This is a genomic window from Deinococcus maricopensis DSM 21211 (genome assembly GCF_000186385.1).
Taxonomy (GTDB): Bacteria; Deinococcota; Deinococci; order Deinococcales; family Deinococcaceae; genus Deinococcus_B; species Deinococcus_B maricopensis.
Map to the genome: position 1 here is coordinate 868396 of NC_014958.1, position 112020 is coordinate 980415.

The following is a 112020-nucleotide window of genomic DNA, read 5'->3' on the forward strand; positions in this document are numbered from 1 at the left end:
TGGACGCGGGTGCTGGCCAGCAACGCCGTGAGCGTGCCCATCGACACGGCCGTGTTCACGCTCATCGCGTTCTGGGGTGACCCGCAGTACGGCCCGCTCATCCCGCAGATCATCTTCGCGGACGTCATCGTGAAGTACGGCATCGCCGCGCTGTTCGCTCTGCGCGCGCACCGCACCACGGCTGCGCCCGCATGACCGGTGCGCCCGCCGAGCCGCGCGCGCACCTGCGCACCATCGGGAACGCCCGGCCGCACCTGCGCACGACCGTCGAGCACGTCCTGCACCTGCCGGAACTCTGCCCGGCCAGCCACAACCCCGCGCCCGGCAGCACGCTCACCGTCCGGTACGCGCCGCGCGCGCACCTGCTGGAACTGTTCAGCCTCGACGCGTACGTCCGAGCGTTTCACCAGCATCCCGTCGTGCGCGACATCGAGTTTTTCGTGCAGACCGTGGCGGAGGACTGCGCGGCCACGCTCGGCCTGGAGGTGACGGTGTGCGGTGACGTGAAACTCAACATGGTCCGCCAGGAGCAGCGCGTCACCGTGACGGCCGGACCGCCCGCGTAACGAGCAGCCCAGAGCAGGAGGCCGGACAGACACGTCCGGCCTCCTGCTCTCTGGGGGCGTCAGTCGACCGGAACGCCGTTCGCCGCCGCGCCGCTCAGCAGGGCGTTGCGGAATGCGTCTGCGTTCCGCAACGCCCGCGTGGGCACCGGGTCGCGGCGGGCCTGGCCGTCCGCCGCGACGTACGACACCCACAGAACCCCCGCGGCGCCCTGCTCCACGCGGCGCACGTTCGCCCAGGGGACGTGCGCGCCGTGCATCAGGTAATCCAGGTCCGGTTTGCGGTACAGGAACACGCCGGCGTCGTCCACGCGCGGCGGGTGCAGCACCGCGGCCCGCTGGCTCCAGAAGGCGTACGGCAGGTACAGCACCCCGAACGCCAGCAGCGCCCACTTCCAGGCTGGGAGGCTCATGGTCAGCAGCAGTCCCGCCGCGAGCGCCGCGAAGCCGAGGAACCCCACGGCGTTCAGGGTGATCATGCGGCCCGGAGCGCGGTACTGCGCGGTTACAGGCGAGAACGTCACCGCGTCACTGTAAGGCCTGCGGGGGCGCGCCTGCACGAAGCTGCGCGCCCCCCGCGCTCAGAAGCTGACGCGCGGCGCCAGCGTCCGCAGCTGCGCGCGCACGTCCCCGCGCTGCACGCCGCCGTGGTACGCGACGACAATGTCCGCGTCGAGCGCCGCGAGCTTCCTGATGGACTGCAGCGCCGCCGGCATGTCCGGCGTCATGGGCGCCGGGGGCGGCGCCAGCTGCCCGTCGTGCACGACCACGGCGTCCCCGGCGATCAGCACGCGGTCGCTGGGGACGTAGAGGCTCAGGTGCCCCGGCGTGTGCCCGGGGGTATGCAGCATCCGCACCCCGCCCGCGACGTCCAGCACCTCCCCATCCGCCAGGGTGCGGGTGATCGTCACGGGGTCCGCGCCGCGTTTCATCATGGCGCGCGCGCCGGGCGGCAGGGTGCTCAGCACCGACGGCGGCGGGAGCTTCACGGCCCGCTGGCGACCATCAATGAACGGCGCGTCGTCCGCGTGCGCGAGCACCTGCGCGCCCGTCATGCGCGCGAGCGCCGCCGCCGACCCCACGTGATCGAGGTCCTGGTGCGTGAGCACAATCCGGCGCACGTCGCCCGGCGAGGCGCCCGCCTCGCGCAGCAGGGCCAGCACGGCCTCCTCGCGGCCGGGCAGGCCCGTGTCCACCAGGGTCGCGCCGCGCGCGTCGTCGAGGATCAGGCTCAGGTGCATCGTGTTGGACGCGGGCGCGCCCGGTTCGTGGAGCGGCAGAACGTGCACGTGTTCCGTCAGTTTCATGCGGCCTCCTGACCGCCAGCCCGGCAGGTCGGGTGGCGCCCTGAGAGCTTGAACCCTCGCGGGCGCCGAAACAAGTGGCGGGCCGCCCTGTGCGCGCGGCCCATGGTCACGTCAGGACGAACAGAGGCCGCAGGCATGCCCGCGGCCTCTGCAGCTGAACGCGTGCGTTACAGCATGCCGAGCTGCGCGCCGTCGTCGAGGTGCGCGAGGTGCTCGGGGAAGCTGCCGGGCTTGTCCATGAACAGCTGCTCGGCCTTGTAGCTGCTGCGCACGAGGGGGCCGCTCACGACCTCCACGAAGCCCAGGCTCATGCCGATCTCGCGCAGCTCCGCGAACTCCTCCGGCGTCACGTACCGTTCCACGGGCAGGTGGTGGTGCGTGGGCCGCAGGTACTGCCCGAACGTGATGACGTCCACGCCCGCCGCGCGGCAGTCGTGCATCGCCTCAATGACCTCCTCGCGCGTCTCACCGAGGCCGAGCATGATGCTGGTCTTGGTGTACACGTCCGGGCGGGCCTTCTTGGCGTACGCCAGCACCGCGAGGGTCTGGTCGTAGCTGGCGCGCACGTCACGCACGGGGTGCGTGAGGCGGCGGACCGTTTCGAGGTTCTGCGCGTACACGTCCACGCCCGCGTCGAGCACCAGGTCCACGCAGTGCGTGTTGCCGCTGAAGTCCGGCGTGAGTGCCTCCACGCGCGTTTCCGGGCTGACCTTCTTGATCTGCGCGACGGTGCGCGCGAAGTGGTACGCGCCGCCGTCCGGCAGGTCGTCGCGGTCCACGCTGGTCAGCACGACGTACTTCAGCTTCATGAGCTGCACGCTGTCCGCGACCTGCATGGGTTCGGTCACGTCGAGGTGCCCGCGGGGGTTGCCGGTGTCGACGGCGCAGAAGCGGCACGCGCGGGTGCACACGTGGCCCATCAGCATGAATGTGGCCGTGCCGCGCGACCAGCACTCGGCGATGTTCGGGCACATCGCCTCCTCGCACACCGTGTGGAGCTTGTGCTCGCGCACGACCTTGCGGACCTCGCCGAACACCTCGCCGGTGGGGATGGTGACTTTCAGCCACGAGGGTTTCGGCTCGCGCGTCTTGACGGCGTCCTTGCGGTAGATGCCGTTCTTGATGAACTTGATGTCGGGCGGGGTGGGGTCCTGCTGCGTCATGACGCTCCTTGAAGGGTGGGGGAGGGGTCGGCGGCGGGCGCCGGAATGGACCAGTCGTACGTGGCGAACGCCCGCGCGAACGCGCGCGCGATCTCGGCCTTCACGTCGTCCATGCTGGGCGGCGTGCCGAGGCCGCGCAGGGCGTACTCGCGGTCCACGCTGGTCATCTGGGTGTCGGTGAGGCCGCACGGGCGGATGAACTCGAAGTGGTCCAGGTTGGTGCTGACGTTCAGCGCGAAGCCGTGCAGGGCGACGTTGCGCTGCACCGCCACGCCGATGCTGGCGATCTTCTGCTCCAGCGTGCGTCCGTTCACGTCGCGCGCCTCCACGTACACGCCGGCGTACCCGGGGTTCGCGCGGGCAGCGAGACCGAACGTGCCGAGGGCGTCCACGAGGGACGCCTCCAGGAGCCGCAGGAAGTCGCGGACGCGCCGTCCGACGGGGAAAATCGCGTACCCGACGAGCTGGCCGGGGCCGTGGTACGTGACGTCGCCGCCGCGTTCAATCTCGAACACGCGGATGCCGAGGCGATCCAGGTGCTCGCGGGTGACGATGATGTTCTCGCCGGTGTACGCCTTGCGGCCCAGCGTGATGACTGCCGGGTGCTCCAGCAGCAGCAGGGTGGGCTGCGCGCCGTTCACCACGCGCGCGTGATGCTGGCGTTGCGTATCCCACGCGACGTCATAGGGGACGGTGCCGAGGTCCAGCACGTCAAACGCTTCGGGGGCCTTGCCACTCACGTTCCGGATTCTAAACCCGCCTGCCCCGACATGAGCGTTCCGCGCGCACCATTTCTCATCTTTCGTGCCCTCCGGCACAAAGCCACGCGCGCCGGAAGGGTGGAGGAAAGGCCCGCGCCTGTGGGCGTCGGCGCCCCCACGCGCCCACAGGCGCGCGCCGCTTGAACTTGGTGCACCTCCCCCCTTGAGGGAGGCGCCTCAAAGCGCGTATACTCCTACGGTCTGCCCCGCGACGACGCGGGCGCGCATAGCGATCGTGAACGCCTCTGCCCGCACGAGCGGGACAACCCGCCAGCCGCACCCCGGCTGCCCGTGGTGTGGGGCGGTCCGCCGACGCAAAGGAGAGACTATGAAGATCAACCGTGGCGCCATCCTGCGCTCCATCGAGCAGCCGCACCTCAAAGCGGACCTCCCCGACTTCCAGCCCGGCGACACCGTCCGCGTGGACACCAAGGTCCGCGAAGGCAACCGCAGCCGCCTGCAGGCGTTCGAAGGCGTCGTTATCGCCATCAACAACAGCGGCGCCCGCAAGAGCTTCACGGTGCGCAAGATCAGCTTCGGCGAAGGCGTGGAGCGCGTGTTCCCCCTGAACAGCCCGCTGGTCGACAAGATCACCGTGTTGGAGCGCGGCAAGGTCCGCCGCGCCAAGCTGTACTACCTGCGCGAACTGCGCGGCAAGGCTGCCCGTATCAAGAACGACCGCAGCCGCGTCATGAAGGACGCCGCGCGCGCCAACGCCGCGAAAGCGGCGGCCGCCACTGCCGCTGCCGCGCCCGCTGCGACCGAAGAAGCGCAGGGCGAGTAAGTCTCCCCGCACAGCAGCGCCCGCACGAACGTGCGGGCGCTGCTTCATTGTCCCGAAGCGACCCGGGATTGCCGGCAGCCACCTGACCAGAGGGCGCACGGTCCCCGCCCTGGTGAGAAACCCCACCGGCGCCCTGACAGGCCCCTGATACGCCCCGCACCCGCCGCTGACACATGAAGGGCATGCTCAGCCGCGATGAAGACACGTTTGCTGTCCGCCCTGCTCGCCCTCACCCTCGCCCCGGCCGCGCACGCCGCCGAACTGATCGGGTACGCCAGCATGCCCGCCGACACCTTCGCCGAAGGGCCCGCCAGCGGCCAGTACGACGGTGGCGTCCGCGCCGCCACTCCGCGCTTCCCCAGCCAGCCCGTGCAGGGCTTCAGCGGCGTGCAGTTCGGCCCGAACGGCACCTTCCTGTTCCTGCCGGACAACGGCTTCGGCGCGAAAGCCAACAGCGCCGACTACCTGCTGCGCGTGTACCGCATGAACGCCACCGCGAACACCGCGGCGGGCGGCGCAGGCACCCTCACGCCCGCATCGTTCATCAGCCTGCGCGACCCGGACCGCAAGGTCCCCTTCGTCCTCGTCAACGAAAGCACCCCCGAGCGCCTCCTGACCGGCGCGGACTTCGACGTGGAGTCCCTGGTCGCCGCGCCCGACGGCACCCTATGGATCGGCGACGAGTTCGGCCCGTACCTCCTGCACTTCGACGCGACCGGCAAACTCCTCGAAGCGCCGTACGCCACCCCGAACTTCGAGACGTTCGCCACCCTGAGCGGCAAGGCGCCCATCGTGATCGGGCACCGCGGCTCCAGCGGCACCCGCCCGGAACACACCCTCGCCGCGTACCAGGCGGCCATCGACGCCGGCGCGGACTTCGTCGAGCCGGACCTGGTGGTCACGCGCGACGGCGTCCTCATCGCCCGCCACGAACCCATCCTCGCGAGCGTCGACGCGAACGGGAAGGTCACCGAAGCCACCACCGACGTCGCCGACCACCCGGAATTCAAGGACCGCCTCACCACCAAAACCCTCGACGGCGTCACCGTCCGCGGGTACTTCGCGGAGGACTTCACCCTCGCGGAACTGCGTACGCTGCGCGCCAAGGAACGCCTCCCGCAGCTGCGCGGCACGGCCTTCGACGGGCAGTTCACCGTCCCCACTCTCGAGGACATCATCACGCTCGTGAAGGACGTGGAGGCGCGCACCGGCCGGAAGATCGGCATTTACCCCGAAACGAAACACCCCACGTACTTCCTCACCGAAGGCAAGCACGCGGACGGCACGCCCATCAACGTGAACCTCGGCCAGAAAATCGTCGACACGCTCGTCAAGACCGGCTTCACCGACCCGAACCGCGTGTTCATCCAGTCGTTCGAAACCGCGAACCTCCGCGAACTCGCCACGAAGATCCTCCCCGCCGCCGGCCTCAAGGTGCCGCTCGTGCAGCTCATCAACGGCGGCGGCGCCCCGTACGACTTCACGGCGAGCGGCGACAAGCGCACGTACGCGGACCTCGTCACGCCCGACGGCCTCAAAGGCATCGCGGCGTACGCGCAGGGCGCCGGCCCGAACAAGGCCCTGCTGTTCACGGCGGACAAGAACACCCTCAAACCCACCGCGTTCGTGCGCGACGCGCACGCCGCCGGCCTGCAAGTGCACCCCTGGACGGTCCGCGCGGAACCCGCGTACCTCCCGGCCGCGTACGCCGGCGACGTGGAAGCCGAGTTCCGCGACCTGATCCGCGCCGGCGTGGACGGGTACTTCACGGACTTCCCGGCCATCGGCACGCGCGTCCGCGCGCAGTACACCACCCCCGAGGTCCGCAGCCCCCAGAACCCCGCGCTGCTCGCCGCCGGCACCTCGCCCGGCGCCCCGAGCGCCGCGAACCTGAACCGCAGCAAAGGCTACGAAGGCCTCGCGCTCAGCGCCGACAAGACCCGCCTCATCGCGCTGCTCGAAGGCACCGTCGCGGGCGACCCGGACGGCACGCTCCGCCTGAACACCTTCGACCTCAAGACGCGCACCTTCACGGGCCTCGCGGGGCGCTACCGACTCGAGAACCCCGCGCACGCCATCGGGGACCTCACCGCCGTGAACGACCACGAGTACCTCGTGATCGAACGCGACGAGGCCAGCGGCAGCGACGCGAAATTCAAGAAGATCTACAAGATCGACCTGAACCAGCGAGACGCTGGCGGCAACGTCCAGAAGACCGAACTGGTGGACCTCCTGAACCTCCGCGACCCGCGCGGCCTCGCGCCCAGCACGCAGGCGGGCGTGTTCAGCTTCCCATTCGTGACCATCGAGGACGTCCTCGTGCTCGACCAGAACACCATCCTTGTCGCGAACGACAACAACTACCCCGGCACCGGCGGGCGCGGCAAGGACGTCAAGGACGACACCGAAGTGCTGTGGATCAAACTCGACGCGCCCCTCACGGTCGCGCCGGGCGTGGGCCGCTGACCGCCCACCCGCGCGCATGAGACGAGGCCCCGCCATTCGGCGGGGCCTCCAGCGTTGAGCCCACAGCTGAGCCCTGCGCGGCGCCGGGTGAGGCGCGAGCTGTGAACGCTCACGGGTCACGCTGCTCGCGCACAGCACCGGGAACGTCCTCCCCGTCATTGAGGGTGTGCAGGATCATCTCCGGGTTCGTCGCGTGCTGCAGCACCTCGGCCTCCTCGTCCACGCGGTCCGCCACGTTCGGCAGGTCATGCCGCAACTCCTCCAGCAGCGCAATTAGCTTCGCGGTGCGCTGCTCGGTCAGCAGCACCACCTGCAACTGCAGCTGCGCGCGCTGCTCCGCCAACTCCCCCTGGCGGCTCTGCCCGATCAGGACCGTCATGGTGATCAGCAGGCTCAGCAGCGCCAGCACGCCCTGCAACCAGTAGAATGGCGGCTCGTCCCACGGCGCGCGCCCCTCCGCCTTCATCACGAGGTTCACGCTGATCCACAACGCCGCCAGACCCAGCGCCCCCACAATGAACGCCGGGCGGCTCACCAAGCGGCTGAAGCGCTCGATGGGGCGGTGCAGCGCCGTCAGGTTCAGTTCGGCCTGCTGCAGCAGCAGCGCGTTGATTTCCGCGTTCTGGCTCAGCAGCTCATCGTGACGCGGCGGGGCTTCACGCATCTCGCTCCACCTGCGCGCGCCCCGGTCCTGTCCGCTCCATGCCTGCCACTGTCGCGCGTGAGCGCGCGCCCGCACGTGAGCCGCCGCTAAACCCCCCTACGTGAACGCCCACGGCGTCCCCCGAGAGGTAACGCCCGCCCCGCGCCGAACGCCACCCGAGCGTGCGTTAGGATGACTCGGAACACCCCACCGGAGTTCCCCAACACTCAAGGAGGCACCCCATGAAACAACCTGTACGCGTCGCCGTTACCGGCGCTGCCGGCCAGATCGGCTACAGCCTGCTCTTCCGCATCGCCGCGGGCGACATGCTCGGCAAGGACCAGCCGGTCATCCTGCAACTCCTCGAAATCACGCCCGCCCTCAAGGCCCTGCAGGGCGTCGTGATGGAACTCCGCGACTGCGCGTTCCCGCTCCTCGCGGACATCGTCACCAGCGACGACCCCAAGGTCGCGTTCAAGGACGCCGACTACGCGCTGCTCGTCGGCGCCATGCCCCGCAAGGCCGGCATGGAACGCGGCGACCTGCTGAGCGCCAACGGCGGCATCTTCAAACCCCAGGGTGAAGCGCTCGCCGAAGTCGCCAGCCGCAACGTCAAGGTCCTCGTCGTCGGCAACCCCGCCAACACGAACGCCCTCATCGCGCAGCAGAACGCCCGCGGCCTGGACCCCAAGCAGTTCACGGCCATGGTGCGCCTCGACCACAACCGCGCCATCAGCCAGCTCGCCGAGCGCACCGGCAAGCCCGTGAGCAGCATCAAGAACCTCACCATCTGGGGCAACCACAGCTCCACGCAGTACCCGGACCTCGCCCACGCCACCGTGGACGGCCAGCCCGCCCTCGAAGCCGTGAATGACCAGGCGTGGTACGAGAACGAGTACATCCCCACGGTCGCCAAGCGTGGCGCCGCCATCATCGAGGCGCGCGGGCTCAGCAGCGCCGCGTCCGCCGCGAGCGCCGCCATCGACCACATGCGCGACTGGGCGCTCGGCACGGCTGACGGCGAGTGGGTCAGCATGGGCATCCCCAGCGACGGCAGCTACGGCATCCCCGAGGGCCTGATCTACGGCTTCCCCGTCACCGTCAAGAACGGCGAGTACACCATCGTGCAGGGCCTCGACGTCAGCGACTTCAGCCGCGGCAAGATGGACGCGACCGCGCAGGAACTCGAAGAAGAGCGCCAGGCTGTGCGCGACCTCGGCCTGATTTAAGGCCGGAAGGAGGGAGGCCGCGGCATGACGCCGCGGCCTCCCTCCTTCACTCAGCCCTTCACGGTCAACAGGGGCCGAAGCGCCGCGACGGGCAACGCCATGCCGGCGCGTTCGAGGGTGTCCACGGTCGCGGCAATGGCCTTGTATGCGGCGGGCGCCTCCTGCGCGAGTTCCTGCCGTTTGCGCGCCCACACGTCCGCGCGCGTCGTGCGCGGGTTAACGGGCGTCACGACCCGCACGCCCTCCAGGCTCGCGGCGACGCCCGCATCACGCATGGCGCGCCCACGCGCGAGCGCGCGGCCCGCGCCGTGCGCGGCGCTGTGCAGGCTGCTGCCGCACCCCCGACCGACCAGCAGGAAACTCCGGTCACCCATACTGCCGGGCACCAGCACCGGCTCGCCCACATGCTCGAACGGCGTGCCCAGCAGGGCGGCGTCGCCGGGACCGCGCGCGGGCGTCGCGCCCTTGCGGTGCAGCGCCCCCCACGTGAGGTTGTGCGGCGCGTCGTACACGGCCCGCGCGCTGAAGTCGCCCGTCACGCGGCGCAGCGCGTCCAGCGCCTGCAGGGTCAGCAGCGCCCGGTTCACGAACGCGAAATTCGCCGCGTTCGCGATGACGGTGCGCGCTTCGTGCGCCAGCGCCGCGTCCGCCAACGGTACGGCCATGCCGACGTGGCCGCCAGCCGGCCCGGCGAGCGCGCGCAGCACGTGCGCGGCCGCGTGCCCGAAGCCGAGCGAGCCGCTGTGCACCATCACGCACACCGCGCCGGGCCGCACGCCCCACGCGTAGGCGGTGCGGGCATCCAGCACGCGCTCCACCACCTGCACCTCCACGAAATGGTTCCCGCCGCCGATGCTGCCCAGGTGCGCGTCCCGTTTCAGGCCGCCGCGCACCCAGTCGTCGAACACGGCGTGCAGCGGCGCGGGGCGGCTCCCGTGACCTTCCGCGAACACCGCGAGGTCCGCCGTCCAGGCGGACCACAGCGCCGACGAGGGGCGCGCCGCCCGGCTGACCCCAGCAAGACCGTCGGTCAGGACTGCCGCGCGCAGGGCCGCGGTGGTCGGGAGGTCCCGGCCCCCTCGAAGAACGTGCGCCGGAGCGCAACCTCCACGGCGCCCAGGTGCGGGGTCACGTCCGGCGCTGTGAGTGAGGTGACGTGCAGGCGCATGCCGCACCCCACGTCCGCGCCCAGGGCCACCGGGAGCAGCAGGCCGGGCGCGTGAAGGACGGTGCCGACGGGGACGCCCCGGCCCCGGTGGAAATCCGGCGTGAGGGTCACGGTGGGCGTGGCGGTGCCGAACGCCCGCGTGGTGCGGGCCAGGGCGTCCAGCAGGTCGCCCAGTTCCGTGAGTGCCGCGCGTTCCACGCGGACGTCGTCGGTGGCGTGCAGCGTCACCGGAATGCCGTGCGGGTTGTGCACGCACGTGCGAACGCCATCCAGGCGTTCCAGGTCAAGTTTCATGTGGTGTCCTTGTGCAGAGCGAAGCGTCAGCCCGGCGCGCCGGAGGGCGCCGCGCGGGCCTGGGAGGAGGTTCGCCCGCCACAGCAGCCGGTCATCTGGCGGATCAGCCTCAGTGTGCGCGCGCGGCGTCGGGCGCGCATCCGCCAATGGGCGCACCGGAGGAACATCACGTGCGCCGGCGGCAACGTCGGGCGCGCCGGGCCCGTACTCCTGAGCATGACGTTCCTGAAACAGCTGGCGCCTGCAGCGGCCCTCATGGCCGGCGTGGCCCTCGCCCAGACCCTCAGCACGCCGGACGCGCTCGCGCGCCTCGCCCGCGCGGACCGACTGGACGCCGCGTGGTTCAGTGCCGACTTCGCCGCGCTGATCCCGCAGATGCAGGCGGGCTTCCAGGGGTTCCGCGCCGCCTACGGGGACTTCGTGGGCGTCCAGGCCACCGGCACGGACACCTACGCCCTGAAGTACGCGCGCGGCAACGTGAACGTCCGCGCCACCACGGACGCCCGGGGCGTCTTCCGGGGGCTGCTCATCACCGGGATGCAGGCCGCGCCGAGCACCCCCCCGGCGAGCACCGGCGCCGCCCCCACCACCCCGGCCGTCCGCACCGGCGACGCGACCGGTCAGGCGCTCGCGCGCCTCCTGAACGCCGACGCCGCGAACCCGGCGTGGTTCACGCCGGACTTCACGCCGGACGTGCTCGCGCAGGTCGGCCCGGCGCTCGCCGCGTACCGCCAGCAGTTCGGGCGCCTCACGGCCGTCACGTCCATCGGGGAGGAGCAGTACCGCGCGGAGTACGAACGCGGCGCGGTGTTCCTGCGGGCGGGCGTCACGAGCGCCGGGCGGTTCTCGCTGCTGTACCTCGGCGGCGCGCTCCCCAACACCGCCGACGCGGCCGCGCTCACGCGCGCGTTCGGCGCCCTGGGTGGCCACGTGAGCGTCCTCGTGACGCGTGACGACACCACCATCGCCGCGCGCGAACCGGACGCGCGCCTCGCGGTGGGGTCCGCGTTCAAACTGGGCATCCTCGCGGAACTGCAGGCGCAGGTGCGCGCCGGGCAGCACCGCTGGGACGAGGTCGTGACCCTGAGCGACGCGGACCGCTCCTACCCGAGCGGCCGCCTGCACACCTGGCCTGCCGGGACGCCCGTGACCGTCGCGACGCTCGCCACCGAGATGCTCAGCGAGAGCGACAACACCGCCACGGACACCCTGTTGCGGCTTGTCGGCGCGGACGCGGTCGGGCGGCGCCTCAGGCAGCCGGTCGTGCCCAGCACGCGGCAGCTGTTCGTGCTGTCCGCCCCACAGAACGACGCCCTCCGCGCACGCTACGCCGCGGGAAACGACGCCGTGAAACGCGCCGTGCTCGCCGAGGTGAACCAGCAGGGCCGCCCACCTCAGAGCAGCCTCGTGAACAGCGCCGTGACGTACCCGCAGGTGGAGTGGTTCGTGAGCGCGCAGACACTGTGCGGCCTGCTCAAAGACACCGCAGCGCTCCCCAGCACCCGCGTGAACGGCGGCCCGGCCGAGAACCTCGGCTTCCCGAGCGCGTCGTACAAGGGCGGCAGCGAGCGCGGCGTGCTGAACCTCACCACGGTCGTGCGCGGCGCGAGCGGCGCGCAGTACTGCCTGGCCGCCACCTGGAACGACGCCGCCAGCCTGGACGAGCAGACGTTCCTGTCGCTGTACCAGGCGCTGTTCGCCCTCGTGAAGTGAACGTGCAGGCGGGCGGCCCAGACTCCGGGCCGCCCGCCTGCACGCGCGCTGTTACAGGCCCAGCTTGTTCATGTACGCGTGAATGAGCTGCTGCCCGAACAGCAGCGCCACCAGCGCGCCTATCGCGAGGTACGGCCCGAACTTCAGGCGATTCTCGCGCCAGATGGCCAGCTGCACGACGCCCAGCACCGCGCCGGCCAGGACCGCCACGACCAGGGCCACCAGGAATTGCTCCCAGCCGAGGAACGCGCCGATGACCGCCGCGAGCTTCACGTCACCGAACCCCATGGCGCTTGCGTCGAAGGCGTCGTCGTCGCCGGTGTCGGCCGGTTCCGGCTGCGTCCACCAGTACGCGCCCGCGATGAGCGCCGCGGCGCCCGTCGCCGCCAGGGCGTTCTGAACCATCAGGATCAGGCCCGGTCCGACGCCCGTGCTCGCCACCGCGACGCTCACCAGCAGCCCCCCCAGCGTCAGCAGGTCCGGCACGCGCACGACGCGCCGCGCGACGACATTCACGGCCGTGGACGCCAGTGCCGCCGCCACGCCCCACCACACGCCGCCCCACGCGCCCACCAGCGTGGCGAGCGCCACCTGCTGATACCCGATGGGGAAGTCCGGGTACTGCCGCTCCCGGAAGCGGCGCAACACCCACGAGCCCAGCAGGTCGATCAGCATCAGCACGCCCGCGCCGAGCAGCATGCCGCGCAGCGCTTCCGGGAAAGACGGCAAGCCCGCGCTGGACGCGCCGGTCCGCTCGTTCAGCACCGCGAACGCCAGGCCAAGCGCCGCGCCCGGCAGCGTCAAGCTGTCGGGGATGGTGCGGGTGTCCGCGTCGATCATGGACGCCACCAGCAGCAGCGTCATCAGCACCAACAGGCCCAGCAGGCTCGCGCCCACCGCCGAGAACGGGAACACCACGGCCATCAGGGCGTACAGCGCGCCCGTCGCGAGCTCCACCAGCGGGTAACGGACGCGGATGGGCGCGCCGCAGTACCGGCACTTTCCGCGCAGCGCCAGCCACGAGAACACCGGCACGAGGTCCAGCGCGCCCAACTGGTGGTTGCAATTCGTGCAGTGGCTCGGCGGGAACGCGATGTTCTCGCGGCGCGGCAGGCGGTAGATCAGGACATTCGAGAACGAGCCGACCAGCAGGCCCAGCACGCCCGCAAGCACAGCCATCACGGCATCAGGGGTCACGGCTGAAGTGTACCTTTCCGACTCTCACGAACCTCTTTCCCGGCGGGGTACGGTACGCCCAGTTCCTCCCCCAGCGCCGTCAGGAACGCATGGATGGTCCCGGCCCGGCGGGCCGCCTCCGCCCGCCCGCCGGGCGTGCGGAACGTGGCCGGGAGCCGCAGCAGCTTCACGAAGAAGTGGTCGAGGGTGTACTCCCCGTCGTCCAGTGCGCGCGCTTCGCCCCACGGGTCCAGGTCGTGCAGCAGCGCGCGGTCCAAGCGGCCGCCGGTCGCGGCGCACCGCAGGACGCCGAGGGCGCCCAGCGCCTCCAGGCGGTCCGCGTCTTGCAGGGCGTCGCCGAGCGGCGTGTCCGGCGTGGCGCCCCGGCTGAAACTATGGTCCCGCACGGCGCCCGCCACGCGCTCCACCTCGTCCGCCGTGAAGCCCAGGCCGGGCAGCAGCGCACGCGCCACGTCTGCGGAACGCACGCTCGCCTGGGCGCGCTCCGGGTGGTCTTTGGGCAGGTTCACGACGTCGTGCAGCAGCGCCGCCGCCACGGCCGCGCGCGCGTCTCCGGGCGGCGCGAACCGCACCGCCCACACGGCCACGCGCCGCAGGTGTCCCTCGTCGTGCGCGCCGTCCGTGCGCATGCGCGCGCGCACCTCGCCCTGCACCGCGCGCAGCGCGGCGTCCTGCGTCAGCAGGTGGTCCAGATCAACAGTCGAAAACACGCCTCATCATGCCGCGTCACGTCACGAATGGCGCGCACGGACGCCTGATACGCTGACCCTCATGTCGTCCTCACCGGCCCGCCCCGAACGCCTCGACGCCCTGAGCTTCGGGGCGATCATCGTGACCATTCTGTTCTGGGCGTCCGCCTTCGCCGGCATCCGCGCCGGCCTGGAGAGCTTCTCGGCCGGGCACCTCACCCTGTACCGCTTCTTGTGGGCGTCCCTCGCGCTCGGCATCTACGCCGCCGTGGCGCGCATCCCGTTCCCGCCCCGCGCGGACGCGCTGCGCATCCTGGGCCTCAGCTTCATCGGCATCACGCTCTACCACACGTTCCTGAACTACGGCGAGATCAGCGTCCCCGCTGGCACCGCCAGCCTGATCATCGCGGCCGGGCCGGTCATCACGGCCCTGCTCGCCACCGCCTTCGGCGGGGAGCGCCTGAACGCCGTCGGGTGGCTGTCCACGCTCATCAGCCTGAGCGGCGTCGCGCTGATCGTCCTCGGCAAAGGCGAGAGCGTGAACTTCACGACCGGCGCGCTGCTGATCCTCGGCAGCGCCGTGTGCACCGCCACGTACTTCGTGTTTCAGAAGCCGCTGCTGCGCCGTATGCCGCCCTTTCACTTCACGGTGTGGAGCCTGATTCTCGGCACGGTGCCCATGCTGGTGTTCCTGCCGGGCTTCGCCGGTGAGCTCGCGCGCGCGCCGCTGGGTGCGCACCTCGCCGTGGCGTACATCGGCGTGTTCCCCGCCGCGCTCGCGTACCTCACGTGGACGTTCGCGCTGTCGCGCGTGCCCGCGAGCGTCACCACCAGCTTCCTGTACGTCAGCCCGGTGTTCGCCATCCTGATCGCGTGGGTGTGGCTGCACGAGGCGCCCACCGCCCGCAGCCTGCTGGGCGGCGCCGTCGCCATCGCCGGCGTGATCCTCCTGAACCTCCTCGGGCGGCCCCGCACGGCTCCCGCCGCGCCCGCCCGGGAGCGCGACGAATGACGCCCAGCACCGACCCGAACGACCACGCCATCGACCTGCGCGACGTTCGCGTCCGCCTCGGCAACCAGAACGTCCTCGACGGCGTGGACCTGCAGGTCCGGCGCGGTGAGTTCCTCGCGGTCATCGGCCCGAGCGGCGGCGGCAAAAGCACGCTGCTGCGCGTCATCGGCGGCCTCCTGCGCCCCGCGAGCGGCGAGGTGCGCGTGTCCAGCCCACCCGCGTTCGTGTTCCAGGATTACCGCCTGCTTCCGTGGCGCACCGCGCTGCGCAACGTCCAGCTCCCGCACGACCTCGGGCGCGGCAACGGCGGCCTTCCCGCCCGCGAGGCCCTGAAGCTCGTCGGCATGGAGGCGTACTGCCGTTACTACCCGTCCGAACTGTCCGGCGGGATGCGCGCCCGCGTGGCCCTTGCCCGCGCCCTCGCGCAGTCCGGCGACGTCCTCCTGCTCGACGAGCCGTTCGCCGCGCTCGACGCCCTCGTCCGCGAACGCTTCAACGCCGAACTCAAGCACCTGCACGACAAGACCGGGCGCACCACCGTCCTGATCACGCACTCCATCCGCGAGGCCGCGTTCCTCGCGGACCGCGTGGCTGTGCTGCAGCACGGCCGCATCATCGCCGTGCGCGAAACGAACGGCGGCGGGCGCGTCAGCGCGTACACCGACGGCCTCGAAGCGGAACTCCGCGACCTGCTCGGCACCGGCGACAGCACCCGCCTCGTGCGCGAGGAACGCCCCCGCCACGCCTGGTGGTGGTCGGTGCTGCCCCTGGTCGGCCTCGCCCTCGGGCTGCTCGCCTGGCACCTGCGCGCCGACGCCCTCCAGAACCCCCTGCTGCTCCCCCGCCCGCAGGCGGTGCTCGTCGCGCTCCTGCGCGACGCCCCCACCTTCCTGAGCGCGCTGTGGGTCACCGCCCGCACCATGATCGCCGGCGCGCTGCTCGGCGGCGCGCTCGGCGTCCTCTTCGGGTACCTGCTGGGGAAGTTCGTGGCGCTCGAACGCTTCGCCAGCCCGTACCTCGTGGCCCTCCAAAGCACCCCCATCGTCATCCTCGCGCCGTTCCTCACGCTGTGGCTCGGGTTCGGTACAGTGCCGGGCATCGTCGTGTCCGCCATCAGCGCCCTGTACCCCATGCTGGTCGCCGCGATGATCGGCGTGCGCAGCGTCCCCCGGCCCGACCTGGAACTCTTCGCGAGCCTGCACGCCACGCGCGCGCAACGCCTCCTGCGCCTGGAACTCCCGCACGCGCTGCCGGTGCTGCTCGGCGCGCTGCGGCTCGGCATCAGCCTCGCGCTTATCGGCGCGGTCGTGTGGGAGTTCGTGGACCCGAACGTGCGCGGCCTCGGCTTCCTCGTGAACCAGGCGGGCGCGTACTACGACTCCTCCCGCAAGTTCGCGGCGGTGCTGCTGCTCGTGCTGTTCGGCGTGGTCCTGTACGCACTCGTGACCGCCCTGGAACGCTGGAGTCTCCGCCACCGCCCACGCTGAAGGAGGGGCGCCCGCACGGGCGCCCCTCCTTCAGCGTGGGTCCTTCAGGGTTCCAGGCACTGGACGTGCTTCGGGCATTCCCACGCGGCCGAAGCGCTCGGCGCCACCACGAGCATCAGGGCCGCAACAGCGGCAGCAACACGGAACACGTTCTTCATGATTCCCCCCCTGGGGTGCAGTTGACGCGCGGTGAGCAGGACGACGATCAGCAGCGGCCAGGGCCGTAGTTGTCGCCGGAGCACGGGTACGCCGAAGCGGTGCCGCTGACGGCCGCGACCGCGACGGTCAACGTCATCAGGGCCAGGGCCGCACGAAGGAGCTTCTTCATGGTTCACCTCCTCTGGTTGTGGTGTGCCCGTACTGTACGGAACGCGCGCCGCGTGCGCGGCGCAGCTTCGCTTGATTCGCCCGCGCAGGCGCGGTAGGGCGCCGGGTCAGTACGACCGGCGGACGTACGCGAAGTACGCACGCACCGACGCGGGCGCGAACAGCAGCACGCAGAAGACCATGAACAGCGCCGCGAGGCCCAGCGACAGGCCCGCCACGAGCGTCAACCCCGAACGCACAGGCCCGGCGGGCCGCACCGCGAGGTCCTGCAGCAGCGCGACGTTCACGATGACGCCGGTCAGGCCACGCGTGAACAGCAGGAACCCCAGCACCAGCCGCGCCCACAACCGGGCGATGTAGATCTGCCACGCCAGCGCGCCCATGATCAGCAGCCACACGACCTGACCGCCCGTCGGTTGCCCCACCACGGCGGTCAGCAGCAGCAGCAGCAGCCCCAGGCCGAGCATGGTGCCCAGCACGCCCACCACCGTCCGGAAGCCCCGGCGGATCAGGCGTTCTTCCGCCTGCACCTCCGCGTGCTCCGCGGAGGCGTCCGGAACGGTGGGTTCCAGCGGCGCGGGTGCAGATGCAGCGGCGTGGCGGCCAAGCGGGCGATCATCCATGACCACATCGTCCCATGACCGGCGGACGGGCATGCCCGCAAAGCCACGCGGCCCGGTAACTGCACCGGACCGCGTGAGGAGAGCGTTACAGGTACTGGCGGTGATCGGCGAGCATGCAGCGGTCCTGAATGACGTCCATGCCGCGCGCGCTCAGACGCTCCGCGAACGCGTCATTGCGGATGCCGAGCTGCAACCACACCGTCTTCGGCGCGTGCACCATCGAGAGGATGTCCGCCTCGTGCTCCAGCACGGCCTCGCTGCGGCGGAACACGTCCACGATGTCCACCGGCACCTCGATGTCCGCGAGGCGCGCGACGACCTTATGCCCGAAGTACGTCTCGCCGGCCAGCGCAGGGTTCACGGGAATGACGGTGTACCCCTGGCGGTGCAGGTACTCCGGGACGTAATGCGCGGGCTTCGTGGGGTCGCGGTGGAAGCCGACGACCGCCACGACCTTCTGTTCCTGCAGGACGTGCGTGACGTCCTTGATGTCCGTGAGGATCATGCCTTCACCTCGGCGAAGGCCGCGCGCGCGGCCTCCAGGGTCCGTTCGAGTTCGGCGTCGCCGTGCGCCGCACTCACGAAGATGCTCTCGAACTGGCTGGGCGCCCAGTACACGCCGCGCGCCAGCAGCGCCTGGAACCACCGCGCGAACGCGGCGGTGTCGGCGTTCGCGGCGTCCGCGTACGAACGCACCTCCCCGTGCGGGAGCGTGGCCGCGTCGAGGAAAAACACCGTGAGCATGCTGCCGATATGCTGCACGGTCACGGGCACGCCCGTCGCGTCCGCGGCGGCGCGCAGGCCGTCGGCGAGGCGCGACGTGTACGCGTCCAGGCGCGTGTACACGTCGGGGTCCGCGTCGAGCGCGCGCAGGGTCGCCAGGCCGGCGGCCATGGCGAGCGGGTTGCCGCTGAGCGTGCCCGCCTGGTACACGGGGCCCTGCGGGGACACGAAGTCCATGACGTCCGCGCGGCCGCCGTACGCGCCGACGGGCAGGCCGCCGCCGATGATTTTGCCCCAGCAGATCAGGTCCGGGTGCAGGCCGAGGCGTTCGGTCGCGCCGTTCCGCGCGAGACGGAAGCCGGTCATGACCTCGTCCGCGATGAGGAGCGTGCCGCCCTCGCGCGCGCGGTGCAGCGCCGCGAGGAACGCCGGAGTGGGCACGATGACGCCCGCGTTCCCGATGACCGGTTCGAAGATGATCGCGGCGATCTCGTGCCCGCGTTCCCGCATGAGTTCGTCGAGGGCGTCCGCGTCGTTGTACTCGCTGACCAGCGTCAGCTGCGCGTACGCCTGCGGCACGCCGGCGCTGCTGGGCGCGCTCGCGCCCAGCCCGTCCGCGTTCGTGATCAGGCCGCTGCCGGCCTCCACGAGCAGCCCGTCGGCGTGCCCGTGGTAGTTCCCGCGGAACTTCACGATGTAGTCCCGGCCGGTGAAGCCGCGCGCGAGCCGCAGGGCGCTCATGGTCGCCTCGGTGCCGCTGTTCACGAACCGGACCTTCCCGACGCCGGTCACGCGGACGATCAGTTCCGCGAGGTCCACCTCGCGCCAGCCGGGCGCGCCGAAGCTCGTGCCGCCCGCAAGGGCATCCGTGATGGCCGCGCGCACGTCCGGGTGGTTATGCCCCAGGATCATGGGGCCCCACGAGCCGATGTAATCGATGAGGTCGTTGCCGTCCGCGTCCGTGAGGTACGCGCCGCTCGCCCGCTCAATGAAGCGCGGGCTGCCGCCCACGGACCGGAACGCCCGCACGGGCGAGTTCACGCCGCCGGGCGTGACGGCACGCGCGCGCGCGAACAGCGCCTCGGACCGTTCGGGCGCGTGGCCGACCCGGGGTTCCGGCGGGCCGTCGCGCATGACCTGCTGCTCACTCACTTCACTCACCCGACCACCTTACCGGAAGGGCACGTGAGGAAAGGCGACGGGTCACGCAGACGGGCGGGGCGCGCAAGCATCCCGCCCGTCTGCGTGTGGCTGGCCTTACTTGCGGATGGCCGCGTCCGCCGGGAGGACGTAGATGGTCGCGAGGCCCCACGGCTGAGGCTTCGCGGGGTACTTGGCGTCGCGCCACACGACGTAGTTGCCGATGGCGTCGGCCTTCAAGACGGTGTTCTTGTACGGCGCGTCCGGCCACGTCACGCCCTCGGGCGCGTCCGCGTCGGCCACGGCGATCAAGCCGCCCGCGCCGAGTACGTCACTGAGTTTCGCCATGGGCGCGTACCCGTCGATGCACCAGAACATCACCTGCGCGCCCTGCTGCGCGAGTTCGTCCACGTTCGGGATGCGCGCGCGCAGGAACGCGTCGAGGTCGTACGCCTTCACGTTCACGTCGCGGTTGTAGAGGTAGTCGGCGGGGATGGCGACCATTTCGGCGCTCCCGGTCGCGGCGAGCGTCGCAGGCGTCACGGTGGCGTTCGCGAGGGCGGTCACGCGGAACAGCGCGAGCTGCTGCGCTTTGCTGGGCACGGGCGCGGCGTGCGCGGCGCCCAGCAGGGTCAGGGTGGCGAGAGCGGACAGGGCAGAGCTGACGGTTCGGTTCATTGCCCATCTGTTGTACTGGCGATTCCCGTGAAGTCAAGGCGAACTTGACCGCGCCGGGAGGAACCTCACGTTTCGTCGTCCTCGGCGGTGGCGTCCGCCGCGGCGGGCGCAGCGCGCGTACGCAGCTGCCCGCCGCCCTTCGGCCGACCGGGGAACATCCGCTGGATGTCCTGAAACGCCGGGTGCTGCCGGATGCCCGCAATGCCCGCCGCGCCGCGCGTGGCCGGCACCGCGCGTTTCGGCGCGGCCGGGGCCGGGTCGGCGTCGTCCTCCCACGGGGACGGCTCGGGGGCAGGCAGGGGCGCGGTCGCCGGGACCGGCGTGGCGACCGCGACCGCCGCGGGCGCGTCCTCCCAGGGGCTCGGCTCCGGCGTGGCTGGGGGCGCCGCCCTCGGTTTGGGCGGCCCGAACGGCATGTCGCCGCCCAGGTCGTCCCAGTCCGGCTCCATCGTGATGGGTTCCGGCTCGATGTAGACCTTGCGGGCGCCCGCTTCGGCGGGCAGTGGAGGCGCGTCGGCCACGTGCGCCGCTGGGGCCGTGATCGCCTGCGGCAGCGGGGCGGGCACCGCGTCGTCCGGGCTGGGCGGCGGAACGCGCACCTCCGCGGCGGGCGCGGCAGGTTCCCGGCGGCGCGGCGTGGGCGGCCCGAACGGCGGGATGTCGTCCACGCTCGCGCGGCGCGGCGTGACCTCCGCGCGCGGGGCTGGGTCGGGCAGCGGCGCGAAGTCCGGGCCGCGCGCCGCCCGCTCCCGCGGGGCGGCCGTGGCAGCCGGGGTTGGCGGCGTGGCCCGCCGTGGGGCGGGCTCCGTCGGGCCCGGCTCGTCGTGGTCGTTGCCGCCACTGGGGGCTGAGCCGCCGGCGCGGCCGCTCGGCCCGGCGCGTTTCGTGACGTCCGGGCTGATCAGCTCGAACGTGACCGGCCCGAACACCCGCGCGACCAGTTTCGCGACCTCGTCGAACTTGTCCGCGACCTGACGCGCATGGAACTTCCCGCGCTCGTCGTACGTGAGGCTCACGTACCCGTCCTGCGTGTGCATGCGCGCGGGCTTCAGGAACGCGCGCGTCTGCATGCCCGCGAGGCGCACCACGTCCGCCCAGGTCCCGCCGGTCGGTGGGGGCGGCGCGGCGTCCACCGGCGCGCGCGCGGGGACCGGCCCCGCCGGGCCTCGGCGTTCGCCCGGGTCGAAGGCTGGCACGCCCCCACCGGGCCCGGCGGGCGCAGCCGGGCGGGCGCCACTCGCGCGCAGCGCCGCGAGGTCCCGTTCCAGCTTCGTGAGGCGCGCCGCCAGGTCCCCGGCGGGCGCCGAGGCCGCCGCGACCGGACGGGCAGGCGCCCCACTGGCCGCGCTGTCCCCCTCGGCTTTCAGGAGCGCGTGCGTGAGCGCCAGTTCCAGGCTGCCCAGGTCCGCCGCACGCGCAAACCGCGCCTCCTGCTCGTCCAACGCAGCCTGCAGGCGCAACAGGCGCGGCACGTCCGCGCCCTCCATGGCCTCGCCGTCCAGGCCGAGTTCCGCGTGCAGCGCGTCCCGCAGGGCCGACACGAGGCCCTCCACGACCGTGCGCGCCGCGAAGCCGTCGCGGTACAGGCGGCCCGCCTCCCCGAGCGCGCCCGCCGCGTCCCCCAGCACCAGGGCGCGCGCCATGTCGCGCACGCGCTCGCCGGGCGGCAGGCCGAGCGCCGCCTCGACGCCCGCGCGGGTCACGTTGGTGCCCGCTGCGAGCATGCGTTCCAGCAGGCTCTCGCCGTCACGCATGGCGCCGTCCGCGAGGCGCCCGATCAGCGCGAGCGCCTCAGGCTGCGCGCGGACCCCTTCGCGCTCCGCGATGCCCGTGAGCTTCCCGGCGATCTCGGTGTCCGTGAGGCGCCGGAAGCGGTAGTGCTGGCAGCGGCTCATGATGGTCGGCAGGACCTTTTCAGGCTCTGTCGTCGCCAGAATGAAGATCACGTGCGCGGGCGGCTCCTCCAGTGTCTTGAGCAGCGCGTTGAACGCCGCGCGGCTCATCATGTGCGCCTCGTCGAGGATGTAGATCTTCTTGCCGCCGCGCATGGCCGCGAGCCCGACCTTCTCGCGCAGTTCGCGGACGTCGTCGACGCTGTTGTTGCTGGCCGCGTCGATTTCCAGCACGTCCGGGTGCGACCCCGCGCGGACCTCCAGGCAGGACGGGCACGTGCCGCACGGCTTGGGGTCCGGGCCGGTGCAGTTGGCGGTCATGGCGATCAGGCGTGCGGTGGTGGTCTTGCCGACGCCGCGCGGGCCGCTGAACAGGTACGCGTGCCCGACCCGGCCGGCTTCGAGGGCGGCGCGCAATACGTCCTTGACGTGCTCCTGCCCGACCACCTCATCCCAGTGGATGGGTCGGGCGCGCTGGTAGATGGCGCTCATGCCGGGCGGCCTCGGGGGGTGGGGGAGGGGGTGCGGACCTTCACTGGACCATCCTAGCGTCCGGGGAGGCTTTACGCAGTGAGCGAAATCCGCCTGACTTCAGAAGGCCCGCTCCAGAGGCAGCAGGGCCCCTGCCCCACCCAAAGGGGCAGGCGGGAGCGTACGCTCCCGCCTGCCCGCCCGCTGTTAGTAGCGGTACTGCGTGTTCTCGGTGACTTGCACGTTCAGCGTGCGGTTCGCGCCGCGCGTGACCGTCAGCGTGGCGGTGCTGCCGTTGCGCGTCAGCGTGCCCACGTACCCGCCGGACGTCTGACGGGTGTTCTGCAGCGCGTACCCCTGACGCTGCAGGTCCGCAACCTTCTGGTCGTACGCGCTGCGCGCCGGGTCCTGCAGCTGCACGCCCGTGAACGCGCCCAGCAGGTTGCGGAACAGGTCCAGCACGACGTTTCCGGGCTCCTGCGGCGTGACGGCCAGCGGGAAGTCCGCGTTCACGTTCGTGGTGCCGCCGGCGCGCACCGTGACGGTCGTGGTGTAGTCACGCGCGCCGGGCGCCTGCACGCGCACCGGGTACGTGCCGGGGCGGATACCGCTATACGTGACGTTCGCGCCGCCGAGCCGCTGGTTGTTCAGGTACACGGTGGCGTTCGGGACGTTCGTGCCGACGAACACGCTGCCGGTCTGCACGGGCGTCTGCGCGGTCACGTTGAAGAACGCCGTGTCGGTCACCCAATTGTTCTGCGGGACGGGGTTCACGACGATGCTGAGCGCCTGCGCGAACTCCTGCTGCCCCTTGGCCGCCACGGTCGCGAACTGATCCTGGCTGCTCCGGAAGGTGCTGAGCTGCGACAGGTCCAGCGGCGTGGTGCTCGCGAGCGCGAGGACCTTGTTCAGGCCGGCCTCGCCGTCCACCGTGAAGCGGAACGCGCTGCCTGCCGGGGGGAACACGGCGGTGGTGTTCGCCTTCACGAAGTTCTCGCCGCCGAGGCGGTTCGGGAGGATCTGCGTGACGTCGCCGGACGGGTCGACGCTGAACAGGTACACGTACGCGTCCTGGTTGACGGTCGTGCTGATGGTGACGTTCTCACCCGCGCGGTAGTTGGGGACGCCGGTGCCGCTGGGGTCGCGGTCCACGCGGACGCGCACCGTCAGGTCCGCCGGGGTGGGGTTCACGATGATGCTCTGGGCACTGATGCGCGGTTGCGCGAACGCCGCGCCGGTCAGGGCCACGCCGAGCGCGAGGCCGCAGGTCATACGTTTGTTCATGGCTGCATGATGCGCGGCGCGCTTGACGGGCGCCTGACGCCCCTCCTCAGAGGACTTGTGGGGCTTCTCATGAACCGCGCGCAGGCTGGCTTGCTCACCAGCAGCCGACCAACGAAGCCAGGTCCCGCCGGGTGAACGTCACCGGGGTGAGGGCCGGTACGTACCCGGTAGGCGACCGCACCTGCGCCCCACCGGCGGTCCAGATCACCCGCACGCCCGGCATGGTCCACCCATCCGGGCCGGTGGACGCCGTGCGCGCCACCCGGCGGACCACCCAACGTCCACACGTCAGCACGGCCTGCTGCGCCCACATGCCGGGCTGCACCGTTCCTTCCAGGCAAAGGTGCGGCCAAAACCACGGCGCGTGCGGCGCGGCCCAGACCCGCTCCACGCGCGGGCGCGGCCAGACCCACGGCGTCAGCAGCACCGCCACCACGGCCGCCAGGACCCACCACCGCGGCAGGGTCGGCGCGCATGCCCCGACCCTGCACCCCGCCAGCGCGCGCGGACGCGCCCGTGAGCGGCGCCGCTACCCCTGCAGGTCCGCGCGGGACTCCTCGGTGCCGCCCACGATCCGGTCCTCCACCACCAGGCGCTGCGGGTCGTCCACGACCAGCACCTCGCGGCCCAGTTCCACCGTCAGCGTTTCCTGCGCGGTCACGGCGCGGCGCAGCACCCGCACGTCCTGATACGCGACGATGTCCTTCACGACGCGCGACGCCACGCGGTACACCTCAATTTCCCGCCGCTCCCCGGCGCGCAACTCCTCACCGTCGATGGTGACCATGCCCGCCCCGGGCGCCACCTCGATCACCAGCGTCTCCACGGTCTCCTCGGCCGGCAGGTGCACGGTGCGCGTCTCCACGCGCCGCGCGACCGTCACGTGACCGATGCGTTCATGCACGCGGTCCACCACCAGGCGTTCCTCGCGCAGCTGCACGCGCGCCACCTCATGCAGGTCGTTCATGGCCACCTGCTCATTGGCACGCCGTTCATTCGGGTCGTTCATGCTCATGTGGCCTCCAGCGTGGCGCGGGGACGAGGGTGCCTCGTCCCCGCGCCGGGGTGTCCGGTCCGGCGCGGGGCCGGCCCTGTTGGGTTAGCGTTGGTTTTCGGGGCGGTCGATCTTGCCGTCCATGCGGTCGATCGTGTTGTCCACGGCGTCCACGCCGCGTTCCACGATGCCGCGGTCGTCATGGGTGCGGGTGCCGGCGCTCATGGTGCTGTCGGTGGCGATGCCCTCGCCCGAGATGCGCGCCTCGCCGGTGCGGTTCACGTCGAGCACTTCGCGGCCCACGGTTTCCGTGAAGGTCTGCGTGTCGCTGACGGTGCGCTCGCCGACGCTGACTTCCTCGGTCACGTACGCTTCCTTGCGGACGTTCGCGCGTTCCGCTTCGAGGTCCACGCGGATGGCGGCGGTGTCGGCGCCCAGCACGGCACCCTCGACGGGACGCTGGTCGGTGACGGCGTGACGCTCGATGACGACCTCGTCACGGCTCACGGTGACGTTCACGTTCTCCTGGCGCGTCTCGACATGCTTGCCGATTTCGACGCTGCCCGCCACGTAGCGGTCCTTGTCGACGATCAGGCGCTCTTCGAGCAGCTGCAGGCGACCGGGCGTCTTGAACATGGTGTCGCTGGTGTCCTGGTCGCGGTAGTTGTAGCGGCGCTCGGTGGCGGCCCCTTCGGTCATGGTGCCGACGGCGGCTTCGTCATAGCCGATGTTGCCGTTGTAGCCGGTGCCGCGCAGGACGCGCTCGTCGCTCACCTGGGCGTCGTAGTCGTACGACTCACCCAGGGCGTAGGCGCGCATGTCCTTGACCTGGTCCTTGGTGAGGTTGTCGAAGTACACGCCGTCGTCCTCGGTGCGGGCGTACCCGACGGGGATCAGCACGTCTTTGCTGCTGAACCAGCCGCCGACGTCCACGATCAGGTAGCGCAGGCGGCCACTGTCCGGTTCCACGAGCGCGCCGCGCACGGTGCCGAGCTTCTCGCCGTCCATCCCGTAGGCGGTCTGCCCGGTGGGGTCGTAGATGTTGTCGCTCTTGAAGTCGTAGTTACGGTCACGCATCAGGTCAGACAGGGAAATCAGGTTCGCCATGTGGTGCTCCTTCTGCCTTACCGGCAACGGCAAGGGCGGTGTGATCTAACGTCCCGAGTGTCCACCCGGCCAGCATGGAAAAGCTGAGGGGGGGACATAGGGTCAGTTCAGAAATCAAGTGCCCCTAAACCCTGCGGGGTGTTTTCTCCATGAACGTGCCAGAAGCATGAACGACCGCGCCCTTCCTAAAGGCCCGCCCGCGCCCCGTGCGTCAGGACACCTGCCGCGCGCCCGGCCCGTAGCATGACGGCATGTCCCGACGCGTTCCGCTCGTGCCCACGCTGCTGGTCGTGTGCGCCCTGATCGCCGCTGCCTTCCTGTTCGCCCGCCGGGCACCCGGCGAGGGCAGCACCGACGTGCGATTCATCCGCGAGATGACTCAGCACCACCTGCAGGCCATCGACATGGCCGTGCGCCTGCGCGACCGCACGCAAGACCGCGACCTGCGCGCCATCACGCTCGACATCATGCTGTCCCAGCAGGACCAGGTGGGGCAGATGCGCGGGTGGCTGACCCTGTGGGGCCGCCCGTGGGCGGGGCAGGGCATGACCGCCGAGCACGCCCGCGCGATGGGCATGGCCAGCGCGGCGGACCTCCGCTCGCTCGACACGCTGCCGGTCCGCGACGCCGAAACGCAGTTCCTGAAGCTGATGATCCGCCACCACCAGGGCGCCCTCAGCATGGTCCAGCCGGTCCTGAACGGCGGCGTGCAGCCGGCGGTGCAGGCGCTCGCGCAGCAGATCAACGCCACGCAGACCGGCGAGATCAACCTGATGAAGTCCCTGCTGGCGCGCCGCGGCGAGCAGGCCCCCACGCCCAGCATGCCGGACATGCCGGGCATGAGCGACCACCACCACTGACCTGCGCGCGGGCGGGCCGACGCTCAAGTGAGGGTCGGCCCTCGCCGTTCACCAGTCGTCCGAGTCGTCGTCCATCTTCCGGCGCGCTTCCCGCCGCGCCCGCCGCCGTTCCTCCTTGCCGCGCGTGCGTTTCGGCTTCGGCGGGACCTGCAGCGTGTACAGCCGCCCCGCGTCGCACGCCGCAGGGACCTCGCCCAGCCGCAGCTGCGCCTCCGCGAGGTCCCCGCGTCCCGCCGGGTGGAAGTGCGTGCCCGCGCAGTACGGGCAGGGGTCCACCACCCACAGCAGCACCCGCGTGCCCGGCATCTCCCGCAACGTCACCGGCGCGACCGGCGCGCGCTCCACACTGCCCCTCCCCTTGCCCTTCATGCCCCGGAGTGTCCCGCGTGGCGCGTCCGCGCGCCGTGGCGCACGCGACAAAGGCCCGCGTTCACCACGGCATGCCGCGCAGATCCACCCGCCCCGCCGGCCACGCGCGGATGGACGCGCGCACCGGTAGGACCATCACCGGCGAACCGGCCCGCTCCACCCACATGCCCTCGTCCGGGTCGAGGCTCCACGTGCTGTTGGGCACGCGCACGAACCCACCCGACGCGTAGAACGGCGCGACCTCCTCGCGGCACTCCAGGAACGCGAAATCCACATCCGGTGCGGCGTGCGGCAGGGTCCGCAGCAGCCGCGCGCCGTACCCGCGCCCACGGTGCGCCGGGTGCGTCGCCACGGCGCCCACGCCGGCCACGCGCACGTCCTCGCGGCCCACGCGCACCGTGCGTCGCCCGAACCCCAGGTGCGCGAGCACCTCACCGTCCGGCGCTGAGAGCCACAACCGCGCGTCCGCCGGGCCGCCCCAGAACGACGTGCCCGCCCAGAAGTCCGCGAACTGAGGGTACGCCGCCATCAGCAGCGCCCGGAAGCGCCCTTCCTGTTCCGGCGTGATATCCGCCGCGTGGGTCAACTGCACCTTGAACGGGTTCGGCATGCTTCAGGGACCATAGCGCGTGCCGAGCGCCCAGCACGCCGGAAATGGCGGTTTCGCACACCCTTGCGCGCCCCCGCCTTGCTACCATGAGGTATGCCCTGAACAGGGTACGACGACGCCCACCCCATGAACACCACCGCGTGTTTAGAGGGGCGTTTTTTTATTTCCCCCCGCCCGGAGGCTCACCGTGCAGCACAACGACTTGCTGACCCTGCGTGCCCAACTCGCCAAAGCGGAAAAAGAAGCGCGGCGCACGCCCAAAACGCCCCCACCGCCCCCAGCGGCCAAGCCCGTGAAGCCTCAGCGCGAAGCGGACCTCGCCGGCATCGACACGCGCGACCACACGCTCGCCCGCGCCCACGCCCGCCTCCGTGACGCCATCCTCGACGGCCACTACGACGTGCGCCCGCACGCCGTCGGTCACGCCCGCGCCGAAGGGTTCCTGGAGCACGACATCCTCCACGTCCTCATGAGCGGCCGCGTGAAGGCCGTGTACCCCGAAGACCGCCGCTGGCTGGTGTGCGGCACCTTCGAGGCGCACGGGTTCCGCATCCCCCTGCACGTCGTCGTGGAGGTGCACGAGCGCGACCACTGGATGGACATCGTCACGGCGTTCGTCCCGAAAAACCCGCACCACGTCATCAGCCGCGCGCGCCTCGCGGTGCTGCTCCGCTGGGACAACGAGCAGGTGCAGCACCGCACCGCCACGCCCGGCAACAAACCCGGAAATCGCAGCAAAGGCCACTGGCGCAAGGGCGCCTGAGCTCCGGGCTGCCTGAGGAAGTCGAGCGTGCGGTACGTTCCGAAAGCCGTGCCTGGCGTGGGCTGGCGCATCGGGAACACCGAAATGAAGCGCTGGTGGGGTGAGCCGCAGGCGGCCTACCCCGCGGCGCTGCTGCACGAACTGAACGGCCCGAAACGCCCAGCGCCGCTCATGGCCCTCGCCCGCCAGCCCACCTGAGGGTCCGCCCTGCTCCACGATTGCGTCACGCCCGCGTCGCTATGCTGCGGGCGTGACGCGTTTGGGTTTGGAAGACACAATAGCCGCCATTTCGACCGCGCCCGGCGCGGGCGGCATCGGCGTGGTCCGCGTGAGCGGTGAGGACGCCCTGCGGGTGGCGGACGCGATGTTCGCCGGGCGGCGCGCGCCGGGCCGCACGCCCGGCGGGCGCTTCCTGTACGGCCGCGTGCTGGACGCCTCGGGCGACGTGGTGGATGAGAGCCTCGCGCTGGTGTTCCGCGCGCCGCACAGCTACACCGGCGAGGACGTCGTGGAGTTCCAGACGCACGGCAGCCCCGCTGTGCTGAACCGCGTACTGGCGCGCGCGCTCGAAGCGGGCGCGCGGCCCGCGAAGCCCGGGGAGTTCACGCTGCGCGCGTACGTGAACGGCCGCCTGGACCTCGCGCAGGCCGAAGCGGTCCTGAGCCTCGTGAACGCGCAGACGGACACCGCGCGGCGGCAGGCGACGCTCGGCCTGACGGGCGCCCTGGCGAACCGCGTGGCCCTGATCCAGTCGCGCGTCACGCGGGTGCTCGCCGCCGTGCAGGCCATGCTGGACTACCCGGAGGAGGGCGTGCCCGAAGAGGACCGCGAAACGCCGCTCGCGCTCGCCGCGCAGGACTTGGAGGCGCTCATTGCGTCGTCCCGCGCGGGGCAGCTGGCCACGCGCGGCGCGCGCCTCGCGCTGATCGGCCGGCCGAACGCCGGGAAGAGCAGCCTCCTGAATGCCCTGCTGGGGTACGAGCGCAGCATCGTCACGCCCGTGGCGGGCACCACGCGCGACTACCTGGAGGCGCAGCTGGAACTGGCCGGCGTGCCGATCACGCTCGTGGACACCGCGGGCCTGCGCGACACCGACGACGCCATCGAGGCGGCGGGCGTGCGGCAGGCGGTGGCGCTCGCGGGCGGCGCGGACCTGATCCTGCACCTGGAAGACGGCAGCAGCCCCCGCGAGGACGCCGCGCTCGACACCCCCGCGGACCGGACGCTGCACGTGCGCACCAAGGCGGACCTGCCGCCCGCCTGGGCGGACGCCGCGACCCTGCCGGTGAGCGCCGTGACGGGGGCGGGCCTGCCGGCGCTGCGGGAAGCGATTCGCGCGCGGCTGCTCGGCGACGCGGCGCGCGGCGAGGCGTGGCTCACCACCGAACGGCAGGGGGACGCGGCGCGGCGCGCGCTCGGGCACGTGCAGGCCGCCCGCGCCCTTCCGGACGAACTGGCCACGCTGGAACTGGAGGAGGCCCTGCGCGCCCTGAACGACCTGACGGGCCGCGACGTGACCGAGGACGTCGTGGACGCCGTCTTCCGGAACTTCTGCGTCGGCAAGTGAGCCCGGCCGCGCCCCTGCGGGGTCAGCGGGTGGGGCGGCAGCTCAGGCGGTCCGTGAGAACCAGGGCGTTCGTGACCTCCTCGGACGGCAGGTCACCGCGGACGGTGCTGCCGTCCGTGACGCGCAGCGTGCGCGGGCGGCCGCGCGTGTCCGTCACGCGGTACGCGCCCTTGGCGTTCAGGCGCACGGCGCGCGCGAGGCACGCGGCGTCCGCGGACCCGAACGTCGCCGTGAGCGTGCGCGCCTGCCCCTGCTCCGCCCACGTGAACGTCAGGGTGTGCGGCCGGTTCGGTTCAAGGTGACGTTCGGCGCCACTTCGGGCTGTCAGGGCGCCCGTGATGGACAGCAGGATCGGCGCGAGCGCCGTCAACGCCCACACCCGCGCGGCGCTGAGCGCCCCGGGCCGCGCGAGCACCCGCACCAACACTCCAGCGGTCAGCACCGTGACCGCCACGAACACCCACGCGAGCGCCGAGGCCATCAGGAACCGCCGGCGCGTCGCTGCGCTTCCTCCAGGGCGGCGCGCGCCGTCGCCTTCCCGCTCGTGGCCTTCAGGATCGCGTCCTCCAAGTACCGCTGCCACTGCGCGTACTCCGGCAGGCGCGGGCGCGGCACGGCATCGTCCAGCTGCGCGAACACCGCCTTGCGGTACGGGTTCTGCGCGTAGTAGGTCTGCAGCTGCGCCTGCACGCTGCGGCGCGGCGTCATGTACGCGGTGCGTTCCACCCAGCGTTTCAGGGTGTCGCCGTCCATTAGGTACCGCCAGAACGCGAACGCGCCCGCCTGCTCCGGCGCGCTGGCGCCCTGCAGCACCACCAGCTGCGCGCCGCCGAATGGAACGGCGCACACCTTCTCGCACGGCATGGGCGCCGCGCCCGGGCGGAACAGGAACCCGAGGCGGTCGAAGTCCGTCCAGTTCGCGATGCTCGCCGCCGCGATCACGTGCTGCCCGCGCACGAAGTCCACGGCGGCGCGCGTGCCGTCGCTCAGCGTGCGCGGCTGCGCGGCGCCCGCCTGCGTGAGCCGCACGAGCGATTCGAGGGCCGCGACGACCTCCGCGCTCGTGAAGTTCGGCTGGTCACCGCGGACGACGCTGCCGCCGCGCGCGGCGACCAGCTGCTCGAACGTCCACGCGTCCGCGCCGAACACGAACGCGCGCCGACCGCTGCTGAGCTTGCGCGCGGTCACCTCGAACTCCGTCCAGGTGCGCGGCGCGTTCACGCCGGCCTTCTTGAACGCACCGATGTTGTAGAACAGCACGGGCGTGCTGACGTTCCACGGCAGGCCGTACCGTTTCCCGCCGTAATCGCCGTAGTTCCACACGGCCGGGTAGAAGTCCCGGCGGAGGTCCGCGTCGAGTTTCGCCTCGTACTGGTCGAGGTTCACGAGGCGGCCCTCCGCGACGAGCTGCGGGAAGTACGTGAGTTCCGCCTGGAACAGCACGGGCGCGTTCCCGGCTTTCAGGGCGCCCTGGAGTTTCTCCTGCGCCTGACGGTAGTTGCCGACGCTGGTCGGCACGACGCGGTACTGGTTCTGGCTGCGGTTGAATTCGTCCGCGAAGCGCTGAACGAGGTCGCGGACGCCCTCCATGCTGTGCCAGAACGTGACGGTGACGGGCGCGGCGCCCGCCGTGACGGCGAGGGCGAGCGCGAGGGTGGCGGCGGCGCGGCGCATACCCCGGCAGTATCGCGCACGCGCATGAGCGGCGCCATGATGAAGGCCGGAAGGGCCGCGCGTGCGTAGCGGGTGCGATACTGCACGCATGCAATGGTTCACGCGGACACTGATGGCGTTGTGGGTGGTGCTGGGGGTGGCGTTCGCGCAGACCCCCGCGGCGGAACAGGCCGCGGACGCAGCGGTGCGAACGTGGCTGGCGGGCGGGTTCACGACGAAGATCGACCCGGAGGACCCCTGGAAGGCCCTGCGGCAGACGCTGAACTTCCAGCCGGCCCCCCGTGACGGGCGCGTGAATGTCGCCCTGCGCGAGTTCGGCACCGCGGAGGGGAACACCGAGACGTACCGCTACCCGGTCGCGGACCGCGCCGGGAACCTGCTGACGTACGACGTGACGGTCACGCGCGGCACCGACGGCACGTGGACGCCCACGCGCATCATGCCGGAAGCGGCGCAGGCGAGCCTGCCGGAGAGCCTGAAATCGCCGCTCGCGACGGTCGTGTTCGCGCTGCTCAGCGTGGCGTTTGTGGTGGCGGCCTTCACGAACACCTTTATCCGGGAGGGCCTGCGCCGCGCGCTCGCCATCGCCCGCGAGACGCTTCCTGTGTACGGCGTCATCAACGCGCTGCTGTACGGCGTGTTCGCGCTCGGCATGGCGTTCGGCGTGTCATTCCCGGAAGCGGCGCGTGAACTCGGGAACCTGCTGGGCGGGAGCCTGCGCCAGACCGGCATCCTGGACTTCGCGAGCAACGTCCCTTCACTGGCGCTGGGCATCTTCACGTGGAACTTCATGAGCGGCGCGTTCCTCACCACGTACGTGCCGGGGTTGTTCCTGGGCGTGCCGGCGCCGCTGTTCAACCTCGCGCGGTTCTTCGCGATTGGCGTGGCGCTCGCGCCCACCGAGGGGCTCGGGGCGTCGTTCTGGCTGCACCTGCCGGTGATCATCATCGAGCTGCAGGCGTACATCTTCATTGCGTGCGCGGCGGTCGGGTGGCTGTTCCGCTGGCCGCGCGTGGGGTTCGTGCGCGCGTGGCGGGATTACGCGTACAGCCTGCTGCCGGCGGCGCTGCTGCTCTTGATCGGCGCGTGGTACGAGGCGCTGGAGATTCTGGTGCTGGTGCCGATGTTCCGCTGAGCGGGAACCCGCAGCAGGAGGCCGACCCACACGTGGGTCGGCCTCCTGCTGGTTGGGGTGGGTTACCGGGCGGGGCGCGCGGGCTGCTCGGGCTGGCGGTGCGACGGGGTGGCACCGAGCGCGTGCAGGCGTTCAGTGAGGGCCTGCACGTCGCCCTGCCATTCGGTGCGCGTCATGAACGGCGCGAAACCGAGGGCGTGGTTGATGCCGAGCATGGCGGCGTTCACGTCGGCGTTGCCGGTGCGGACGCGCGCCGCGCCGGGGCAGTGCGCGCGGACGTGCTGCAGCATGCTGGCCTTCAGCCACTTCCCGAGGCCGCGCCCGCGGTGGTCGGGCCGCACCGCCGTGGCGCCCTGGTACACGAGCGGGGCGCGCTGCGGGGACCAGAACACTTCGGTGTACGCCACGAGTTCCCCGGTGGGGAGGTGCTCGACGGCCATCAGGTGTCGCTGCTCGCCCGCTGCGGCGACGCTGTCCTCCCACGCGCGGATCATCTCGGGCGTGATGGTCCAGTCGTCCATGTCCAGGTCGCCCTTGGGGGCGGTGTTCATGACCATCATGACCTGCGCGGTGCGCTCCAGGTACGCCTCGGGAATGCGGGTGAAGTGGTGCAGGCGGTACGGCTCGCTGTCGGGGCGGGCGGTCCAGCGGGCAAGCAGGGCTGCGTCGAGCGCGTCGAGGCGCAGCTCGTTGCTGATCATGGGAAGGGCGGGTTCCGCGCCGAGCGCGCGCGCGAACGCTTCACCGGCGGGGCGTCGGCTGCCGGTCCACACGGTGATGGTGCGGCGGCCTTCCGCACGCGCCGCGTCGAGGACGGCGGCGGCCAGCGCGCGCCCCACGCCGCGGCGGGTGTGATCGGGGTGGACGAGCACGTCCGCGAAGGCGATGTGGAGGTTCTGCTCGGTGGAGTACCCGAGGGTCGCCCAGCCGACGGGTTCGCCGCGCTCGTCGCGGGCGAGGAACAGTTGCACGTCCTCGCCGGGGGTGACGTGCCGGAGGTCCTCGGCGTCGGCTTCGGGGATCATCGGGGGGTCTTCGGGGAAGCTGACGGCGTACGCGGCGGCGCGGAGGTGCGCGCCGGCGAGGCGCACGTCGAGCGGTGCGGTGCGGGCGTCGTGACGTTCGATCTGGACGGTGGAAGGCATGCCCTGATGGTGCGCGTCGCCGGTGGCGTGCGGCATCGGCCATCGGGCGTACGCGCGGTGCGTCAGGTGCCGGACGTCAGGCGTTGCGGGGGCGGCGCAGGTGGTGGCGCCATAGGCGCGCGCGCTGCTGCAGGCGCTGGAACGGCGCGGGCGCGTGCTTGCGTGCGAAGTCGACGGTGGCGACCTCGCTGCCCACGTCGAACCCGTACTGCTGCGTCAGGAAGTACCGGTGGTCCATGACCCACAGGTACAGGTCCGCGGGCGTGCGGCCCGGGAACAGGCGCATGACGTCGTGCGCGTCGATCTGCGCGGTGATGCGTGCGTACAGGCGGCGGTGCCAGCTCTCCACGGCTTCTTCCCAGGTGACGTCCCGGTCGAGTTTGCGGCCCAGGTAGTACTGGCGTGTGCGGATGTGGTCGAGCAGGATGTCGTACCGTCCGGGCGTCGTGAAGCAGATGGGGTCGTGGTCCGGCACGAGCTGGTTCAGGCCGGTGAGGCGCAGGAAGCGTGCGTGCTCGCCCTTGATGATCAGGTCCTTGAGGGTGTCGCCCGGTTCGGGTGGGACGGTCACGTGCAGCTCGATGATGTGCGCGTCGATGAACGCCTGGCCGTTGCGGCGTGCAACGGACACGCGGTGGTTGCCGTCCTTGACGAAGTACACGCCGCCCACCTGGTAGACCTGGATGGGGGGGAGTTCGCGGCCCTGGAGTTGCGCGGCGCGGACGTTCACCCAGCGTTCGTCGAGGTGTTGTTCCTTGGGGAGGTAGTAGCGGTCGAATTCGCGGTAGCGGTCGACGCTGCCGACAATGGCGTTGACGGGGATGGCGCGGACGCCGGCGTGCGATTCGCCTTCGGGGTTGAGGTGACGCACCCAGTCGAAGGGGATGAGTTCGTTCGGCACACCGCGCAGGACGCTGAGGACGTCGTGGACACCTGCGAGCAGGCGCGCGCGTTCGACTTCGGCTTTGGCTTTGTCCTGGACGTTCATGCTGCCTCCGAGGCGGGCAGGCCCCAGCCCGCCTTTGTGTTGTCTCTACACTAACGCACGGGGTGTCACGACACCATGACAAACGCCCCATCTCCCACAGTGCCCCGCCGCCCTCAGCGCCGCGTCAGCCCCAGTTCAAGAACCTTTGGGCTCCACCACACCCCCACCCGCCCCTACACACCGTACGCTGCAAGGTATGCTTGGCCGCTTCTTCAAAAAACCCAGCGACGACATGGGCGGGCGCGTCCCCCCCGGACAGTCCCTCACCGCCCGCTTCCCCGTCCTCACCTACGGCCCCACCCCCCGCATCGAACCGCACAACGTCGAAGTGCGCGTCACCGGCCTCGCCGAGGAACGCACCTTCACCTGGGCGGACCTCATGGCCCTCCCGCAAACCACGCACACCTACGACATCCACTGCGTCACCCACTGGAGCAAACTCGACACCACCTGGACGGGCGTCGCCGTGCCCGACCTGATGCAGCACATCCAGCTCAAACCCGGCGCCACGCACGTCCTGATCCACAGTTACGGCGGGTACACCACCAACCTCGCCCTCAGCGACTTCGTGCGCCCCCTCAACCTGCTCGCGCACCACTACGAGGGCGCGCCCCTGGAAACCGAACACGGCGGCCCCATGCGTCTCGTCGTCCCGCACCTGTACTTCTGGAAGAGCGCCAAATGGATCAGCGGCCTCGAATTCCTCGACCATGACCAGCCCGGCTTCTGGGAACGCAACGGCTACCACATGCGCGGCGACCCCTTCAAAGACGAACGCTACAGCGACGACTGACCCCGCGCCCCCGACCACCACGGCCGTGAACGGCTCGGCCGCCCCGAGCCGACCGGTACGCTGAACGCATGACGCCCACCGAACCCGCAGACGCCCGCCCACCCGGCGTGCGCCTGTCGCCGCTCAGCGCCAACCGCGCGTTCGCCACCATCCTGCTGCTCCAGAACGTGATCGGCGGCCTCGTCGGCCTCCGCTCCATCGGGTGGGGCCTCATCGCCGCGAGCGTCCTGAACGCCGTCACGCTCCTCGTGTTTTTCCGCCCGGCCCTGCGTGACCTCACCCGCACCGACCGCTGGCGTACGCCCCCGCCGGTCCTGACCACCCTCGGCGCGCTGCTGCTCACGCTCACCAGCGGCCAGGCGCTGCTCGCCGGCCTGCTGGGTCTGTGGCCGGAACTGCGCCTCGGCTACGACGCTGACGCCTTCAGCGCCAGCGGCGCTGGCCTGGTCCCCCTGCTGATCGGCGGGGCGCTCCTCGTTCCGTTCATCGAGGAGCTCGCGTTCCGGGGGTTCCTGCTCACGGCGTACGAACGCGCGCTCGGCGTGCGCGCCGCTGGCCTCGCCGTCGCCGGGCTGTTCGCCCTCGCGCACGCCGTGCCGCTTCAGGCGCTCGGCATCCTGCCCGCCGCGTGGATCCTCACGCGCGCCGTGCAGCACACCGGCAGCTTCTGGACCGGGTACGCCATCCACGTCCTGAACAACACCGCGGCGCTGCTGCTCCCGGCCCTCGCCCGCAGTGGCCCCCCGTGGCTCCGCGACGAGGCCGCCACCCTCACGCGCCCGCAGGCCCTGCTCGCGTTGGGCCTCAGCGTCGCCCTGCTGGCGCTCGCCACGCGCTGGCTGCGCCCCCGCCCCGTTCAGGTGCGCACGCACGAACCCGTCTGGAGCGCCAGCCTGATCACAGTGATGGTCCTGACCGCGCTGGTGTTCGCCGGGGCGCTGCTCGGCATCCTGTACGTCACCCTGACCGGCGGGGACCTCCCCCGGCCCGGCTGAGCTCGCGGGTCGCCTCAGACAACGGCGTTCAGCGCGTCGCGGAAGCCGCGCGCGGCCTCCACCGCCGCGTCCACGTCCACGCCCGCCGCGTACTGCACGCCGCGGCTCGCGTTCACGACCGCGCCCACGCCGCCCGGCAGGAACGCCGCCGCGAGGTCCTCCGCGCGGCCACCCTGCGCGCCCAGGCCCGGCAGCAGCAGCACTGCTTTCGGCATGCGCGCCCGGAACGCCGCGAGCTCCTGCGGGTGCGTCGCCCCGACGACCGCGCCGACGCTGCTCAGGGCCTCCGCCTCGGGCGCGCTCAGGCGCGCCACCTCGTCCGCGACGCGTTCACTCACGCCGCCGCCCTGCACGTCCGCCTGGTCCGGGTTGCTGGTCTTCACCAGCACGAACACCGCTCCGCCGTTCGCGCGCGCCGCCGTCACGAACGGCAGGAGCGTCCCGAAGCCCAGGAACGGATTCACGGTGAGCGCGTCGCCCGCGTGGCCGCCCGACAGCCACGCCCGCGCGTACGCTTCAGCGGTGCTGCCGATATCGCCCCGTTTCGCGTCCAGAATGATCGGCAGGTCCAGCGCGCGCGCCGCCGCGCACACCTCCTCCAGCAGCTGCAGCCCCGGCAGGCCGAGCGCCTCGAAGAACGCCAGTTGCGGCTTCATGCACGCGGCGTACGCGTGCGTCGCGTCCAGCACCGCGAGCGTGTGCGCGCGGAGCGCCGCGAAATCCGCGTACGCGTCCGCGCGCGGGTCCAGGCCCACGCACAAGCGGGTGTTCAGGCGGAGGGTCCTCTCGGTCAGGCGCGCAGCAAACGTCATCCGGGGGAGCGTACCACGCGAGCGGCGCAGGCCCCCGACCAGGGCCTGCGCCGCGCATTCACCGGGCGTCAGTGCGCCGCGCGGGGCTCGCCGCTGGCGGCCAGCGTATCCCAGTTCACGCGGCGCTGCCGCCAGCGGAACACGAGGACCTTCGCGACCTCCTCCGCGCCGCGCGCCGCGAAGATCGCCCACGCGCCCAGGCCGAGGTGCAGGCCCAGCAGGGCGAGCGGCAGGCCCACCACGAACGCGCCGATGACGTCGCCCATGATGACGCCGCGCGCGTCGCCGGCACTCGGGAGGACGCCCGCGCCGAGGACCATGTTGCGGACCTTGAACACCTGGAACGCGGCGTTGATCAGGATGCCGACGACGGCGATGGCGCGGACGTCTCCGCTGAGCTTCGGGTACAGCAGCGGCAGCAGCAGCGCCGTGAGGGCGAACAGTGCGCCGAACGCGAGGCTGGTCATCAGGCCCGCGTGCGTCACGCGCGCCACCCACGCGCGCGCGGCGGTCGCGTCGGCGCGGCCGACCGCCTGGCCGATCAGGGTGGTCGCGGCGCTCGTGAGGCCGATGCTGCCCACGATGAACAGGCCCTCCAGGGTGTTGACGATCTGGCTGGCCGCGAGGGCGGTCACACCCAGGCGCGCGAACACGACGGTGTACAGGAACGTGCCGACACTCCAGGCGACCTCGGTGACGGCGAGGGGCGCGGCGAGGCTGAGCAGCGGCGCGAGAATCGCGCGGCGCGCCCCGGGGCGCGGCAGGGCGAGGCGCGCGAGGCGGCGCGGGCCGTACACCTGGTACGCCAGCAGCAGCGCCTTGAGGGTGTAGGCCGTGAAGGTCGCCCAGGCCGCCCCGACCACACCGAGCGCGGGAATGGGTCCGAAGCCGAACACCAGGACGTATCCGAGCAGGGTGTTCACGGTCATGCTGATGAGCGTGGCCGTCATGGGAAGGCGCGGGTGGCCGAGGGACCGCAGGGTGCCGCTCAGGACCGCCCCGGCGACCGACGGGACGAGTGCCAGGATGCTGACGCGCAGGAACGGCGTGGCCGCGTCGGCCACGGCACCGTTCCCGCCGGCGAGGTGCAGGACCGGGCTGGTGAGCGGAATCAGGATAGCGGCGCACAGGGCGGACAGCAGCGTGCCGAGCGCGAGGGCGCTGCCGATGGTGCGGTCCACGTCGCCGGGCCGTCCGGCGCCGTGCGCGCGGGCGATCAGGATGGCGGCGCTGCCGCCGAGGGTGCCGAGGGCCAGCACGAAGATGAACGAGACGCCGTGGGCGAGGCCGACGGCGGCCACCGCCACGGCGCCCAGCCCGCCGACGATCACCTGATCGATGACGCCGAGCAGCAGCTGAAACACGAATTCGAGGCTGACGGGCACGGCGAGGTGCGCGATCTGACGGGTGGGGGAGGAGGGAAGGGTGGCGCTCACGCGGGCACGGTAGCACCGTTGTCGCGCGCTCCGCCATGACGCTTAGGAACGATGTCTAAATCGGTTCAGAAGCGGCGCGTCCGGCACGCCAAATCCCCCACTTGAGCGTTTCTTCAGGCCACCCCGCTCAGGCGGTCCCGCGCTCCCATGGCCACGCACCCGGCGCGACCGCCAGCCCCACCGCCTTCGGCCCGGTGTGGATGTTCAGCACCGGGTTCACCGCCGCGAATCCCGCCCACACCAACTCGTGCCGCTCGCGCAGCAGCGCCAGCAGCGTGTCCGCGTCCGCGCGGTCCACGCCGTACAGCAGCCCCACCCGCAGCGGCGTGCCCGCCCCGAAGCGCGCCGTCACCTGCTGCGCCACCGCCTCGATCGCCTTGCCCCACGACCGGGCGCGTCCCACGTTCGTATACGCCCCGGAGGTCTTGTCCACCGTCACGACCGGCTTGAGGTTCAGCAGCCCACCGAGCGTCGCCGTGACCCGCCCGATCCGCCCCCCACGCCGCAGGTACTCCAGCGTGTCGATGGTGAAATACAACTCCGTTTCCGCGTGCACCGCCTGCATCCACGCGCGCGCCGTCTCGACCGTGTGCCCCAGCTGCCGCGCCGAGCGCGCCGCGTGCACCTGAAACGCCTGCGCCGCCGACAGCGTGCGGCTGTCATGCACGGTCACGTCCGCGCCGGGCACCAGCGCGCGCGCGCCCTCGGCGGCATTCAGGCTGCCGGACAGCCCACTGCTGATCGTCACGGCCAGCACCGCCTCGTCACCAGCCGCGCGGTACAGCTCCGCGAACTGCTGCGGCGTCGGCTGGCTGCTGGTCGGGTGCGGCCCGCCCGAACGGAGGCGCGCGTACAGGTCCTCGCGGCGAATCTCGTCCGCGCGGAAGCTCTCGTGGCCCATGTGCAAGCTGAACGGCGCCACCGGCACGTCATTGAGCAGGTCCGCGTACGCGTCCAGCCCGCCGTCCGCGACGACCCGCCAGGGCTTCAACGGATCTCCTGGTCATTCAGGCGCTCGATAAGCTTCAGCGCGGCGGTGTGGTCCTCGTCCGCGCCGACGGCGTTCGCGGCGCCGCGCATCAGGCCTTCCACGGCGTTCAGCACGGGCGCGCTCGCCCGCGCGTCATTCACGACGCGCAGCGCAATCCCGGCGTCCTTCGCCAGCAGCCCCAGCTTGAACGTCACCGGGAACGCCCGCGTCACGACGCGCTGCGGAATCAGGTTCTCGGTGGCGTTGCTGCGCCCGCTGGACGCGTTGATGACCTGCAGCGCCGCGCTCACGTCCACGCCCGCCCGCGCGAGCGCCGCGAGGCCCTCACCGGCCGCCCACAGGTTCACGGCCAGCAGCGCATTGTTGATGGCCTTCACCGCGAAGCCCGCCCCGCTCGGCCCGACGTGCACGACCTTCGCCGCGAACGCGAGCGTCGGGCGCACGCCGTCGAGCGCGCCTGCGTCCCCGCCGACCATCACGGTGAGCGTGCCGGCGTCCGCGCCACTCGTCCCGCCCGACACGGGCGCGTCGAGGAACACCACGCCCGCCTGCGCGGCCCTGACCGCCAGCGCGCGCGCTGCCGCCGGCTCCCCGCTCGTGCAGTCCACCCACACCAGCCCCGCGCTCGCGGCGCCCAGCACGGTGTCCGCGAGCGCGTCCACCTCCGCGCTCGTCGGCAGGCACGTGAACAGCACCGCCGCGCCGCGCACGGCCTCCGCCACGTCCGCGCACGCTTGCGAGCCGTGCTGCGCCGCGTGCTGCTGCGCCTTCTCGGGCGTGCGGTTCCACACGCGCGTCTCGAACTGCCCTGCCAGGTGTCCCGCCATGGGGTAGCCCATCGCACCCAGACCCAGGAATGCCACCGTTGTCATGCCGCCAGCCTACAGGAGCGCGGCGCGCTTGCCTGCACGCGTGGGCGCAGTTCAAGCGCGCCGACCGTACACTGAACGCATGAACCCGGACGGCGCCCTCAGCGTCCTGTCGGCCATGATCACCCCCGCCGTGCTCATCAGCGCGGGCGGCACCCTGATCCTCAGCACCAGCCAGCGGCTCGGGCGCACCACCGACCGCGTCCGCAGCCTCACGGGCCGCTTCAAGCAGCTGATCGGGGAGGGCCGCCTGGAGCCCCTCGCGCGCGAGGAGAAACGCATGATCATCTCGCAGATTCCGCGCCTCACCCGCCGCGTGCGCCTGCTGCAGCGCGCCCTCACGTCCTTTTACGGGGCGGTGGCGGTGTTCGTGCTCACCAGCCTCGTCATCGGCGGCGGCGAGGTCCTGGGGCGCGGGGCGGCGTCCGCGCCGACCCTGCTGGGGCTGCTGGGCGCCGTGGCCCTCGCGTACGGCAGCACCCTGCTGATCTTCGAGGCGCAGCTCAGCTACCGCACCACCCGCCGCGAAATGGACTTCCTGCAGCAGCTCGGCGACCATTACGCCGAACTGTACAAGCAGGAACGCGAACCCGACCGCTCCTGACCCCACCACAAAAAGCCCCCACCTCACGAGGTGGGGGCTTTTTGGTGCGCGTGGGCGATCAGTCGCCCGCGCCGGGTTGCGTGGGGCGGGGGGCGTCCGCCGGGCGCGGCGCGCGCGTCCCGTCGGCGTCCGTGAGGCCGTACTTGTCGAGGGTGCGCTCGTCGGCGACCTGCATGGTGCGGACGCTGGCGAGGCCCGTCCCGGCGGGAATGAGCTTCCCGAGGATGACGTTCTCCTTCAGGCCGATCAGGTCGTCCACTTGGCCCTTGATGCTGGCTTCGGTGAGGACGTGCGTGGTGTGCTGGAAGCTCGCCGCGGACAGCCACGACTTGGTCGTGAGGCTGCTCTTGGTGATGCCGAGGAGCACCGGCTTCCACGACGCGGCCGTCTTGCCGTCGCCGAGGGCCTCGTTCGCCGCGTCGACTTCCCAGCGTTCCACCGTCTGCCCTTCGAGCAGTTCGGTGTCGCCACCGTCGGTGATTTCCACGTAGCGGAGCATCTGACGCACGATCACTTCGATGTGCTTGTCGTGCACCTTCACGCCCTGGCTGCGGTACACGCGCTGCACTTCCTCCACGAGGTACCGCTGCGCGGCGTCCGTGTCCTTGTACATCAGCAGGTCGTGCGGGTTGATGGCGCCGCGCGTGATCGGCTGGCCCGCCTCGACGTGGTCGCCGTCGCGGACGATCATGCGCAGGTTCTTGCTGATCTTCGTCGCGGTCTTGCTGCTGAACTGCTCGTCTTCCGCGTCGATGCGCACGAGGTAACGCTCCTCGTCCTCTTCGATGCGAATGACGCCGTCACGGTCCGCGACAACCGCCTGGCTCTTGGGCTTGCGAGCCTCGAACAGCTCGATGACGCGCGGCAGACCCATGGTGATGTCGCCGCCGCCCGCCACACCGCCGGTGTGGAAGGTACGCATGGTGAGCTGCGTGCCCGGCTCGCCGATGGATTCCGCGGCGACCACGCCGACCGCTTCGCCCAGGGACACGGGCTTGGCCTGGCTGAGGTCGTAGCCGTAGCAGGCCTGGCAGACGCCACTCTTTACGCGGCAGTTCAGCGGCGTACGGACGTACACCTCGCCGATGTTGCGCGCGTCCTTGATGATGGCCTTGACGTCCTCGAGGCTGAGCATTTCGCCCGCCGCGATGGTGCGGCCCGCGACCTCGAGGTCGGCGCTCAGGGTGCGGCCCTGAATGCTGGTCTCGATTTCGCTGCCCTTGCGGGCGCGCCACTCGCCGCTGCGCTCGTCGGGCGCGCCGAGGGAGATCACGGTGTACTCGCTGGTTTCGCAGTCGAGGTCACGAACGACGATTTCGTGCGCGACGTCCACGAGCTTACGGGTGAGGTAGCCGGAGTCCGCCGTGCGCAGCGCGGTGTCCGCGCTGCCCTTACGGGCGCCGTGCGTCGAGATGAAGTACTCCAGCACCGTGAGGCCCTCACGGAAGGACGCCTTGATCGGCACTTCGATGGTGCTGCCGTCCGGGCGGGCCATCAGGCCGCGCATGCCGGCGAGCTGGCGGATCTGCTGCGGGTTACCACGCGCGCCGGACTGCGCCATGATCCACAGCGGGTTGAAGGGGTAGTTCTTGCTGAAGTTGTCGAATACCGCGTTCTTGACTTCGTCGGTGGTGTCGTTCCAGAGCTGCACGACCTGCTTGTAACGTTCCTCTTCGGTGAGGAAGCCGAAGTCGAAGTTCTGCTCGATCTCCGCGAGTTTGCCGTCCGCTTCGGTCAGGATGTCCTGCTTGGCGGGCGGAATGACGACGTCGTCGATGCCGATGGTGATGCCCGAGGTGGTGGACAGCTTGAAGCCGCTGTCTTTCAGGGCGTCGAGCAGCTGCGCGGTCGCTTCCACGCCGAGACGCTTGAAGCACGCGATGACCATGTCCTTCAGGCCGTCTTTTTCGTACGTGGTGCTCAGGTCCACCAGTTCGTCCACGAGGTGGGCGTTGCGGGTGCCGAGCGCTTCGGTGACGAGGCGGCGGAACATCACGCGGCCGGCGCTGGTGTCGTGCGTGACGCCGTTCACGCGGATGCGCACCGCGTCCTGGTAGTCGAGCACGCCACGTTCCACGGCGAGGATCGCTTCGTCGGGGTTGCTGAAGGTGAACTTCAGGCGGCCCGGCGTGACCTCGCGGTCACCGATCTTCACGGGGCTGTTCAGGCGGATCTCGCCACGGTCGTACGCGTCGAGGACGGCCTGCTCGTTGTCGAAGTTGCGGCCGGCGCCGACGGTGTCGCGGCGCAGCTGCGTCAGCGTGAAGATGCCGAGGATGATGTCGCGGCTGGGCTTCACGTTCGGCTCGCCGTTCGCGGGGGACAGCAGGTTGTGCGCGCTGAGCATCTGGATGCGCGCTTCGGCCTGCGCCTGCGCGCTCAGCGGGACGTGAATGGCCATCTGGTCGCCGTCGAAGTCGGCGTTGAAGGCTTCACAGACCAGCGGGTGCAGCTGGATGGACTGGCCCTCGACGAGCACCGGCTCGAACGCCTGAATGCCGAGGCGGTGGAGGGTCGGCGCGCGGTTGAGCAGCACGACCTTGTCCTCGATGACCTCTTCGAGGGCGTCCCACACGCTGTCGCGGGTATCGCGGTAGCGTTCGAGCATCTTGCGGGCCTGCTTGATGTTCGTGACTTCGCCCTTCTCCTCAAGCAGCTTGAACAGGAACGGCTTGAAGAGTTCGAGCGCCATGCGCTTCGGCACACCGCACTGGTGCAGTTTGAGCTGCGGACCGACGACGATCACGGAGCGGCCGGAGTAGTCGACGCGCTTCCCGAGCAGGTTCTGACGGAAGCGGCCCTGTTTCCCGCCGAGCAGGTCGGTGAGGGAGCGCAGGCTGCGGTCAGAGCCGGGGTTGGTGACGGGGCTGCCGCGGCGGCCGTTGTCGATCAGCGCGTCCACGGCTTCCTGGAGCATGCGCTTTTCGTTGCGGATGATCATGTCCGGCGCGCCCTGGCTCATGAGTTTGCGCAGGCGGTTGTTGCGGTTGATCAGGCGGCGGTACAGGTCGTTCAGGTCGGAGGTCGCGAAGCGGCCACCGTCCACCTGCACCATGGGGCGCAGGTCGGGCGGCATGACGGGCACCGTCTCCAGGATCATCCAGGAGGGGTGGTTGCCGCTCTTGATGAAGCTGCGCGCGACTTCCAGGCGCTTGCGGGCCTTGGCGCGCTTGTGGCGGCTGTTGTCCTTCATCTGCTCGCCGAGTTCGGCTTCGAGCGTGGGCAGGTCGAGGTCGTCGAGGAGTTCCTTGACGGCTTCGGCGCCCATCTTCGCTTCGAAGTCGTACGACTCGATCACGCGGACCTGCTTGCGCACGAGGTCCAGCTCGATGCGGCCGCTGATCTCGCTGCGGATGTTGCCGCCGTCGGCGAGGTCGTCGCCCGGCTCGACGCGGTCACCGTTGATGACGAGCGGCTCGTCCTGGTACGGGTAGACCTTCGCCTTGCTGACGATGATGCTGGCGGGCGCGTGCAGCGTGATGGTGCCGTCGCGTTCGGCGGTGACCATCTGCTCCTCGTCAATCGCGCCGATGACGCGCTGGCCCTCGCGGACCTCGCTGCCGTCGCCCACGAGGACGTGCATGGTGGGGTTGATGGGGTACGTTTCCGTGCGCTCCCAGTGGGCCGTGACCTTCACGAAGCCCTTCTTGGGGAACGTGACGCCCGCGAGGCGGCTGTCGCGGCTGACGCGCAGGCGGCTGCCGCTGCTGGCGGTCGCGATGACGGCGCCCACGTCGAGCTTCTCGCCCTGGGCGATCTGCACGTTCATGCCGTGCGGCACGTACACGCGCGCCATCACGTCGTCGTCCTCGTCGCGGAGTTCCACGACGACGCTGTCCTCGCCGAGGTCATGCATGAACGCGATGCCGGCGAGCGGCGCGGTGATGCGGACGTCCTCGGTGAGTTCCGCGAGGATCTCACCGGCACGGAAGCTTTCCTGCTCGATCAGCTGGGCGGCGTCGATGGGGAGGCTCGCGTCGGCCTGCTCGCGGTAGTGGAGTTCCGCGCGGCGGGGGAAGCGGTACTGCGCGAGGCCGTCCATTTTGCTGACGACGTTCCCGCCGAGCACCTGACCGCGCGTGACGTACTCACCGTCGCGGATGGCCGCTTCGGTGCCGTTCGGCAGGGTGTAGGTTTCCTGGCGGCCGTAGCGCAGCTCGCGGTACTCCTCGTCGCTGAGGAGCTCGCCGCGCTTGAGCGGACGGCCGTCCTTCTGGGCGTTCTCGGGCTTCGTGACGAGGAAGCTGCTGAAGTACAGCACCTTCTCCAGCTGCGCGGCGCTGAGGTCGAGGAGCGTGCCGATTTTGCTCGGGGTGTCCTTGACGTACCAGATGTGCGCGGCGGGCGTCGCGAGGTCGATGTGGCCCATGCGGTAGCGGCGGACCTTGCTGCTGGTCACTTCGACGCCGCAGCGTTCGCAGACCTTGCCTTCGTAGCGCTGGCGCTTGTACTTGCCGCACGCGCACTCGTAGTCCTTGATCGGCCCGAAGATGCGCTCGTCGAACAGACCTTCGCGTTCGGGCTTGAGGGTGCGGTAGTTGATGGTTTCCGGCTTCTCGACTTCGCCGAAGCTCCACTCGCGAATTTTCGCGGGGCTGGCGATGGCGATACGGACTTTACTGAAATCTTTCAAAGCATCACTCCAGTGGGGGAGAGGCTTGGGGTTCTCGGGAGCGCGCGGCGCGCACGTCGCGTGCGTTCCGCGCCGGGAAGCCGGAGGTGCCGGCTTCCCGCAGCGGGGTTACCGCTTGGGCATCATCCCTTCGAAGATGTCCACGGCCTTGTCGCCCTGGTCGAGCACCTCGACGTCCAGGCCCAGCGAGTGGAGTTCTTTCACGAGCACCTTGAAGGACTCGGGGATGGTGCTGGCCGCCACCTCGTCGCCCTTGACGATCGCCTGGTAGGCGGCGTCGCGGCCTTCGATGTCGTCGGACTTGATGGTGAGCATTTCCTGCAGGGTGTGCGCGGCGCCGTACGCTTCGAGCGCCCACACTTCCATTTCGCCGAAGCGCTGACCGCCGAACTGCGCCTTACCCCCGAGCGGCTGCTGGGTGATGAGGCTGTACGGGCCGGTGCTGCGGGCGTGCAGCTTGTCTTCCACCATGTGGTAGAGCTTCATGACGTACATGGTGCCGACCACCACGGGGCCGCTGACGGCCTCGCCGGTGCGCCCGTCGAACAGGACGCTCTTGCCGGTGCGGGACAGCTGCATCTGCGCTTTGTCGTACTCGCCGCCCGGGTGGTCGATGACGCCGAGCTTGCCGGCGCGGTCGAGCACTTCCGCTTCGCGGACGTCGGTTTCGAAGCCTTCGTCGCGGCGCTTCTGCAGGCGTTCGGCGGCGGCCACTTCGAGCATGTCCTTGATGGCCGCTTCGGTGGCGCTGTCGAACACGGGCGTCACGAACTTCGCGCCGACCAGTCGCGCGACCTCACCGAGGTGCGTTTCCAGGATCTGGCCGAGGTTCATGCGGCTCGGCACGCCGAGCGGGTTGAACACGAGGTCGACGGGGGTGCCGTCGGGCAGGTACGGCATGTCCTCGGGCGGGAGGATCTTGGACACGACGCCTTTGTTCCCGTGGCGGTTCGCGACCTTGTCGCCCACCTGCAGGCGGCGCTTCTGCGCCACGTACACGCGGACCATTTCGCGCACGCCGGGTTTGAGGTCGACGCCTTCGTCGCCGCGGCGGAAGCGCACGGTCTTGACGACGATGCCGCCTTCACCGGAGCGGACGCGCAGCGAGGTGTCCTTCACTTCACGGGCCTTCTCGCCGAAGATGCTGCGCAGCAGGCGCTCTTCGGGGGTCGGCTCGCTTTCGCCCTTGAAGCTGGTCTTGCCGACGAGGATATCGCCGGGTTTGACTTCGGCGCCGACGCGGACGATGCCGTCCTCGTCGAGGTCGCGCAGAGCCGCTTCGCTGAGGCCCGGGATGTCGCGGGTGATCTTTTCCGGCCCGAGCTTCGTGTCACGCGCGTCGATCTCGTCTTTTTCGATGTGGACGCTGGTGTAGAAGTCTTTGCGGACCAGGGACTCGCTGATGCAGATGGCGTCTTCGAAGTTGAAGCCGTCAAACGGCATGATCGCGATGGTGATGTTCTGACCGAGCGCGAGGCGACCGTAGTCGCTGGCCGGGCCGTCCGCGATGACCTCGCCGCGCTTGACCGTATCGCCGATGTTGACGATGGGGTGCTGGTCGAGGTTGGTGCCCTGGTTGCTGCGGGTGAAGCGGATCAGTTCGAAGGTGCGGACGTTGCCCTTCACCATGCCGACGTGCGGGGCGTCCTCGCCCAGCGTCACCTGGATGACGCGCGCGTCGACGTACGTGACGGTGCCGTCCACGTCGCTCACAACGCTGGTGCCGCTGTCGATGACGACGCGCTCCTCGACGCCGGTGCCCACGGCGGGGCTTTCGGCGCGCACGAGCGGCACGGCCTGCGACTGCATGTTGGAACCCATGAGCGCGCGGTTCGCGTCGTCGTGCTCCAGGAAGGGGATCAGCGCGGTGCTGACCGACACGATCTGCTTCGGCGAGACGTCCATGTACTGCACGTCGGCCGGTTCGTAGAAGCTCGGGTCGCCCTTCTTACGCGCGAGGACGCGGTCCTCGGCGAAGCTGCCGTCGGGGTTCAGGGGGCTGTTCGCCTGCGCGATCGCGTACAGGTCTTCCACGTCGGCGGTCATGTACATGACGTTGTCGGTCACGCGGCCGTCGACGACCTTGCGGTACGGCGCTTCCATGAAGCCGAGGTCGTTGACCTTCGAGAAGCTGGCGAGCGAGCTGATCAGACCGATGTTCGCGCCTTCCGGCGTTTCGATCGGGCACACGCGGCCGTAGTGCGTACGGTGCACGTCGCGCACGTCGAAGCCGGCGCGTTCGCGGGTCAGACCGCCCGGGCCGAGCGCGGAGATGCGGCGCTTGTGGCGCAGTTCCGCGAGCGGGTTGGTTTGGTCCTTGAACTGGCTGAGCTGGCTGCGGCCGAAGAACTCGCGCATCGCCGCGACAATCGGGCGGTTGTTGACGAGCTTCGTGGGGGTGGCGGCGTCGGGGTTGCCGAGCAGCATGCGCTCGCGCACGCCGCGCGCCATGCGGCCGAGGCCCACGCGCAGCTGGTCGGCGAGCAGTTCACCGACGGTGCGCACGCGGCGGTTGCCGAGGTGGTCGATGTCGTCCTCGCCCACGGGCACGGTGATGGCCACGCCGTCCTCGTCCGCACCGACCGTCATCTCTTCGAGGCCGGTCTGCAGGGCGAGCAGGTAACGGATGGTGTCGATCAGGCCGGCGTCCGCGAACTTGCCGTTTTCGAAGGTGAGCAGCGTCCGCTCGTCACGGTTCGTGCCGAGCTTGCGGTTCATCTTGAAGCGGCCGGGGTCGCCGAGGTCGTAGCGTTTGGGGTCGGCGAGCAGCCCGTACAGGTACTGCACGGCCTTGTCGCGCTTGGGGGGGTCACCGGGACGCAGAACCGTGAACAGGCGCAGCAGCGCTTCGTCGGCGTTCATGCCGGCGCTCTTGTCCTCGGGCACCTCACCGTTCGGGTCGAACTCGGTGAGCAGCGTCTTGATCTGCGCGTCGTCCATGCCGAGCACGCGCAGCAGCATGCTGACCGGGAACTTGCGCTTGTTGACCTTCATTTCCAGCACGCCGCTGTTGAACTCCAGTTCAATCCAGGGGCCGCGCTTGGGCATGGGGATGATCGCGCCGGTGTAGGTCTTCTTGATGCCTTTGTAGCTGCTCGTGAAGTACACGCCGGGGGAGCGGTGGATCTGGCTGATGACCACGCGGTCGGCGCCGTTGATCACGAAGCTGCCGTCGATGGTCATCAGCGGCAGGTCCCCGAGGAACACCTGGTCTTCTTTGATCAGGCCGCTGTCCTTGTGGATCAGCTGCAGTTTCGCGTAGAGGGGCGCCTGGTAGGTCAGGTCCTTTTCGCGGCACTCTTCGGGGGTGTAGGGGGCGTCGCCGAGCTTGTATTCGAGGAAGTCGAGGACCAGGCCGCTGCTGCGGCCCTTCTCGGTTTCGTCGATGGGGAAGACTTCCTTGAACGCGCTTTGCAGGCCGGCGTTTTCGCGGCGGTCCGCGGCGACGCCCGTCTGCAGGAATTGGTTGAAGGAACGGACCTGAACTTCGGTCAGGTCGGGAAGGGGGATGACTTCGGTGATTTCACCGAAACGCTCAATGCGTGGCCTCATGTACACCTCTCGCACGAGAAATAAATGGCTTCCCCGGACCTGCCATTGCCCATCATGGCTAACAAGGCTGAGGGGAGGCAGGGGGCTGGCGCCCGCGCCTCCGAGTCATACCGATGTGAGATGGAGTTCCAGCAAACCTGCAAGTCGCTCCTGAATTACCACCGATCGTGGTGGCCAAAGACAAGATTATACCCGAGTGTGCAGGGATGTCAAGCGCGCGTTGGGGAAGTGCAGCAAAAACCCCAGGCCGAAGCCTGGGGTGCACACCCGGTGAGGGGAGGTTTACTTGAGTTCGACGCGGGCGCCGGCGCCTTCGAGCTGCGCCTTGAACTTCTCGGCGTCTTCCTTGCTGACGCCTTCCTTGACGTTGCCGCCCTTCTCGCTGAGGTCCTTGGCTTCCTTCAGACCCAGGCCGGTGATGGCGCGCAGTTCCTTAATGACGTTGATCTTCTGAGCGCCGGCGTCCACGAGGACGACGTCGAACTCGGTCTTCTCTTCAACGGGCGCAGCAGCGGCAGCGGCGGGGCCGGCGGCCACGGCGGCGGTGACGCCCCAGGTTTCCTTCAGACCGTCGATGAGGTCCGCGAGTTCCATGATGGTGAGCTGGCCGAGTTGGTCGATAAGCGCTTGTTTGTCGTAAGCCATGGTGTAATCCTCCGGGATTGAATTTCACAGTGCGGCGCGCGGCCGCGCTTGAGTTTGATGGGATGAAGGGACAGGCGCTTAAGCGCTCTGGCCTTCGAGCTTCTCGCGGTACGCTTCGAGGATGCCCACGAAGTTCGACAGGTGAGCGCTGAGCACGCCGACCAGTTCGCCCTGGAGGCTCTGCTTGCTGCCGAGGCTGGCGAGACGCTCGACGACTTTCACGTCGACGCGCGTGCCTTCCACGAAGCCGGCCTTCACGGCGGGGATGCCCTTGTCGTTGCCTTTGCTGGCATCCGCGAGGACCTTCGCCACGCCGGCGGGGTCGTCCTGAGCGACAACCACGGCGCTGGGGCCGTGCAGGGCGTCCGCGAAGTCACGGCCGCCGTCCTGCAGCGCGATGTTGATCAGGGTGTTCTTGGCGACGATCAGTCGCCCACCCTTCTCCACGAGCTGCTTGCGCAGGTTGGTGAGCTGACCGGCGGTGAGACCCTGGTAGTCGACGACGTAGAACGTCTCGATGCCCTTCATGGTCTCCTGGAGCGCGGCCAGGGTTTCTTTGTTACGGGGGTTCGCCACTGATAATCCTCCTTGGCTGTGACCCTGTCCAGTGCGTGAGCACAAGACAACTCGGCGGGGTATTTAAACCTGGCAAGGGTGCCCGCTGTCTACGATGCCGTTCAGAGGTGCTTGCGCACCGGGGTGCTGAGGTTCAGCAGGGACCGGGCCCTGCCCGGTCCCCGGGTGTTACTCGGCGCTGGCGAGCGTCACGGGCACGCTGGGGCCCATAGTGCTCGTCACGAACGCGCTGCGCAGGTACACGCCCTTGGCGCTGCCCGGCTTGGCCGCTTCGAGCGCGCCGACGAGCGAACGGAGGTTCTCCGCGAGCTGCTCGGCGCCGAACGAGGCCTTGCCGATGGGGGCGTGCACGACGCCGGTCTTGTCGTTACGGAACTCGATGCGACCGGCCTTGAGGCCCTTCACCATGCCGGCGACGTCGGGGCCGACGGTGCCGCTCTTGGGGTTGGGGAGCAGGCCGCGCGGCCCGAGCAGACGCGCGAGCTTCTGACCGACCTGGGCCATCATGTCCGGCGTCGCCACGACGGCGTCGAAGTCCATGTAGCCACCCAGGATGCGCTCGATGAGCTCTTCGGCGCCGACGACGTCCGCACCGGCCGCTTCGGCTTCGGCGAGCTTGTCACCCTTGGTGATCACGGCGACGCGCACGCTGCGGCCCGTGCCGTGAGGGAGCGCCACGGTGCCGCGCACCGTCTGGTCGCTCTTGCGCGGGTCGATGCCGAGGCGGAAGTGCACTTCGACGGTCTCGTCGAACTTCGCGGTGGCGAGTTCCTTGACGAGGGTGGTCGCTTCGTCGACGCTGTACAGCTTGCTGCGGTCCACCTTGCCCACCAGGGCGTTGTAGCGTTTGCCGTGCTTAGGCATTGGGGCCCCCTTCGACGGTGACGCCCATGCTGCGCGCGGTGCCGGCGACGGTGTTCGCGGCCGCTTCCACGCTGGCGGCGTTCAGGTCAGGCATTTTGGTCTTGGCGATTTCCAGCACCTGGTCCCAGGTCAGCTTGCCGACCTTGCTCTTGTTGGGGGTGCTGCTGCCCTTGGCGATGCCCGACGCCTTGCGGATCAGGTAGCTCATGGGCGGGGTCTTCGTGATGAACGTGAAGCTGCGATCCGCGAAGATCGTGATCTCCACGGGAATGATCGCGTCACCCTTGTCCGCGGTGGCGGCATTGAACGCCTTCGTGAACTCCATGATGTTCGCGCCGTGCTGACCGAGCGCGGGACCCACGGGCGGGGCCGGGGTGGCCTTGCCCGCCGGCAGTTGCAGTTTCACCAAACCGACGACTTTCTTCATAACTTCCTCCTTAGCTCCCCCTCAACGCGCGCAAACGGCGCGCGCGTCCTGCGGGGTGCTGACGCTAAGCGCATGCTGCCGCGAAGGCAGCAACTCTCCCAGTGTACAGGACCGACGCTCGGCTTGCCAAGCGGTCTGCGAGAATCAGCCGCGGCTGACCTGCGAGAAGTCCAGTTCCACGGGCGTTTCGCGCCCGAAGATGCTCACGAGCACCTTCACTTTCGCCTGTGCGGCGTTCACTTCGCTGACCACGCCACTGAAGTCCGCGAACGGACCGCTGGTGACGCGCACCATGTCGCCTTCCTTGAAGTTGACCTTGATGCGCGGCGCCACTTCGGTGGCCTTCGCGGCCACGCCCACCGACGCCAGCAGACGCTGCACTTCCTCGGGAGAGAGCGGCACCGGGCGAGTCGTCGTGCCGACAAAGCCGGTCACGCCGGGCGTGCCGCGCACCACTTCCCACGACTCGCCGAGCTCGCCGGGGCTGTGCTCGTCCTCAATGTCCATCTGAACGAAGACGTACCCAGGGAACATCTTGCGCTTGACGGTTTCCTTCTTGCCGCCCTCTTTCAGCTCCACCGCTTCTTCAGTGGGCTGCAGGACCTGGAAGATCTTGAGGCCGTACATGCTGTACGCGCGGGCGCGCTTGATCAGGTTGTCTTCAACGCGGTCTTCCTGACCGACGTAGGTATGCACCGCGTACCATTCGATACTCATGGCAGCACCAGCTTCACGAGCACCTGGAACACCTTGTCGTACAAGAAGGTGATCAGGGTCAAGGCGATCACGAAGATCAGTACCGCTTGCGTGCCCTCCAGCACCTGCTGGCGGGTGGGCCAGGTGACACGCAGCAGTTCAAGCCGCGCTTCCTGGAAATACCGCACGATCCCGTTCATGCTTCACCTCGGGCGGAAGCCAGACAGGCGGGTCGGGTCAAAGCCCGACCCGCCGCTGGACCCGCTTTAGATCTTCTTCTCTTTGAAGACGACGTGCTTCTTCGCGACGGGATCGTACTTCTTGAGTTCCAGCTTCGCCTGCGTGTTCCGACGGTTCTTGGTGGTGGTGTAGTAGAACCCCGTGCCGGCGGTGCTTTCCATCTTGATGATGATGCGAGGACCATCCTTCGCCATGTTGCTCACTCCTTTCGTCAGGCGCCCGCGGGGGCCGTCCCTGACTCCCAGTGTCCGCCTGCGCGGTGCCCATTTCGAGCTTCACTGGTGAAAAGCCTGCCCTACGGCAGGCAACATTCCAAAGTATACGGGCGAAGCGTTCCGCTGTCCACCCACGCTTCCCCAATGACGGGGAGGCCGTGGAATTCCCCACGGCCTCCCCGTCCGCCGAGATTACTCGACGATCTTGGTGACGACGCCGGCGCCGACGGTACGGCCGCCTTCGCGGATGGCGAAGCGGAGGCCTTCTTCCATGGCGATGGGCTTGATCAGGTCCACGGTGAAGCTGATGTTGTCACCGGGCATGACCATTTCGACGCCTTCGGGCAGTTCCACGATGCCGGTCACGTCCGTGGTGCGGAAGTAGAACTGCGGGCGGTAGCCGCCGAAGAACGCGCTGTGACGGCCACCCTCGTCCTTGCTGAGGATGTACACGCTGGCTTCGAACTTGGTGTGGGGCTTGATGGTGCCGGGTTTGGCGAGCACCTGGCCGCGTTCCACGTCGTCACGCGCCACGCCGCGCAGCAGCAGGCCGACGTTGTCGCCCGCCATGCCCTGGTCGAGGAGCTTGCGGTGCATTTCGATGCCGGTGACGGTGGTCTTGCGGGTGTCGCGCAGGCCGACGATTTCGACTTCGTCCTGGACCTTGATGACGCCACGTTCGACGCGGCCGGTGGCGACGGTGCCACGACCGGTGATGGTGAAGACGTCTTCGACGGGCATCAGGAAGGTCTTGTCGGTGTCGCGCTCGGGGGTGGGGATGTAGCTGTCGACGGCGTCGAGCAGTTCCCAGATCTTGTCAACCCACTGGTTTTCGCCGCGGGCGGTCTTGGGGTTGCCCTGGAGCGCTTCGAGGGCCTGGAGGGCGCTGCCCTTGATGACGGGGAGGTCGTCGCCGGGGAATTCGTAGCGGCTGAGCAGCTCGCGGATTTCCATTTCGACGAGTTCCAGCAGTTCTTCGTCGTCGACCATGTCGACTTTGTTCATGAACACGACGATGTAGGGCACGCCGACCTGACGGGCGAGCAGGATGTGCTCGCGGGTCTGGGGCATGGGGCCGTCAGCGCTGCTCACGACCAGGATCGCGCCGTCCATCTGCGCGGCGCCGGTGATCATGTTCTTGACGTAGTCGGCGTGACCGGGGCAGTCCACGTGGCTGTAGTGGCGCGTGGGGGTGTTGTACTCGACGTGCGCGGTGTTGATGGTGATGCCGCGGGCCTTTTCTTCGGGGGCCTTGTCGATCTGGTCGTACGCGAGCTTCTCGACGGTGGGGTCGCTGGCGGCGGCCGTGAAGGTGATCGCGGCGGTCAGCGTGGTTTTCCCGTGGTCGACGTGCCCGATGGTGCCCACGTTCACGTGCGGCTTCGTGCGTTCAAACGTACCTTTAGCCATGATGATTCCTCCTCAGGAATAATGAATGCTGCACATGAGAATGCGGCCCGCACGTTACTGAGCGGGCCATTCATTCTACTGTTGGAGCTCGTGGTCGGGATTGAACCGACGACCTCTCCCTTACCAAGGGAGTGCTCTACCACTGAGCTACACGAGCGTAAGCGGGAAACGAGATTCGAACTCGCGACATTCAGCTTGGGAAGCTGACGCTCTACCAGCTGAGCTATTCCCGCGTTACCTGGTGGGCAGGGGCGGATTCGAACCGCCGTACTCGTATGAGAACAGATTTACAGTCTGTCGCCTTTAACCACTCGGCCACCTACCCAGATTTTGCCTTATTCAGGCTGGCCCAAATTGTTTGGAGCCACTCAGGAGAATCGAACTCCTAACCTTCCGATTACAAGTCGGGTGCTCTACCAGATTGAGCTAGAGTGGCACCTGTCCCGAGTCGGAAAGGTCACGCCTCCCGAGCGTTTTGGAAGTGCGGTCCGCGCCGAAGCGCTCGCTGACTTCCGGGTTGAGATGCTACCACCGGCCCAAAAACGTGTCAAGCACCACGCGAGGGTGTGTCAATTGGCGCATGTTCTCCCCGCAGGGGCAGGCGTACACTGGATCGTTTTTGTGCCCGTCAATCCGGCAATTCCCCACCCCACCCGAGGTGACCACTTGCACCCCCTACACACCCTGTGGCCGTACCTGCGTCTCCACCGGCGCCAGTACCTCATCGGCCTCGTCGCCGTGCTGTTCTCCAACATGGCCGTCCTGTTGCCGCCCTACCTGCTCGGCCGCGGCATCGACCACCTCAGCGCAAGCGTCGACCGCAACCCCGCCACGCCCGGCCTGAGCGTCAGCACACTCGCGCTGTACGCCCTCGGCATCATCGCCGCCTCCGCACTGTCCGCTACGCTGATGCTGATCATGCGGCGCAACATCGTCGTCGCCAGCCGCGAAACCGAATACGAGATCCGCCGTGACCTGTTCGGCCACCTCAGCCAGCTCGACAAGCCCTACTTCGACCGCGCGCGCACCGGCGACCTCATGAACCGCCTCACCGGCGACCTCAGCGCCGTGCGCGAAATGCTCGGCTTCGGCGCGTGGCAGATCGTCAACGTCACCAGCGTCTTCATCGCCAGCTTCAGCGTCATGTTCAGCGTCAGCTGGCGCCTCACCGTCGCCGTCCTCGCCGTGTTCCCCATCATGATCGGCCTGCTCGTGTACCTCTCCCGCCTGATCGCCCAGCGGTACGTGCTGGTGCAGGAGCAGAACAGCGCCATCAGCGCCAAGGCGCAGGAGAACTTCAGCGGCGCCCGCGTCGTGAAAGGCTACGCCATCGAGGACCGCGAAATCAGCGCGTACCGCGCCATGAACCTCGAACTGCTGCGCCGCTTCCTGGCCCTCGCACGCGTCGACGGTCCCCTCCAGGCGTTCATCAGCCTGCTCATGGGCATCGCGTACGTCCTCGTCCTCGCGTACGGCGGCCGCATGATCCTCGGCCTCGTGCCCGGCGCGGACCTCAGCCTCGGGCAGTTCGTGCAGTACGCCACCACCCTCGAACGCCTCGCATGGCCCATGCTGAGCATCGGGTACATCGCCAACCTCACGCAGCGCGGCCTCGCCTCCTGGGTGCGGTTGCAGGAGATCTTCGACGCGCACCCGCAGGTCCGTGACCGTCCCGGACGCACCGCCCCCCTCCAGGGTGAGCTGCGCGGCGACCTCAGCTTCGAGAACGTCAGCGTCCGCTTCGGCGAGCGCCCCGTCCTGCAGGGCATTACCCTGCACATCCCCGCCGGCATGACCCTCGGCATCACCGGCCCGACCGGCAGCGGCAAGACCGTCCTGTCCCAGCTCGTCACGCGCCTGATGGACCCCACGAGCGGCGCCGTCCGCCTGGACGGCCGCGACCTGCGCGAGTACCCGCTCGCGCAACTCCGCGACGCCATCGCGGTCGTCCCGCAGGAACCGTTCCTGTTCAGCGACACCGTCGCCAACAACATTGCCTTCGGTCTGAACGGCGCGCAGTACCCGCCCATCCCCACGCGCGTGAACGTCCGCGACGCCGCGGCGCCCATCGCGGACGACCCCGCACCGGACATGGACCGCGTGCGCGACGCCGCCCGACTCGCCGGGCTCGACCGCGACATCGAGGACTTCCCGAACACCTACAACACCATGCTCGGCGAACGCGGTGTGACGCTCAGCGGCGGCCAACGGCAACGCACCGCCCTCGCGCGCGCCATCGCCCGCCAGCCGAAAATCCTGATTCTCGACGACAGCATGAGCGCCGTCGACACCGAAACCGAACGCCGCATCCTCACCGGCCTTCAACAGGTCCAGCAGGGCCGCACCGTGCTGCTCATCGGCCACCGCGTCAGCACCCTGCGCGGCGCCGACCACATCATCGTCCTCGAAGACGGCCGCATCATCGAACAGGGCAGCCACGACGAACTCCTCGCGCTCGGCGGTCACTACGCCGACCTCGACCGCAAACAGCGGCTCGCGCAGGACCTCGAACAGGACCTCGGCACCGACCTCACCACCACCGACCTCACCACCACCGACCCCAACGCCACGGAGCGCCAAGCATGACCCAGCCGGACGAAGCCTTCAAGAAGGCGTTCGATGCCCAACTCACTCGCCGCGTGCTGGTGTACCTCAAACCCTACCGCCCCCTGGTGATCGGTGGCCTGATCCTCGCGTTCCTGATCGCCGTTGCGCAGCCCACCTTCGGCCTGATCCAGCGGCACGCCATCGACCAGTACCTCAGCGGCACAAACGTCCTCCAGCAGCCTCAGAACGCCCGCGAGGCCCTGTACCACGGCCTGCTCGTCGCGGCGCTGCTGTACCTCGGCCTGAAGGTTGTGGAGTTCCTGCTGCGCTACGCCTTCACCATCGCCATCAGCTTCCTCGGGCAGCGCGTCCTCAACGACATCCGCGCCGATATCTTCACGAAACTGCAGCGCCTGCACCTCGCGTACTTCGACCAGAACCCCGTGGGGCGCCTCATCACCCGCGTCACCAGCGACGTCGACGCCATCAACCAGTTCATCACCAGCGGCCTGGTCAGCCTGATCCAGAGCACCTTCCTGATCATCGCGTACGTCGTGATCATGCTCAGCATCAGCTGGGAACTCGCGCTCGTGAGCTTCGCCGTCCTGCCCGTGCTGTTCCTCGTCACGAACTTCTTCCGCGCCCGCATCCGCGACGCCTTCCGCAACACGCGCCTGCAGCAGGCCATCGTCAACACCAAACTCAACGAAAACATCACCGGCATGCTCACCGTGCAGCTGTTCGGCCGCGAAGCGCGCTCCGCGCACGACTTCGACCGCGCCAACCGCGGCCTGCTCGGCGCGAACATCAACTCCATCCACTGGTTCTCGCTGTTCATGCCCACCGTCGCGCTGCTCGGGCAGGTCGCCGTGGCCCTGGTCCTGTGGTACGCCGGCCGCGAGATCCTCAGCGGCCAGGGCATCAGCCTCGGCACGCTCGTCGCGTTCACCGCGTGGGTCACGCAGCTCTTCCAGCCCATCCAGGACCTCGCGGACGTCATGAACAACCTGCAGGCCGCCATGGCCAGCAGCGAACGCATCTTCGGCGTGCTCGACACCGAAGAGCGCATCACCGACAAACCTGACGCGCGCCGCCTCGAGCACTTCAAAGGCCAGGTCGACCTCGAGGGCGTGTGGTTCGCCTACAGCGAGGACGTCACCGCCACCACCTCCGACACCGACGACCGCTGGATCCTGCGCGGCATCGACCTGCACATCCAGCCCGGCGAAAGCGTCGCCCTCGTGGGCGCCACCGGCGCCGGCAAGACCAGCATCACCAGCCTCGTGAGCCGCTTCTACGACGTGCAGCGCGGCGCCGTCCGCGTCGACGGCGTGGACGTGCGCGACCTCGCGCAGCACGACCTGCGCCGCCACGTCGGCGTGGTGCTGCAGGACGTGTTCCTGTTCGCGGGCACCCTGCGCAGCAACCTCACCCTCGACAACCCCGACATCAGCCTCGACCGCGTCATCCAGGCGTGCAAGTACGTCGGCGTGCACGATTACATCGTGAGCCTCGAACACGGGTACGACACCGAGGTGCGCGAACGTGGCGCCACGCTGTCCACCGGCCAGAAGCAGCTGCTCGCGTTCGCGCGCGCGCTGATCCAGAACCCGGACATCCTGCTCGTCCTCGACGAAGCGACCGCCAGCGTCGACACTGAAACGGAGCTGCGCATTCAGGACGCCCTCGCCAAGGTCATGCACGGGCGCACCAGCATCATCATCGCGCACCGCCTCAGCACCATCGAGCACTGTGACCGCATCGTCGTCATGCGCAAGGGCCGCATCGTCGAGCAGGGCACCCACGCCGACCTGCTCGCCCGCGAAGGGTACTACGCGCGCCTGCACCGCCTGCAGTACGCGCAGGGCAGCGCCGCCGACTGAACAAGGGCCGAGGCCGGTCCGCCCCGGCCCCAGCACAAGAGGAGGGCCGCGCCTGCAGGCGCGGCCCTCCTCTTGTGCGAGCCTAGCGGCTCTGCAATTCCGGCACGGCCCGGCGCAGCGAGAAGCGGATGCGGCCGAGGTTCGCCACGTCATCGAAGCAGGTGATCAGCAGGCGATCCCCCAGGCTGGTGAGCAGCACCGGCCCTTCCTCCACGTCGATGACCATGTCACGCAGTTCCCCGCCGCCCAGCGTGGCGCTCAAGCTGCCCGCCACGGCGCGGCCCGCCTCCACAAGTTTCAGATCTACGTCGCCGCCGACGCTGTCGAGCACGCGACCGGCGCTGTCCACAATCGCTGCCAGACGCACGCCACGAATGGCCTTCACGTCCTCCACGACGCTCATCAGCGACCCGCCTGCACGTCCAGCGCCACGCGCGCGAGCTCCTGCTGCGCCGCGCGCGTATCCACGCCGCGCGCCAGCAGCGCCGCCAGCATCATGTTCGGCAACGCCACGGCCACCACCTCGTACTTGTCGCTCGTGAACGCCACGCGCGAAATGCCGCCCGCTTCGAGGCGCCGCGTGATGCGCTCCATGGAGGTGCGCAGCGCCGCCAGTTCCGCCGCGAGGCGCTCAGCGTCCGCGCCGTGCGCTTCCAGGGCCAGGCCGTCCAGGCCGACCATCACTGCCGCCTGCACGCCGGGCATTGCCATCATGGCATTGAGCTTCACAGCGTCTCCTCGAGTTTCCGGGCGGTCTCCGCGCCGTACAGGCGCGCCTGACCGAGGTTGGCGCCGCCGTCCAGCGCCAGCATCAGGAAGAAGTCGTGGTGGATGGGCACCAGGTACGCCGAGAGGCGCTCGCCGCGCACGAACAGCTCCCGTGACGCACCGCCGGACAACGTGACCTCGTACGCCTGATTCACGGCGCGCATCAGGCCCGCGTGTTCCGCGACGAGCAGACTCAGGTCCACGGAGGCGTTCGCGTACGACTCGACGACCAGACCGTCCAGGCCGCCAATCGCCGCGCCCCACGCGCCACTGACGTCCGCGACCAATTCAGAGAGCAGGTTCTGCATGCCCACTCAGTATAAGCCGACCGTGAGAGGCCGCGTCCACAGCGAAACCCCCGCGCGCGGCGGGGGTGGGGGAAGGCGTCTGGACAGACTCAGCGGGTGAGGCGCTGACGGCCCGTGAGGGCGCGCCCGAGCGTCACCTCGTCCGCGTACTCCAGCGCGCCACCCACCGGCAGGCCGTACGCGATGCGCGACACGGTCGCGCCCAGCGGCTCCAGCAGGCGCTGCAGGTACAGGCTCGTCGCCTCGCCCTCCACGGTCGTGCTGGTCGCCAGGATGACCTCCATGCCCGCTGCCACGCGCGGCAGCAGCGGCTTGATCATCAGCTTGTCCGGCCCGACGCCGTTCATGGGGCTGATCGCGCCGTGCAGTACGTGGTACAGCCCGCGGTACTCGCCGCTGCGCTCAATGGCGATCAGGTCGCCCGGCTCCTCCACGACGCAGATCAGCTCCTGATCGCGCGCTGGGTCCGTGCATACGTCACAGAACTCCCGGTCCGTGATGTTGAAGCACTTCGGGCAGGTGTGCAGGTCGCGTTTCGCGCTCATGATGGCGCTCGCCAGCCGCTCGGTGTCCTCGCGCGGCTGCTCGAACAGGTGGAACGCGAGCCGCTGCGCACTTTTCGGGCCGACGCCCGGCAGGCGCGACAGTTCGCGGATCAACGCCACCAGCGAAGGTGGATACTTCATGCGTCTCCTTGCGGGCGGCACTGACCGCCCCGCCCGGGCAGCCTCATGGCGTCCGGGCCCTCAGGGGTGATGTGGTCCACGCCGCCCCGTCCGGCGAAGCCCGCCGGGCCCCGCGCGGGGGAGCGGCAGGGGTTACAGCATCCCGCCGAACATCCCCAGGCTCTTCTGGGTTTCCTGCTGCTGCAGCTCGTTCGCTTTCGCGGCGGCGTCCTGCACGGCGACCAGAATCAGGTCCTCCAGGGCTTCCACGTCGTCCGGGTCGACCGCCTCGGGCTTGATCTTGATGGCCGTCATGTGGCCCTGACCGTTCATGGTGACGCTCACCATGCCGCCCGCGCTGCCTTCCACGCTCATTTCCGCGAGCTTCTCCTGGATTTTCCCGGCAGCCGTCTGCGCCTGCTGCATCTGCTTCATGAGTTTGCGCATGTCCATGTTGATCACTCCTTCGCGCGCGGTCAGCCGCGCCCACTGCCCTCAATTCTACGCTGCCACGCTGCGCTGGACCGTAACGTTTCGCGTCCGCCGGCGCTGACCCCGGCTCCATTTCTAAAGGTTCGACGTCGCGCGTGAGGAATGTCCAAGGTGCGCCTTTGCGGCCCGTCAACGCCACGTAAAGCCGCCCTTGCCCGGCCCAAACGTAAGCGGCGCCCCCCGCGCGTAGCGTGAGGCCATGACCGTCCTCAAGCCCCATACTTACGTCCGCGTGCCTGAGGCGGCCAGACCCCAGGCGATCACCGCTGCCGTCCCTGCCAGCCACCAGCCGTCCCCGCTGCCGCTGGTGCTCGGCACGCTCGCGGTCCTGTGCGCCATGGTCGCGCTTCCCCTTGCCTTCGTGCAGATGTCCCTCGCCGTGGCGGCGCTGTTCATGAGCCTCACGCTCGCGCTCGTCGTGTGGCTCGAAGACACCGACACTCCTGAACTGTTCTGACCCTGCCACTTACCCTGCCGACCGCTCTGCCCAGCGACGCACAAGGAAAAACGCCCACAGCGTGGGCGTTTTCGGTTGGTAGACTCGGCGAGATTTGAACTCGCGACCCCTACCGTGTCAAGGCCCGCTGATGGGGATGCTCCGCGCAAACAGGGGAGGCCCGGGCACCCGCCGGGGCGCCGGCACTGGGTCAACCGGTGCGCTTCTGGGTCAGATCTGGGTCGGGGCGCGGCGCGACGGGCCTACCCGGCCCGCCGCTGCCCTGGTGTGGGATATCGTTCAATAGCAATAGCGCCCGCCATCTTAACTTCAGCCCCCACCCTCACGGCTTCCATCATCAGCTTCGCCCGGGGCATTGTTCACCTAACGCGCCTTCATTGATATCTATAATGGTTACCCAGCAGAACTTACGGTGAGTTGTTCACTCGATGCCTGCTGTGACCGAGATGTTGACCCGTTCCATCAGAGATATTGTGAACTCGTCAACCGCTATCGCACCACGCCATACGACGTGGAAGCCTCACGAGGAGAGAGTTATGACCACCTTCGCCGAAGTCCGGGAACAGATCAAGCCACTGGTGTGGCAGGAGCTCCGGGATGAGCCTAAGCCCCTTAGTGAGCTGACCGTTGACATCATCTGCCACGGTTGGGAGCGCAACCATGTCCTTGGGCTGACCCCCGCCCGAGTTGACCTTGTGCTTCGCCAATTGGAACGTGCAGGCGAAATCATGATCTGCGACAACGGTGAGGTCCAGCTGCGTACGCTTCGCTAGACTGCAGCATGTCCGCGAAAAACCGAACAACACGTGATCAACGTAGGAGCGGCGAGAGGATGGGCGACGACCCACGCTCGCCGTTCCAGCGTGATCGCGACCGAGTGCTCTTCAGCACCCCGCTCCATCGCCTTGCTGAGATCACCCAGGTTATTAGTCCGGACGGGCACGCGTTCCACAACCGCCTGACTCACACCCTTGAAGTCGCACAGATTGGTCAGAGGATGACGCAGCGGTTCATCAAGGGGGCCCCAGAGCTCCAAGCTGAGGGATTGCTCGATCCGGACGTTGTCGAAGCCGCTTGCCTCGCCCATGACCTTGGCCACCCACCGTTCGGACATGTGGCAGAGCAGACTCTTGATGAACTTGGGCAAGAGCATGGAGGGGGTGGATTCGAAGGTAACGCGCAGTCTTACCGGATCGTGACCCGCTTGGCCCTCCATGCGTCGGCGCATGAGGATCAGGGCTTAGATCTCACTGCTGCAACATTGAACGCCATTCTAAAGTACCCATGGTTACGGTCGGCGGATCAGCAAGGCCACACTAAGTTCGGTGCATATCATAGCGATCTGGAAGCGTTCGACTTCGCTCGGTCCCTCACTCCAGACTTGGGTGACGGCCGATCCCTTGAGGCGCAAATCATGGACCACGCAGACGCCATTGCATATGCCGTCCATGACATGATCGACTTCTATCAGGCTGGCCTTCTCCCTCTTGAGGATGTCTTCCGGCAAGGCGGCGTCGAAATCTTCGTGACCACCCTCGAAGGGAAGAACCGCGCAGAAAAGTTGACGTCTGGCACGAATATGACTGTTCTGGATGCTCGCAAGACTGTCACTGACATGGCCCAAGCGCACCTGAACCTCCAGCAGGCGTACGCCGGAGAGAAGGATGAGCAGTACCAACTCAAAGAGATCGCCTCGCGGCTGATCAACCGGTACATCACGGCACCGACGATTGATACCAGCGGTTCCTATCCGAAGTTGATCATTCCCCAAAAGCACCTAATCGAGATCAACTTCCTCAAGGAGCTGATCTGGCACTACATCATTAACCGTTCCCAACTGGGCACACAGCAAGAGGGCATGCGGTACATCGTCAAGGGATTGTTCGAGATCTACCGGAGGACCATTAAGAACGACGGGGACAGGCGACTGATTCCAGCGATCTTCCATAAAGAGTTCGACGAGATCGCCGGGAGGGAGGAGCCCGCGTTCAGGCGCCGCCAAGTCCGGCTGGCCATCGACATTGTGGCCAATCTGTCTGACCGGCAAGCGGCCAGGCTATTCAGTCGGCTCAGAGGGATGGATCTCGGGAAGATCACAGACTTCATCGCAGGCTGAGCGTTCGTCTTCAGGGATCAGGATGTGGAAAGGCGCGCAAGGGCCTCCAACGCATCAGAGTGCCTGGCGATATGCCGGCTCGGAGCCGATCCGGCGCTGCTGGAAAGGAGATTGGATAGGACACGGGAGGATAACACCCGCCACCCATCCCACTGCCCCTCCCGCACCAAGTGCCCCGCATGCGGGGCACTTGGTGCGGGAGGGGCTCAGCCGGCGAGGGTGATGCGGCGGGCCTGCCATTAACGACGGCGGTGAGGAAAGGTCATCCAAGCGTTCGTCAACGAACGTCTCGAGATGGCCCATCCCTTCCACGTCCAGCGCCAGAAGCGCTCCTGGTGCAGACGGTGCGCTCGGGTGTCATTACGATCCTAGTCCCATACCGGCCTAGGCCTCCATGAACGTTGCGCTATTGGATTGTGATCTGGTTGCTCACGTCTTGCAGCATGTCGCCGCTGTTCTGGATCAGGTTCGAGACGGTGCAGGCGGCTCGGGCCTCAGGGCAGCGAAGGTGATGATAAGGGGGCTCTCACGCTTGGGGATGCATGGAGTGAGGAGGGTCGTGTGGGTGAGGCGGTCTTCGGGGATTCACCTTGCCGCCCTGCAGGTGAAGCGCGTTAGGGGACGACGGTGGGGTGGGGTCGCATTCTTCATGACTGTACCCTCTCATCGTTGTCTACAACGGCGCATGAGGGGGGCGGCTCATCTGCGGGGACTCATGAGAATACGTGTGCTGCACGGGGCTCAACACGCGCTGAACTTCAATTGACCTAATACTTCTCCGTACCTTCCAACAGGCTCAGAGCCCCTCGTGCGCCAGCCGGTCCAGATCCACCAGCCACCCCAGCACGTCCCCCAACTCCACCTTGAGCGGTCCTTCCTGCAACCTCACCGCGCCCCTCCGCCTGCGCCCAGGCATCACGCAGTATTCCCAACCTCCCCGCGAAGGAAAGGCCCATAGCGCCTGACCTGCGGGCACAGACAGCCCGACCAGTGCACGGCGCTGGTGGCTGCCTGAGTCAATCACTGCGACGTAGCACTGGCGTGCCACGTCCAGATACGCATAGCGCTGTTCCATGGTCGGGCGACCCATCTCAGGAGCCCCTGTCATGCAGGATCCGCTGCTCCAGGTCCTCACGCACCATCTTCTCGCGCCGGGCGTTGATGGCTTCCTTGATCAACCCGAAGCGCTGCCTGGGGCTCAGCTCGTCCCAGACGTCTATATAGTCGATATGCAGCCGTACACGGTGCGAGCGGCTGACCTCGTCGTCTTCAAGGGGTATGGTCGGCAGCGTATACACAGTGCCATTGCGCTCCAGCTGCGCGACCTCGCCGGGGCGGGGCCGTTGTGTACGGCTGAGCTTCTTCTCGTCGCTCTTCATATGTACAACGGTCGCACCGTTGTACACGACGGGGATGAGGGTGCGGGGGTGCAGCGTGTCGCAGCAACGGTACCGAACTGTTCTAGGACAATCGAAGTTCCAGGGGCCTGCCTCATCTCCGCGGGCGCGACGCGGCGCGCCTACAGCGGATCAGCTTCGCGATGCGGTCCACGGTACGATCCAAATCCTTCATCACCTGGTGCTCCCACACCCGGATCACGCTCCAGCCCGCAGCGCGCAGGGCAGCAGAGTGCCGACGGTCGCGCGCCATGTTGCCGGTGATCTTCGCGACCCACTTCGGGTCCAGCTTGTGCCGGCGGCGCGGCAACTCATAGCCGTGCCAGTAGTCGCCGTCCACGAAGATCACGACCTTGATGCGCGGGAACACCACGTCCGGCTTCCCGGGGAGCTCCTTGACGTGCGTCCGGTACCGTAGGCCCCGGGCATGTAGGGCGCGCCGGAAGCGCAGCTCAGGCTTCGTGTCTTTCGACCTGATCTTCGACATGTTGTAACTGCGCCGCTCAGAGGTATGCACGTCAGGCATGGGTGACTCTACCGCCCCCACCTGGACCCCAGACACCCCACCGCCCTTAACCTCCTACCGGCACCCCAAGGATCGACTGCATGAAGGGGCATCGTGGGGCGTAACCAATCCATCGCGTATGACACGTGACAGAATGTGCTCACTAATGACCCGAGTAACACCCCTTACCTCTCTCGAGATCTGCGCTGGTGCCGGCGGCCAGGCGCTTGGCCTGGAGATGGCCGGCTATGAGCACGCGGCACTGGTGGAGTTCGACGCCCACGCCTGCAACACCCTGCGGCTAAACAGGCCCGAGTGGAACGTGGTAGAGGGCGACCTGCGCGCCTTCAACGGGCTGCCCTACCGCGGCCAGATCACGTTGCTGGCCGGCGGCGTGCCCTGCCAGCCGTTCTCGCACGGAGGGCTACAGCAGGGCCGGCACGATGACCGCGACATGTTCCCGGAGGCCATCCGGCTGGCTGGCGAGGTCATGCCGGAAGCGGTCATGCTGGAGAACGTCCGGGGCCTGATGGACCCGAAGTTCCAGGAGTACCGGGAGTACATCGGTGCCGGCTTCCACGCGCTCGGCTACGAGGTGGCCTGGAAGGTGCTCAACGCCCGGGACTACGGCGTGCCGCAGCTGCGCCCTCGCGTGATCCTGGTTGCCCTGCGTCCAGACGTCATGGCGCAGTACAGCTGGCCGGAGCCTCACCCCGAGGCCGCACCTACCGTGGGCGAGGCACTGGTGGACCTGATGGCTTCGGGTGGCTGGCAGGGCGCTCAGGCCTGGGCTGAAGGGGCGAATGCGATTGCGCCTACGGTCGTCGGCGGAAGCAAGTTGCACGGTGGGGCAGACCTGGGGCCGACGCGGGCGAAGCGGGCCTGGGCAGCGCTGGGCGTCAACGGGCATAAGCTGGCTGACAGCGTCCCCGGGCCGGACCAGGAAGGCATGCCGCACCTGACCGTGCGCATGGCCGCACGCCTGCAGGGGTTCCCTGATACATGGCAGTTCGCTGGCAAGAAGACGTCCTCATACAGACAGGTCGGCAACGCATTTCCACCGCCGGTAGCCGCAGCGGTGGGGCGGCAGATCGCCGAGGCGCTCGTGGCCGCCACACCCCGCAGGCGGGCGCGGCGCGCGGTCTGAAGATCAGTCCCTGCGGTTGAGCACAGCGTTCCTGAGGCTCACTGGCAGTCCAGCAATATCCGCGTGCTGTACGGGCATGAACATCCCGTTATCCAGGGCGTATCCAAGGTGAGCAGCGGCGTCACGGTGTGAATCCCACTTCCCCATCAGGGTGTAGTAGGGCAGGGGCGTTCTGCGGCTGGCATCCTGCCGCACCCTGCGCGCGCCGTCGAGCTGCTGGGCCGCTGCCATGATCGCCGAGCGGGGCACCTGCCGGTACATGGACTCGAGCATCAGCTGGTTGACCATGGCCTGCCCGGGGCGCTTCGCCATCACCCGTGCCCGCGCATCCACCGACAGGGTAGACAGGTATTCAGGATCGAGGCGGCCATTCTCAACCAGCGGCATATAGGTCCCGGCGGCTTGCTTCTTGAGCTTGCCCCGGCTGAGCCCGGACTTGCCGTCACGGTTCTTGCCTGTGGCTCCTTCGGGACGGCCAATGAAGACGTCAAAGGTAAGGCCACCCTGCTTGCGCGTGCCGATCATGAGGCAGACCGGCTTGATGGCCTTCTTCATGTACTCAAGCGGGATCATCCACTTGCTGTCCGCTGACCACTTCACGTCCACCGGCACCCCGGCAATGATGGTGTCCAGGGACCCTTCCCGCTTCAGGTCGAGATTGTTGCGGCCGATGATCTCGACCTTGGTGCCAACATATGTCTTCTCGGTCTTCTCCAGGTCACTGAACAGGAACCGCCCGGTGCGTGGGCTGTCAATTACCTCATCAACTGACTGGCTGATGACGCTGGCGAAGAATTGCTCGGGCGTCAGCTTCTTACTTGCGATGAGCCGCAATATCTCGTCACGCACGCTGAGCAGCTCGGCCTCAGCAGCAGCAAGCTCTTCTGCTGTAGGACCGGCGGGCCCAAGAACTGGTCCGGCGGCAGGTTCGGGCGGCTCTGTCAGTGTCATCCGTTCCATGCTAGCCGACACCGATTGACCAGCACGCCTCACAGTGGCACAAGCAAGCCGCCCCCGGCCAGAGCGGCACGGGGGCGGGGTTCAGATCCAACGGCGCCGTTGAGGCTGCGCGAGCAGCTGGGCCGCGGCGGGCCTCGGGGCGGGCAGGTGCTGCGCAGCCTTGACGCAGGTCGTGAGCAGCTCCGCGAAGTCGTCCTGGCCCATGCCCACGAGGCAGTCATTGAGATCATCGGTCGTGGAGACGAGCTTGGGCACCAGGTACACCTCTGCCCCCGCCGCGTGCAGCGCGTCGATGGCACTGCGCGCCGCGGCGCCGCCTGCATCATGATCCGTGTCGGGGTCGAGCAGCAGGTACGCACGGTGCCCGGCGAGCCCAGAGACGTGCTCCGGGTTCAGGTTGCCGATGCCGGCGATGCCCAGCACGTTGCTGGTGGGCAGGGCCTGACGGACGCTCAAGGCGTCCAGCTGCCCTTCGACCACGAGCACCGGACGGCGGCTGAGCTGCGCCAGGCCATAAGGGGGCACGCCGTAGCCGCCCGGGCGCGTGGGTATGGCGTACTTTCTGTACCAGCGGGCCTTCCGGGAGTCCGTGGGCTTGGGCTGCATGGTGCGCCCGGCGACGTCCATGGCGGTTCCGTCGGGCCGCAGGTTGGGGATCACTAGGCGCCCCCGCCAGGTCCGGGAGGGCGCGCCCTTGCTGTTGAGGGGCAGCAGGCTGTCGGGCACACTCGTATCGACTACGCCGAGCTTGGCGGCGAGGATGGTTTCGTCGGTGAACCCGCGACTGTACAGGTAGTCCATGACCTGCAAGGCCTGGTCGCTGCCTTGGTCGAGCAGCGCGCGGTGCGCCGCGTCCACCAGCGCCGTCCAATCAGTCTGGGCGTTGCGGACGCGGGCGGCGTCGAGCGCCTCCTCCCGCACGGGCTCGTCCCACTCCGTCGGCAACTGTTCCTCTGTAGGCAGGTTGCCGCCGTTCAGGTGCGCCACCGCTTCGAGGAAGGTGAGCCCCTCGAAGCGCATCGTCACGCTGATCGCGTCCTCGGTGTGTCGGCGGCCGTCGTTGCGGCGGCACTTCGTCCCGAAGCACGTCGCGTGGTCCCTCCACACGTGCATCGAGCCCTGTGCGTCCGGGTGGTCCGGGTGCGTGCACTTGCATTGCCCGCTGCTGTCTACGGCCCTGTAGCGGGCCATGATCTCGCACAGGTTCACATGTTGCCGCGCCCAGGCGGCGTAGCGCGCCGAGCTGTTCGCGCGCGCCCCGCTGCGGGTGGGGAGGGCGATCACAGAGCGCCGACGGGCCGTGGGGCGGGGGGCGAGGTCCGGGGACGGGCGCAGGACCTGGTACAGGTCAAGGAGGGCCTGGGGCGCCTCGGGGATGTCCTCGCGGGTCGTCGGCGCACCATCCGCCGACCAGATGTAGTAGCGCGGGTGGGGGTGCGCGTCGCCGTGGCGGTACTCCGGCTCGGGGTGCAACGAGCCCGGCGCGGCGTCCTGCACGCTCTTGCTGCCGTCGCGGGGGCTGGCGCGAAGTTCGAAGATCGTCATGGGCCGCGGTTGCCCGGTGATGGGGTCCACGTTGTCGGGATTCGGAAGCTGGAAGGCGCGGACGCCCGGCAGGTCCAAGTCATCGGGCAGCCTGTACCAGAGTTTCTTGCCCTTCGCCTGAGTGGGGTGCGGGTGCACCGCGATCATGGCGTCCAGGTCCAGGCCGTGTTTGGCGAACTCCTCGCGCGCCAGGTCGTCGCGGTCGATGTCCAGGCTAAGCAGTCCCGAGGGGCCTAGCAGGACCCCTACATTCCACTCGCGCCCGTCCAGCGTGAGTTCACGGTGCGCGTCCTCAGGCGTCCGGATGACGCCCAGGCTGTCCTTACCCCAGCCGCTGTATGTCGGCCGCTTCTGGCCGTGGTTGATGCGCACGAGCACTAGGCCGAGGCCCAGCATGTGCAGGGCGCTGGCGAGAGCCCGGGCGCTCACTGGCGGCCCCCGCGCTGGTCGACGATCTCGAACAGCGAGTCGAAGCGGTCGTCCTGCACCTTGGCGCTGCGCAGCATCTCGTCCTGCACCTCGCCGACGAGCTGCTCCATCTCAGCGTCGCGGGGCGCGGCGGGCGCGGTCACGCCGCTGCTCTGCAGGTCGAACCACTCGCCGTGCTCCTCGTTCCAGCCCACCTGCACGCTGCCGCCCACGCCGCTGCGGCGCTTCACGATGCTGAAGGTACCCGACGTGATCCAACGGTTGGGGTCGTTGCGGTCCTGAGCCTTCTCCTCCGCCTCCTTGCGGTCACGCCAGGCCGTCAGCATGGTATCGGCGTGCGAGGCGATGCCCTTGTAGCCGCCGAGGTCCTCGATGTCGCTGAGCTGCCCGACGGTGCTCTTGTCAAGCTTGATCTGGGCGAGCGCGAGCACGGTGACGCCGTACTTGTGCGCGGCGGCCATCAGGCGGCGCACCACCTCGTCCTTGGCGGCCCAGTCACCGGGCTTGGCACCGACCATGGTGATGTGGTCGAGGTTGTCCACGATCAGCAGCCTGCCGTCCTCGCGCGACATGCGCCGGATCAGGCTGACCACGGCCGTCACGTCCATATTGCTGTCGTAGATGCTGAACATTCCGGTGTCGTCGAGCCACTGCTGCGCGTCCCGGACGGCCTTGCGGGTCTCGGGGCTGATCACCAGGGGCTTATCGGGCGTGCCGCGGCGCACGTTACGCCCGGGCACGCGTGCCGCGCTCAGCACCGCCATCAACTTCACTCGGTGGACCGGGCGGGGGCCACCGGTCTTCTGCAGCTCGCCCGACAGGTAGGTCACGCGCTGCATCATCCGGACATGGTGAAGGGCGACTGAGACGGCAAACTTGCTCTTGCCCACGTTGGTCTTCATGCCCAGAATCACGAAGCTGCCGGCTTCGAAGCCGCCGCCGAGACGGAAGTCGAGCTCCTTGAAGCCCGTGCTGATCATCGGCACGCGGCCTTCGGCGAGGTCCACGATGTATTCCAGCGCGTCGCCGGACTCGCGGGTGCTGACGGCGCGCGCAGTGCCAGGCACGCCGCTCTCGAGGCGGGCCATCAGCTGCGTCATCACCTCGTCGGGCAGGGCGCCCTCACCCACCTCGGCCACGGCGGCGGTACAGGCTCCGACGAAGCCGCGGACGCGCGCCAGGCCGACGAGGCGCTTGAGGTTGTCGCCCAGCACGGTGGCGCTGCCGTCCTCCACGACGTCGTCCCAGCTGCTCTGGCGCACGCTGGCGGGCAGGCTGCGGGACACCTCAAGGGGTGCGGGCACCTCGCCGGCCTGGATCATGGTGCGGATGGTGCCCCAGATGGCCTGATGGTCCGGATGGCTCATCAGGTCGGCGGGCATGCACTCGATGGCGCTCTCCAGGGGGGGCAGGGCGTCGGGGCCGCTGGCGGCGGCGAGGTTGACGATCAGGCCGAGCACGGCGCGCTCGAGCGGCACGTCGGCGAACTGAGCAGGCGCGGGGGCGGGCTTGTGGTTCAGGGTCTGGGTCATTAGGGGGTCTCCTGATCTGGTTGTCGCGCATTCGTCGTGTACAACGAAGAGAGGGTGTGAGGGAGGAGCGCCGCACACGTGCGGGCGGCGCTCGGAACGGGGTCACATCACGCTGTCGGGTTCGTAGGGCGCGTAGGTGCTAGGGACGTGGCGGCGCTGGGCCTGGTGCTCGATGCCGACCTGCTTGCGTGACGCGGCGGAGGCGTTCCGGAACACGAATTCCATATCTGCCTGCTTCTCGAGGAAGCCGCCCCGCTTCTCCTTCATCTCGGCGTTCCAGTTGCGGCTCGCGAGCTCCAGCGCCCTGACGGCCTGCGCCTCGCCGCCCTGCACCTTGACCAGCTCCTCGATCAGCATCGCGAGCACCTTGTCGGCGACCAAGCGCCCGTCGGTCTCGCGCGCGGGCATCTCGGGCATGCTGCCCCGGGTGGCGTTCCAGGCTTCGAGCACGCGGTGGTGCAGGGCCTGACGCGCCTCGGCGGCCGTGCGGCTGACCTTCTTCTTGGGGGCGGGCTGCACATGCCGGGGCTGAGGCGTGGGTGCGGCGCGGCTGATCTGGTCTGGCGCCAGGTCGCGCACCTCGGAGATGACCACCTCGGGTGCGGTGGGGCTGGTCTCGGACACGGTGTAGCGCGTGCCGACCATCCGACCGCCGGCATCGCGCAGCTGCTCACGTTCGACATAGCCAAGGGCGATCAGCTCATTGATGCAGGTCCGCACCGCCGCGCCCTTCTTGCCGGTGTTGAAGTGGTTGACGATGTCCTGAACGTAGAATTGCCAGCCGGGGATCCCTGATCGCCAGATCATGTAGTGCAGCACCGCCGCCGCCGGCATCGTCAGGCGCGCGTCCTGCATCGTCTCCGCCGGAATCGCTGCGAAGGGCACAGTGCGGCGCCTGCGCACGATCTCGGTCGTGCGGTCGTTCTCTAGGTTGCTCATCTCTCACCTGAAACGGGATTGCGTCCAAGTGCGGGTACAGGTAGCATTGCAGTGTCTGAAGCTGCTTCACCTGTTCCGCACCAGCACCCGGTTCCGTACCGGGTGTTGCTGTTGTTGCGGGCCGTCGTGCGCGTCGACGTTCAGGTGAGGCAGGTTCGAAGCTTCGCTCGGGTTCACGCGCTGGGGTTGCCCCCGGGTCTAAGAGGAGTCTTGCACCCTCAGACCCGGTTGCGCAATCCCTCGACGTTCATGTCTGGCACAGTGGAATTGATGTCCAGAAGACACGAAGTCAGGGTCCCCGGGCCTCCAGGGATCTGCTCGGTTGGGAAGCGGGTTCCCCGGGCAAAGGTCACTGCGACGTGAGCTCGGTGCCGTGTCTGACGCAATCCCCGCCGCATGCCATTTGGCGGGATCCGGTTGGCCGGGAGCCCGTCAATCGAGCACTAGATAGATAGATGCCTAGTTAGATCTATTGCAGAGAGGGGTCGCTGCGCTCCCCGGCCCGGCTCTGAAGATATTGGGGCTGAGAGGATGATGCCCAGGAGTGTCATGGAGCATGGTGTCCCTGGACCGCGGTTCCGCAGGTGAGTGCCCACGAGAAGGGAGCCATCCCAGGTTGCTGCGCTCCTAGGGATGCGAATGGGTCAGGCACACTTCTCCCTGCCTGTCTGCTGGCCCAGAAGGGGCGCGCGAGGCTCAGGAGCCGGGCGCTGGCGCCCCTCCGAGCTCGGTAGGCACAGTCCGGCGCCACAGGCGCCTTCCTGACCCGCAGGAGGGAAAAGGCAAGGCGTCAGGTACAGAGGGTGTGAACAACACCAGAGGCAGAGCAAGAACCGATTCCCACCACACAGTCCGCGCTTACCAGCAGCCTCGTCGAATGAGCGCATGAGAAGGTACATTCCCCCAATTCGCCGCGGTGGACAGGCGCGCCCCGGCGGCACCGGACGACTTGATCTGATCGCCAGCGCGCGCGATCCACGCCCGGTGGTGCAGCATGCCCTGCGCCAGGTCGGCCGCGATCCCTCGCAGGTGCCCGCCAGCGTGCGGCCCGGCATATCCCCGCGAGCCCTCGAAATCGTGCTGCTCGGGATCCTGCCTCCATATCAGGAGTGCGGGCGCGTGGTGCCGGCGATCCCGCACCCCACCGCTCTGCCGCTCTCCCGCGCGTTCATCGCCGGCGAGAGGGCGGGCACCCTGCGACCGGTGTACCCCTCGGAATGGGGGCCCGCGCTGCACCACGCGATTCGTGATCGCGACGGGCAGCGCTGCGTCAACTGCGGGTTCGGGTTCGGCGACTTGTACGTGCACCGCCCCTGGAACAAGCGCGTTCACGCCCCCGACCCCGTCTGCATCATGGTTCACGGGCGGATGGCGATCGCACATGCTGATTCTGACCCCGGCAACCTGGTGGGCCTGCGGAGCCTGTGCGGGGTGTGCCACAACACGGCTGACAGGGTCCACACCCGCAGCGGGAAGGCCTTGACGCTCGCGTTCCACGGCCAGCTCACCGAGTCGCGGCTGGATTACCTGGTGCAGCAGATCATCCTCCCGGCCACCCTGGAAGCGGAGCGGCCGCTAGGCGCCCTGCAGCCCGGCGGCGCGGACCTGCTCACCGCTGTGCTGGCCGACCGCGAGATGAACCTGACCTGGCCAGCGGCGATTGAGGTGCTGCCCAGCCTGGCCGGTGAGGACCGCAGTGACATCAACCGCGTTCTCGCCGTCGGCAGCTACCGCCTGCAGCTGCGCGGCCTGATGAGCACCGACTATCAGCTGACCCGCATGCTGACAGTGCCTGACCCGGAGGACGGCTCGCACCTCGCACCCAGCTTCGTGCCCCGTGGTCCCTCCCGCCGTCACCGCCACGCGTACGCCGCTGCGCCCACCACGCGCCGCCCGCGTCCCGCGCCGCGCGCCCGGGCCCGTGTAGAGGCTTGACAGGCTAGAGAGGTCGGGTTACATACAACGTCCGCTCAGCACCACCGAGCGCCAATCCAGCACCCTCAAGAACACTCCCTCCTGCGCAACAGGGGCGGAGTGTTTCTCGTTGCACAGGGCCTGCCCGGGACGCCCGGGTGGGACGCACTGGAGGTGCTGAGATGACGAAGAAGCGCGCGCAGAACAACGAGAACCCCGGCTTGGAGATGCACGCAGTGTGGAGCCGCGCGATTGAGCGGCAGGCACGCCAGTTGGGCTCTGAGTGCGCCGGGACTGCGGGCATGGCGCAGATCGCCGCCGGGGTCGCGCGCGGCGATCTGGCGAGCGTTCAGCAGCTGGCCGTGCGCGCCCAGGTGGCAGATGGGGACACTTGGCAGCTCCTGCAGGGCGACGTGGCGTGGATGCGCGACAGTGACGCCCTGGAGTTGCTGCCCCTGCTGCACGAGGCGGGGTGCCGCCCCGGTGCAGCCCACGTGCAGCAGGCCTGCGCGGCGCTGCTGGGTAAGCTACGCCAGGAAGCGCGGCCCGATCAGTTCGCGCGTGAGCTCGGCAAGGCGCTGCTGGCAAGCGGCGAGGCGCTCACCTTCCTGCGCGGCGGCATCCTGCCCGCCTCCCTGGCGTTCAGCCGGGCCTGGATGCCCCTGATCGGCCGCTCCTCAGCGTGGCGCCTGACGCCCTGGCTGCAACAGGGGGTGCGCCGGGACCTGGAGAAGCACGGCCGGTTGCGCTGGCGGCCCAACCTGCTGCAGCCCGAGGTGACTTGGCTGCTGGGTGAGGTCGCGCAGCACGCCGGCGGCACCGCGAGCAGCCAGACCGCGCGGCTGGCGGCGTTCATGACGGCTGAGATGGGCAACATTGCCCGGCGCACGGCCGAAGAGTGCGGGATCATCGAGGCGCCCGCCCTGGACCCCCGCCACGGCCTCGAGGACGCCCTGATCGCGGCTGGCTACAACCCCTACCACTAACCCTCCCAGCCAACGTCGGCACGCGTTGGCGGGGGCTCTTCTCATCGTTCACCTGCCATATGCCAGGCGCCGGGCAACCCCTCCCGGACAATCCATTCCAAGTGATTTGGAACAGATTGTCCAACCGTAGAAGGGGATATTCCCGCTCCAGGACGTTCATAACAGCCCTTCTGATGCATGTCACCATACGTGTATCAGAGAGGGCCAGCGCGCCCCGACCCAGCAACACAGGCCCCGAGCCGCCGCCGCATCGCCCCTGAAGGAGGGACCGATGAACACTGCCCATACCTCTACGTCCGAGACCGCCGCCCCGATGACCAAGAAGGAGGCCGCCCGTGCTGCGCGCCTCCAGGCCCGCGCCGAGAAGGCCGCCGAGCGCCTGGCCGCCGCCCAGGAGAAGCTTGAAATCGCGATGGTCAAGCTCGACCGCGACCGCCGCGTTACGAAGCCCGAGGGTGAGTTCGACCGCCAAGGTCGCTGGTACCCCAGCTGGCGTGAGAGCAGCAGCCACCTGAACAGCGTGCGCGCCCCCAGTGTGAAGTGGCCCTACAGCCTGCTGAAGGCCACCAGCAGCCGCCACCACCTTCGGGCCCTGCGCCGTGAGAAGCCCATGTACTGGAGAGAGCTGCTTATGCTCAGCCTGAAGTACGCAACGGACGAGCAAATCGCCGAGTATCTGGCGGTGAACCCCCAGGTGACGGCCGACGTGCGCGTGGCGGTGATCGCCCTGACCGACGGGCCGCGCGCGGCCGCGCTCGCTGCGCTGAATCCGGAGGCGCTGCCGCCCATATCGGCCCCGGCCCAGGTCATGACACTGGCGGTAGCGTTGTGAGCGCCCCGGAAGGCCAAGTGCCGGTGAACGCCGCCGAGCCGGGCGCGGAGGCGGTGGCCGCGCGCTACCCCGGCACCTGCGCGATCACCGGGGAGGCGTTCGCGCCGGGAGCTGAGATCATCAAGGTGGCCCAGGGCTGGGGCCTGACGGTCAACCTGGGCAAGCCCGTGACCAAGCTGCCGCGCCGTGTCTACCTGGCCACACCTGTTGGGAGTGCGGCGCGCCCCGCGACTACGGCGAGGAGTGTGATGTCTGTGGCGAGCTCGACGAAATCTGAGCTCACCCAGAGCAGCGTGACCCGCCAGCGGCTCCCGCGCGCGACAGCAGCCTGGTGGCACGGCCTGACCGTGGATGCCCGAAGCGAGATCGTGCAACGGGCACGGGAACAGCGGATGAGCCACGAAGCAGAACGAGGCAAGGCAAGCTCAGGGCCGATGTGCAGGCCTGGAGAGCAGCAGGGACAGGGAGGGAGCGAATGACGCAACAGACGTGTACAGCGCCAGAACAGCAACAGCAGGAACGAGAGCGCCCTGTCCCGGGTGCCATCCCTCAGGAGCGCGAGGCCATGCTCGCACTGGTACTGCGCAATACCCGCCGGCAACGCGGCTCCTGATCCCGTTGCCCACCGAACACACCCTTGAGGCCCGTCGGCGGATCGTTGCCCCGGCGGGTGTTGACGTTCACGACTGGCTGCGGCGCGCCGCGCGCCGAGGGGACACGGTGCTGCTCGATCTGGGTGACAGCGCCATCAGCCTGCTTCGGGTGCGCGACATCGTGGCCTGGACGCTGGAGGCGCGCGCCCGAAGCATCAAGGTCGTGATTATCGGCAAGGTCTGGCACCGCGCCGCGCTCTCCAGCCTCACGCGCCACGACATGCCGGGCCAAGACCTCCCCGCCCTCTGGAGTAACGAGTGAGCTAGCCACGCCGCCTTCTGCTGCTGGGCCCGACCGCCGCGTTCGAGCTGATCACCTGCCTGGGCTTGTTGGGTGAGGTGGTCGGGCCCGGCGCCATAGATATAGGGCTTGACTTGGCAGAAGGAAGTGCGCCACAGCGACATATATCCAGTTGGCTTAGATGAACCCTAAGAGCTCCCCAAAGGTGCGTATACGAGCGTGACATCGGTATGAACTGAGTCAGGTTATCCTGCCCGCATGACCGGCCCATCACTTCAGAACCGACAGCAAGCCATCGACGACTGCCAAGCGCTCATTGATCACGTGGGTAACCTGCATAACCAGGGGACATCCATTCCCAACAACCTTGTGACACAGCTGGAGGCTGCACTGATCAATGTCTACACGGTGGCCCTCAGTGATGACGCAGTCCGGGCCTCTATCAGGAACACTTCCAACGATCAGGGCGAGCAGGCTGCTCAGGTCAGCCAGCAGATACAAGCTCTGGCTCGCAGGGGGACGGCTGACTTGGTCAAGGCCGAGACCTACGATGGCACACGTAAGCACCTGTACACTGAATTCGCACACGCCATCGCTCACGCTGCTAAGCGTGAGGAAGAGACCGAGAACTGAATGAGCGGACACACCATCACCCTCACTGTGGATCGTTTAACCCAGAAGATGACCAGCAGCATGGGCAACGGCACCGTCGCCAAGGTGCTTGATCGGCCCCACGGGTTGAAGGTCATGCTTCTGGAGGAGGGCGGACAGTACTGGTGCGCTTTCTCACACACAAGCGGCGGTGACGATATCTATGAAGTGATGAATCCAGGAATTCCTGTTGCTCCACTCGTCAATGTCGTGGCGATTGCTGGCCAGCTCGTCGATAGCATAGCTGTCTTGTCCAACACGATGCCCCTCCCTGACCGCCTGTCGTTCGCCTCGCAGAGCATTGCAGTTAAGAACGGGGACATCATCGAGTTCACTGATCGCGACAGCGTGCGCTATGCGGTTAGGGCACAGAGTGTGACCTCTGGCCCCAATAACTCTCTAGACGTCGCTATCCAGTTCATCTGATCAGGCGGCGCCCGAATGCCCCCAGCTAAGCGCTGGGGCTTTTTCTTTGCGGCGGCATCCTCGGACCGAAGCTCCTAGACCTGATCGGCGCTGAGGGTTTGAATCTGAGCAATGAGTGTTAGCACGCGCACCATGCACGTGGGCTACTCGGTCGCTTGCCTGGCATCCGTTGTCCTGTGCGGCGTCGTTGTCGCGCTCGGGAAGCGGCTCCGCGCCGAACTGAACAATCAGTGATTAGCAACCCCAGCCTCCATACCCACACTCGCTTGGCTCATCCTCAACGTAGGTGTCGTCTATAGCTTCGCTCGTTGAGGTGGAAGTGGACGCTGGCGGGTAGTAGATTGAGGGGTTGCGTTCATAGGCGCGTTGAGCAGCTTCGGTGTTCCAGCGCTCTATATTCATGACCACGTACCAACCGCCAATCACGACCGCCACCGCAGTCGTCAGGCCGATCATCCGCGTTCGCGCCCGGTTGCGACGGTCTGGGTCGTAACGGTCCTCGAACACCCCGGTCACCAAGGTGTAGGCCATCAAGAAGACCCAGCCTGTTGGCACCAAGAGAATCATCAACATCACGATGTTCCCCATGCATCCAATCGTACACCGTCCCTTCAGCCGTCCGCTGATCTGAACCGCATCCATTTTCTGAGCCCCCGCCTGACCGGCGGGGGCCTCGTCTTGCCCCAGGAGGCATCTATGAACGACTTCGAATGCGCCTACGAGTTCACCGCCGACTTCGAGGAAGCTACGCAGGGCACAAGAACGACAAGGCCGGGGAGACCAACTTAGGTATCCCTGCCAGCGTCTGGACTGCCTGGTGGTGAGGGATGGTGGGGGTCTCGTTCGTGACTTGATGTTGGTTCATTCCGCCGTTCCCTTGCCCCCGCGCCGACGTCTGGCGCTTCATGTGCTGCTCAGGGCCGGAACGTCCAAGCCGTCAGTGCCCAAGTCGCTGCCCGGGGCACCAGCATCCCCAGCAGGCCATGCAGGCCTGCCTGGACGCACGCCAGCCACAGCGGCGCGTCCTGAGGCAGGTCCGGCGTGAGGATGATCACCCCGAGCACGAACCATGCGAACCTCGCGAATAAGCCCAGCAGGTACTGCCTGAAGTCGCGCTGGCTCACACGTCACGTTCGCGCAGTTCACGCACCAGCCACACCGGCATGTGATCCGCCGCCAGGCCGATTGCTGACGGGACGTGTCGGCCGGTCTGCGGACTCAGCCGCAAGCGCGCGACGCGCCCCACCAGCAGCAGCGCGTCGTCCAAGCTCAAGTCGGGCAATGACGAGAGCGCCGGCAGCAGGGTGCGGGCCATGCTGGGGTAGCGCGCCAGCAGGCCGCGCAGGTCTTGGTACGTCTTCAGGCTGCAGCCCTGCCCGATGCGCAGCGCGTCCAGCTGCACGGCAATTCCTGGCTCGAGGGTCTGCGGCAGGCCGCCCAGGCTGAACCCCCTGGCGCTCATGCGATCCACCGCGTCGCGTGGTGCGGGTCGTCAACGTCGGTCAGCTCGCGAACCATCCAGACGGGCAGCTGATCGAGGATCGGCGCGAGCACGTCGACCTCCCAGATCGGGCCCTGATACGCGTGCATGATCCGCCGCAACCGGTGCTTCAGGTTGAGGACGTCGTAGCTTTGCAGGTGCCGCAGCAGGGCCCAATGCGCGAACGGATTGTGCTCCTCGAGGCGCCGCAGCAAGTCGAGGTGGGCGTTGTCGAGGATGGCGGTGCCGGCGAGCTGTCGGGCTCGCAGCTCGAGCTCCCATCCCCGGGTCGGGGTGCTTGTTCCTGCCGTCTTCATTGTTCGGACTGACTGGGGCATTCGGTCCTCCTACGCCCTCATCATATACAGTCCATCCCAATCTGGACACAACAGATTAACGACCCGTACTCTGCAGGAGTGAAGAAGCGACCCCCAGGAACAGGCAGCATCAGGCAGCGACGAGACGGGCGTTGGGAGGTGCGGCTGACCCAGACTGATGGGTCAAGCATCAGCCGGTACGCGAGGAGCAATATTGAAGCGGTGAGGCTCCTGGATAGCCTCCGGGCCGCTACCCCCAGCAGTGCCCAGGGCCGCGATCAGCGCGACATCACCCTCACGGCTTGGCTCACGGGCTATGTCGACGGCCGCCGGGAAGAGCTGCAACCGGGCACCCTCGGCAAGTTAGAGTGGCACGTGGCCCTGACGCAAGGCCACGAGGTCGGCGACACCCCGCTCGGGCGCCTGACGCCGGCACGGCTCGAGGCGTTCTACCGCCACCTGATGGCCGGGCACAAGCGGTCAACGGTGGGTGACGTGGCCGGCCTGGTCAAGCGCGCGCTGCGCCGCGCGGTGCGGCACGAGATCATCCCCAACAACCCTGCTGATGCGACTGAACTCCCACGGGGCAGGCGCGCAGACCGCGAGCGGGTGGCGCAGATCCTGCAGGCCGGTGACGTCCAGCGCCTGGTCAAGGCCGCGCGCGAGGACACCCTCTGGCCCCTGTGGCATCTCGCGCTGTCCTGTGGGCTGCGGCACGGCGAGCTGCTGGGCCTGCAGTGGCGAGACCTCAGCTGGGCCCACCAGGAGCTCAGCATCAACCGCACCGTGATCGTGGTGAACAACCGCCCCACGGTCGGCAGCCCGAAGACGAGCAGCTCGGAACGCGCCATCCCCCTGCCGGGCGAGGTCATCGCCACGCTGCGCGCCTGGCAGACGAATCCGGAGCGACCCCACAGCGCGGACGGCTGGCTGTTCTGCACCGCGAGCGGCACGCCCCTGCTGCAGAACAACGTCCGGCGCAGCTGGAAGCGCCTGCTGGGCCGTGCAGGCCTGCCGAACAGCATCCGCATTCATGACCTGCGGCACACCTACGCCTCGATGTTGATCGCCCACGGCATTGACCCCAGGACTGTGTCTGACCTGCTGGGCCACTCCGACACCAGGTTCACACTGAGCCACTACGTGCACAGTGAGCGGAGGGCCAGGCTCAGGGCTGCGCGAATCGAACCATCAGACCTGTACCGAGACTAGGCCGACTCAGACACCGGGCACCCGCCGGAGCGCCCCCAGGTTGAGCGCGCTCTACCGGGCCAGCAGCCGCCCTTCTGGGTCACATCTGGGTCAAGAGAGAACCGCCATTCCGTGAGGAATGGCGGCTGCGTTGGTAGACTCGAGGAGATTTGAACTCCTGACCCCTACCGTGTCAAGGTAGTGCTCTACCCCTGAGCTACGAGTCTACGGGTACAGGTTGGAGGCGCTGGGCGGACTCGAACCGCCGGTGGAGGTTTTGCAGACCTCTGCCTTACCACTTGGCTACAGCGCCGTTCAGGATATGGCCGGGGCTTGCTTGGAGGCCTGTCTCCCAGCGGGATGAATGTTAGCACGCCCCCCCGGGGCTGTCAAAGGGTCCCCCCGCACGGTGTACGCTGAACACCGAACCCTATGCGCACCCTCACGCTCCTGGCGCTCACCGCGCTGGCCCTCACGGCCTGCACCGCCCCCCCGCTGCCCGTGGACGCGGGCGTGTTCCGCTCACCCGAACGCACCCTCAACATGGCCCACCAGGGCGGCGAGGACCTCTGGCCGTCCAACACCCTCATCGCCTACGCCGGCGCCGCGCGCCTCGGCGTCGACATGATGGACACCGACCTGCACGCCACCCGCGACGGCGTCCTGGTGCTCTCCCACGACGACACCGTCGACCGCCTCACCGACGGCCACGGCGCCATCCGTGACCTCACCTTCGCGGAACTGCGCGCCCTCGACGCCGGCTACCGCTTCACGCGCGACGACGGCCGCACCTACCCCTACCGCGCGCAGGGCGTCCGCATCCCCACCGCCGAGGAAGCCTTCGAGCAGTACGGCCACTTCCCGTGGACCATCGAGATCAAACAGGCGCAGCCCAGCATCGCGCGGCCCTTCTGCGACCTCATCCACCGCTACGGCATGCAGCGCAAAGTCATGGTCGCCAGCTTCAGTGACGACGCCATGAACGACTTCCGCCGCACCTGCCCGGACGTGCCCACCAGCATGACCGAACGCGAACTGCGCCCGCTCGTGCTGCTCAGCAAGGTCGGCCTGGCCGCCCTCGTGCCCACGCCCGGCGCGGCCGCGCAGGTGCCCGTCCGCAGCGGCGGCCTGGAAATCGTCACGCCCGCATTCATCCGGCAGATGCACGCCCGCGGCGTCGCCGTGCACGTCTGGACCATCAACGACCGCGCTGAAATGCAGCGCCTCATCGCGCTCGGCGTGGACGCCATCGACACCGACCGCCCGGACCTCCTGCGCGAAGCGCTGCAGGCCCACGCGCGCTGAGCACGGTACGCTGAAGCATGACCGACCCAGCGAACGTCACCAACAACGTAGAACGCCACCAGTACGAACTCCCCGTCGACGGGCAGATCGCGTTCGCCGAATACCGCGAAGTCGGCGACGCCATCATGTTCACGCACACCGAAGTGCCGCAGGCGCTCGAAGGGCGCGGCATCGGCTCCACACTGGTCCGCGCCGCCCTCGACGACGTCCGCGCCCAGGGCAAGAAAGCCATTCCCATGTGCCCGTTCGTCGCCGCGTACATCCGCGACCACCGCGAGTACGTGGACCTCGTGCACCCCATCCAGCGCGGCGTGCTCGGCATCTGACGCCGAGCGCAGCACGAAGGGCGGCCCTCCACGGAGGGCCGCCCTTCGTGCTGCGCTCAGGCGCGCGTGCGGTAACGCTCCAGCAGTTCCGCCTTCAGGTCATCGAAGGCCACGCCCTTACGTTCCTTGTGCCCCTCAGGCGTCCGCTCGCGCACGCTCACCTGACGGCCCTCCTGCTCCTTGTCCCCCACGATCAGCATCACCGGGATCTTGCTGAGTTCCGCCGCGCGCACCTTCGCGTTCATGCGGTTGCTGGAGTCGTCCACCTCCGTGCGCAGGCCCGCCGCGCGCAGCTCCGCTTCCAGCGCGTACGCGTACTCGTTGTGGCGGTCCGCGATCGGGATGATCGCCACCTGGCGCGGCGCGAGCCACAGCGGGAAGTCCCCGCCGTAATGCTCGATCAGGATGCCCACGAAGCGCTCCAGGCTCCCGAACGGCGCGCGGTGAATCATGATCGGGCGGTGATCCGCGCCGTCCTCACCGACGTAGCTGATGTCGAACCGCTCCGGCAGGTTGTAGTCCACTTGAATCGTCCCGAGCTGCCACTCGCGGCCCAGCACGTCGCGCACCACGAAGTCCAGCTTCGGGCCGTAGAAGGCCGCGTCGCCCGGCTCGATGGAGTACGGCAGGCCGACCTCCTCGACCGCCTCGATGATCTGGCGCTCCGCGGCGTTCCAGTTGTCCTCGGCGCCCACGTACTTCGTGTTCTCCGGGTCGCGCGTGCCCACGCGGAAGCGCACATCGTTCATGCCGAACGTCCGCAGCACCAGCACCGTCAGGTCCAGCACGTTCAGGAACTCCGCCTTGAGCTGATCCGGGCGGCAGAACAGGTGCGCGTCGTCCTGCGTGAAGCCGCGCACGCGCGTCAGGCCGTTCAGCTCGCCGCTCTGCTCGTAGCGGTACACCGTCCCGAACTCCGCGAGGCGCACCGGCAGGTCACGGTAGCTGCGCGGCTTGCTCGCGTAGATGCGCACGTGATGCGGGCAGTTCATGGGCTTGAGCATGTACTGCTCGTCATCCACCGTGATCGGGCTGAAGTTGCTGTCGCTGTAGTTCTGGTAGTGCCCGCTCGTCTTGTACAGCTCCAGGTTCCCGATGTTCGGTGTGACGACCCCCTGGTACCCGCGCGCGAACTGCTGCTCGCGCAGGAAGCGCGTGAGCTCCTCGCGCAGGATCGTGCCGTTCGGCAGCCACATCGGCAGGCCCTTCCCGACCAGCGGGTCGATCACGAACAGCTCCAGCTCACGGCCGAGCTTGCGGTGGTCGCGCTTCTTCGCTTCCTCGAGGCGGTGCAGGTACTCGTCGAGTTCCTTCTGCGTCGCGAACGCCACGCCGTAGATGCGTTGCAGGATCGGGTTCTTCTCGTTGCCGCGCCAGTACGCGCCGGACGTGCTCATCAGCTTGAACGCCCCCGGCAGCGCGCCCGTACGGGGGAAGTGCGGCCCGCGGCACAGGTCCGTGTAGTCACCCTGCGTGTAGAACGTGATGGGCTCATCGTCCGGCAGTTCGCGGATCAGCTCGGCCTTGTACGGGTCGCCCCCGAACTGCGCGAGCGCCTCCGCCTTGCTGACCTCGCGGCGGGAGAAATCGAGGTTGCGGCTGAGAATCTCGCGCATGATCCGCTCGATTTCCGGCAGGTCCTCCTCGCGCAGCGGCTCGGGCAGGTCAAAGTCCTGATACCAGCCGTTCTCGATGCTGGGGCCCACGCCGCGCTTCACGGCGTCCGCCGGGTGCCCCTTGGCGCGGTAGAACTCACCGACCGCCTGGCTCATCACGTGGCCGAGCGAGTGGCGGAACACCGCCGCGGCCTCGCCGGGGTTCTTCTTCGTGATCAGCGTGATGCGCGCGCCGTCCGGCAGGGGCGTCATGAGGTCCACGAGGTCGCCGTTCGCCGTGGCGGCCAGGGCGTCCTGCGCGAGGCGCGGGCCGATGGCGCGCGCGGCGTCGAGCGCCGTGGCGCCCTGCTGAAGGTCCAGTTGTTTACCGTCGGGAAGAAAGACGTGCATGTGTACTCCAAGAGGGAAAGCCCGTCATGCGGGCACGAGAAGGGCGGCCTGACCGATTCCCACAGCGAAACGCCTGAAAGCCGCAGGGCTCTCAGGCGCGCAGAGTTCGCGTGCTCAGCCGACCAGAACGCATTCGATGGCCACGCGCAACGTTCACCACCAGGCCGGAGTGAGAACGCGCGCGCATCATGCCCACACCATACCAAACCGGGCGCGCCAGCGTACCACACGGCGCCCGGTACAATCCGCGCATGTCTCCCCACGCGCGCGGGCTCCTGCTCCTGATTCTCGTGACCGCCATCTGGGGCAGTACCTTCCCGGTCATCAAAGGCGCCACCGACACGCTCGCCCCGCCCATCCTGATTGCCTGGCGCTTCACGGTCGGCGCCGTCACGCTGCTGCCGCTGCTGCTCATCCGCCGGCAGCCCCGCCCCGCCGGGACCGCGCTGCCGCCCCGCTCGCTCCCGCGCGACGCCCTCATGCTCGGCGCGTGGCTGATCGCCGGGTACGGCACGCAGACCATCGCGCTGCAGACCACCACCGCGAACCGCGCGGCGTTCTTCACGGCGCTCAGCGTCGTCCTCGTGCCCCTGTGGGTCACGGTCGCGGGGCGGCAGCGGCTCGGCTGGACACTCGGCCTCGCGCTGCCGCTCGCCGTCGGCGGCCTCGCGCTGCTGTCCTGGGAGGGCGGCGCGCTCGTCACCGGCGACCTGTGGGCGCTCGCGTGCGCGTTCACGTACGCCGGGTTCATCCTCGCGCTCGAACGCACCGCCGCGCATCACGCGCCCCTGCCGTTCACGCTCGCGCAGGTGCTCGCCGTGGCAGGCTTCGCGTGGCTGTGGGCGCTGATCGCCGCGCCCACCCAGCTGCTCCCCGCACACGCCCCGTGGGGCGCCCTCGTGTACCTCGGCGTGGCCGCCACCGCCGTCACGACGCTGCTGCAGACCATCGGGCAGCGCACCGTCACTGCCACCGAAGCCAGCATCATCTACGCGCTCGAGCCGGTCGCGGCGGTGCTGTTCTCGTTCCTGCTGCTCGGCGAGGGCATCGGCGTGCGCGGCCTGATCGGCGGCGCGCTCGTCGTCGGCGCCACCATCCTCAGCCAGTGGCCCGCCTTGGGCGGCCGCCCGGAGATCCCCGAGATTCACACCGAACGGCTGGACTGACCCCGCAAAGGGCGCGCGGGAACGCGCGCCCCTGCCTCAGGGGGCAGGCGTGAACTCGAACAGCACCACTTCCGCCGGGCAGTTCAGGCGCACCGGGACGCCCGTGACGCCCAATCCGTTCGTCACGAACCCGTGGTTCACGCGCGGCGGCGTCGCCGCGACGCTCTCATCCGCCGCGTTCGGCTGCGCCGCCGCCGCGCTCACCCACCCCGCCAGGAACTCCGTGCCGTACAGGCTCGCCTGCTTCACCGGCCCCATGAACGGGATGTCCACCTGCCCGCCGTGCGTGTGCCCGCTGAGCGTCAGTGCCACGCCGTCCGGCACGAACGGCAGGAAGTCCGGGTTGTGGCTCAGCAGCAGCGTTGTGCACGACCCGCACTCCCGCAGCGCCGCCGCGACGTCCTGATTCCCGAACCACCAGTCGTCCACGCCCGCCACGAACAGGTCCTCGCGCACGCGCACGCCCGCGTTGTTGATCACGCGGATGCCGAGCTTTTCCAGCTCCGCCGCGAACGAGCCACGCGCCCGGTGCGTCGTGAGGCTCGTCCAGTCGTGATTCCCGAACACCGCGTACACGCCCAGCGGCGCGCGCAGGTGCTGCAGTTCGCGCAGCAGCGCGCCCCGCGAGCGGAACGTGAAGCTGGTGTCCAGGAAGTCACCGCCGAACAGGATCAGGTCCGGCTGCGCGCGCACCGTGGCGCGCACCCACGCGCGCACGCTGCGCGCCCCGATGAAGTTCCCGTAGTGCATGTCCGCGAGGAACGCCACCCGCACGGGCCGCTGCAGGCCCGGCAGGGCGCGCGCCTCGTGGCGCACGCGGAAGCGGTAGGCGCTCAGCACGCCGAACCCGCCCGCCAGGCCGAGCAGGCGCAGCGCGGTGCGGGCGGCGCGGCCCACCGTCGAGGGCCGCGCGGGCGAGGGGGCGGAGGGGGCAGAGGGGCGGCTCATGCGTTCAGCCTAAACGAGTGCGTCCGGCGCGGCCTTGAGGTGACCTTCCGCGTTCGTCAGGCGGTGAACGGCAGCACGCCGGGCGTCGCGTCGCCGCGCAGGGCCTCGCCGAGCGCGCGCAGGTTCGCGTCGCGGAAGCCGTACGTGACGAGCGCGGGCAGGCCCAGGTCTGGCGCGAAGTACGGGTTCCACAGCGCCAGGTGCAGCGCCCGCCGGCTGCGCAGGCCGTCCACGAGTGCGCGCTCCGCGTCGGTCAGGCCGAACCGGGCGGTCGTGGCGAACAGCACGAGGTCCGCGTCCGGAAGGTCCGCTGCGGCGGGCGGCTGGGCAGGATCGTAAACCACGGTCTGCAGGTCCGGCAGGAACGCGCGCAGGCCGCTCGTGAGCGCCTCACCGCTCAGGTGGTCCTCGTACGGGCCGCCCACGTCCGCGTGCGCGGCCACGACCAGCAGCGTCCGCTCGCCCGCCCGGGGGAGCGGCACCGCGCCGAACGGCGTGACGGCGCGCGTGGCCACGCCGGACATCAGGCGCGCGTCGTGCTCGCGTTCCGCCGCGCCGTACGCGCGCGGGGTGCCCGGGAAGCGCGCCGCAGCCCGCGCGAGGCGCGCGAGGCTCTCCTGCACCCGCGCTTCCGGCAGGCGCCCGCTCCGCAGGGCCTCCTGCAGGGCGCGCACGTTCCGCTCGTGCAGCGTGGCGTCCCCGTGCCCGCAGGTCAGCACGGCGTCCGCGCCGGCCCGCAGCGCGAGCGGCGCGGCGTCGCCGTCCGGGTACAGGTCCGCAATGGCGCGCATGTCCGTGGCGTCCGTGATGACCACGCCGTCGTACCCCCACTCGCGGCGCAGCACGCCGTCCAGCAGGGCAGGGGAGAGCGTGGCGGGGTTCACCGGGTCGAGCTGCGGGTACAGGATGTGCGCCGTCATGAGGCTGCCCAGCCCGGCCTGCACGGCCGCGCGGAACGGGACCCACTCCACGGCCTCCAGGGCCGCGCGGCTCTTGTCGACGCGCGGCAGCGCCAGGTGACTGTCGGTGTGCGTGTCCCCGTGCCCGGGGTAATGTTTCGAGCCGCTCATGACGCCCGCCGCTTCCAGCCCCTGCGCCCACGCCACGCCGAGGCGCGCGACCTCATGCGGGTCCGCGCCGAAACTCCGCTCGCCGATCACGGGGTTCAGGGGGTTCACGTTCACGTCGAGGGCCGGTGCGAAATTCCAGTTGATGCCGAGGTCCAGCAGACCGCGCGCGGCGACGCGTCCGGCCTCGCGGGCGGCGTCCGCGTCGCGGGTCGCGCCGAGCGCCATGGGGGCGGGTGCTTGCGGCGTGTCGAGGCGGCGCAGGACCGCGCCGCCCTCCTGGTCGGTGGCGATCCACGCGTCCTCGCCGAGGGCGTCGCGGACGTCACGGATGAGCCGCGCGGTGCGTTCGGGCGTGGTGATGTTCCGCCGGAACAGGCAGATGCCGCCGAACTGGTACGTGCGCAGCAGGCGCGCGCTGTCGGCGTCGAGGTCCGGGCCGGGCAGGTCGGCAATCAGGGTGCGGTTCGCGTCAAGCATGCTGTTCTCCGAGGGTGAGGGTGGTGGGACGGCCGAACCAGACGACGCCGGGCGCGCGGTTCAGCTCCTGAAAGCCGACGCGCGGGTAGAACGCCAGCGCGCCGGCGTTGCGGTCGTCCACGCCAAGGTGCAGGGCGGGCGCGCCGGCGTCCTGCGCGCCCTGCAGGGCGCGCAGGACGAGGGCCCGACCGACGCCCCGGCCGCGCGCACGCTCCGCGAGGTTGATGTGCAGGTGCGCCGGGTGGGTGCCCGTGAGGGCGCCGGGCGTGCGGGCGGGCGAGTGGAGGTGCGCGATCAGGCGCGCGTCGTGCGGCGTGCCGGACGTGCCCAGGGGGTAGCGGTCCCGCAGGGCGGGCCACCACGCGCGCGCGAGGGCGTCCTCGAACGCGGGCGTGTCGGGCGTGCCGAGCACGTACCCGGCGACGCCCTCCGCGTCCTCTGCGATAAGCGCGAAGGCGGGCGGTACGTGCAGGTACGCGCCCGCATACACGTGCCCGGGCAGGTCCGGGTGCGCGTGCAGCGCGGTCGCGTCCGCGCCGGCGTCCGCGGTCCGCAGGCACAGCCCGTACACGGCCGCCTCGTCGGCGGGCGTGGCGAGCCGCACCCGGAACGCCGGGTCAGGCACGAACCGGCCCCGGCGCGCGCCTCACTTCACGGCCCCTTCGAGGCCGCGCATGAAGTAACGCTGCGCGAACAGGAACACCAGCAGCACCGGCAGCATCATGATCAGGCTGCCCGCCGCGATGTTGAACGGGTCGTAGTTGAACTGCCCCTTGAGTTTCAGCACGGCGACACTGAGCGGCGCGAGGTCCGGCGCGGCCGTGAGCACCAGCGACGGCCAGAAGTACGCGTTCCACGTCGTCACGAGCGTGAAGATGCCGAGCGCCGCCATGCTGGGCTTCGTGAGCGGCAGCATGATGCGCGTCAGGATCGTCCACTCGGACGCGCCGTCCAGGCGCGCGGCCTCCAGCAGCGCCTTCGGCACCGCCAGGAACGCCTGCCGCATCAGGAAGATGCCGAACGCGCCCGCGATGGTGGGAATGACGACGCCCAGGTGCGTGCCGAGCAGCTTGAGCTTGTTCAGCGTGAGGGTGTTCACGATGAAGTTCGTCTCGTTCGGCAGGACCAGCGTGAGCACGATCAGCGAGAAGATGATCTGCTTGCCGGGAAACTGGAAGCGCGCCAGCGGGTACGCGGCGAGCGCGCTGATCAGCAGCGTCCCGACCACCGTGAGGCCCGTGATGACGACGCTGTTCCACACGTACTTCCCGAGCGAGAAGGTCTGGTACACCTGCACGAAGTTGTTCAGCGTGACCTTTTTCGGGATGAGGCTCGCGGGGAAGTCGTAGATGCTCGCGCCGCCCGTGACGGTCTTGTCGGTTACGGCAATGGCGAGCGTCCACACGAACGGGAACACCGCGAACACCAGGATCAGCAGCAGCAGCGCGTAACGCAGCGCCAGGCCGACGGTCTTGCGGACGCGCGCGCGGCGCGCGGCGGTCATCTGCGCGCGGGACTGCGGGAGCGGCGAAGCCTGAATCATGATTCCTCCACGTCACTGCGGAAGAACCGGAAGTTCAGCAGTGACAGCGCGAGCGCCACCGCCGCGACCACCAGGCCCGCCGCGGACGCCAGCCCGTAATCGAAGTTGAAGCCCTGGAACGCCTTCGAGTACACGTACATCAGCGCGGTGTACGTGCTGTTCAGCGGCCCGCCGTTCGTGAGGACCAGCACCTCCTCCAGCGCGCGGATCGCGGCGATGGTGCTGAGCAGCGTGCACAGCAGGATGGTGGGGCGCATCATCGGCACGGTGATGCCCCAGAAGCGCTGCCAGCGGTTCGCGCCGTCCAGCACGGCCGCTTCCTCCAGCTCCTCGGGGATGCTCTGCAGGCCCGCGATGTACAGCACCATGTAGTACCCGAACCCGCGCCAGAACGTGACGAGCAGGATCGCGTACAGCGCCGTGTGCTCGTTGTTCAGCCACCCGAACGCGCCGCCCTGCGGCAGGAGGTGCAGCGCGCCCAGAATCCAGTTCAGGGTGCCTTCCTTGTTGTACACCCACTCCCACATGACGGCCGCGAGCGAGATGCTGGTCACGACCGGCACGTAGTACGCGCCGCGGAAGAACGCCATGCCGGGCAGGTTGCGGTTCACGAGGACCGCGACGGCCAGCGACGCGAACTGCAGGATCGGCACGATCAACAGGTACTTCAGGCTGTTTTTCAGGCCCGTCCAGAACAGCGGGTCGGCGATGAGCGCCTTGAAGTTCTCCAGGCCGATGAACTGCGGCCCGAGCCCCTGCGCGAACTGCGCGCCCGTGTACTTCGTGAAGCCCAGGTACGCGCCGTACCCGAGCGGGTAGAACGTGAACACCGCCAGCAGCACCAGTGCGGGCGCAAGGAACGCGTACGACAGCAGCGTGTCACGCAGACCTGCGCGGATTCGCCTGCCGGTGGGGCGTGGGCCTGAACTCTGAATCATCTGGCGTTCTCCTTCGTGCCGCGAGGCCCGCCCGTAACGCACGGGACGGGCCTCCGGGGTGGGGTGGTGGGGTGCCGCTCAGGGCGCGCCGTCCTGGGGAGGCCGGGACGGCGGCGCGCCTTTACTTCATGTTGGCGTTCCAGTAGGCGACGCTGTCGTTGAGGGCCTGCTGGGCGGTTTTGCGGCCGAGCAGCGCCGCTTCGATGTTGTCGTTGAAGTTCTTGTACAGGTCGTCGCTGTTCTTCGGGGCTTTGTAGCCGGGGTTGATGTAGCGGCCGGACGCGCCGACGAGGCTGGTGGCGCGGGCGATGGCGTCCGTGCCGGCCTGCTTGAAGTACGCGTCGTTCTGCGCGGCGCGGGTGGTGGGGACGATCGGGACGATCCTGGCGAACTTCATCTGGTTGACGTTGTTCGTCATGAACGCCGCGAACTTCGCCGCTTCGGCGGGGTGCTTGCTGGCGGTGGGGATCACGAGGTCCATGCTGCCGCCGGTCTGCACGCCGGCCTTGCCGAGCGGCGCTTCGGTGACGACGACGCTCTTGTACAGGCCGGGGTTGTTGTCCTTGAGGCGGTTGAGGGCCTGCGGGCCGCCGACGACCATGGCGACCTTGCCCTGCGCGTACAGTTCCGTGGCGACCTGGAACGCTTCGCGGCGGATGGCGTCCTCGGGCACGTAGCCGCCCTTGTAGAGGTTCACGTACTGCTGCAGGAGCGCGGCGTGCGCGGCGGTGTTGAACGCGGCCTTGCCGGCCTTGTCGTACACGGGGAGGCCTTCGCTGTAGAAGTACCCGAGGAAGCTGGCGGTGTTGGGGTCCTTGTACGCGGGGACGTAGCCGTACGCGCCGGTCTTGTCCTTGATGGTCTTGGCGTAGGACAGCAGTTCAGTCATGGTGCGCGGCGCGCGGCTCAGGCCGGCTTTCTTGAAGAGGTCCGGGTTGTACAGCAGCACGCCTTCGTTCAGCCAGCCGTACCAGGGGAAGCCGTACACCTTGCCGCCCGTGCTGAAGTTCGCGATGGACTGCGGGTAGAAGGTGCTGGTGAGGCTAGCTTTGCTGACGAGGCTGTCGACGGGGCGCAGGAAGCCGTTCTGGGCGGCCTTGGCGGTTTCGTCGATATTGAGGTTCACGACGTCCGGGGCGTTGCCGAGGTTGACGCTGGACAGGAAGTCCTGCACGAGGCTGTCCTGCTTGTCGAACCATTTGACCTTGATGGTGGGATTGGCTTTTTCGAACGCCGCGATGCTGTCTTTGATGTAGGCGTCGAATTTGGGGCTGAGGTACCAGCTCCAGAAGGTGATTTCGACGGGTTTCTGGGCGAAGGCGGTGCTGGCGGCGAGGGCAAGGCTGAGGGCAAGCGCGGCTTTTTTCATGGGGTGCCTCCTGGCAGGGTGGTGGGCGGGGGGGTCAGTATTTCTTTTCGACGACGGATTCGGCGGTGCGGCGCAGGGTGTCCGGGGCGTTGGGCAGGTGGGGGGTAATGGTGGTGTAGAGGACGTCGAGCAGCAGCGCCTGGCTGGTGAAGCTGGTGAGGGTGTCATCGTTCAGGGGAGCCTCCTGTCCGGCGGCGTACAGGACCGCGTCGGCGTGGCGGGTGACGGGGGATGAGGCGCGTTGCGTGATGGCGAGCGTGAATCGTCCGCGTTCGCGGGCGAGGCGCAGGTGGTGGACGGTGTCGATGGTGCTGCCGCTGGCGGTGATGCCGATCATGACGCCCTGTTCGGGGAGGGTGGCGGCGCCGACGGCGGCGAGGTGCGGGTCGGTGTGGGCGGTGGCGCTGATGCCGACCCGCATGAGGCGGTGCGCGAAGTACTGGGCCATGAAGCCGCTGTTGCCCTGGCCGGTGACGTCGACGCGGGGCGCGTGGGCGATAGCGTACGCGGCGCGTTCCAGGGTGGCGGCGTTCAGGAGGTGGGTGGTTTCCTCGAGGGTGAGGGTGGTCTGGCGGACGAGCCAGCTGGCGCGTTCGCTGGGGGTGGTGCCGTGGGGGGTGGGGGTGGGGGTGGAGGTGACGACGTCGGCGGTGAGGGCCAGTTTGAAGGCGTGGAACCCGGGGTAGCCGAGTTTGCGGCACAGGCGGGTGATGCTGCTTTCGCCGACGCGGGCGTCCTGGGCGAGCTCGGTGATGGTCTGGTGGACGACGGTATGGGGGCGCTCCAGGATGTGCGTGGCGACGCGGTGAAGGCTGGGGGTGAGGGCGTGGGCCTGAAGCTTGATACGTCCGATGGCACCCGCCTGGGGCGCGTGACGGGCGTGGGGGAGCGTCGTCATGGACTTCCTTTCATCGCGGGGTGGCCGTGATGGGTAATTGCTTGGTGCCTCACTGTAAGTCCTGAAAATTATTTCTGTCAATATGGCGTCAGTCTGTGAAAATGAACCTTTGGTGGAGAGGTGAAAAAATCACGTTCTAGCGCGGCGTAAACGTTTTTATACGTCCAGTACAGGTACGTTCTTAAAGCTACAAAGTCTAGACAAATAATATTTTTTTTCACCATAGGTGTTGCGGAAAAAGTTCTTCATGGAGGTGTCGCCACAACTGAACGTCTTCTGAGGTCACGAGGACCATCGGGCGACACACCCTGAGGGAGGGAACCCACATGCAAGGAACGCACCACGCCCGCACGCTGTTCGGCCTCACCACGACAGCCCTGACGCTCGCGCTGACCCTGGCGGCATGCGCCCAGAGCCCCGGCACGCCGGGCACCAGCGCCCTGCACGCGCAGGCGACGAGCGCGACAGCGACCTTCAGCACCAGCAGCAGCTGGGACGGCGGCTTCAACGGCGTCATCACGCTCAGCAACCCCACCAGCACGCCCCTCACCACCTGGACCCTGAAGTTCAAATTCAACGGCGCCGCCAGCACCACCAGCGTCTGGGGCGCCGGCGGCAGCGTCACCACTGCCAGCGACGGCACCGTCACCATCACCCCCAACACCTGGGGCGGCAGCACCATCCCCGCGAACGGCAGCGTCACCGTGAACTACGGCGGCAGCGGCACGTACAGCGGCGTGAACACCTGCACCCTCAACGGCGCCCCCTGCAGCGGCGGCACCACCCCACCCCGGGCGGGGACACCACCGCGCCCACCGTCAGCCTGAGCGCCACCCCCAGCACCCTCACCAGCGCCGGAAACGTGACCCTCACGGCCACCGCCGCAGACAACGTGGGGGTCAGCAAGGTGGAGTTCTACCGCGGGACGACGCTGCTGGCCACCGACACCAGCAGCCCGTACAGCGCCACGGACGCATTCAGCAGCAGCGCCCAGAACGGCAGCTACAGCTACACCGCCAAAGCCTACGACGCCGCCGGCAACACCCGAACCTCCGCCGCCGCCCCCGTCACCGTCAACCTCACCTCCACCCCCACCCCCACGCCCACGACCGGCTACAAACGCGTCGGGTACTTCGCGCAGTGGGGCATCTACGGCCGGAATTTCACGCTCAAAAACGTCGAAACCAGCGGCGCCGCCGCCACCCTCACGCACATCAACTACGCTTTCGGCGGCATCACCGACGACGGCAGCTGCACCGTCACTGCCCCCGGCATCAGCGACAGCTTCGCCGACTACACCAAAGCCTTCGACGCCGCCAGCAGCGTCAGCGGCACCGGCGACACCTGGGACCAGACGCTGCGCGGCAACTTCAACCAGCTCAAGCAGCTCAAAGCCAAACACCCCGGCCTCAAGGCGCTCATCTCGCTCGGCGGGTGGACGTGGTCGAAGAACTTCAGCAACGTCGCCCTCACCGACGCCGCCCGCAAGAAGTTCGTCTCCTCCTGCATCGACCTCTACATCAAGGGGAACCTCCCCAGCACCGACGGCGCCGGCGGCCCCGGCAGCGCGCTGGGCGTGTTCGACGGCATCGACATCGACTGGGAATACCCCGCCAGCGAAGGCAACACCGGCAACATCGTCCGCCCCGAGGACACCCGCAACTTCACGCTGCTCCTCGAGGAGTTCCGCCGTCAGCTCGACGCCCTCAGCCCCGGCAAGTACCTGCTGACCGCCGCGCTGCCCAGCGCGCCCAGCAAGATCGCCAAGCTGGAAGTCGCGAACATCAGCAAGGTCCTCGACATCATGAACCTGATGACGTACGACTTCCGCGGCGCGTGGGCCGCCACCGGCCCCACGAACTTCCACAGCAACCTGTACCCCGACCCGAACGGCCCCGGCAGCGGCGAGGAGAAGAGCTACAGCGTAGACGGCGCCGTGAACGCCTACCTGAGCGCCGGCGCGCCCGCCGCGAAACTCGTCATGGGCATCCCGTACTACGGGCGCGGCTGGAAGGGCGTCACGAACGCCGGCAACGGCCTGTACCAGGCCGCGACCGGCGCCGCGCAGGGCACGTACGAACCCGGCTTCGACGACTTCAAGGTCCTCAAGAACGCCCCCGGCACCGTGTACTACCACCCCACCACCAAGCAGGCGTGGAAGTTCGACGGCAGCACCTTCTGGAGCTACGACGACCCGACCGTTATCGCCAGCAAAGTCGCGTACATCAAACAGAAGGGCCTCGGCGGCAGCATGGCCTGGAGCCTCGACGGTGACGACGCGCAGGCCACCCTCAGCAAGGCCATCTACAACGGCCTGAAGTAACCCCCTCAGCGGTCCTCCTGACCAGGGGCGCCCCGGACACCCGGGGCGCCCCTGCCGCGCACCCATTGAGAAAAAGTGCGTTCGGCACGATGCCGAACACCTCATGGTGCCCGCCGCGCCCCCTCGATAAACTGGCGTTCATTCTGATCGCGTCCGGGTCAACCTCATGCTCCTACGATGAGGCAAGCCCACGCGCCCGGACCCGGTTATGACCCACACCACCCAGGACGACCAGCAGCTGCGCACCGCCATTCTCGAAGCGGCGCTCGACAGCATCATCACCATTGACGATGCAGGCCGCGTCATCGACTGGAACCCCGCCGCGGCCCGCACGTTCGGGTACGCGCACGACGAGGCCACCGGCCGGCGCCTCTCTGACCTGATCATCCCCGAGCACCTCCGCGGAGCGCACGAACGCGGCATGCGCCGCTACCTTGACACCGGCGAAGCCCGCGTGCTCGGGCGGCGCGTGCACCTCGAAGCGCAGCACCGCGACGGACACATCTTCCCGTGCGAGCTGACCATCCTGCCGATCACCCTCAGCACCGGCCGGTACTTCACCGCGTACCTCCGCGACCTCAGCGAGCAGCGCCGGCAGGAGGAGGCGTTGCAGCAGGCCACGCAGCGCGCCACGCGCCTCAGCGCCGTCATGTCCGCCCTCGCGAGCGTCACCAGCGAAGGCGACGTCGCGCGCGTCATCCTCGAGGAGGGCGCGCCCGCCCTGGACGCCGTTGCCGCGACGGTGTTCATGCGCCGCGCGCACCACCTGGAGCTGCTGCAGTACCAGGGGTCCGCCAGCGACGAGGTGCAGGACCAGTACCGCGAGCTGCCCCTCGACGTGCCCATGCCCGTCGCGCCCGTGATGCGCACCGGCCAGCCGCTCTTCCTGACGCAAGAAGACCTGACGCGCGAGTTCCCCCAGGCGAGCCACGCCCTGAACCTCGCGCACCCCGGCGCGCACGTGGCCGTGTTCCCGCTCACCGCGCAGGACGAGACGCTTGGCGCCCTCACGTTCATTTTCGAGCGGGACCTGCCCAGCAGCGCCGAAGACCGGCAGTTCATGGAGCACCTCGCGCTGCAGTGCGCGCAGGCGCTGCACCGCGTGAACCTGCAGGCGGAGGTGCGCAGCAGCGAGGTGCGCTTCCGGTCCCTGGTGGAAGCGACCACCAGCATCGTCTGGACGCGCGACGCGCGCGGGCACTTCGTGGTGCCGCAACCCCAGTGGGCCGCCGCGACCGGGCAGGACTGGGCGGAGTACCGCGGGCTGGGCTGGCTGGACGCCATCCACCCCGACGACCGCCCGAACGCCGAACGCACCGCCCTTGAGAACGTCGCGCGCGGCGTGAAGTACCAGAACGAGTACCGGCTGCGCCTGCGCAGCGGGCAGTACCGCACCATGGCCGTCACGGCCGTTCCGCTGCTCACGCCCGCCGGCGACGTGCAGGAGTGGGTGGGGTTCCACCGCGACGTCACCGACGAGCGGCAGGCGCAGCAGCGCACGCACGCCCTGTACGCCCTCGCGTCCACGCTCAGCGACGTGAACGCCGCTCCGGACGCCGCCGCCCTGATCCTCCGCCACGCCCTCGCGGGCCTGCACGCCGACGCGGGCGCCGTGTGGACCGTCAGCCCCGACGGGCTGCGCGCCCTCGCCGTCCACGGGTACCCCACCGCGTTGACCGAGCGCCTCCAGCACCTCCCGCTCGACGCGTCCACGCCCGTCGCGGACGCCGTGCACACCCACAGCCTCCAGGCTGGCCCGCTCAGCACCCTGCACGGCCCGGCGGCGGAGGGCGACGACGGGCACCTCGTCGTCGCGCCGCTGCTCGTGAACGGGCACGCCACCGGCGCCCTGATGCTCAGCTTCGCCCGCAGCTGCCCGCTCACCGCCGCGGAGCGCACCTTCCTGGAAGTGTTCGCGCAGCAGGCCGCGCGCGCCTTCGACCAGATCCACGCGTACGAACGCGCCCGCCAGAGCGAGGCGCGCCTCGGCGGCATCATCAGCACCGTCTCGGACGCCATCATCACCACCGACGAGGCCCAGCGCATCCTGCTGTTCAACACAGCCGCCGAACGCATGTTCGGCACCCGCGCCGAAGACGTCCTCGGCGGGTCCCTGGACCGCTTCATGCCCGGCCGGTACCGCGCGCAGCACGCCGGCCACATGCGCCGCTTCGGTGAGACAGGCGTCACCGCGCGCGCCATGCACGAAGCGCGCGGCGCCCTGCCCGCCCTGCGCGCCGACGGGACCGAATTCCTCGTGGAAGCCACCATCTCGCAGGTCGTCATTGACCACCAACGCCTGTTCACAGCCGTGATCCGCGACGTCACCGAGCAGCGCCGCGCCGAGCAGGTCCTGTGGGAAAGCGAGGAGCGCTTCCGCGCGACGTTCAGTCAGGCGGCCGTGGGCCTCGCGCACGTCGGCCTGGACGGCACGTGGCTCAGCGTGAACGACAAGCTCGGCGACCTGCTCGGTTACACCCCAGAGGAACTGCAGCAGCGCACGTTCGCGGACATCACGCACCCCGATGACCTCAACGCCGACCTTGGGTACGTGCACCAGCTCCTCAACGGCCAGCTGCGCACGTACTCCATGCAGAAACGCTACGTCCGCAAGGACGGCCAGAACATCTGGGCGAACCTGACCGTCTCCCTCGTGCGCGACGAGGCCGGCAACCCGAACTACTTCATCTCGGTCGTCGAGGACATCACCGACATCAAGGACGCCGAAGCGCAGCTGCGCGCCGCGCATAACGAACTCGAAGCGCGCGTCGAGGAGCGCACCGCCGCCCTGCAGGACCTCAGCGGGCAGCTGCAGACGCAGGTGCAGGAACTCGAGCACCGCAACGAGGAAACCCGCGTGCTCGGCGAAATGAACGAGATGCTGCAGGCCTGCGTGAGCCTCAACGAGGCCTACCACGTCGTCGGGCACTACGCCGCGCTGCTCTTCCCGGACCACGGCGGGAAGCTGTACGCGTTCGGGCCGTCCCGCAACGTCCTCGAGGAAGCCGCCGCCTGGAACGGCGCGCCGCCCAGCGACACCATCTTCGCGCCGTCGGAATGCTGGGGCCTGCGGCGCGGCCGGACGTTCCTCACCGACGGCGCCCTGCGCTGCCAGCACATTCACGCGCCCACGCCCGCGCTGTGCGTGCCGCTGCTCGCGCAGGGCGAGGCGGTGGGCCTGCTGCACCTCGTCGCGCCCGACGTGGAGCGCTTCACGGCGCGGCAGCAGCGGCTGGCGCAGACCATCGCGGAAAGCGTCGCGCTCGCCATGGTGAACCTGCGCCTGCGCGAGTCGCTGCGGCAGCAGAGCATCCGCGACGCCCTCACGGGCCTGTTCAACCGCCGGTACCTCGAAGAAACCTTCGAGCGGGAGATGCGCCGCGCGCACCGGCACCGCCACCCCATGGGCCTGATCATGCTCGACATCGACCACTTCAAGCGCTTCAACGACACGTACGGGCACGAGGCCGGCGACCTGCTGCTGCGCGCGCTCGGCGAGACACTCAGCGCGAATGTCCGCGGCGAGGACGTCGCGTGCCGCTTCGGCGGCGAGGAGTTCGCGTTGCTGCTGCCTGGCGCGACCATCGAGCAGACCGCCGCCCGCGCCGAACACATCCGGCAGGCCGTCATGCAGCTGCACGTGACCGTGCGCGGGCAGGCGCTCGGGCAGGTCACCGCGTCGTTCGGCGTGGCGGTCTTCCCGCAGTACGGGGAGGCGCTCGCGGACCTCATGCACGCCGCCGACTTCGCGCTCTACCGCGCGAAAAGCGAGGGGCGCAACTGCGTCGTCACGGCCGAGTGAGCGTCAGCCGGTGCAGTCCAGCACGACCACTTCGGGCGGGCACAGGTTCCGCACCGGCACGCCGCTGACGCCCAGGCCGCGACTCACGAACCCGCGCGCCCCGAGGTCCCCCGTCACGAACCCCTGCGCGAACCGCTGACCGAACGCGCTCGGCACGACCGGCGCGCCCACCACCGGGAAGCGCACCTGCCCGCCGTGCGTGTGGCCGCTCACCGTGAGGCCCACCCACGCGGGCACGTCCGGCAGCACGTCCGGGTTGTGGCTCATCAGCAGCGTGCCTCCCGGACGCGCCGCGCCCAGCGCCGCCGCGAGGTCCGGCGCGCCCGTGCGCAGGTCGTCCAGGCCCGCGAGGGTCAGGTCGTCACGGACCCGCACCGCCTCGTTGCGCAGCACGCGCACGCCCGCCCGCGCCAGGTCCGCGCGGAACTCCTCGCGGACCGCCATCCAGTTCGCCCGCTGCGGGTTCACGAACCGCCGCGCCCGCTGCCCGAAACTCGCGTAATCGTGGTTGCCCCACACGCCCCACACGCCCAGCGGCGCGCGCAACCGCGCCAGCTCGGCCAGCAGCGGCGTCGGCGACGACGCGAGGTCCGCGTCCACGAAGTCCCCCAGCACCAGCAGCAGGTCCGGGCGGGCCTGCAGCGCGGCCTCCACCCACCCGCGCACCTGCCCGGCGTGTACGTACGGCCCGTAATGCAGGTCCGTGAGCAGCGCCACCCGCAGGGCCCGCGTGAGGCCCGGCAGGCGCGCCGCGTGCGTGTTCACCTGCAGCGCGTGCGCCTGCGCGACGCCCACGCCCACCCCGCCGAGCGCCAGGGCCGCCCCGCCGGCGAGCGCGCGGCGCAGGAAGGTACGGCGGGACGGTGGGGGCGACATGCCCGCAGGCTAATCCCCCCGGCTGACCGGACCATGAGCGCGCCGCCCGGAGGTTAAGGTGAGCGGCATGACCGCCCCCCTCACCGTCATTCACGCCCGTACCCTCACCCTCAATGACGCCGCCCCGCACGCGGAGGGCGTACTGGTCGGCGCGGGCCGCGTCCTCGCCGTCGGCGCGCGCGAGGACCTGCGGGCGCTCGCGCCGCACGCCGACGTCCTCGACCACCGTGACCTGATCCTCACGCCCGGCCTGTGCGACGCGCACATCCACCTCGTCAGTTACGGCTTCTCGCTCACGCAGGTGGGCCTGCACGGCACCCGCAGCGTGTCGGAGGTGCTGGAACGCGTGGCCGCCCGCACGCGCGACCTCCCGCACGGCGCGTGGGTGCGCGGCGGCGGGTTCCTGCTCAGCGACCTCGGTCTCACGGACTACCCGACCGCCGAGGTGCTGGACGCCGTGAGCCCACACCACCCGGTCATGCTGTACTCCCGCGACCTGCACATGGCGTGGGCGAACAGCCTCGCGCTGCGTCTCGCGGGCGTGCACGAGGGCACGCCCGACCCGCAGGGGGGCCGCATGGTCCGCCCGCTCGGCAGCCTGCTGGAAAACGCCACCGACCTCGTCGCGCGCGTCATTCCCGAGCCGAGCTGGGCGGAAACCCTCAGTGCCGCGCGCGCGGGCGCCGCGGACCTCGCGGCGCGCGGCTTCGTGAGCGCGCACACCATGGCGTTCGAGCCGGCCACCGCGCCGCGCGCTCTGGCGGACCTCGCGGCGCGCGGGGAGCTGCCACTGCGCGTGTGGTCGTGCCTGCCGCACGAGCGCCTGTCCCTGGCGCGCGAGCTGGGCGTGGGGCCGGGATCGGGCGGGCAGTTCAGTTTCGGCGGCGTCAAGTTCTTCGCGGACGGCGCGCTCGGCAGCCGCACCGCGTGGCTGCACGCGCCCGGCTTTGCGGACGGCAGCGGCGAAGGCATCCCCCTCGACGACCCTCAGCTCATCCGCGAGCTGGGCCGCGAGGCGCTGGCGCTCGGCTTCATTCCGGTGACGCACGCCATCGGGGACCGCGCGAACACCGAACTCCTGAATGCGTACGACGACCTGCGGGACGCCGCGCGCGCCCGCGGGCTGCGTCTGCGCGTGGAGCACGCGCAGCACGTGCGGCCCGAGGACCTGCCGCGCTTCCGGGGCCTCACGGTGAGCGCGCAGCCCGTGCACCTGCTGGGCGACGGCCCCGGCATTCGCACGCTCCTGCCGCACCTGGAGGCGGGCAGTTACGCGTTCCGGAGCCTGCAGGCGGCGGGGGCACTGCTCGCGTTCGGCAGTGACGCGCCGGTCGCTGCGCCGGACGTGCCCGGCTCGTGGCGGGCGGCGACGACGCGCGTGGACGATGCGGGCGTGCCGGTCGCGCCCGCCGAGGCGCTGGGTGACGAGGACGTGCTGCGCGCCTTCACGCGCGGGCCGGCCGAGGCGGTCGGGTGGGCGGACGAGGGCGTCATCCGGCCGGGCGCGCGGGCGGCGTTCACGCTGTGGGACCGTCTGGGTGGGGAGGCGCGCGCCCTGGTGCTCTGAACGGCCCGCCGCCTGCCTCACAGCGGGGCTTCTCAGGAGGGTCCCACGTCTCTCACCCTAACGCCTGTTGCATTGCTTCCTGCATATGCAAGGCATACTGGGGGGGTGGACTGGGCAGCGCTGATAACGACAATGAACAAAACCTTCCTGACGATGCTGGTCGTCATGGACCCCGTGGGCCTCGCCCCGATCTTCATCGGGCTGGCCGGGACCCGCCCCAGCTTCGAGCGGCGCGCCATCGCACTGAAAGCCGTCGTGGTCGCGAGCATCATCGTGACGATGTTCGCGCTGTTCGGCAAAGCGGTGCTGGAACACCTCGGCATCACCCTCGATGCGTTCCGCGTGGCCGGCGGCGTGCTGCTGTTCCTGATCGCGCTCGACATGGTGTTCGCGCGGACGAGCGGCAGCAAGGAAACGCCCGACGAGGAACGCGAAGCGCACGAACGCGAGGACATCAGCGTGTTCCCCATCGCGATTCCGCTGATCGCCGGGCCCGGAACGCTCGCGAGCGCCATGATCCTCGCGGGCGACGCGCACGGCAACCCGCTGCTGCTCGGCAGCGTCATTGCCGTGACGTTCGGCGTGCTGGCACTGTGCTACCTGTCGCTGCGGCTGTCCGGGCAGATCGCCAAGGTGATCGGCGTGACCGGCGTGCACGTCGTCACGCGCGTGCTGGGGGTGCTGCTCGCGGCGCTCGCGGTGCAGTACATCGCGGACGGCGCGCTCGGCTTCTTCGCCAAACCGCTGTAAGGGACGCGGGGGCAGGGCTGCGGGATACCGACCCCGCGGCCCTGCCCTCACTCAGTGCTTTGGCCCAAGGAACGCTAAGCGCTCCGGCGGAACAATCGCTTGACGTGAACTCGTTAAAATAGTGCGTGTGAGCGGGAAATTCAATTCTATTGACGCGCCGGAGGACATGGTGGCGCGCGGCGTCCTGAACCTGAACGCCCCGCGCGTGCTGGTGTTGAATGCCTCCTACGAGCCTTTGCAGGTCACCAGTGCGAAACGCGCGATCACGCTGGTGCAGTACGGCGTGGCGGAAGTGCTGGAGAACAGCGCGGACATGGTGCGCTCGCCCAGTACGGTGATGCCGGTGCCGAGTGTCGTGCGGCTGCGGCGGTATGTGCGGCGGCCCCGCGCGCACCCTGTTCCTTTCAACCGGCGCAATGTATTGCGCCGTGATTTTTACACCTGTCAGTACTGCGGTGCGCGCGAGGAACTGACCATCGACCACGTGCACCCGCGCTCCAAGGGCGGGCGGCACACCTGGGAGAACGTCGTGACGGCGTGCCGTCCGTGCAACCAGCGCAAGGGCAGCCACGCGCCGGAGGACGTGGGCCTGAGCCTGCGCAGCAAACCGCGCGCGCCCACGTTCGGGTTGTACGCGTACGGGCAGTTCGCGGCGTACCGCGAGGACTGGCGCAAGTACCTGTTCGAGTAAGCGGGGCAGGGGAGAGAACGGAGGGCATAGCCCTCCGTTCTTCTGATGGTGGGTGGGGAATCATCTCTGTTCGACTCACTAAACTCATAATCTAAAAAATGATTATGAGAGCAGGAGATGTGATGACCGACCCCACCCGCCCCCGCAAACGCACCTTCGGCGTCTACATCGGCCGCTTCGAACCGCCACACGCCGCGCACCTCGCCGTCATGCTCGAAGCGCTCGACACCGTCCAGAAACTCATCATCGTCATCGGCAGCGCCCGCAGCGCCCGCAGCACCAAAAACCCCTTCACCGCCGACGAACGACAGGCCATCATCACCCGCATGCTCCAGGACGCCGGCATCCCCCGCGCCCGCATCCTGTTCGTCACCGTCCGCGACTACTTCTACAACGAAAGTCTGTGGCTCAGCGAAGTGCAGCGCGGCGTGGAAAAACACGTGCGCGGCAGCACCGACATCGCCCTGATCGGCCACATCAAAGACGACAGCTCGTACTACCTCCGCTCCTTCCCCGCCTGGGAATTCCTGCCCACCCGCATCGAAAGCCCCCTCAACGCCACCGACGTCCGCAAAGCCCTGTTCGAGGACCGCGTCGACGACATGCAACCCATGACGCCCCCCGCCGTCCACGACGCCCTCCTTGCCTTCCGCGCCACCCCCGAATTCGCCGTACTTCAGGCTGAATACGCCTACCTCAAGGACTACCGCGCCGCCTGGGCGCACAGCCCCTTCCCGCCCGTCTTCGTCACCACCGACGCCGTGGTCATCCGCAGCGGCCACGTCCTCCTCGTCCGCCGCGCCGGCCAACCCGGCTTCGGCCGACTCGCCATGCCCGGCGCATTCCTCGACGCCCGCCGCAGCCTCCTCGACTCTTGCGTCCGCCAAGTCCACGCCGAAACCGGCCTGCCCGACACCCTCGACCTCGCCTCGCGCCTGCGCAGCACCAAAGTCTTCGACTACCCCGACCGCAGCCTGCGCGGCCGCACCGTCACGCACGCCCACCACTTCGACCTCGGCATCGGCCAGCTCCCCACCCTGCACGACAGCGACGCCGGCAACGCCCTGTGGATGCCGCTCGGCGAAGCCCTCAACGCCCCCGAACTGTTCTTCGAGGACCACCACGCCATCATCGAACACTTCGTCATGAAAGGCTGAGGACGCACACCATGACCACCCCTGAGCAGGTTCGCGGCGTACTGTACGGCAGCGCCTATGGCGACGCCCTCGCCGCCCCCGTCGAATTCGAACGCGACGTGCACCGCATCCGCGCCCAGTACGCCGACACCCTCGACCTCCCCGCCGAGGCGCGCGTCACCGACGACACCCAGATGATGCTCGCCGTCGCCCGCGCCCTCCTGCACGCCCCCACCCTGACGCCCAGTGCCCTGGAGCCGCACCTGCGCGCCGAATTCATCGCCTGGCGGCACGACCCTCAGAACAACCGCGCGCCCGGCATCACCTGCCTCACCGCCTGCAGCCACCTCGAACGCGGCGGCCCCTGGCAGGCCGCCACCGTCCCCGGCAGCAAAGGCTGCGGCGCCAACATGCGCGTGCAAAGCGTCGCCCTCCTCAACGCCGACCCCGACACGCGCGCCGGCATCGCCATGCTCCAGGCCGCCCTCACGCACGGGCACCCCACCGCCCTCGCCGCCAGCGACCTCACGCAGCACGCCCTCTACACCACCCTGCACGGCACCGCCCCCCGCGACCTGCCCGACGCCCTCCTCCAGTACGCCACCGAACGCCGCCACCACTACCCCCACGCGTGGCTCGGTGACCTCTGGACACACACGCACGACCCCTCACCCGACGCGTACATCACGCGCGGCTGGGCCGAGTGCGAACGCGTCCTCACGCACCTGCGCGCCGCCGCCCCCCGCCCCCTCTCCCCCCACCTCGACCCCTGCGACCTCACCGGCGAAGGCTGGATCGCCGAAGAAGCCCTCGCCACCGCCGCCCTCTGCTACGCCAGCGCCAACGGCGACCCGCACGACACCCTCACCCGCGCCCGCGCCACCCGCGGCGACAGCGACAGCATCGCCTGCATCGCCGGTGCCCTCCTCGGCGCCCACCACGGCCACGCCGCATTCCCCCCCGACTGGGCCGACCGCATCGAATACCGTGACGAACTGACCACCCTCAGCGACCAGTACGCTGCCCTCCACACCTAACCCCGAAAGGACCCCCGCCATGCCCCAGCGCCTCAGCGACCACAACGTCATCCTCGACACCGACAGCTACAAATCCAGCCACTTCCTGCAGTACCCCCACGGCACCACCCGCCTGCACTCCTACCTCGAATCCCGCGGCGGCAAATACCCCGCCACCCGCTTCTTCGGCCTGCAGTACATCCTGCGCCGCACCCTCACCCAACGCATCACCCAGGACATGGTCGACGAAGCCCGCACGCTCATCGAAGCGCACGGCGAACCCTTCCCGTACGAAGGCTGGATGCGCATCGTCAACCACCACGGTGGCCGCCTCCCCCTCCACGTCCGCGCCGTCCCCGAAGGCACCCTCGTGCCCGTCCGCAACGCCCTCATGACCGTCACCAACACCGACCCCGAACTGCCCTGGCTCGTCGGCTGGTTCGAAACGGCCCTCATGCGCGTCTGGTACCCCACCACCGTCGCCACCCAAAGCTACTACCTGCGCGAAATCATCCGCGCCGCCCTCGAACAGACCAGCGACCACGCCGAACGCGAACTCCCCTTCAAACTCCACGACTTCGGCTCACGTGGCGTCAGCAGCCGCGAAAGCGCCGGCATCGGCGGCCTCGCGCACCTCGTGAACTTCATGGGCACCGACACCCTCGAAGCCCTCCGCGTCGCCCGCAACGACTACGGCGCCGACATCGCCGGCTACAGCATCCCCGCCGCCGAACACAGCACCATCACCAGCTGGGGCAAAGACCACGAAGTCGACGCCTACCGCAACATCCTGAAGCACTTCGCGAAACCCGGCGGCATCGTCGCCGTCGTCAGCGACAGCTACGACCTCAAAAACGCCCTCGTGAACCACTGGGGCGAAACGCTCCGCCAGCAGATCATCGACAGCGGCGCCACCGTCGTCATCCGCCCCGACAGCGGCAACCCCGCCGCCATGGTCCGCATGACCATCAACGCCCTCGCCAGCAAATTCGGCACCGACACCAACACCAAAGGCTTCAAGATCCTCCGCAACGTCCGCGTCATCCAGGGCGACGGCGTCGACGAAGACAGCATCCGCGAAATCATCCAGACCCTCATCGTCGACGGCTTCAGCACCGAAAACATCGCCTTCGGCATGGGCGGCGCGCTCCTCCAGAAAGTCGACCGCGACACGCAGAAATTCGCGTACAAAGCCAGCGCCGCCATCATCGACGGCCACTACCAACCCATCTACAAGGACCCCGTCACCGACCCCGGCAAACGCAGCAAGGACGGCGTCCTCGACCTCGCCCTCGAAGACGGCCGCATGATCACGAAACAGTACCGCGACTTCGACGTCCCCTTCGAAGGCACCCTCATGCGCGACGTCTTCCGCGACGGCGAACTGCTCATCGAAGACACCCTCGACGACATCCGGGCGCGCGCGTGAACCCGCGGACGTTCAGGTGCACCTTGAATTCGCGCACTTCAGCGACGCGGTCAGCTGGCATACGCAGAGGAGCCGGGACGACCTATGACCCGCGATGACCGCTGGCTCGACACGCTGTTCCCAAAGGACACCGAACGCACCGCACCCTGGCCGCCCGTGGGAGAGACCGTAACGCTCTACCGGCCCGTCGGGGAGCAGGAGCTGACGCTGATCGCCGACACCGACTTCCGCGCGTTCCCGCCGCGCCTGCCGGACCAGCCGATCTTCTACCCGGTCCTGAACTTCCCGTACGCCGAGGAGATCGCCCGGGACTGGAACGCCCGACATAACACCCCGCCCGTCGGGTACGTCACCGCGTTCGAGGTGGACGCCCGCGTGGCGACGGGCTACGCCATTCAGATCGTGGGCCGCGAGGACCGGCATCAGGAACTCTGGGTGCCCGCCGAGGAACTCGGCGCCTTCAACGCCGCCATTCGCGGGCCGATTCGCGTGCTCGCGCATCACGTGGGCGAGCAGTACGAGGGCCACATCGACCCCGATACCCACCTGCCGGAACCCCTGAGGAGGACACCTCAATGACGGTGCTTGGCCTGAATCTTCCCTCCTGGCTGCTGGACGTGTCCGGCGCGCTGTGCGTCCTGGTGTCGCTGCTGTACCTGTTCGGGAAGCGCGCCGCGTACTGGCACTGGTCGAACGCGAGCCTGCTGCCGTACTTCCTGCTGTTTCTGAGCGGAGGGCAGTGGATGCTCGCAGGACTGCAGGTGACGTACCTGATTTTCGGGCTGCACGGGCTGTACCTGTGGCACCTGGAGGCCCGCCGGGACCGTGGGGAGGTGCGCTTCAACGAGCCAGTGTGGTACGGCGTGACGTGGGTGGCGAGCCTCGCGGTGTTCGGGTACACGGTCGCGGTGACGGATTTCAGTGCGGCGTGGAACTGGGTGCAGTTCGCGTCGGTGAGTCTGGCGCTGGTGGCGAACTTCGCGACGACGCGGAAGTGGGCGTGGTCATGGCCGGTGTGGGTCGTCGTGAACGCCGTCAGCGCCGTGTACTACTGGCATTCGGCGTACTGGGCGCTGTTCGCGTTGCAGTTCGTGCTGGCGGGTCTGAGCGTGTACGGCTGGGGCGTGTGGCGGCGCGAGGAGCGCGCGCGCCTGGCGCCCGCGCCGGTGCAGGGGTGAGCGCGTGACCGGCCGGTACGCGCACGGGCTGGTGATCGGGAAGTTCGCGCCGCTGCACCGGGGGCATCAGCTCCTGATCGAGCGGGCCCTCGCGGTGTGCGACCGCGTGAGCGTGTGGGTGTACGCCCGCCCGGACTTCCCGGGCATGCCGAGCCCCGTGCGGCGCGGCTGGGTACGGGACCTGTACCCCGCGCACGCGTTCCCGCACCTTCAGCTGCTGCCGGACGCAGCGAACCCGCCGCTCGACGCTTCGCCGGACGACGTGCACCGCGCGTACGTGCGGCGCGTGCTCGGCGACTGGGGTGTGCAGCCGGACGTGGTGTTCACGAGCGAAGCGTACGGCGAGCCGCTCGCGCGTGAACTCGGGTGCGCGCACGAGAGCGTGGACCCGGCGCGGCGGGCCGTGCCGATCAGCGGGACGCAGCTGCGCGCGGACGTGCACGCGCACCGGGCGTTCCTGGACCCGCGGGTGTACGCGCATTTCGTGCGGCGGGTGGTGCTGGTGGGCGCGGAAAGCACCGGGAAGAGCACGCTGACGCGTGCGCTCGCGGAGGCGCTGGGCACGACGTGGGTGCGGGAGTACGGCCGGGACGTGTACGAACGCGAGGATGGACGCCTGACGCCCGAGCACTTCCTGGAGATCGCGCTCGGGCACCGCGCGCTGGAGGACGAGTCGGCGCGCGCGCCGGGCGTGCACCGCTGGGTGATCGTGGACACGAATGCGGCGACGACGCTGATGTGGTCGTACCTGCTGACGCGCACGGCCCTGCCGGAACTGCACGCCCTCGCGGACGCGTGCCGCGAGCGGTACGCGCACACGTTCCTGTGCGCGGAGGACCTGCCGCACGAACAGGACGGCTGGCGGGCGAACACGAGCGTGCGGGACGTGATGCAGGCGTTTATCCTGCAGGACCTCGGGACGCGCGGCACGCCGTTCACGGAGGTGCGCGGCGACGTGACGGCGCGCGTGGCGCAGGCGGGCCGGGTGCTGGGCGCTGCTAGCGCGCGCCCCTGATGGCGTCTTCTAGGGCGTCCACGATGTCGCGCACGGGGAGGCTCCACACGCCCGCGTCGCCGTCGTCGAACGCGGCGCGCCACTCGTCGTACACGTTCTGGAAGTCCCCGGTGGGGGCGTCGTCGCGGAGGTTGAAGGTGACGCTGCTCTCCAGGGCGCGGGCACTCAGGGGCAGGAAGGGCACGTCCGTCTGCACGCCGCCGGGCGTGTAGGGGTTGCGGAGGTTCAGGCCGTCCAGGCGGATGTGGACGAGCGTGCCGAGGCGCGGGTGGACGTCCACCCGCAGGACTGTGAGGGTCGCGCCGCGGTCCTGCGGTCGGGCGCGGTACGCCCACACCTGTCCGGCCTGGAATCGGGTGTTCGGTTTGATCATGGTGGTGCGGGTGGAGGGCTTGGGGGCAGCCTCGGCGGGCCAGGCGCTCAGGCTGGCGGCGAGCGCGGCAGACGCGACGAGGATCAGCGGGGGTGGACGCAGCACCGCTCGATTGTAGGAACCCCCCGGGGCGTTCCGGGGCGAACTTGCGGGTCTTCAGGCGCGCGGGCCGAAATCGATCTCGAAGAACAGGAAGCCGTCCTGCCCGCTGGGCGCGCCCACGTACCCCATGCGCTCGTACGCGGGGCTCGCGGAGTGCGTGTTCGCGTACCACTCGACGTACCGCACGGGCCGCGCGCGTGCCCAGCCTTCTACGGCGCGCATCAGGGCGCGGCCCACGCCGCGCTGCCGCGCGTCCGGGAGGGTGTAGAGGTCGTGCAGGTACGCTTTGCGGTGCGCGTCGCCACTGCGCAGGTGCTGGCCGTGGTCGTGCGCAGCGGCGTACCCAAGCAGGCGCGCCCCCTCGAACGCCCCGAGCAGCCCCCAGTCGCTGCGCGCGCAGAACGACGGGTAGCGGGCCGCGAGGGCGGCCTCGTTCTCCACGAACCCCATGTCGAGCAGCATCGGGCGTACCTGCACCCAGTCGGCAGGAGTGAGCGGACGGACTTCGAACGTCATGCCTCGGAGCGTATCGGGGCGAGGCGCCCGTCACATCGGCCAAACTGCGCAGGGCGCCCGCGTGGGCCACGCGCGGAACTGGCCAACACGTGGTCGGCCGGCCTGGCGCCCTCGCGGGCCACGGCCAGCAGCGCGCGGCGGTCCGAGCTGCTCCGGCACGAAGCCTCACCTCACGACGGCGGAAGCACACTCCTGGAGTGCTCCGCGCACGGGCCTCAGCGGTCGTCGGGCAGCAGCACCGTCCGCTCGGGCAGCACCCGCAATCGCAGGGTGTTCCCTACGCCTGCGGCCTCCCGCGCACTCAGGTCCAGCGTCAACGCACCCACGGGGGCGTCCACCGTGAGCGTCTCGCCCGTGTCGGTCCGCACGCGCGCGCGGACCGGCGCCGCGTCCCCGTCGCCCAGCTGCAAGGCGTCCTCCGGCACCAGCCGCACCTGCCCGCCAGTCTCGGGCAGCAGGTTCCGGTGCCCCAGGAACGCCGCCGCCCACGCGGTCGCGGGCCGCGCGAACACGTCTGCGGCCACGCCGGACTGCACCACGCGGCCCGCCCGCATCAACGCCACATCATCCGCGACCGCGAGCGCCTCACGCTGATCGTGCGTGACCAGCAGGGCCGTCACGCCCGCCGTGCGGAACAGGGACCGCAGGTCTTCGCGCAACCTGTGCCGCAACTGCTCATCCAGATTGCTGAGCGGCTCGTCGAGCAGCAGCACCCCTGGGCGCGGCGCGAGCGCCCGGGCGAGCGCCACGCGCTGCTGCTGCCCGCCGGACAGTTCCGTCACGCGCCGCCCCGCGAGGTCCGCGAGGCCCACCAGCGCGAGCGCGTCCCGCGCCTGCCGCTCCGCTTCCGCCCGGCGAGCGCCGCGCGCGCGCGGGCCGTACGCCACATTCCCCAGCACGCTCAGGTGCGGGAACAGCGCGTAATCCTGAAACACCAGACCCAGGTGCCGCGCTTCCGGCGGGAGCGTCGTGACGTCCCGCTCGCCGAGCCGCACGCGCCCGGCGTCCGGGCGTTCCAGGCCCGCGATCAGGCGCAGCGCCGTGCTCTTCCCGCAACCGCTCGGGCCGAGCAGCGCCAGCGTCCGCCCGGCGGGCACGAGCAGGCTCACGTCGTTCGCCGCGAGCGTCGCCCCGTACGCCTTGCGGAGGTCATTGGTCTGTAAAGGGATGGAGGTCATGTGATTTCGCCTTTTCCGCCGTCGAGCGCCGTGAACGCAGCGAGAGCGAGGAGCATCAGGAGGGTGGCGAGCGCGCACGCCTCGCCGAGGTTCTGCGCGCCGGGCCGCCCGAGCCGTTCGTACATGGCGGTGCTGAGCGTCGCCCATTCCGGGCGGGTCAGGACGAGGGTGGCGGCGAACTCCCCGAGGACCGTGGCGAGCGCGAGCGCGCCGCCGCCCCGCAGCGCCGGCAGCACGAGGGGGAGCGTGACGGTGCCCCACGCGCGCAGGGGTGAGCTGCCGAGCGTCCGCGCCGCCTCCGTGAGGCGTGGCGGCACGGCCCGTAGGGCGGGCAGCAGGCTGCGCGTCACGAGGGGCGCTGCGAGCAGGGTGTAGGCGGCGATCAGGAGCGGCAGTTCCGCGCGGAGCGTGGGGTACAGCAGCAGGTACCCGACGGCGAGGCTGATGGGGGACACCATGAGCGGCAGCAGCGACAGGAGGTCGAGGGTGCGGGACCGTGCGAGCCACGCGCCGAGCGCGTGCGTGCCGCCCACAGTGAGCGCGCCGAGCAGCGTGAGGCCCGCGAAACGCAGGGTGTTGCCGAGCAGCAGCGTGAGCGGCGGGTCGGCGTCCGGCGCGATCAGGCCCGCCCAGAACGCCCCCGTGAGGCCGTCCGTGCCGCGGACGCTGCCGAACGTGACGGCCAGCAGCGGCGCGAAGCAGATGAAGGCCACCAGCGCCAGCAGCGTGTACAGCAGCGCGGCCGTTCCGCGGCGGGCGCGCGGCAGGGCCCGGGTGGCCTGCACGGCCCCGCTGGTGCGGGCGAGCCAGAGGTACGCGCCCGTGGCGAGCAGCGTGATGAGCAGCTGCCCGCCGACGAGCGCGCCCGCTTCGGACAGGCGCAGTTCGTACGCCGTGAGGGTGTAGATCTCGACCTCCAGCGTCGCGTACCGCTCGCCGCCCAGCACGAGCGGCAAGCCGAAACTCAGGGCGCTGTACAGGAACACCAGCGTCGCGCCCGCCAGGATGCCGGGCAGCGCGAGCGGGGCCGCCACCGTCCACGCGGCGCGCGCGCCGC

General features: G+C 69.2%; 111 protein-coding genes and 6 tRNA genes (2 of these 117 cut by a window edge). 45 read left to right on the plus strand and 72 right to left on the minus strand.

Annotated elements, in window-relative coordinates:
- Positions 1–195, plus strand: the final stretch of a protein-coding gene (locus DEIMA_RS03945; protein WP_013555938.1) for a VUT family protein. Its footprint begins 336 nt before the window's first position; only the last 195 of its 531 coding nucleotides appear in the window; its start codon lies beyond the left edge, outside the window; it ends in the stop codon at positions 193–195.
- The gene (locus DEIMA_RS03950) at positions 192–566 is read left to right on the plus strand and encodes a hypothetical protein (RefSeq protein ID WP_013555939.1); all 375 of its coding nucleotides are present in this window, start codon (positions 192–194) and stop codon (positions 564–566) included. Before DEIMA_RS03945 ends, DEIMA_RS03950 begins: the two co-directional genes overlap by 4 nt.
- A gap of 59 nt (positions 567–625) precedes the next feature.
- On the opposite strand, the gene DEIMA_RS03955 is transcribed toward DEIMA_RS03950, so the two are convergent.
- The 4 genes from DEIMA_RS03955 to lipB form a co-directional block, all read right to left on the minus strand.
- A complete protein-coding gene (locus DEIMA_RS03955) occupies positions 626–1087 on the minus strand; it encodes a hypothetical protein (protein ID WP_043816439.1) in 462 nt (153 codons plus the stop codon).
- Positions 1088–1144: 57 nt separating this feature from the next.
- On the minus strand, positions 1145–1870 hold the full coding sequence (locus DEIMA_RS03960) for an MBL fold metallo-hydrolase (protein ID WP_013555941.1): 726 nt from the start codon (positions 1868–1870) through the stop codon (positions 1145–1147).
- 167 nt (positions 1871–2037) lie between these two features.
- Entirely contained in the window at positions 2038–3033 is a 996-nt protein-coding gene (lipA, locus tag DEIMA_RS03965) for a lipoyl synthase (RefSeq protein WP_013555942.1), read from the minus strand.
- Positions 3030–3773 carry a lipoyl(octanoyl) transferase LipB gene (gene lipB / locus DEIMA_RS03970; protein ID WP_013555943.1) on the minus strand — a complete coding sequence of 248 codons (744 nt, stop codon included), beginning with the start codon at positions 3771–3773 and terminating at the stop codon, positions 3030–3032. Before lipB ends, lipA begins: the two co-directional genes overlap by 4 nt.
- A gap of 349 nt (positions 3774–4122) precedes the next feature.
- Between lipB and rplS the strand changes: the two genes are divergently transcribed.
- Positions 4123–4578: a 50S ribosomal protein L19 gene (rplS, locus tag DEIMA_RS03975; RefSeq protein WP_013555944.1), complete on the plus strand. Its 456-nt coding sequence runs from the start codon at positions 4123–4125 to the stop codon at positions 4576–4578.
- A gap of 195 nt (positions 4579–4773) precedes the next feature.
- The gene (locus tag DEIMA_RS03980; RefSeq protein WP_013555945.1) at positions 4774–7044 is read left to right on the plus strand and encodes an esterase-like activity of phytase family protein; all 2271 of its coding nucleotides are present in this window, start codon (positions 4774–4776) and stop codon (positions 7042–7044) included.
- A 109-nt stretch (positions 7045–7153) separates the two neighbouring features.
- On the opposite strand, the gene DEIMA_RS03985 is transcribed toward DEIMA_RS03980, so the two are convergent.
- A complete protein-coding gene (locus DEIMA_RS03985; protein WP_013555946.1) occupies positions 7154–7708 on the minus strand; it encodes a DUF1003 domain-containing protein in 555 nt (184 codons plus the stop codon).
- A 221-nt stretch (positions 7709–7929) separates the two neighbouring features.
- On the opposite strand from DEIMA_RS03985, the gene DEIMA_RS03990 reads away from it, so the two are divergent.
- Complete coding sequence (locus tag DEIMA_RS03990) at positions 7930–8916, plus strand: malate dehydrogenase (RefSeq protein ID WP_013555947.1); 987 nt, start codon at positions 7930–7932, stop codon at positions 8914–8916.
- Positions 8917–8966: 50 nt separating this feature from the next.
- Here DEIMA_RS03990 and DEIMA_RS17225 read toward each other — a convergent pair whose 3' ends face one another.
- Positions 8967–9869: an RtcB family protein gene (locus DEIMA_RS17225; RefSeq protein WP_052303279.1), complete on the minus strand. Its 903-nt coding sequence runs from the start codon at positions 9867–9869 to the stop codon at positions 8967–8969.
- Between the two features lie 77 nt (positions 9870–9946).
- Complete coding sequence (locus tag DEIMA_RS17510; protein ID WP_052303280.1) at positions 9947–10378, minus strand: RtcB family protein; 432 nt, start codon at positions 10376–10378, stop codon at positions 9947–9949.
- 216 nt (positions 10379–10594) lie between these two features.
- Between DEIMA_RS17510 and DEIMA_RS04000 the strand changes: the two genes are divergently transcribed.
- Positions 10595–12091, plus strand: coding sequence for a serine hydrolase (locus tag DEIMA_RS04000; protein ID WP_013555948.1), 1497 nt, complete (start codon positions 10595–10597; stop codon positions 12089–12091).
- Between the two features lie 51 nt (positions 12092–12142).
- Here the strand turns inward: DEIMA_RS04000 and DEIMA_RS04005 are convergent, their stop codons facing one another.
- On the minus strand, positions 12143–13288 hold the full coding sequence (locus DEIMA_RS04005; RefSeq protein ID WP_148234899.1) for a prepilin peptidase: 1146 nt from the start codon (positions 13286–13288) through the stop codon (positions 12143–12145).
- Positions 13285–13998 carry an HD domain-containing protein gene (locus DEIMA_RS04010; protein ID WP_013555950.1) on the minus strand — a complete coding sequence of 238 codons (714 nt, stop codon included), beginning with the start codon at positions 13996–13998 and terminating at the stop codon, positions 13285–13287. Before DEIMA_RS04010 ends, DEIMA_RS04005 begins: the two co-directional genes overlap by 4 nt.
- A gap of 61 nt (positions 13999–14059) precedes the next feature.
- Here DEIMA_RS04010 and DEIMA_RS04015 point away from each other — a divergent pair, with 61 nt between their 5' ends.
- Both DEIMA_RS04015 and DEIMA_RS04020 read left to right on the plus strand, forming a co-directional pair.
- Positions 14060–14989, plus strand: a complete 930-nt coding sequence (locus DEIMA_RS04015) for a DMT family transporter (RefSeq protein ID WP_013555951.1) — start codon at positions 14060–14062, stop codon at positions 14987–14989.
- The gene (locus DEIMA_RS04020) at positions 14986–16476 is read left to right on the plus strand and encodes an ATP-binding cassette domain-containing protein (protein WP_013555952.1); all 1491 of its coding nucleotides are present in this window, start codon (positions 14986–14988) and stop codon (positions 16474–16476) included. The genes DEIMA_RS04015 and DEIMA_RS04020 overlap by 4 nt, the downstream gene beginning before the upstream one ends.
- A gap of 205 nt (positions 16477–16681) precedes the next feature.
- On the opposite strand, the gene DEIMA_RS18825 is transcribed toward DEIMA_RS04020, so the two are convergent.
- The 9 genes from DEIMA_RS18825 to DEIMA_RS04065 form a co-directional block, all read right to left on the minus strand.
- Positions 16682–16804 carry a hypothetical protein gene (locus DEIMA_RS18825; protein ID WP_013555953.1) on the minus strand — a complete coding sequence of 41 codons (123 nt, stop codon included), beginning with the start codon at positions 16802–16804 and terminating at the stop codon, positions 16682–16684.
- A 106-nt stretch (positions 16805–16910) separates the two neighbouring features.
- A complete protein-coding gene (locus tag DEIMA_RS04025; protein ID WP_043816442.1) occupies positions 16911–17426 on the minus strand; it encodes a hypothetical protein in 516 nt (171 codons plus the stop codon).
- A gap of 85 nt (positions 17427–17511) precedes the next feature.
- Entirely contained in the window at positions 17512–17931 is a 420-nt protein-coding gene (locus DEIMA_RS04030; protein ID WP_013555955.1) for a CoA-binding protein, read from the minus strand.
- Positions 17928–19283, minus strand: coding sequence for a glutamate-1-semialdehyde 2,1-aminomutase (gene hemL / locus DEIMA_RS04035; RefSeq protein ID WP_043817068.1), 1356 nt, complete (start codon positions 19281–19283; stop codon positions 17928–17930). The genes DEIMA_RS04030 and hemL overlap by 4 nt, the downstream gene beginning before the upstream one ends.
- A 123-nt stretch (positions 19284–19406) precedes the next feature.
- On the minus strand, positions 19407–19967 hold the full coding sequence (locus DEIMA_RS04040; RefSeq protein WP_013555957.1) for a hypothetical protein: 561 nt from the start codon (positions 19965–19967) through the stop codon (positions 19407–19409).
- Positions 19968–20032: 65 nt separating this feature from the next.
- Positions 20033–22351, minus strand: a complete 2319-nt coding sequence (dnaX, locus tag DEIMA_RS04045) for a DNA polymerase III subunit gamma/tau (protein WP_013555958.1) — start codon at positions 22349–22351, stop codon at positions 20033–20035.
- Positions 22352–22537: 186 nt separating this feature from the next.
- Positions 22538–23614, minus strand: coding sequence for a DUF4384 domain-containing protein (locus tag DEIMA_RS04050; RefSeq protein WP_013555959.1), 1077 nt, complete (start codon positions 23612–23614; stop codon positions 22538–22540).
- Between the two features lie 529 nt (positions 23615–24143).
- Positions 24144–24623 (minus strand): YsnF/AvaK domain-containing protein, encoded by a 480-nt coding sequence (locus DEIMA_RS04060; protein ID WP_169311918.1) that lies wholly within the window; start codon positions 24621–24623, stop codon positions 24144–24146.
- Positions 24624–24713: 90 nt separating this feature from the next.
- Positions 24714–25715 (minus strand): PRC and DUF2382 domain-containing protein, encoded by a 1002-nt coding sequence (locus DEIMA_RS04065; protein WP_013555961.1) that lies wholly within the window; start codon positions 25713–25715, stop codon positions 24714–24716.
- A 251-nt stretch (positions 25716–25966) separates the two neighbouring features.
- On the opposite strand from DEIMA_RS04065, the gene DEIMA_RS04070 reads away from it, so the two are divergent.
- Positions 25967–26575 (plus strand): DUF305 domain-containing protein, encoded by a 609-nt coding sequence (locus DEIMA_RS04070; RefSeq protein ID WP_013555962.1) that lies wholly within the window; start codon positions 25967–25969, stop codon positions 26573–26575.
- A gap of 48 nt (positions 26576–26623) precedes the next feature.
- Here the strand turns inward: DEIMA_RS04070 and DEIMA_RS17765 are convergent, their stop codons facing one another.
- Both DEIMA_RS17765 and DEIMA_RS04080 read right to left on the minus strand, forming a co-directional pair.
- Positions 26624–26944 (minus strand): hypothetical protein, encoded by a 321-nt coding sequence (locus DEIMA_RS17765; RefSeq protein WP_013555963.1) that lies wholly within the window; start codon positions 26942–26944, stop codon positions 26624–26626.
- Positions 26945–27005: 61 nt separating this feature from the next.
- A complete protein-coding gene (locus DEIMA_RS04080) occupies positions 27006–27554 on the minus strand; it encodes a GNAT family N-acetyltransferase (protein ID WP_013555964.1) in 549 nt (182 codons plus the stop codon).
- 187 nt (positions 27555–27741) lie between these two features.
- Here DEIMA_RS04080 and DEIMA_RS04085 point away from each other — a divergent pair, with 187 nt between their 5' ends.
- The 3 genes from DEIMA_RS04085 to mnmE are packed head-to-tail and all read left to right on the plus strand — an operon-like array spanning position 27742 to position 29884.
- Positions 27742–28317, plus strand: coding sequence for a DUF4258 domain-containing protein (locus tag DEIMA_RS04085; RefSeq protein WP_013555965.1), 576 nt, complete (start codon positions 27742–27744; stop codon positions 28315–28317).
- Between the two features lie 27 nt (positions 28318–28344).
- Complete coding sequence (locus tag DEIMA_RS17770) at positions 28345–28515, plus strand: hypothetical protein (protein ID WP_013555966.1); 171 nt, start codon at positions 28345–28347, stop codon at positions 28513–28515.
- 52 nt (positions 28516–28567) lie between these two features.
- On the plus strand, positions 28568–29884 hold the full coding sequence (gene mnmE / locus DEIMA_RS04090; RefSeq protein WP_013555967.1) for a tRNA uridine-5-carboxymethylaminomethyl(34) synthesis GTPase MnmE: 1317 nt from the start codon (positions 28568–28570) through the stop codon (positions 29882–29884).
- A 22-nt stretch (positions 29885–29906) separates the two neighbouring features.
- Here the strand turns inward: mnmE and DEIMA_RS04095 are convergent, their stop codons facing one another.
- Both DEIMA_RS04095 and DEIMA_RS04100 read right to left on the minus strand, forming a co-directional pair.
- Positions 29907–30365, minus strand: a complete 459-nt coding sequence (locus tag DEIMA_RS04095; protein WP_013555968.1) for a hypothetical protein — start codon at positions 30363–30365, stop codon at positions 29907–29909.
- Positions 30365–31558 (minus strand): ABC transporter substrate-binding protein, encoded by a 1194-nt coding sequence (locus DEIMA_RS04100; protein WP_013555969.1) that lies wholly within the window; start codon positions 31556–31558, stop codon positions 30365–30367. The genes DEIMA_RS04095 and DEIMA_RS04100 overlap by 1 nt, the downstream gene beginning before the upstream one ends.
- Before the next feature lie 88 nt (positions 31559–31646).
- Between DEIMA_RS04100 and DEIMA_RS16765 the strand changes: the two genes are divergently transcribed.
- Complete coding sequence (locus DEIMA_RS16765) at positions 31647–32693, plus strand: stage II sporulation protein M (RefSeq protein WP_013555970.1); 1047 nt, start codon at positions 31647–31649, stop codon at positions 32691–32693.
- 62 nt (positions 32694–32755) lie between these two features.
- Here the strand turns inward: DEIMA_RS16765 and DEIMA_RS04110 are convergent, their stop codons facing one another.
- The gene (locus DEIMA_RS04110) at positions 32756–33838 is read right to left on the minus strand and encodes a GNAT family N-acetyltransferase (RefSeq protein WP_148234901.1); all 1083 of its coding nucleotides are present in this window, start codon (positions 33836–33838) and stop codon (positions 32756–32758) included.
- A 76-nt stretch (positions 33839–33914) separates the two neighbouring features.
- The gene (locus tag DEIMA_RS04115) at positions 33915–34826 is read right to left on the minus strand and encodes a DUF4032 domain-containing protein (RefSeq protein ID WP_013555972.1); all 912 of its coding nucleotides are present in this window, start codon (positions 34824–34826) and stop codon (positions 33915–33917) included.
- 196 nt (positions 34827–35022) lie between these two features.
- Between DEIMA_RS04115 and DEIMA_RS04120 the strand changes: the two genes are divergently transcribed.
- Together DEIMA_RS04120 and DEIMA_RS04125 are read left to right on the plus strand one after the other, a co-directional pair.
- Positions 35023–35619, plus strand: a complete 597-nt coding sequence (locus tag DEIMA_RS04120; RefSeq protein WP_013555973.1) for a sulfite oxidase-like oxidoreductase — start codon at positions 35023–35025, stop codon at positions 35617–35619.
- A 68-nt stretch (positions 35620–35687) separates the two neighbouring features.
- Entirely contained in the window at positions 35688–36614 is a 927-nt protein-coding gene (locus DEIMA_RS04125) for a CPBP family intramembrane glutamic endopeptidase (RefSeq protein ID WP_013555974.1), read from the plus strand.
- Between the two features lie 14 nt (positions 36615–36628).
- Here DEIMA_RS04125 and pyrF read toward each other — a convergent pair whose 3' ends face one another.
- The 4 genes from pyrF to DEIMA_RS04145 all read right to left on the minus strand — a co-directional run bounded on the left by pyrF (position 36629) and on the right by DEIMA_RS04145 (position 40725).
- Positions 36629–37426: an orotidine-5'-phosphate decarboxylase gene (gene pyrF / locus DEIMA_RS04130; protein WP_013555975.1), complete on the minus strand. Its 798-nt coding sequence runs from the start codon at positions 37424–37426 to the stop codon at positions 36629–36631.
- Between the two features lie 68 nt (positions 37427–37494).
- Positions 37495–38862, minus strand: a complete 1368-nt coding sequence (locus tag DEIMA_RS04135) for an MATE family efflux transporter (RefSeq protein WP_013555976.1) — start codon at positions 38860–38862, stop codon at positions 37495–37497.
- Positions 38863–38989: 127 nt separating this feature from the next.
- The gene (locus DEIMA_RS04140; protein WP_013555977.1) at positions 38990–39853 is read right to left on the minus strand and encodes a DegV family protein; all 864 of its coding nucleotides are present in this window, start codon (positions 39851–39853) and stop codon (positions 38990–38992) included.
- On the minus strand, positions 39850–40725 hold the full coding sequence (locus DEIMA_RS04145) for an NAD(P)-dependent oxidoreductase (protein WP_013555978.1): 876 nt from the start codon (positions 40723–40725) through the stop codon (positions 39850–39852). The genes DEIMA_RS04140 and DEIMA_RS04145 overlap by 4 nt, the downstream gene beginning before the upstream one ends.
- A 79-nt stretch (positions 40726–40804) precedes the next feature.
- Here DEIMA_RS04145 and DEIMA_RS04150 point away from each other — a divergent pair, with 79 nt between their 5' ends.
- Positions 40805–41326, plus strand: coding sequence for a DUF2721 domain-containing protein (locus DEIMA_RS04150; RefSeq protein WP_013555979.1), 522 nt, complete (start codon positions 40805–40807; stop codon positions 41324–41326).
- A gap of 58 nt (positions 41327–41384) precedes the next feature.
- Here the strand turns inward: DEIMA_RS04150 and DEIMA_RS04155 are convergent, their stop codons facing one another.
- From DEIMA_RS04155 to DEIMA_RS04220, 14 genes are all read right to left on the minus strand, one after another.
- Positions 41385–45959 carry a DNA-directed RNA polymerase subunit beta' gene (locus DEIMA_RS04155; protein ID WP_013555980.1) on the minus strand — a complete coding sequence of 1525 codons (4575 nt, stop codon included), beginning with the start codon at positions 45957–45959 and terminating at the stop codon, positions 41385–41387.
- A gap of 108 nt (positions 45960–46067) precedes the next feature.
- Positions 46068–49511: a DNA-directed RNA polymerase subunit beta gene (rpoB, locus tag DEIMA_RS04160; RefSeq protein WP_013555981.1), complete on the minus strand. Its 3444-nt coding sequence runs from the start codon at positions 49509–49511 to the stop codon at positions 46068–46070.
- Between the two features lie 282 nt (positions 49512–49793).
- Complete coding sequence (gene rplL, locus DEIMA_RS04165) at positions 49794–50156, minus strand: 50S ribosomal protein L7/L12 (RefSeq protein ID WP_013555982.1); 363 nt, start codon at positions 50154–50156, stop codon at positions 49794–49796.
- 78 nt (positions 50157–50234) lie between these two features.
- Entirely contained in the window at positions 50235–50732 is a 498-nt protein-coding gene (gene rplJ / locus DEIMA_RS04170; RefSeq protein ID WP_013555983.1) for a 50S ribosomal protein L10, read from the minus strand.
- 168 nt (positions 50733–50900) lie between these two features.
- Positions 50901–51596 carry a 50S ribosomal protein L1 gene (gene rplA, locus DEIMA_RS04175; RefSeq protein ID WP_013555984.1) on the minus strand — a complete coding sequence of 232 codons (696 nt, stop codon included), beginning with the start codon at positions 51594–51596 and terminating at the stop codon, positions 50901–50903.
- Positions 51589–52023: a 50S ribosomal protein L11 gene (gene rplK, locus DEIMA_RS04180; RefSeq protein WP_013555985.1), complete on the minus strand. Its 435-nt coding sequence runs from the start codon at positions 52021–52023 to the stop codon at positions 51589–51591. Before rplK ends, rplA begins: the two co-directional genes overlap by 8 nt.
- Before the next feature lie 144 nt (positions 52024–52167).
- Complete coding sequence (gene nusG, locus DEIMA_RS04185) at positions 52168–52740, minus strand: transcription termination/antitermination protein NusG (protein ID WP_013555986.1); 573 nt, start codon at positions 52738–52740, stop codon at positions 52168–52170.
- Positions 52737–52919, minus strand: coding sequence for a preprotein translocase subunit SecE (gene secE / locus DEIMA_RS04190; RefSeq protein WP_013555987.1), 183 nt, complete (start codon positions 52917–52919; stop codon positions 52737–52739). The genes nusG and secE overlap by 4 nt, the downstream gene beginning before the upstream one ends.
- Positions 52920–52985: 66 nt before the next feature.
- Complete coding sequence (rpmG, locus tag DEIMA_RS04195; protein ID WP_013555988.1) at positions 52986–53153, minus strand: 50S ribosomal protein L33; 168 nt, start codon at positions 53151–53153, stop codon at positions 52986–52988.
- A gap of 213 nt (positions 53154–53366) precedes the next feature.
- Complete coding sequence (tuf, locus tag DEIMA_RS04200; protein WP_013555989.1) at positions 53367–54584, minus strand: elongation factor Tu; 1218 nt, start codon at positions 54582–54584, stop codon at positions 53367–53369.
- An 82-nt stretch (positions 54585–54666) separates the two neighbouring features.
- Positions 54667–54741: transfer RNA gene (locus tag DEIMA_RS04205), tRNA-Thr, on the minus strand.
- 3 nt (positions 54742–54744) lie between these two features.
- Positions 54745–54817: transfer RNA gene (locus tag DEIMA_RS04210), tRNA-Gly, on the minus strand.
- 6 nt (positions 54818–54823) lie between these two features.
- Positions 54824–54909 (minus strand) — tRNA-Tyr (locus DEIMA_RS04215).
- A gap of 34 nt (positions 54910–54943) precedes the next feature.
- A tRNA-Thr gene (locus DEIMA_RS04220) sits at positions 54944–55020 on the minus strand.
- 230 nt (positions 55021–55250) lie between these two features.
- On the opposite strand from DEIMA_RS04220, the gene DEIMA_RS04225 reads away from it, so the two are divergent.
- A complete protein-coding gene (locus DEIMA_RS04225; protein ID WP_013555990.1) occupies positions 55251–57170 on the plus strand; it encodes an ABC transporter ATP-binding protein in 1920 nt (639 codons plus the stop codon).
- Positions 57167–59014, plus strand: coding sequence for an ABC transporter ATP-binding protein (locus DEIMA_RS04230; protein WP_013555991.1), 1848 nt, complete (start codon positions 57167–57169; stop codon positions 59012–59014). The genes DEIMA_RS04225 and DEIMA_RS04230 overlap by 4 nt, the downstream gene beginning before the upstream one ends.
- Positions 59015–59096: 82 nt before the next feature.
- On the opposite strand, the gene DEIMA_RS04235 is transcribed toward DEIMA_RS04230, so the two are convergent.
- The 5 genes from DEIMA_RS04235 to DEIMA_RS04255 form a co-directional block, all read right to left on the minus strand.
- Complete coding sequence (locus tag DEIMA_RS04235) at positions 59097–59417, minus strand: roadblock/LC7 domain-containing protein (RefSeq protein ID WP_013555992.1); 321 nt, start codon at positions 59415–59417, stop codon at positions 59097–59099.
- Positions 59417–59743 (minus strand): roadblock/LC7 domain-containing protein, encoded by a 327-nt coding sequence (locus DEIMA_RS04240; protein WP_013555993.1) that lies wholly within the window; start codon positions 59741–59743, stop codon positions 59417–59419. The genes DEIMA_RS04235 and DEIMA_RS04240 overlap by 1 nt, the downstream gene beginning before the upstream one ends.
- Entirely contained in the window at positions 59740–60090 is a 351-nt protein-coding gene (locus DEIMA_RS04245; protein ID WP_013555994.1) for a roadblock/LC7 domain-containing protein, read from the minus strand. The genes DEIMA_RS04240 and DEIMA_RS04245 overlap by 4 nt, the downstream gene beginning before the upstream one ends.
- A gap of 89 nt (positions 60091–60179) precedes the next feature.
- Positions 60180–60776, minus strand: coding sequence for a recombination mediator RecR (gene recR / locus DEIMA_RS04250; protein ID WP_013555995.1), 597 nt, complete (start codon positions 60774–60776; stop codon positions 60180–60182).
- 132 nt (positions 60777–60908) lie between these two features.
- Entirely contained in the window at positions 60909–61208 is a 300-nt protein-coding gene (locus tag DEIMA_RS04255) for a YbaB/EbfC family nucleoid-associated protein (protein WP_013555996.1), read from the minus strand.
- Between the two features lie 238 nt (positions 61209–61446).
- Between DEIMA_RS04255 and DEIMA_RS04260 the strand changes: the two genes are divergently transcribed.
- From DEIMA_RS04260 to DEIMA_RS17230, 3 genes are all read left to right on the plus strand, one after another.
- Positions 61447–61704, plus strand: coding sequence for a hypothetical protein (locus DEIMA_RS04260; RefSeq protein WP_013555997.1), 258 nt, complete (start codon positions 61447–61449; stop codon positions 61702–61704).
- 536 nt (positions 61705–62240) lie between these two features.
- Complete coding sequence (locus DEIMA_RS04265; protein ID WP_013555998.1) at positions 62241–62477, plus strand: hypothetical protein; 237 nt, start codon at positions 62241–62243, stop codon at positions 62475–62477.
- An 8-nt stretch (positions 62478–62485) separates the two neighbouring features.
- Positions 62486–63820 carry a deoxyguanosinetriphosphate triphosphohydrolase family protein gene (locus DEIMA_RS17230; RefSeq protein WP_013555999.1) on the plus strand — a complete coding sequence of 445 codons (1335 nt, stop codon included), beginning with the start codon at positions 62486–62488 and terminating at the stop codon, positions 63818–63820.
- Positions 63821–64911: 1091 nt separating this feature from the next.
- On the opposite strand, the gene DEIMA_RS04275 is transcribed toward DEIMA_RS17230, so the two are convergent.
- Positions 64912–65199: a hypothetical protein gene (locus DEIMA_RS04275; protein WP_013556001.1), complete on the minus strand. Its 288-nt coding sequence runs from the start codon at positions 65197–65199 to the stop codon at positions 64912–64914.
- A 112-nt stretch (positions 65200–65311) separates the two neighbouring features.
- Positions 65312–65743, minus strand: a complete 432-nt coding sequence (locus DEIMA_RS04280; protein WP_013556002.1) for a very short patch repair endonuclease — start codon at positions 65741–65743, stop codon at positions 65312–65314.
- Positions 65744–65888: 145 nt separating this feature from the next.
- Here DEIMA_RS04280 and DEIMA_RS04285 point away from each other — a divergent pair, with 145 nt between their 5' ends.
- Positions 65889–66869, plus strand: coding sequence for a DNA cytosine methyltransferase (locus tag DEIMA_RS04285; RefSeq protein WP_013556003.1), 981 nt, complete (start codon positions 65889–65891; stop codon positions 66867–66869).
- 3 nt (positions 66870–66872) lie between these two features.
- Here the strand turns inward: DEIMA_RS04285 and DEIMA_RS04290 are convergent, their stop codons facing one another.
- The 4 genes from DEIMA_RS04290 to DEIMA_RS04305 all read right to left on the minus strand — a co-directional run bounded on the left by DEIMA_RS04290 (position 66873) and on the right by DEIMA_RS04305 (position 72274).
- Positions 66873–67820 (minus strand): NaeI family type II restriction endonuclease, encoded by a 948-nt coding sequence (locus DEIMA_RS04290; protein ID WP_169311919.1) that lies wholly within the window; start codon positions 67818–67820, stop codon positions 66873–66875.
- 90 nt (positions 67821–67910) lie between these two features.
- Positions 67911–69803, minus strand: a complete 1893-nt coding sequence (locus DEIMA_RS04295) for a bifunctional DNA primase/polymerase (RefSeq protein ID WP_013556005.1) — start codon at positions 69801–69803, stop codon at positions 67911–67913.
- On the minus strand, positions 69800–71335 hold the full coding sequence (locus DEIMA_RS04300; RefSeq protein WP_013556006.1) for a DnaB-like helicase C-terminal domain-containing protein: 1536 nt from the start codon (positions 71333–71335) through the stop codon (positions 69800–69802). The genes DEIMA_RS04295 and DEIMA_RS04300 overlap by 4 nt, the downstream gene beginning before the upstream one ends.
- Positions 71336–71437: 102 nt before the next feature.
- Complete coding sequence (locus tag DEIMA_RS04305) at positions 71438–72274, minus strand: hypothetical protein (protein WP_013556007.1); 837 nt, start codon at positions 72272–72274, stop codon at positions 71438–71440.
- 885 nt (positions 72275–73159) lie between these two features.
- Between DEIMA_RS04305 and DEIMA_RS04310 the strand changes: the two genes are divergently transcribed.
- The 7 genes from DEIMA_RS04310 (at position 73160) to DEIMA_RS04340 (ending at position 77977) form a co-directional block, all read left to right on the plus strand.
- Positions 73160–74209: a hypothetical protein gene (locus tag DEIMA_RS04310; RefSeq protein ID WP_013556008.1), complete on the plus strand. Its 1050-nt coding sequence runs from the start codon at positions 73160–73162 to the stop codon at positions 74207–74209.
- Between the two features lie 161 nt (positions 74210–74370).
- Entirely contained in the window at positions 74371–75174 is an 804-nt protein-coding gene (locus DEIMA_RS04315) for a hypothetical protein (RefSeq protein ID WP_013556009.1), read from the plus strand.
- 271 nt (positions 75175–75445) lie between these two features.
- On the plus strand, positions 75446–76006 hold the full coding sequence (locus DEIMA_RS04320) for a hypothetical protein (RefSeq protein WP_013556010.1): 561 nt from the start codon (positions 75446–75448) through the stop codon (positions 76004–76006).
- Entirely contained in the window at positions 76003–76485 is a 483-nt protein-coding gene (locus tag DEIMA_RS04325; RefSeq protein WP_013556011.1) for a hypothetical protein, read from the plus strand. Before DEIMA_RS04320 ends, DEIMA_RS04325 begins: the two co-directional genes overlap by 4 nt.
- Before the next feature lie 241 nt (positions 76486–76726).
- Positions 76727–76921 carry a hypothetical protein gene (locus DEIMA_RS04330; RefSeq protein WP_013556012.1) on the plus strand — a complete coding sequence of 65 codons (195 nt, stop codon included), beginning with the start codon at positions 76727–76729 and terminating at the stop codon, positions 76919–76921.
- Positions 76922–77158: 237 nt separating this feature from the next.
- Positions 77159–77533 (plus strand): hypothetical protein, encoded by a 375-nt coding sequence (locus DEIMA_RS04335; protein WP_013556013.1) that lies wholly within the window; start codon positions 77159–77161, stop codon positions 77531–77533.
- Positions 77534–77977: a hypothetical protein gene (locus DEIMA_RS04340; RefSeq protein ID WP_013556014.1), complete on the plus strand. Its 444-nt coding sequence runs from the start codon at positions 77534–77536 to the stop codon at positions 77975–77977. It abuts the gene before it with no gap.
- Between the two features lie 234 nt (positions 77978–78211).
- Here the strand turns inward: DEIMA_RS04340 and DEIMA_RS04345 are convergent, their stop codons facing one another.
- The 4 genes from DEIMA_RS04345 to DEIMA_RS16780 all read right to left on the minus strand — a co-directional run bounded on the left by DEIMA_RS04345 (position 78212) and on the right by DEIMA_RS16780 (position 79795).
- Positions 78212–78565, minus strand: coding sequence for a hypothetical protein (locus DEIMA_RS04345; RefSeq protein ID WP_013556015.1), 354 nt, complete (start codon positions 78563–78565; stop codon positions 78212–78214).
- A 326-nt stretch (positions 78566–78891) separates the two neighbouring features.
- The gene (locus tag DEIMA_RS04350) at positions 78892–79101 is read right to left on the minus strand and encodes a hypothetical protein (protein WP_013556016.1); all 210 of its coding nucleotides are present in this window, start codon (positions 79099–79101) and stop codon (positions 78892–78894) included.
- Positions 79098–79439, minus strand: coding sequence for a hypothetical protein (locus tag DEIMA_RS04355; protein ID WP_013556017.1), 342 nt, complete (start codon positions 79437–79439; stop codon positions 79098–79100). Before DEIMA_RS04355 ends, DEIMA_RS04350 begins: the two co-directional genes overlap by 4 nt.
- Entirely contained in the window at positions 79436–79795 is a 360-nt protein-coding gene (locus DEIMA_RS16780; RefSeq protein ID WP_013556018.1) for a hypothetical protein, read from the minus strand. Before DEIMA_RS16780 ends, DEIMA_RS04355 begins: the two co-directional genes overlap by 4 nt.
- Positions 79796–79996: 201 nt before the next feature.
- On the opposite strand from DEIMA_RS16780, the gene DEIMA_RS04360 reads away from it, so the two are divergent.
- On the plus strand, positions 79997–80986 hold the full coding sequence (locus tag DEIMA_RS04360) for a tyrosine-type recombinase/integrase (RefSeq protein WP_043816454.1): 990 nt from the start codon (positions 79997–79999) through the stop codon (positions 80984–80986).
- Positions 80987–81117: 131 nt separating this feature from the next.
- On the opposite strand, the gene DEIMA_RS04365 is transcribed toward DEIMA_RS04360, so the two are convergent.
- Positions 81118–81192 (minus strand) — tRNA-Val (locus DEIMA_RS04365).
- A gap of 12 nt (positions 81193–81204) precedes the next feature.
- Positions 81205–81278 (minus strand) — tRNA-Cys (locus DEIMA_RS04370).
- Between the two features lie 119 nt (positions 81279–81397).
- Between DEIMA_RS04370 and DEIMA_RS04375 the strand changes: the two genes are divergently transcribed.
- Positions 81398–82270, plus strand: coding sequence for a glycerophosphodiester phosphodiesterase family protein (locus tag DEIMA_RS04375; RefSeq protein ID WP_013556020.1), 873 nt, complete (start codon positions 81398–81400; stop codon positions 82268–82270).
- A 17-nt stretch (positions 82271–82287) separates the two neighbouring features.
- The gene (locus DEIMA_RS04380; RefSeq protein WP_013556021.1) at positions 82288–82596 is read left to right on the plus strand and encodes a GNAT family N-acetyltransferase; all 309 of its coding nucleotides are present in this window, start codon (positions 82288–82290) and stop codon (positions 82594–82596) included.
- Between the two features lie 56 nt (positions 82597–82652).
- Here the strand turns inward: DEIMA_RS04380 and thrS are convergent, their stop codons facing one another.
- On the minus strand, positions 82653–84602 hold the full coding sequence (gene thrS / locus DEIMA_RS04385) for a threonine--tRNA ligase (RefSeq protein ID WP_013556022.1): 1950 nt from the start codon (positions 84600–84602) through the stop codon (positions 82653–82655).
- Positions 84603–84853: 251 nt separating this feature from the next.
- Between thrS and DEIMA_RS04390 the strand changes: the two genes are divergently transcribed.
- Positions 84854–85768 carry a DMT family transporter gene (locus DEIMA_RS04390; RefSeq protein WP_013556023.1) on the plus strand — a complete coding sequence of 305 codons (915 nt, stop codon included), beginning with the start codon at positions 84854–84856 and terminating at the stop codon, positions 85766–85768.
- A gap of 36 nt (positions 85769–85804) precedes the next feature.
- Here DEIMA_RS04390 and DEIMA_RS04395 read toward each other — a convergent pair whose 3' ends face one another.
- The 7 genes from DEIMA_RS04395 to DEIMA_RS18830 form a co-directional block, all read right to left on the minus strand.
- Positions 85805–86716, minus strand: a complete 912-nt coding sequence (locus DEIMA_RS04395; RefSeq protein ID WP_013556024.1) for a metallophosphoesterase — start codon at positions 86714–86716, stop codon at positions 85805–85807.
- 56 nt (positions 86717–86772) lie between these two features.
- Complete coding sequence (locus tag DEIMA_RS04400; RefSeq protein WP_013556025.1) at positions 86773–88263, minus strand: glycoside hydrolase family 3 N-terminal domain-containing protein; 1491 nt, start codon at positions 88261–88263, stop codon at positions 86773–86775.
- Positions 88256–88888, minus strand: a complete 633-nt coding sequence (locus DEIMA_RS04405) for a GNAT family N-acetyltransferase (protein ID WP_013556026.1) — start codon at positions 88886–88888, stop codon at positions 88256–88258. Before DEIMA_RS04405 ends, DEIMA_RS04400 begins: the two co-directional genes overlap by 8 nt.
- A gap of 21 nt (positions 88889–88909) precedes the next feature.
- Entirely contained in the window at positions 88910–89806 is an 897-nt protein-coding gene (locus DEIMA_RS04410; protein ID WP_013556027.1) for a carbohydrate ABC transporter permease, read from the minus strand.
- Positions 89803–90744, minus strand: a complete 942-nt coding sequence (locus DEIMA_RS04415; RefSeq protein WP_013556028.1) for a carbohydrate ABC transporter permease — start codon at positions 90742–90744, stop codon at positions 89803–89805. Before DEIMA_RS04415 ends, DEIMA_RS04410 begins: the two co-directional genes overlap by 4 nt.
- A 121-nt stretch (positions 90745–90865) precedes the next feature.
- Positions 90866–92113, minus strand: a complete 1248-nt coding sequence (locus DEIMA_RS04420; RefSeq protein ID WP_013556029.1) for an ABC transporter substrate-binding protein — start codon at positions 92111–92113, stop codon at positions 90866–90868.
- Between the two features lie 34 nt (positions 92114–92147).
- Positions 92148–93011 carry a MurR/RpiR family transcriptional regulator gene (locus tag DEIMA_RS18830; RefSeq protein ID WP_013556030.1) on the minus strand — a complete coding sequence of 288 codons (864 nt, stop codon included), beginning with the start codon at positions 93009–93011 and terminating at the stop codon, positions 92148–92150.
- 326 nt (positions 93012–93337) lie between these two features.
- On the opposite strand from DEIMA_RS18830, the gene DEIMA_RS18590 reads away from it, so the two are divergent.
- The 3 genes from DEIMA_RS18590 (at position 93338) to DEIMA_RS16790 (ending at position 99136) form a co-directional block, all read left to right on the plus strand.
- Entirely contained in the window at positions 93338–93838 is a 501-nt protein-coding gene (locus tag DEIMA_RS18590) for a cellulose binding domain-containing protein (protein ID WP_052303283.1), read from the plus strand.
- Positions 93839–93873: 35 nt separating this feature from the next.
- Complete coding sequence (locus DEIMA_RS18600) at positions 93874–95334, plus strand: glycosyl hydrolase family 18 protein (RefSeq protein ID WP_013556031.1); 1461 nt, start codon at positions 93874–93876, stop codon at positions 95332–95334.
- Positions 95335–95542: 208 nt separating this feature from the next.
- A complete protein-coding gene (locus DEIMA_RS16790) occupies positions 95543–99136 on the plus strand; it encodes a PAS domain S-box protein (protein ID WP_013556032.1) in 3594 nt (1197 codons plus the stop codon).
- A 3-nt stretch (positions 99137–99139) separates the two neighbouring features.
- On the opposite strand, the gene DEIMA_RS04440 is transcribed toward DEIMA_RS16790, so the two are convergent.
- Complete coding sequence (locus DEIMA_RS04440; RefSeq protein WP_013556033.1) at positions 99140–100012, minus strand: metallophosphoesterase; 873 nt, start codon at positions 100010–100012, stop codon at positions 99140–99142.
- A 67-nt stretch (positions 100013–100079) separates the two neighbouring features.
- Between DEIMA_RS04440 and DEIMA_RS04445 the strand changes: the two genes are divergently transcribed.
- The 9 genes from DEIMA_RS04445 to DEIMA_RS04485 all read left to right on the plus strand — a co-directional run bounded on the left by DEIMA_RS04445 (position 100080) and on the right by DEIMA_RS04485 (position 108794).
- The gene (locus DEIMA_RS04445; protein ID WP_043816456.1) at positions 100080–101579 is read left to right on the plus strand and encodes an amidohydrolase; all 1500 of its coding nucleotides are present in this window, start codon (positions 100080–100082) and stop codon (positions 101577–101579) included.
- A gap of 132 nt (positions 101580–101711) precedes the next feature.
- Entirely contained in the window at positions 101712–102329 is a 618-nt protein-coding gene (locus DEIMA_RS04450) for a MarC family protein (RefSeq protein ID WP_013556035.1), read from the plus strand.
- 166 nt (positions 102330–102495) lie between these two features.
- Positions 102496–103020, plus strand: a complete 525-nt coding sequence (locus DEIMA_RS04455) for an HNH endonuclease (RefSeq protein ID WP_043817078.1) — start codon at positions 102496–102498, stop codon at positions 103018–103020.
- Between the two features lie 122 nt (positions 103021–103142).
- Positions 103143–104177: a bifunctional nicotinamide-nucleotide adenylyltransferase/Nudix hydroxylase gene (locus DEIMA_RS04460; protein ID WP_013556037.1), complete on the plus strand. Its 1035-nt coding sequence runs from the start codon at positions 103143–103145 to the stop codon at positions 104175–104177.
- Between the two features lie 11 nt (positions 104178–104188).
- On the plus strand, positions 104189–105193 hold the full coding sequence (locus DEIMA_RS04465) for an ADP-ribosylglycohydrolase family protein (RefSeq protein ID WP_013556038.1): 1005 nt from the start codon (positions 104189–104191) through the stop codon (positions 105191–105193).
- A gap of 19 nt (positions 105194–105212) precedes the next feature.
- On the plus strand, positions 105213–106601 hold the full coding sequence (locus DEIMA_RS04470; protein ID WP_013556039.1) for a nicotinate phosphoribosyltransferase: 1389 nt from the start codon (positions 105213–105215) through the stop codon (positions 106599–106601).
- 84 nt (positions 106602–106685) lie between these two features.
- Positions 106686–107180, plus strand: a complete 495-nt coding sequence (locus DEIMA_RS04475; RefSeq protein ID WP_013556040.1) for a hypothetical protein — start codon at positions 106686–106688, stop codon at positions 107178–107180.
- Positions 107177–107779, plus strand: a complete 603-nt coding sequence (locus tag DEIMA_RS04480) for a nicotinamide mononucleotide transporter family protein (protein WP_013556041.1) — start codon at positions 107177–107179, stop codon at positions 107777–107779. The genes DEIMA_RS04475 and DEIMA_RS04480 overlap by 4 nt, the downstream gene beginning before the upstream one ends.
- Positions 107780–107783: 4 nt before the next feature.
- The gene (locus DEIMA_RS04485; protein ID WP_013556042.1) at positions 107784–108794 is read left to right on the plus strand and encodes an AAA family ATPase; all 1011 of its coding nucleotides are present in this window, start codon (positions 107784–107786) and stop codon (positions 108792–108794) included.
- On the opposite strand, the gene DEIMA_RS04490 is transcribed toward DEIMA_RS04485, so the two are convergent.
- From DEIMA_RS04490 to DEIMA_RS04505, 4 genes are all read right to left on the minus strand, one after another.
- The gene (locus DEIMA_RS04490; protein ID WP_013556043.1) at positions 108778–109272 is read right to left on the minus strand and encodes a hypothetical protein; all 495 of its coding nucleotides are present in this window, start codon (positions 109270–109272) and stop codon (positions 108778–108780) included. The two genes, DEIMA_RS04485 and DEIMA_RS04490, sit on opposite strands and share 17 nt — an antisense overlap.
- Before the next feature lie 51 nt (positions 109273–109323).
- On the minus strand, positions 109324–109785 hold the full coding sequence (locus tag DEIMA_RS04495) for a GNAT family N-acetyltransferase (protein ID WP_013556044.1): 462 nt from the start codon (positions 109783–109785) through the stop codon (positions 109324–109326).
- Between the two features lie 215 nt (positions 109786–110000).
- A complete protein-coding gene (locus tag DEIMA_RS04500) occupies positions 110001–110963 on the minus strand; it encodes an ABC transporter ATP-binding protein (protein WP_013556045.1) in 963 nt (320 codons plus the stop codon).
- A protein-coding gene (locus tag DEIMA_RS04505) for an ABC transporter permease (RefSeq protein ID WP_013556046.1) crosses the window boundary here: on the minus strand, positions 110960–112020 show its 3' portion. Its footprint extends 490 nt past the window's final position; only the last 1061 of its 1551 coding nucleotides appear in the window; its start codon lies beyond the right edge, outside the window; it ends in the stop codon at positions 110960–110962. The genes DEIMA_RS04500 and DEIMA_RS04505 overlap by 4 nt, the downstream gene beginning before the upstream one ends.

Coding starts and splice junctions, on each gene's coding strand:
- DEIMA_RS03950 (WP_013555939.1), top strand. CDS start 192: ATGACCGGTGCGCCCGCCGAGCCGCGCGCGCACCTGCGCACCATCGGG.
- DEIMA_RS03960 (WP_013555941.1), bottom strand. CDS start 1,870: ATGAAACTGACGGAACACGTGCACGTTCTGCCGCTCCACGAACCGGGC.
- lipA (WP_013555942.1), bottom strand. CDS start 3,033: ATGACGCAGCAGGACCCCACCCCGCCCGACATCAAGTTCATCAAGAAC.
- rplS (WP_013555944.1), top strand. CDS start 4,123: ATGAAGATCAACCGTGGCGCCATCCTGCGCTCCATCGAGCAGCCGCAC.
- DEIMA_RS03980 (WP_013555945.1), top strand. CDS start 4,774: ATGAAGACACGTTTGCTGTCCGCCCTGCTCGCCCTCACCCTCGCCCCG.
- DEIMA_RS03985 (WP_013555946.1), bottom strand. CDS start 7,708: ATGCGTGAAGCCCCGCCGCGTCACGATGAGCTGCTGAGCCAGAACGCG.
- DEIMA_RS03990 (WP_013555947.1), top strand. CDS start 7,930: ATGAAACAACCTGTACGCGTCGCCGTTACCGGCGCTGCCGGCCAGATC.
- DEIMA_RS17510 (WP_052303280.1), bottom strand. CDS start 10,378: ATGAAACTTGACCTGGAACGCCTGGATGGCGTTCGCACGTGCGTGCAC.
- DEIMA_RS04000 (WP_013555948.1), top strand. CDS start 10,595: ATGACGTTCCTGAAACAGCTGGCGCCTGCAGCGGCCCTCATGGCCGGC.
- DEIMA_RS04015 (WP_013555951.1), top strand. CDS start 14,060: ATGTCGTCCTCACCGGCCCGCCCCGAACGCCTCGACGCCCTGAGCTTC.
- DEIMA_RS04020 (WP_013555952.1), top strand. CDS start 14,986: ATGACGCCCAGCACCGACCCGAACGACCACGCCATCGACCTGCGCGAC.
- DEIMA_RS18825 (WP_013555953.1), bottom strand. CDS start 16,804: ATGAAGAAGCTCCTTCGTGCGGCCCTGGCCCTGATGACGTTGACCGTC.
- DEIMA_RS04025 (WP_043816442.1), bottom strand. CDS start 17,426: ATGGATGATCGCCCGCTTGGCCGCCACGCCGCTGCATCTGCACCCGCG.
- DEIMA_RS04030 (WP_013555955.1), bottom strand. CDS start 17,931: ATGATCCTCACGGACATCAAGGACGTCACGCACGTCCTGCAGGAACAG.
- hemL (WP_043817068.1), bottom strand. CDS start 19,283: ATGCGCGACGGCCCGCCGGAACCCCGGGTCGGCCACGCGCCCGAACGG.
- DEIMA_RS04040 (WP_013555957.1), bottom strand. CDS start 19,967: ATGAACCGAACCGTCAGCTCTGCCCTGTCCGCTCTCGCCACCCTGACC.
- dnaX (WP_013555958.1), bottom strand. CDS start 22,351: ATGAGCGCCATCTACCAGCGCGCCCGACCCATCCACTGGGATGAGGTG.
- DEIMA_RS04050 (WP_013555959.1), bottom strand. CDS start 23,614: ATGAACAAACGTATGACCTGCGGCCTCGCGCTCGGCGTGGCCCTGACC.
- DEIMA_RS04060 (WP_169311918.1), bottom strand. CDS start 24,623: ATGAACGACCCGAATGAACGGCGTGCCAATGAGCAGGTGGCCATGAAC.
- DEIMA_RS04065 (WP_013555961.1), bottom strand. CDS start 25,715: ATGGCGAACCTGATTTCCCTGTCTGACCTGATGCGTGACCGTAACTAC.
- DEIMA_RS04070 (WP_013555962.1), top strand. CDS start 25,967: ATGTCCCGACGCGTTCCGCTCGTGCCCACGCTGCTGGTCGTGTGCGCC.
- DEIMA_RS17765 (WP_013555963.1), bottom strand. CDS start 26,944: ATGAAGGGCAAGGGGAGGGGCAGTGTGGAGCGCGCGCCGGTCGCGCCG.
- DEIMA_RS04080 (WP_013555964.1), bottom strand. CDS start 27,554: ATGCCGAACCCGTTCAAGGTGCAGTTGACCCACGCGGCGGATATCACG.
- DEIMA_RS04095 (WP_013555968.1), bottom strand. CDS start 30,365: ATGGCCTCGGCGCTCGCGTGGGTGTTCGTGGCGGTCACGGTGCTGACC.
- DEIMA_RS04100 (WP_013555969.1), bottom strand. CDS start 31,558: ATGCGCCGCGCCGCCGCCACCCTCGCGCTCGCCCTCGCCGTCACGGCG.
- DEIMA_RS16765 (WP_013555970.1), top strand. CDS start 31,647: ATGCAATGGTTCACGCGGACACTGATGGCGTTGTGGGTGGTGCTGGGG.
- DEIMA_RS04110 (WP_148234901.1), bottom strand. CDS start 33,838: ATGCCTTCCACCGTCCAGATCGAACGTCACGACGCCCGCACCGCACCG.
- DEIMA_RS04115 (WP_013555972.1), bottom strand. CDS start 34,826: ATGAACGTCCAGGACAAAGCCAAAGCCGAAGTCGAACGCGCGCGCCTG.
- DEIMA_RS04120 (WP_013555973.1), top strand. CDS start 35,023: ATGCTTGGCCGCTTCTTCAAAAAACCCAGCGACGACATGGGCGGGCGC.
- DEIMA_RS04125 (WP_013555974.1), top strand. CDS start 35,688: ATGACGCCCACCGAACCCGCAGACGCCCGCCCACCCGGCGTGCGCCTG.
- pyrF (WP_013555975.1), bottom strand. CDS start 37,426: ATGACGTTTGCTGCGCGCCTGACCGAGAGGACCCTCCGCCTGAACACC.
- DEIMA_RS04145 (WP_013555978.1), bottom strand. CDS start 40,725: ATGACAACGGTGGCATTCCTGGGTCTGGGTGCGATGGGCTACCCCATG.
- DEIMA_RS04150 (WP_013555979.1), top strand. CDS start 40,805: ATGAACCCGGACGGCGCCCTCAGCGTCCTGTCGGCCATGATCACCCCC.
- rpoB (WP_013555981.1), bottom strand. CDS start 49,511: ATGAGGCCACGCATTGAGCGTTTCGGTGAAATCACCGAAGTCATCCCC.
- rplL (WP_013555982.1), bottom strand. CDS start 50,156: ATGGCTTACGACAAACAAGCGCTTATCGACCAACTCGGCCAGCTCACC.
- rplA (WP_013555984.1), bottom strand. CDS start 51,596: ATGCCTAAGCACGGCAAACGCTACAACGCCCTGGTGGGCAAGGTGGAC.
- rplK (WP_013555985.1), bottom strand. CDS start 52,023: ATGAAGAAAGTCGTCGGTTTGGTGAAACTGCAACTGCCGGCGGGCAAG.
- nusG (WP_013555986.1), bottom strand. CDS start 52,740: ATGAGTATCGAATGGTACGCGGTGCATACCTACGTCGGTCAGGAAGAC.
- secE (WP_013555987.1), bottom strand. CDS start 52,919: ATGAACGGGATCGTGCGGTATTTCCAGGAAGCGCGGCTTGAACTGCTG.
- rpmG (WP_013555988.1), bottom strand. CDS start 53,153: ATGGCGAAGGATGGTCCTCGCATCATCATCAAGATGGAAAGCACCGCC.
- tuf (WP_013555989.1), bottom strand. CDS start 54,584: ATGGCTAAAGGTACGTTTGAACGCACGAAGCCGCACGTGAACGTGGGC.
- DEIMA_RS04230 (WP_013555991.1), top strand. CDS start 57,167: ATGACCCAGCCGGACGAAGCCTTCAAGAAGGCGTTCGATGCCCAACTC.
- DEIMA_RS04235 (WP_013555992.1), bottom strand. CDS start 59,417: ATGAGCGTCGTGGAGGACGTGAAGGCCATTCGTGGCGTGCGTCTGGCA.
- DEIMA_RS04245 (WP_013555994.1), bottom strand. CDS start 60,090: ATGCAGAACCTGCTCTCTGAATTGGTCGCGGACGTCAGTGGCGCGTGG.
- recR (WP_013555995.1), bottom strand. CDS start 60,776: ATGAAGTATCCACCTTCGCTGGTGGCGTTGATCCGCGAACTGTCGCGC.
- DEIMA_RS04255 (WP_013555996.1), bottom strand. CDS start 61,208: ATGGACATGCGCAAACTCATGAAGCAGATGCAGCAGGCGCAGACGGCT.
- DEIMA_RS04260 (WP_013555997.1), top strand. CDS start 61,447: ATGACCGTCCTCAAGCCCCATACTTACGTCCGCGTGCCTGAGGCGGCC.
- DEIMA_RS04265 (WP_013555998.1), top strand. CDS start 62,241: ATGACCACCTTCGCCGAAGTCCGGGAACAGATCAAGCCACTGGTGTGG.
- DEIMA_RS17230 (WP_013555999.1), top strand. CDS start 62,486: ATGTCCGCGAAAAACCGAACAACACGTGATCAACGTAGGAGCGGCGAG.
- DEIMA_RS04275 (WP_013556001.1), bottom strand. CDS start 65,199: ATGAAGAGCGACGAGAAGAAGCTCAGCCGTACACAACGGCCCCGCCCC.
- DEIMA_RS04280 (WP_013556002.1), bottom strand. CDS start 65,743: ATGCCTGACGTGCATACCTCTGAGCGGCGCAGTTACAACATGTCGAAG.
- DEIMA_RS04285 (WP_013556003.1), top strand. CDS start 65,889: ATGACCCGAGTAACACCCCTTACCTCTCTCGAGATCTGCGCTGGTGCC.
- DEIMA_RS04290 (WP_169311919.1), bottom strand. CDS start 67,820: ATGACACTGACAGAGCCGCCCGAACCTGCCGCCGGACCAGTTCTTGGG.
- DEIMA_RS04300 (WP_013556006.1), bottom strand. CDS start 71,335: ATGACCCAGACCCTGAACCACAAGCCCGCCCCCGCGCCTGCTCAGTTC.
- DEIMA_RS04305 (WP_013556007.1), bottom strand. CDS start 72,274: ATGAGCAACCTAGAGAACGACCGCACGACCGAGATCGTGCGCAGGCGC.
- DEIMA_RS04310 (WP_013556008.1), top strand. CDS start 73,160: ATGAGAAGGTACATTCCCCCAATTCGCCGCGGTGGACAGGCGCGCCCC.
- DEIMA_RS04315 (WP_013556009.1), top strand. CDS start 74,371: ATGACGAAGAAGCGCGCGCAGAACAACGAGAACCCCGGCTTGGAGATG.
- DEIMA_RS04320 (WP_013556010.1), top strand. CDS start 75,446: ATGAACACTGCCCATACCTCTACGTCCGAGACCGCCGCCCCGATGACC.
- DEIMA_RS04335 (WP_013556013.1), top strand. CDS start 77,159: ATGACCGGCCCATCACTTCAGAACCGACAGCAAGCCATCGACGACTGC.
- DEIMA_RS04340 (WP_013556014.1), top strand. CDS start 77,534: ATGAGCGGACACACCATCACCCTCACTGTGGATCGTTTAACCCAGAAG.
- DEIMA_RS04345 (WP_013556015.1), bottom strand. CDS start 78,565: ATGGGGAACATCGTGATGTTGATGATTCTCTTGGTGCCAACAGGCTGG.
- DEIMA_RS04355 (WP_013556017.1), bottom strand. CDS start 79,439: ATGAGCGCCAGGGGGTTCAGCCTGGGCGGCCTGCCGCAGACCCTCGAG.
- DEIMA_RS16780 (WP_013556018.1), bottom strand. CDS start 79,795: ATGCCCCAGTCAGTCCGAACAATGAAGACGGCAGGAACAAGCACCCCG.
- DEIMA_RS04375 (WP_013556020.1), top strand. CDS start 81,398: ATGCGCACCCTCACGCTCCTGGCGCTCACCGCGCTGGCCCTCACGGCC.
- DEIMA_RS04380 (WP_013556021.1), top strand. CDS start 82,288: ATGACCGACCCAGCGAACGTCACCAACAACGTAGAACGCCACCAGTAC.
- thrS (WP_013556022.1), bottom strand. CDS start 84,602: ATGCACGTCTTTCTTCCCGACGGTAAACAACTGGACCTTCAGCAGGGC.
- DEIMA_RS04390 (WP_013556023.1), top strand. CDS start 84,854: ATGTCTCCCCACGCGCGCGGGCTCCTGCTCCTGATTCTCGTGACCGCC.
- DEIMA_RS04395 (WP_013556024.1), bottom strand. CDS start 86,716: ATGAGCCGCCCCTCTGCCCCCTCCGCCCCCTCGCCCGCGCGGCCCTCG.
- DEIMA_RS04400 (WP_013556025.1), bottom strand. CDS start 88,263: ATGCTTGACGCGAACCGCACCCTGATTGCCGACCTGCCCGGCCCGGAC.
- DEIMA_RS04410 (WP_013556027.1), bottom strand. CDS start 89,806: ATGATTCAGGCTTCGCCGCTCCCGCAGTCCCGCGCGCAGATGACCGCC.
- DEIMA_RS04415 (WP_013556028.1), bottom strand. CDS start 90,744: ATGATTCAGAGTTCAGGCCCACGCCCCACCGGCAGGCGAATCCGCGCA.
- DEIMA_RS04420 (WP_013556029.1), bottom strand. CDS start 92,113: ATGAAAAAAGCCGCGCTTGCCCTCAGCCTTGCCCTCGCCGCCAGCACC.
- DEIMA_RS18830 (WP_013556030.1), bottom strand. CDS start 93,011: ATGACGACGCTCCCCCACGCCCGTCACGCGCCCCAGGCGGGTGCCATC.
- DEIMA_RS18590 (WP_052303283.1), top strand. CDS start 93,338: ATGCAAGGAACGCACCACGCCCGCACGCTGTTCGGCCTCACCACGACA.
- DEIMA_RS16790 (WP_013556032.1), top strand. CDS start 95,543: ATGACCCACACCACCCAGGACGACCAGCAGCTGCGCACCGCCATTCTC.
- DEIMA_RS04440 (WP_013556033.1), bottom strand. CDS start 100,012: ATGTCGCCCCCACCGTCCCGCCGTACCTTCCTGCGCCGCGCGCTCGCC.
- DEIMA_RS04445 (WP_043816456.1), top strand. CDS start 100,080: ATGACCGCCCCCCTCACCGTCATTCACGCCCGTACCCTCACCCTCAAT.
- DEIMA_RS04450 (WP_013556035.1), top strand. CDS start 101,712: ATGAACAAAACCTTCCTGACGATGCTGGTCGTCATGGACCCCGTGGGC.
- DEIMA_RS04455 (WP_043817078.1), top strand. CDS start 102,496: ATGGTGGCGCGCGGCGTCCTGAACCTGAACGCCCCGCGCGTGCTGGTG.
- DEIMA_RS04460 (WP_013556037.1), top strand. CDS start 103,143: ATGACCGACCCCACCCGCCCCCGCAAACGCACCTTCGGCGTCTACATC.
- DEIMA_RS04465 (WP_013556038.1), top strand. CDS start 104,189: ATGACCACCCCTGAGCAGGTTCGCGGCGTACTGTACGGCAGCGCCTAT.
- DEIMA_RS04470 (WP_013556039.1), top strand. CDS start 105,213: ATGCCCCAGCGCCTCAGCGACCACAACGTCATCCTCGACACCGACAGC.
- DEIMA_RS04475 (WP_013556040.1), top strand. CDS start 106,686: ATGACCCGCGATGACCGCTGGCTCGACACGCTGTTCCCAAAGGACACC.
- DEIMA_RS04480 (WP_013556041.1), top strand. CDS start 107,177: ATGACGGTGCTTGGCCTGAATCTTCCCTCCTGGCTGCTGGACGTGTCC.
- DEIMA_RS04495 (WP_013556044.1), bottom strand. CDS start 109,785: ATGACGTTCGAAGTCCGTCCGCTCACTCCTGCCGACTGGGTGCAGGTA.
- DEIMA_RS04500 (WP_013556045.1), bottom strand. CDS start 110,963: ATGACCTCCATCCCTTTACAGACCAATGACCTCCGCAAGGCGTACGGG.